General features: G+C 38.0%; 61 protein-coding genes (1 of these 61 cut by a window edge). 37 read left to right on the top strand and 24 right to left on the bottom strand.

Annotated elements, in window-relative coordinates; genetic code table 11:
• From AAC073_RS20110 to AAC073_RS20130, 5 genes are all read left to right on the top strand, one after another.
• A protein-coding gene (locus AAC073_RS20110; protein ID WP_339925603.1) for a sulfatase-like hydrolase/transferase crosses the window boundary here: on the top strand, positions 1 to 712 show its 3' portion. 617 nt of this gene lie to the left of the window's left edge; the window shows 712 of its 1,329 coding nt (coding positions 618-1,329); the start codon falls outside the window, past its left edge; it ends in the stop codon at positions 710 to 712.
• A 30-nt stretch (positions 713 to 742) separates the two neighbouring features.
• Positions 743 to 2,137, top strand: coding sequence for a sulfatase (locus AAC073_RS20115; protein WP_339925604.1), 1,395 nt, complete (start codon positions 743 to 745; stop codon positions 2,135 to 2,137).
• Between the two features lie 24 nt (positions 2,138 to 2,161).
• Entirely contained in the window at positions 2,162 to 3,526 is a 1,365-nt protein-coding gene (locus AAC073_RS20120) for a sulfatase-like hydrolase/transferase (protein WP_339925605.1), read from the top strand.
• Positions 3,527 to 3,562: 36 nt separating this feature from the next.
• Entirely contained in the window at positions 3,563 to 4,999 is a 1,437-nt protein-coding gene (locus tag AAC073_RS20125; protein ID WP_339925606.1) for a sulfatase, read from the top strand.
• Positions 5,000 to 5,109: 110 nt separating this feature from the next.
• Entirely contained in the window at positions 5,110 to 6,819 is a 1,710-nt protein-coding gene (locus AAC073_RS20130; protein ID WP_339925607.1) for an arylsulfatase, read from the top strand.
• 442 nt (positions 6,820 to 7,261) lie between these two features.
• Here AAC073_RS20130 and AAC073_RS20135 read toward each other — a convergent pair whose 3' ends face one another.
• Complete coding sequence (locus tag AAC073_RS20135) at positions 7,262 to 7,510, bottom strand: hypothetical protein (RefSeq protein WP_339925608.1); 249 nt, start codon at positions 7,508 to 7,510, stop codon at positions 7,262 to 7,264.
• An 862-nt stretch (positions 7,511 to 8,372) separates the two neighbouring features.
• Here AAC073_RS20135 and AAC073_RS20140 point away from each other — a divergent pair.
• From AAC073_RS20140 to AAC073_RS20150, 3 genes are read left to right on the top strand one after another with little or no spacing between them, the layout of a single operon-like run.
• Positions 8,373 to 11,471 carry a TonB-dependent receptor gene (locus AAC073_RS20140; protein WP_339925609.1) on the top strand — a complete coding sequence of 1,033 codons (3,099 nt, stop codon included), beginning with the start codon at positions 8,373 to 8,375 and terminating at the stop codon, positions 11,469 to 11,471.
• Positions 11,472 to 11,480: 9 nt separating this feature from the next.
• On the top strand, positions 11,481 to 12,914 hold the full coding sequence (locus tag AAC073_RS20145; RefSeq protein ID WP_339925610.1) for a RagB/SusD family nutrient uptake outer membrane protein: 1,434 nt from the start codon (positions 11,481 to 11,483) through the stop codon (positions 12,912 to 12,914).
• On the top strand, positions 12,914 to 13,315 hold the full coding sequence (locus AAC073_RS20150; RefSeq protein WP_339925611.1) for a hypothetical protein: 402 nt from the start codon (positions 12,914 to 12,916) through the stop codon (positions 13,313 to 13,315). Before AAC073_RS20145 ends, AAC073_RS20150 begins: the two co-directional genes overlap by 1 nt.
• Positions 13,316 to 13,516: 201 nt before the next feature.
• On the opposite strand, the gene AAC073_RS20155 is transcribed toward AAC073_RS20150, so the two are convergent.
• Positions 13,517 to 17,017: a VCBS repeat-containing protein gene (locus AAC073_RS20155; protein WP_339925612.1), complete on the bottom strand. Its 3,501-nt coding sequence runs from the start codon at positions 17,015 to 17,017 to the stop codon at positions 13,517 to 13,519.
• A gap of 181 nt (positions 17,018 to 17,198) precedes the next feature.
• Between AAC073_RS20155 and AAC073_RS20160 the strand changes: the two genes are divergently transcribed.
• The 3 genes from AAC073_RS20160 to AAC073_RS20170 all read left to right on the top strand — a co-directional run bounded on the left by AAC073_RS20160 (position 17,199) and on the right by AAC073_RS20170 (position 22,670).
• Positions 17,199 to 18,518: a PQQ-dependent sugar dehydrogenase gene (locus AAC073_RS20160; RefSeq protein WP_339925613.1), complete on the top strand. Its 1,320-nt coding sequence runs from the start codon at positions 17,199 to 17,201 to the stop codon at positions 18,516 to 18,518.
• A 261-nt stretch (positions 18,519 to 18,779) separates the two neighbouring features.
• A complete protein-coding gene (locus tag AAC073_RS20165) occupies positions 18,780 to 19,589 on the top strand; it encodes a sugar phosphate isomerase/epimerase (protein ID WP_339925614.1) in 810 nt (269 codons plus the stop codon).
• Positions 19,590 to 19,871: 282 nt separating this feature from the next.
• Positions 19,872 to 22,670, top strand: coding sequence for a DUF6797 domain-containing protein (locus AAC073_RS20170; protein WP_339925615.1), 2,799 nt, complete (start codon positions 19,872 to 19,874; stop codon positions 22,668 to 22,670).
• A gap of 279 nt (positions 22,671 to 22,949) precedes the next feature.
• Here the strand turns inward: AAC073_RS20170 and AAC073_RS20175 are convergent, their stop codons facing one another.
• The 6 genes from AAC073_RS20175 to AAC073_RS20200 form a co-directional block, all read right to left on the bottom strand.
• The gene (locus AAC073_RS20175; protein ID WP_339925616.1) at positions 22,950 to 24,311 is read right to left on the bottom strand and encodes a sulfatase-like hydrolase/transferase; all 1,362 of its coding nucleotides are present in this window, start codon (positions 24,309 to 24,311) and stop codon (positions 22,950 to 22,952) included.
• A gap of 74 nt (positions 24,312 to 24,385) precedes the next feature.
• Positions 24,386 to 25,930, bottom strand: a complete 1,545-nt coding sequence (locus AAC073_RS20180; protein WP_339925617.1) for a sulfatase — start codon at positions 25,928 to 25,930, stop codon at positions 24,386 to 24,388.
• 270 nt (positions 25,931 to 26,200) lie between these two features.
• Positions 26,201 to 27,730, bottom strand: a complete 1,530-nt coding sequence (locus AAC073_RS20185; protein WP_339925618.1) for a RagB/SusD family nutrient uptake outer membrane protein — start codon at positions 27,728 to 27,730, stop codon at positions 26,201 to 26,203.
• 18 nt (positions 27,731 to 27,748) lie between these two features.
• On the bottom strand, positions 27,749 to 31,120 hold the full coding sequence (locus AAC073_RS20190; RefSeq protein WP_339925619.1) for a TonB-dependent receptor: 3,372 nt from the start codon (positions 31,118 to 31,120) through the stop codon (positions 27,749 to 27,751).
• A gap of 141 nt (positions 31,121 to 31,261) precedes the next feature.
• Positions 31,262 to 32,323 carry a FecR domain-containing protein gene (locus AAC073_RS20195; RefSeq protein WP_339925620.1) on the bottom strand — a complete coding sequence of 354 codons (1,062 nt, stop codon included), beginning with the start codon at positions 32,321 to 32,323 and terminating at the stop codon, positions 31,262 to 31,264.
• Positions 32,324 to 32,452: 129 nt separating this feature from the next.
• Positions 32,453 to 33,052, bottom strand: a complete 600-nt coding sequence (locus AAC073_RS20200; RefSeq protein ID WP_339925621.1) for a sigma-70 family RNA polymerase sigma factor — start codon at positions 33,050 to 33,052, stop codon at positions 32,453 to 32,455.
• Positions 33,053 to 33,318: 266 nt separating this feature from the next.
• On the opposite strand from AAC073_RS20200, the gene AAC073_RS20205 reads away from it, so the two are divergent.
• From AAC073_RS20205 to AAC073_RS20215, 3 genes are all read left to right on the top strand, one after another.
• Complete coding sequence (locus AAC073_RS20205; protein ID WP_339925622.1) at positions 33,319 to 34,224, top strand: protein-signal peptide and transmembrane prediction; 906 nt, start codon at positions 33,319 to 33,321, stop codon at positions 34,222 to 34,224.
• 89 nt (positions 34,225 to 34,313) lie between these two features.
• Entirely contained in the window at positions 34,314 to 34,799 is a 486-nt protein-coding gene (locus AAC073_RS20210) for a hypothetical protein (protein ID WP_339925623.1), read from the top strand.
• 118 nt (positions 34,800 to 34,917) lie between these two features.
• A complete protein-coding gene (locus tag AAC073_RS20215; protein ID WP_339925624.1) occupies positions 34,918 to 36,174 on the top strand; it encodes a 6-bladed beta-propeller in 1,257 nt (418 codons plus the stop codon).
• A gap of 141 nt (positions 36,175 to 36,315) precedes the next feature.
• Here the strand turns inward: AAC073_RS20215 and AAC073_RS20220 are convergent, their stop codons facing one another.
• From AAC073_RS20220 to AAC073_RS20250, 7 genes are all read right to left on the bottom strand, one after another.
• Entirely contained in the window at positions 36,316 to 37,113 is a 798-nt protein-coding gene (locus AAC073_RS20220) for a TPM domain-containing protein (RefSeq protein WP_339925625.1), read from the bottom strand.
• A gap of 6 nt (positions 37,114 to 37,119) precedes the next feature.
• A complete protein-coding gene (locus AAC073_RS20225; RefSeq protein WP_339925626.1) occupies positions 37,120 to 37,554 on the bottom strand; it encodes a TPM domain-containing protein in 435 nt (144 codons plus the stop codon).
• Positions 37,555 to 37,565: 11 nt separating this feature from the next.
• A complete protein-coding gene (locus AAC073_RS20230; protein ID WP_339925627.1) occupies positions 37,566 to 38,156 on the bottom strand; it encodes a LemA family protein in 591 nt (196 codons plus the stop codon).
• Positions 38,157 to 39,496: 1,340 nt separating this feature from the next.
• On the bottom strand, positions 39,497 to 40,519 hold the full coding sequence (locus AAC073_RS20235; RefSeq protein WP_339925628.1) for an aldo/keto reductase: 1,023 nt from the start codon (positions 40,517 to 40,519) through the stop codon (positions 39,497 to 39,499).
• A gap of 11 nt (positions 40,520 to 40,530) precedes the next feature.
• Complete coding sequence (locus AAC073_RS20240; protein WP_339925629.1) at positions 40,531 to 42,378, bottom strand: TonB-dependent receptor; 1,848 nt, start codon at positions 42,376 to 42,378, stop codon at positions 40,531 to 40,533.
• Positions 42,368 to 42,805 carry a phosphoribosyltransferase family protein gene (locus tag AAC073_RS20245; protein ID WP_339925630.1) on the bottom strand — a complete coding sequence of 146 codons (438 nt, stop codon included), beginning with the start codon at positions 42,803 to 42,805 and terminating at the stop codon, positions 42,368 to 42,370. Before AAC073_RS20245 ends, AAC073_RS20240 begins: the two co-directional genes overlap by 11 nt.
• Before the next feature lie 58 nt (positions 42,806 to 42,863).
• Positions 42,864 to 43,391: a hypothetical protein gene (locus AAC073_RS20250; RefSeq protein ID WP_339925631.1), complete on the bottom strand. Its 528-nt coding sequence runs from the start codon at positions 43,389 to 43,391 to the stop codon at positions 42,864 to 42,866.
• A 784-nt stretch (positions 43,392 to 44,175) separates the two neighbouring features.
• Here AAC073_RS20250 and AAC073_RS20255 point away from each other — a divergent pair.
• On the top strand, positions 44,176 to 45,081 hold the full coding sequence (locus tag AAC073_RS20255; RefSeq protein WP_339925632.1) for an NAD(P)/FAD-dependent oxidoreductase: 906 nt from the start codon (positions 44,176 to 44,178) through the stop codon (positions 45,079 to 45,081).
• A 110-nt stretch (positions 45,082 to 45,191) separates the two neighbouring features.
• Positions 45,192 to 46,007, top strand: coding sequence for an ROK family protein (locus tag AAC073_RS20260; RefSeq protein WP_339925633.1), 816 nt, complete (start codon positions 45,192 to 45,194; stop codon positions 46,005 to 46,007).
• A 153-nt stretch (positions 46,008 to 46,160) separates the two neighbouring features.
• Here AAC073_RS20260 and AAC073_RS20265 read toward each other — a convergent pair whose 3' ends face one another.
• Positions 46,161 to 48,575 (bottom strand): 7TM diverse intracellular signaling domain-containing protein, encoded by a 2,415-nt coding sequence (locus tag AAC073_RS20265; RefSeq protein WP_339925634.1) that lies wholly within the window; start codon positions 48,573 to 48,575, stop codon positions 46,161 to 46,163.
• Between the two features lie 219 nt (positions 48,576 to 48,794).
• On the bottom strand, positions 48,795 to 50,261 hold the full coding sequence (locus AAC073_RS20270; protein WP_339925635.1) for a hypothetical protein: 1,467 nt from the start codon (positions 50,259 to 50,261) through the stop codon (positions 48,795 to 48,797).
• Between the two features lie 688 nt (positions 50,262 to 50,949).
• Here AAC073_RS20270 and AAC073_RS20275 point away from each other — a divergent pair.
• A complete protein-coding gene (locus AAC073_RS20275; RefSeq protein ID WP_339925636.1) occupies positions 50,950 to 51,135 on the top strand; it encodes a hypothetical protein in 186 nt (61 codons plus the stop codon).
• Between the two features lie 72 nt (positions 51,136 to 51,207).
• Here AAC073_RS20275 and AAC073_RS20280 read toward each other — a convergent pair whose 3' ends face one another.
• The 3 genes from AAC073_RS20280 to AAC073_RS20290 form a co-directional block, all read right to left on the bottom strand.
• Positions 51,208 to 51,342, bottom strand: a complete 135-nt coding sequence (locus AAC073_RS20280) for a hypothetical protein (RefSeq protein WP_339925637.1) — start codon at positions 51,340 to 51,342, stop codon at positions 51,208 to 51,210.
• 435 nt (positions 51,343 to 51,777) lie between these two features.
• Positions 51,778 to 52,647 (bottom strand): formate dehydrogenase accessory sulfurtransferase FdhD, encoded by an 870-nt coding sequence (gene fdhD, locus AAC073_RS20285; protein WP_339925638.1) that lies wholly within the window; start codon positions 52,645 to 52,647, stop codon positions 51,778 to 51,780.
• Positions 52,631 to 54,916, bottom strand: a complete 2,286-nt coding sequence (locus AAC073_RS20290; protein WP_339925639.1) for an FdhF/YdeP family oxidoreductase — start codon at positions 54,914 to 54,916, stop codon at positions 52,631 to 52,633. Before AAC073_RS20290 ends, fdhD begins: the two co-directional genes overlap by 17 nt.
• Positions 54,917 to 55,300: 384 nt before the next feature.
• Between AAC073_RS20290 and AAC073_RS20295 the strand changes: the two genes are divergently transcribed.
• Genes AAC073_RS20295 through AAC073_RS20305 form a run of 3 tightly spaced genes read left to right on the top strand, consistent with a single transcriptional unit; the run spans position 55,301 to position 60,456 of the window.
• The gene (locus AAC073_RS20295) at positions 55,301 to 56,797 is read left to right on the top strand and encodes a sulfatase (RefSeq protein ID WP_339925640.1); all 1,497 of its coding nucleotides are present in this window, start codon (positions 55,301 to 55,303) and stop codon (positions 56,795 to 56,797) included.
• Positions 56,798 to 56,810: 13 nt separating this feature from the next.
• Positions 56,811 to 58,325 (top strand): arylsulfatase, encoded by a 1,515-nt coding sequence (locus AAC073_RS20300; protein ID WP_339925641.1) that lies wholly within the window; start codon positions 56,811 to 56,813, stop codon positions 58,323 to 58,325.
• Positions 58,309 to 60,456: a pyrroloquinoline quinone-dependent dehydrogenase gene (locus AAC073_RS20305; RefSeq protein WP_339925642.1), complete on the top strand. Its 2,148-nt coding sequence runs from the start codon at positions 58,309 to 58,311 to the stop codon at positions 60,454 to 60,456. The genes AAC073_RS20300 and AAC073_RS20305 overlap by 17 nt, the downstream gene beginning before the upstream one ends.
• A gap of 484 nt (positions 60,457 to 60,940) precedes the next feature.
• Here the strand turns inward: AAC073_RS20305 and AAC073_RS20310 are convergent, their stop codons facing one another.
• From AAC073_RS20310 to AAC073_RS20325, 4 genes are all read right to left on the bottom strand, one after another.
• On the bottom strand, positions 60,941 to 62,503 hold the full coding sequence (locus tag AAC073_RS20310; protein ID WP_339925643.1) for a metallophosphoesterase family protein: 1,563 nt from the start codon (positions 62,501 to 62,503) through the stop codon (positions 60,941 to 60,943).
• 229 nt (positions 62,504 to 62,732) lie between these two features.
• A complete protein-coding gene (hrpB, locus tag AAC073_RS20315) occupies positions 62,733 to 65,207 on the bottom strand; it encodes an ATP-dependent helicase HrpB (protein ID WP_339925644.1) in 2,475 nt (824 codons plus the stop codon).
• A 177-nt stretch (positions 65,208 to 65,384) separates the two neighbouring features.
• Positions 65,385 to 65,894 carry a DUF2911 domain-containing protein gene (locus tag AAC073_RS20320; protein WP_339925645.1) on the bottom strand — a complete coding sequence of 170 codons (510 nt, stop codon included), beginning with the start codon at positions 65,892 to 65,894 and terminating at the stop codon, positions 65,385 to 65,387.
• Between the two features lie 75 nt (positions 65,895 to 65,969).
• Positions 65,970 to 67,115, bottom strand: a complete 1,146-nt coding sequence (locus AAC073_RS20325; RefSeq protein WP_339925646.1) for a Gfo/Idh/MocA family oxidoreductase — start codon at positions 67,113 to 67,115, stop codon at positions 65,970 to 65,972.
• A 593-nt stretch (positions 67,116 to 67,708) separates the two neighbouring features.
• Here AAC073_RS20325 and AAC073_RS20330 point away from each other — a divergent pair.
• From AAC073_RS20330 to AAC073_RS20410, 17 genes are all read left to right on the top strand, one after another.
• Positions 67,709 to 68,140, top strand: coding sequence for an ArsR family transcriptional regulator (locus AAC073_RS20330; protein ID WP_339925647.1), 432 nt, complete (start codon positions 67,709 to 67,711; stop codon positions 68,138 to 68,140).
• On the top strand, positions 68,137 to 69,069 hold the full coding sequence (locus tag AAC073_RS20335; RefSeq protein ID WP_339925648.1) for a glycosyltransferase: 933 nt from the start codon (positions 68,137 to 68,139) through the stop codon (positions 69,067 to 69,069). Before AAC073_RS20330 ends, AAC073_RS20335 begins: the two co-directional genes overlap by 4 nt.
• A 1-nt stretch (position 69,070) precedes the next feature.
• Positions 69,071 to 69,802: a GNAT family N-acetyltransferase gene (locus AAC073_RS20340; RefSeq protein WP_339925649.1), complete on the top strand. Its 732-nt coding sequence runs from the start codon at positions 69,071 to 69,073 to the stop codon at positions 69,800 to 69,802.
• 3 nt (positions 69,803 to 69,805) lie between these two features.
• The gene (locus AAC073_RS20345; protein WP_339925650.1) at positions 69,806 to 70,795 is read left to right on the top strand and encodes a hypothetical protein; all 990 of its coding nucleotides are present in this window, start codon (positions 69,806 to 69,808) and stop codon (positions 70,793 to 70,795) included.
• Between the two features lie 8 nt (positions 70,796 to 70,803).
• The gene (locus AAC073_RS20350) at positions 70,804 to 71,724 is read left to right on the top strand and encodes a hypothetical protein (RefSeq protein WP_339925651.1); all 921 of its coding nucleotides are present in this window, start codon (positions 70,804 to 70,806) and stop codon (positions 71,722 to 71,724) included.
• 3 nt (positions 71,725 to 71,727) lie between these two features.
• Positions 71,728 to 72,957, top strand: coding sequence for a hypothetical protein (locus AAC073_RS20355; protein WP_339925652.1), 1,230 nt, complete (start codon positions 71,728 to 71,730; stop codon positions 72,955 to 72,957).
• A 123-nt stretch (positions 72,958 to 73,080) separates the two neighbouring features.
• A complete protein-coding gene (locus AAC073_RS20360) occupies positions 73,081 to 74,523 on the top strand; it encodes an MBOAT family O-acyltransferase (RefSeq protein WP_339925653.1) in 1,443 nt (480 codons plus the stop codon).
• A gap of 2 nt (positions 74,524 to 74,525) precedes the next feature.
• Positions 74,526 to 75,446, top strand: a complete 921-nt coding sequence (locus tag AAC073_RS20365) for a hypothetical protein (RefSeq protein ID WP_339925654.1) — start codon at positions 74,526 to 74,528, stop codon at positions 75,444 to 75,446.
• 1,007 nt (positions 75,447 to 76,453) lie between these two features.
• Complete coding sequence (locus AAC073_RS20370; protein ID WP_339925655.1) at positions 76,454 to 78,259, top strand: ABC transporter ATP-binding protein; 1,806 nt, start codon at positions 76,454 to 76,456, stop codon at positions 78,257 to 78,259.
• A gap of 305 nt (positions 78,260 to 78,564) precedes the next feature.
• On the top strand, positions 78,565 to 79,359 hold the full coding sequence (locus tag AAC073_RS20375) for an FkbM family methyltransferase (protein ID WP_339925656.1): 795 nt from the start codon (positions 78,565 to 78,567) through the stop codon (positions 79,357 to 79,359).
• Positions 79,343 to 80,185, top strand: coding sequence for a hypothetical protein (locus tag AAC073_RS20380; RefSeq protein WP_339925657.1), 843 nt, complete (start codon positions 79,343 to 79,345; stop codon positions 80,183 to 80,185). The genes AAC073_RS20375 and AAC073_RS20380 overlap by 17 nt, the downstream gene beginning before the upstream one ends.
• A gap of 111 nt (positions 80,186 to 80,296) precedes the next feature.
• Entirely contained in the window at positions 80,297 to 81,064 is a 768-nt protein-coding gene (locus tag AAC073_RS20385; RefSeq protein ID WP_339925658.1) for an FkbM family methyltransferase, read from the top strand.
• Entirely contained in the window at positions 81,052 to 82,251 is a 1,200-nt protein-coding gene (locus AAC073_RS20390; protein WP_339925659.1) for a glycosyltransferase, read from the top strand. Before AAC073_RS20385 ends, AAC073_RS20390 begins: the two co-directional genes overlap by 13 nt.
• 1 nt (position 82,252) lies before the next feature.
• Positions 82,253 to 83,161, top strand: a complete 909-nt coding sequence (locus tag AAC073_RS20395) for a glycosyltransferase family 2 protein (protein WP_339925660.1) — start codon at positions 82,253 to 82,255, stop codon at positions 83,159 to 83,161.
• Positions 83,161 to 84,036, top strand: coding sequence for a glycosyltransferase family 2 protein (locus tag AAC073_RS20400; protein ID WP_339925661.1), 876 nt, complete (start codon positions 83,161 to 83,163; stop codon positions 84,034 to 84,036). Before AAC073_RS20395 ends, AAC073_RS20400 begins: the two co-directional genes overlap by 1 nt.
• 228 nt (positions 84,037 to 84,264) lie before the next feature.
• Positions 84,265 to 84,837 (top strand): class I SAM-dependent methyltransferase, encoded by a 573-nt coding sequence (locus AAC073_RS20405; RefSeq protein WP_339925662.1) that lies wholly within the window; start codon positions 84,265 to 84,267, stop codon positions 84,835 to 84,837.
• 17 nt (positions 84,838 to 84,854) lie between these two features.
• Positions 84,855 to 85,805, top strand: coding sequence for a glycosyltransferase family A protein (locus tag AAC073_RS20410; RefSeq protein WP_339925663.1), 951 nt, complete (start codon positions 84,855 to 84,857; stop codon positions 85,803 to 85,805).
• The last annotated feature ends 169 nt before the right edge of the window (positions 85,806 to 85,974 follow it).

Raw genomic sequence — 85,974 nt, forward strand, 5'->3', positions numbered from 1 at the left:
AAAACCATTCTTTTTGTATGTTTCCCATGAAGCCCCCCATGTACCTTTTCAAGGAAGAAATGACCCAGCCTATAGATTTCCGGGTAAGGAATTTAGTTACCACGGGCCTGTGGAGGATACCGTAAAGGTATACAATGAAATGGTGGAAGTGATGGATGAAGGAGTGGGAGAAATTTTAAAAGCTTTACGTGAAAATGAACTCGAAGAAAATACCTTGATTTTGTTTATTTCAGACAATGGGGCAGAGCTTTTTGGAAACAATGGCAAGCTGACTGGACAAAAAGGAAACCTATTGGAAGGAGGACATCGCGTTCCAGGTATTGCTTATTGGAAGGGCAAAATCACACCTAGGAAATCCTCTGCCACTGTACTTAGTATGGATATTTTACCCACCTTAATGACGTTGAGTCAAGGCAACTATTCTGGTCAACTAAAATTTGATGGAATAGACCTATCCAGACATCTTTTATACCACGAACCACTTGAAGACAGAAGCCTTTTTTGGCGGTACAGAAACCAAAAAGTAGCTCGGCAAAAGGAATGGAAGTTATTGCTTTCGGACAAAGATACCTTACTGGTAAATTTAGAAAAAGATGTTATGGAAATGCATGACCTTTCCACTGAAAGGCCAGATATATTGAAAGAGCTTATAAAAAAGTTAGCCACTTGGGAACAAGATGTAGGGCCAGTATCAGCCATGAAAACGATTTAAACAATTAATTGGACCAATTGAAAAATACGCATGATTTTACGGAAATATATAAGTTTACTAATAATTGTTCTCCTTCCCTTTGGAGGTGTTATAGCCCAGAACAAGCAATTGCCGAATATAGTCTTGCTTTTGGCAGATGATCTGGGGTACCGTGACCTGAGTTGTTATGGTAGTACGCAGGTAAATACGCCAAATCTTGACAATTTAGCGGCGAAAGGTATGCGGTTTACAGACTTTTATGCAGGCTCTGCAGTTTGTTCACCCTCTAGGGCTGCATTAATGACTGGGCGTTCTTCCGTTAGGGCGGGAATCTACAGTTGGATACATACTTCTCATAAAATGCATTTGGTCGAAAAGGAGTTTACTACTGCTGAATTATTAAAACAAGCAGGTTATGCTACGGCACATATTGGAAAATGGCATTTAGGTTATGACCTGGAAGAGAGTTCCGGACCAGGGCCAAATCCTGGAGACCAGGGTTTTGACCATTGGATAGCTACAGGTAATAACGCCATTCCATCCCATCACAATCCTGAGAATTTTGTTAGGAATGGGCTTGCCTTGGGAGAGGTGAAGGGCTATTCTTCCCATTTTTTGGCTGATGAAGCCATAGGCTGGCTTGAGGATAGACCAAAAGACAAACCTTTCTTCATTAATTTATGGTTTCATGAACCGCACCAGAAAGTAGCAGCACCGGATGGTTATTTGGAAAAGCACCAAGATACTAATTTGCCAGCTTATTATGGGAGTATCGAAAATATGGATGCTGCCATTGGTAGGGTATTGACGGAACTGGAAAAACAAGGGCTAACAAGTGAAACCCTAGTTGTTTTTATGTCTGACAACGGAAGCTATAGGGGGAGCAATGGTAGCAATGGTGAGTTGACCAAAGGTAAAACCACCCTTTGGGAAGGTGGCATTCGAGTTCCTGGAATTTTTAGTTGGCCGGGAGTAATTGCAGAAGGCACCATTGAAAACCAACCTGCAGGAGTTGTGGACATTTTCCCTACAATCAAGGAAATTGTTGAAGGGGAAATTGACAAAAATATAGTAATCGATGGATCGAGTTTACTGCCTGTATTTAAGGAGGGAAAGTTTGAACGTAAAAAACCATTGTATTGGTTTTACCCTCCTTCAAGGCCAGTGGCAGTGATTAGGAAAGACTCTTGGAACCTGATCGCAGATCCTGAAATTGAAATTCCTAGGGGGAATATGTTTCAAGAAGAATATATTGGTATAATTAAAGAAACCAAGTTGCAGAATTTTAGGCTTTACAACTTAAGAAATGACCCTAAACAAAGTAAGGATGTTTCATCAGAAAATCCTGAAGTGTTTGAAGGTATGAAAAAAGAAATGATCAAATTGCACGAAGAAATTGTAAAAGAAGCCATTGATTGGAGGGATTTTTCTTGGCCAAATAATTAAATATAAAAATCGAAAATTCAAAAAATGAAGTTAACTGGATGGAAGTGCGTTTTATTCTTTTGCCTAATTATTCGCGTAGGAATTGTAAATGCACAAACGAACACGAAATCAGATAAGCCCAATATATTGATTATTTTTACTGATGACCAGGGGTACCATGATGTATCTTATTATGGCACCAAGGATATTCAGACTCCCCACATAGATGCCATTCGAAATGATGGGATGCAGTTGGATTATTTTTATGCCAACTCACCGGTATGTGCACCTACTAGGGCTTCACTGATGTCAGGACGTTACCCGGATCACGTAGGTGTGCCAGGGCTTGTAAGGTCAAAACCTGCCAATAATTGGGGGTATTTGAATCCAGAAACGATCTTATTGCCAGCCATGCTTAAAAAGGGAGGATATCACACGGCACATATAGGGAAATGGAATCTGGGTTTGGAACACCCCAACCTGCCCAATGATCATGGCTTTGATTACTTTCATGGTTGGTTGGAAGACATGATGGACGATTACCTGATCAAACGGAGACATGGGAAAAATTACATGCGATTGAATGAGGAAATCATCGATCCCGAGGGCCATGCCACAGATCTTTTTACCGAATGGTCAGTGAAATACATTAAAGACAGGAGTGAAGAGGAAAACCCATTTTTTCTTTATTTAGCCTACAATGCGCCTCATTTTCCTGTGCAACCGCCAAAAACATGGGTGGATAAAGTGAAGAAAAGAGAACCTGGTTTACCAGAGAAGCGGACCAATTTAATAGCCTTTATTGAGCATTTGGATGATGGCATCGGACAGGTGATAAATGCCCTCAAGGAATCCGGACAATATGAAAATACACTAATTATCTTTACAAGTGATAACGGAGGCCATCTACCTGATTTGGCCAATAATGGCCCATTGCGCGATGGGAAACAAAGCATGTATGAAGGTGGGTTGAGAGTGCCTACAGCGATTTCATGGCCTTCAAGAATTAAAGCAGGAAGCAGCTCAGATCAAGTAAACCTATCCATGGATATTTTCCCAACCTTGATAGAAATAGCAGGTGTCTCCATGGACCATGCAATCAATGGGAGGAGTTTTTTACCAACTCTCCTTGGGGAAACCATGTCTGAAGAAGCAAGACCTTTGTATTTTGTCCGCCGAGAAGGGGGTGCAAGGTATGGAGGAAAGGCCTATCATGCCCTTAGGCTAGGGGATTGGAAATTGCTGCAAAATAGCCCTTTTCAACCAATGGAACTGTATAATCTAAAAGAAGACCCATCCGAAAAAGACAATTTAATTGCAGAAAATACGGAAGTTTTTAAAAAATTAAATGCTTATTTAATGTCTCATATTCAAGAGGGAGGCAAAGTACCTTGGCAACAGCCTGAATAGCGTAAAAAATTTAAATACATCTCAGAAACGAAAAACATGAAACTTATAAATCCCAAAATAGTCTTAGGTTTAATCTTTAGTTGCTTAGTGAGCTTTATTTCACTGTCTGAGGCCAGACAAAAAGACGATCCTCCAAACATTATTGTGATATTTGCAGATGACCTGGGCTATGGCGACTTAGGGGTTTTTGGTCACCCTTCCATCAAAACACCCAATTTGGATAGAATGGCCTTTGAAGGGCAAAAGTGGACCAATTTTTATGTAGCGGCACCGGTTTGTACACCTAGTAGAGCAGGAATTTTAACCGGAAGGTTGCCAATCCGTTCTGGAATGAGCAGTGATAAAAGAAGGGTACTTTTCCCTGACTCCAATGGTGGACTTCCTCAATCTGAGATTACCATTGCAAAGGCATTAAAAGGTAATGGTTACCAAACGGCTGCCATAGGAAAGTGGCACCTTGGGCACAAGTCTCCCTTTTTACCTACTGATCATGGTTTTGACAGTTATTTTGGCATACCATATTCAAATGACATGGATAAGGTTGACAAAACAGATCATTTTACCTTGACGGATAACGAGAAGTTTGACGCTTATAACGTTCCACTGATGAGGGACAATAAAATAGTAGAACGCCCAACAGATCAAAGAAACCTCACCAAAAGATATACAGAAGAAGCTGTGTCAAAAATCAAAGATTTTAAAAAGGATCCATTTTTCATTTATTTGGCCCACAACCTTCCTCATATTCCTTTGTTCAGGTCTTCGGAATTTAAGGACAAGTCTTTGGGAGGAATCTATGGAGATGTTATAGAGGAAATTGATTGGTCGGTTGGTCAAATTTTAGCTGCTTTGAAAGAGGAAGGCATTGCTGAGAACACCTTAGTAGTTTTTACCTCTGACAATGGGCCATGGCATATTTTTAAGACCCATGGAGGTACTGCTGGATTACTTAGAGGAGCCAAAGGAGGTACTTTTGAAGGGGGTATGAGAGAGCCTACTGTTTTTTGGTGGCCAGCACAAATTAAGCCAGGTGTGGTTATGGATATGGCCACAACTATGGATTTGTTGCCCACATTTTGCGCCATTTCAGGAACAGCATTGCCTGATGATAGGGTGTATGATGGTTTTGATATTTCAGGCTTGCTTAAAGGTACAGGGAAAAGTGAGAGAGAGACTGTTTTTTATTACCGTGGTCAAAGAGTGTTTGCTGTGAGAAAAGGGGATTATAAAGCCCATTTTATCACCCAGCTTGAATATGGAAATCCAACAGCCCATCCCACGACCCATCCCGCAGTTACAGTAGAAAATAGTGCTACCATTTTGGAAACACCTCTATTGTATAACGTGAATAATGATCCAGGTGAGCGGTTTAATATAGCTGAAGACCATCCTGAGATTATAGCTGAAATAAGAAAGGTATTGGCAGAACACCAGGCAGGGATTGTACCAGTAGAGAATCAGCTTGAAAAATAATTGTAAACCCATTCTTTTCATTTAAAGAAAAATATAAAATGAGATCATTCTGCATACTATTCTTACTGTTTGTCGCTGAATTTCCGTCGCAATTCCTGCAAGCAAAACCAATGCAGTTGAAAAAGGATCCACCCAATGTTATCCTTATTATTACTGATGATCAAGGGTATGGGGATTTTGGATTTACGGGTAATCCGCATGTCAAAACTCCTGTGATAGATAATTTGGCGCAGGAAAGTGTTCGGCTTAATAATTTTTATGTTTCCCCAGTTTGTGCGCCTACCAGGTCTAGCTTAATGACAGGAAGGTATTCCTTGCGTACAGGTGTTAGGGATACTTATAATGGTGGCGCTACCATGGCTACAGAGGAAATTACCCTTGCTGAAATGCTTAAGGATGCTGGATATGAAACTGGAGCGTTTGGAAAATGGCATTTGGGAGACAATTATCCTTTCCGTCCTGGAGATCAGGGTTTTGATGAATCCTTGATACACTTGGCAGGAGGGATGGGGCAACCTGGAGATTTCACGACTTATTTCAAAAAAGACCGCAGTTATTTTGATCCTATCCTCTGGTACAATGGCAAACAGAAGTCATTTCTGGGCTATTGTTCTGATATATTTACTGATGAAGCCATTCGCTTTGTAGAAAATCAAAGTCCGGAAAAGCCATTTTTCTTGTACTTATCATTTAATGCGCCACACACTCCTTTGCAGGTGCCAGACGAATATTACCAAAAATACAAAGAAATTGATCCATCTGTAGGCTTTGACGGCAATGGAATGCCAATGCCTAAAATGAGCGATAACGACAAAGAAGATGCTAGAAAGGTATATGCCATGGTGTCCAATATTGATGACAATATAGGGAAGCTAATGCAGAAGTTGGAAGAAAGGGGCATCTCAGAGAATACCATAATCATTTTCATGACAGACAATGGACCGCAGCAATTCAGGTATGTCGCTGGCATGAGAGGGAAGAAGGGGAACGTTTACCGTGGAGGGGTGAGAGTGCCCTTTCTTGTCAGATATCCCAATGGCTTAAAACCAAACCAGGAGGTAAATGCCACTTTGGCTCATATTGATGTATTGCCTACTTTGGCTGATTTGTGCCAAGCAAAAGTGCCAAATGACCGAGAAATAGATGGACTTAGTTTTGCTGGATTATTAGAGGGGAAAGATAAAAATGAAGCGGCATTTGATCAAAGGCCTTTGTTTTTTTACTGGACCCGGAAGTTGCCGGAATTGTATGAAAACATTGCCATCCAAAAAGGCCCATATAAATTGGTTGGGAATATTGGCTATGATGCAGCCCCAAAAGACTTCGAGTTGTTTCATTTGGCAAAGGACCCTTATGAATTGGACAACATTGTAGCTAGTCATCCGGAAAAGGCCCAAGAACTTAAAAGAGCCATAGATCAAATGGTAGGTGAGTTAACTGATTCGCCAAACCTCATGGAGGACCATATGCCAATAGTTGGGACAAAACATGAGAATCCGCTAATATTGAATCGCAATGACGCTTCGGGACAGAGAGGCATATGGACACAACAAGAGATATATGGGTATTGGAATGTTGAAATTCTTGAAGGGAATTATAACATCAGGTATAAATTTATTGAACCCTTGACTAAAGCTGGCAAGGCAATGTTGGAAACCAAAACACAGATCATACAATCCCATATAAGTCAAATGCCAACGGATATGATTGAATTAAAAAATGTTCATTTGAAGCACTACAAAGGAAGTGTTACCCCACATTTTATGAGTGGAGGAAAAAGCATGTTCCCTTTGTGGGTGGAATTTGAACGGATTGATTAAAAAAGTATCAGGTTTGTTTGAAGCCCTAAATATTCAGGAGACACTCTAATACATATACCATCTAACTCCTATAATTAATGGTTTTAATTAACCCCTTAATGTGATTTTAAGGGATAAGTTACTGATTACCCTTATCTCTTCCTGTTCATTTTTTCCCCTAAGTGAATTATAAATCAGGGCAGGCTATGATGAAAAAGCCAACCAAAAAGATCAAGGCTGTATGTAAATCTTAATGTAAAATGAATACTGAATGGCTAAACAAAAAAAACTCCGCCGAAAAGGCGTCAAACAGATTTTTTGTTCTAGCGCCATTGAGCATCCATTTTACTAATTTCCATAAGGCTGGAATAAAAAAAATGGCATAAATCTAAATTAGCTTCATTAAATCAAAAAAGGTCAGCATTTTAATGCTGACCTTTTTTGTGGTATTCCTTATAAACATCTAGGCATTGGCACTTTGAGGTGCCCAATGGGAGCATAGCATTCCAGGAGCTGCTTTTTGAGGATTGGCACAATCATCTGTTTCATACCTTAGGCAAGAGTTACAATTTTTGTTGTCTTTTAATGCTGCTTTCATTTCGAAGGTATCGCAGGTATAGCTTTCATTGACTTTTACGCCATGAATTTTGCATATACCACTGGAATCTAAATTTTCACAGTTATTACAGTTACTTGCTAATCTGATAGACATAATTCATTTGGTTTAAGATTCAATATAAATTTACCACAGAAGGCAGATAGAATCAATTTAAATAGTTGAAAACCAACTTTTTGTATTTAGACTTCTTAAGAATAAGCAGGTGAAAAACAACTGCTAATGGGATGTTCTGAATTGTAAGCCTTTGATTATTATAAGCTTTACACAGGCAGTGTAATTTGAATTGAGAACTTGTCTTTGATAGTATAAATCAGATCATGCAGTATAATTCTTGAAGCCTGTTCCGTATTTACGGGAAAGATTAAATCCGCGAGAAAACAAAGTTGTTCAGAGAATTAGCATAGCACCACAATGGGCAAAGATTTCTTAAAAAAACAATTAATAGGCTGATTATTAATTGATTGTGGCACATGGTAAAAGGTCTATTCCCTATTTCGGGCTTAAAGTGATAAAAACAATTCAAGTAATTATTACCTCATCTTTTGGGGGATTTACATTAAGTATTAAGATAAGACTGTGGATTTCAATAGCGGACTTAGATTACTAATGTCTAGAAGAATTAACGAAGGCAAGTTCAATCATTAGGAATTTGTTATGTGAATGTGGTAACTAATAATATTTTATTAATATTATTTTAACGAATTAATTTGATGCTTTGGTAATTTTTTACAAAATTTAATATCAAATATTTACTAAGGTGTAAATCAGCATTGAAATTCCGGGAATTAGGTAAGAGAATAGTCTAAAAGATTATCCAAATAAGTCGCAAATCTTCAATTTGACATGATCCAGGTTAAAGTAATCGATTCCAACTGATTGGCAAAAGTAAAATTTTCTGCATTGCTAATGAATGTGACTATAAATATGAATTCAATATACATCTAATACACACCCTATGAAAAAAACTATTCCTAAAATGAGCATCCATCGCATTATTTGGTTGGTTGCATCACTTCTATTTTCAGTACTACTGGTTCAACCAGTTTCGGCCTCTCTGGTGGCGCTAGAAAATAGTATTTTAGCAGACCTTAAAGGAACTGTTGTCGATGAGACGGGTGCTCCATTACCAGGGGCCACCATTACCTTACAAGGAACTACTCAAGGGACCGTATCTGATATTGACGGTAATTTTTCCATAGATATACCGGAAAATGGCACTTTGGTGATATCCTTTATAGGGTATAAAACGCAAGTCATCACCATTGGAAATGAAAGCGTGCTTAATGTGCAATTGATACAGGATGAATCCTCCCTGAATGAAGTATTAGTGGTGGGCTATGGTACCCAAGAAAAACGAGATGTTACCGGTGCTGTATCTTCTATAAAAGGGGATAACCTGGAGAATTTACCAGTATCAGGTGCTGCACAGGCATTGCAAGGAAGGGCAGCGGGAGTCAATGTGGTAAGAAATGGTGGCGCACCCGGAAATCAGGGTTCTATTAGAATTAGAGGGACGGGAACGCTTAACAATGCAGACCCTTTAATTATCATAGATGGTGTTCCTGGTGGTAACCTTAATGACGTAAACCCAAATAATATAGCATCCATTGAGGTATTAAAAGATGCGTCTGCTTCCGCGATTTATGGAACAAGAGCGGCCAATGGCGTTGTGATTGTCACCACTAAACGTGGTGACTTCAACCAACCATTGAGAGTTGAGTTAAATGGTTACACGGGCGTTTCCAACGCCATAAAGACCATCGACGTGCTGGATGCACCTACATTGGCCAGCCTGAAAAGAGAAAGGTACACGAATGATGGATTAACGATTAATCCCATTTGGGAAAATGCAGCTTACCAAACGCAAAAGACCAATTGGCAGGAAGAACTTTTGGGACAGGGCACCACGCAGAATGTGGACCTTACACTACGAGGCGGAAACAATAATTCTTCTTTTATGCTCGCTGGTGGCTATTTTAAGGAAGAAGGGATGATTTCTAATTCTGACTTTAGGCGACTAAGCTTTCGAATTAATTCTGACCATAGGATTAGTGATAAGTTTAAGGTAGGCCAAAATCTACAGCTTGTATCGATCAATCAAAGAAGCCCAAATACACTCTCAGCACAAACCGGCGTCTTATGGAGTGCAATACGCTTTCACCCTGGGTTGCCTGTTATGAATCCAGATGGTTCTTACAGTTCTTCTCAGATTTCAGGAGAATTCGGAGACATTAACAATCCTATATTTACCCAGAATACACAGGACAATAACAGTACCAGCCACAAGATTTTAGGAAACTTAAATGCTGAATATGAAATCATTGAAGGGCTTAAGTTCCGGGTTAATTTTGGTTTGGATGGTTTCATTAGTGATGGTTATAATTTCAATATCATTGTCAATGACCAGATAAGAACCAATTCTATGAATTCTCTTTCAAGAAGCTACAATGAATACTATTCTGTATTGGCCGAATACTTTGTTTCCTATGATAAAGTATTCAATGACCTGCATAATTTTAATTTTGTTGGAGGATATACCACCCAGACCTTTAATTCAGATGGATTCAGTGCCAGTAAAAGAGATTTTCTGGATGAGTCATTTGATCAAAGATTTTTAAGTGTGGGCCAAACCTTGAACGGAATAGATGGAGGTAAATCATATGATGCCCTGGCATCCTATTTTGGCAGGGCTACTTATAATTATGATGAACGCTATTTGGTGACCGCCACTTTTAGAAGTGATGGGTCCTCTAAATTTGCACCTGGAAATCGCTGGGGTTATTTCCCAGCCTTCTCACTTGGCTGGAGAATCTCAGAAGAGGATTTCTTTCAAAATGTTGGCTTTATTTCCAATATGAAATTGACCGGTGGATGGGGAAGCCTGGGAAATCAAAATGTTCCGGGATTACAATACCTGGCGCTCATTAGCTCTGGAAGAAGGTATTCTTTTGGGGGAAACCAAACAGTAGGCGCCGCACAAACCAGGGTACCAAATCTTGGGATTACTTGGGAAACAGCCCAAATGACAAATATAGGCCTGGATTTAGGCTTTTTAGACAACCGTTTGCTAGCCAATTTGAATTATTTTATAAAGGACACCAAAGACATGCTGATCGCTCCTCCCACCATTGGATCCATAGGGACTGCACAGATACCCAACCAAAATCTTGGTGAATTAAGAAATAAGGGACTTGAAGTGGAGGTTTTGTTTAGAGAATCCCAGGGAAAATTTACCTATACGGTGAGTGGAAATGCTTCCTTTATCCAAAATGAAGTCACCAAATTAGTAGATGGTAATTTTATAGGTTCTAGGTTATATGGCAGGTCTAGTCAGGAATTGTCCAGAACCTATGAGGGTTCCCCAATTGCAAGTTTTTATGGATGGAGAGCGGATGGATTGTACCAAAGTTCCGAGGAGATTCAGAATGACAGCAATATTGCAAATGATCCACGAAAAAGTGGCGGATTGATACAACCCGGGGACATGAAGTTTCTGGATTTAAACGGTGATGGAATCATTGACGAGTCAGACAGGGAAATCATTGGGAATCCTCATCCAAAAGTGGTTTACGGTTTAAATGCACAGTTAGGGTATGGTAATTTTGACTTAAGTTTATTTTTCCTTGGCAATGCTGGATTTGATATTTACAATGCCGACAGGATGCAGGGAATAGATCCAACTTACCCTTTCAATATGTATGCAGAAACCATCAATCGATGGAATGGCCAGGGAACAAGCAATGAAATCCCCAGAATGACGACTAAAAGAGATAATCTCAACCACAGGACTTCTGACTTGTTTTTGGAAGATGGAGATTTTCTTAGGTTAAAAAATGTGGTACTTGGTTATACTTTACCCACACCAATCACTGACCGAATTGGGGTTTCTAAGGCCAGGTTTTATGTAACTGGACAAAATGTATTTGTCCTTACAGGCTACTCGGGAATGGATCCTGAATTAGGATATACAGATGGCAACCTGCAATTGAATGCAGATTATGCACAATATCCGCAAGCCAGAAGCTGGACCATAGGTACAACGATAACTTTCTAATGTAAGCATATGAAAAATTCAATTCAACTTCTTTTGTTGCTAGTATTAATTGCTACAGCTTGTGAAGACAATATACTCGATACAACTCCCTACGGGCAATCTACTTCCTCACAGTTTTGGAGAAATGGGGAAGATGCTGTAGCTGCTGCCAATGCCATGTATGAGCCTTTAGTAGTGGAAGACTTTTATGGGCATGCGGAACACACCTTTGATATTCCATCTGACGATCAGTTCAGAGCAGGAGATCATGGTGAGGACCAGGCCATAGAATCTTTTACTTTTGATGCAGGTAACCCGCAGCTATTTTATAGCTGGAGGCACAAATATGAAGTAATTTCCAGGGCCAATGCCGTTTTGATAAATGTTCCAGATATCAGCATGGACCAAACACTTAAAGACAGAACTTTAGGAGAAGCCCATTTTCTAAGAGGATTTATGTACTGGAGATTTGCTGTAATCTATGGTGGTGTGCCAATAATCCTAGAAGAGGATGTTATCGCAAACAATTACAACAAACCAAGGGCTACTTTGGAAGAAACTTATGCTCAGATTGAAGCTGATTTATTAAGAGCTGCAGATCTTTTGCCCATTTCTCATGATGCAGATGATTCAGGCAGACCCTCTAAAGGTTCTGCCAATGGACTATTGGCCAAATTGTACCTGTACCAGAAAGCCTTTGACAAGACCATTTCATTCGGTCAGAAGGTTTTAGATGGCCCTTACCCTTTGGCTGATAATTATCAGGACAATTTCCGGGTGGAAACGCAAAATAACCCGGAGGTTTTGTTCTCTATACAAAGCCTGCAAGGATGGCAGGACAATACCCATATTATTTACACCACACCAAGACCTTGGGGAGGTTGGGATTTTCACGAACCGGTGCAGGATTTGATCGAGGAGTTTGAGGATGGTGATCCCAGACTGGATTATACGGTTTATAAGCCTGGAGACATGGTAGATTTGGGAGGAGACAAAGGGCTGACAGAATACACCGAAGACCTTTCTTCTACAGGCTATCATTTCAGAAAATACTCTTCTTGGAATCCTCAGGGAGGGCTTAATATGAGCCATAACAATCCGATTTTAAGAACAGCAGATGTCTTGTTAATGATGGCCGAAGCCAAAATAAGGTCAGGTCAAAATGGAGATGCTGAAATCAATGCGGTCAGAGAAAGAGCAAATAGAACGGAACTTACAAATGCTACCATCGAAGACCTGATCCATGAGCGAAGAGTAGAATTGGCTGGGGAAAATCAGCGCCACCAAGACCTTATTCGTTGGGATAAAGACAATTTGGTAGATATTGTTGCCCTGTATAAAAAAGACCTGGGGCCATTAAAGCCACCAAGAAATTTTGAAAGGCCCAAACATTATCTTTTCGCCATACCCCAAAGAGAAATCGATTTAAGTAACGGTGTATTGAGCCAAAATTCTGGATACTAATGCTGAAAACAGGATTAATCTTTTGCTTTATTTTTGGTTTAATCCTTTCATGTGAAACCAGTTACGAACAAAAAATAATAGGGGAATGGAGATTGGATTCTGCTTATTACCATTATAACCAATTCAATTTCTCTAGCCAAGGTTGGCATCAAGTGGAAACTTATACCTATTTACCCACTGGTGAGGCGATCACCAGTGCGGTAAATGCCTCTGTTAGTAACAAGTACGCTATTGAAGACAAACGTCTTCAATATTTTAATGGTAATGGTGAACTGGTAAACGTCTATGATATTTTATCTATTGATGGGGAAAACATGGTGTTAAGAACGGATAAAAAGCCATTGTTTAAAGGAAAAAACCAAAACAGGTTTGAGGTCCGTTACTTTTCCAGGATGGATTAGGGGGTGCCCAAGTCGTTTAAATTCGAAATAGTAGGGTTGCGAATTGATAAACTGATTTCGATTTGATATTGACTTAATTTATACCAAATCGTCAATGCGAACCTTTTTTGGGGGCCTCTAGGGAGGCAAAGTGTGTGGCAATTTCGATTGAATGTCAAAAATCCAACCTGTGTTTGGCGCAAATTATTATTTAAATGCTGATTAAAGATGGTGCTCTTTTATTGGAGTACCATCTTTATCATAATAGACAACTTTAACTAGGTTAGGCTCAGGAAATATATGGTTGGAAAGTTGACTTAAATAAGCTGATCCAAAGTAAAACTCTTTTGCCCTCAATCGACCATCATTAAAGTACAGCATGGCTTTCTTAGCTCCTGGCACCTCTGGCAAGGGGGGAACCATCACTTTTTTCCCATATAAATTGATCCATTGGGTAGGCTGGTTATTTTTAGCGGCAATGTGAAATAGGCCTTTTTTTGCACTTAAGTATACAGAAGCCACAGCCCTGACATCCCCACCCAGCCCAGGCAATTGCTCCTTTACCCGTATTTTTTCATCCGCTTCAAATTCCATCCTTAAGCCATAGGAGGCATCATAGGACCCCGTGATTACTTCTGTTTGGTGAAAATTGCCTGCTAAAAATATTTCCATTAATCCATTCCCATCAAAATCACCTGATTCCATGCCAAAGACTGGCGAGATTTGAGCCAAATTTGGTAATGGAATATGCTCAAAACCTTTGTCCCCCCTATTGATCAAAAGTGCTGAGGAAAAGGTGTTAGCGGATAAAGTGTTTTCGGTTTTCTCTATAAGGTCTTTACCTAATAAAGAAGGCAAATCAGCATTTCCATAACTGTGAAAGGTGAGAAATTTCTTTTTTAATTGTGGGATCTGCTGGAACAGGTCATTACGTGGATGGATAGGAAACCTTATTCCATTTTCAACAAAGGAAATGATCGATTCCAAATTTCCATTGTTGTCAAAATCACCGCAATGAATTTCAAGTGGGCTTTCTATACTGGTTTGATACCTGCTATTCAGTCCAAGATTTCCAACGATATAATCGGTCATTCCATCCTGATTTATATCTGTTGCAATGATACTATTCCACCAGCCCGAACTCGCCTTTATGCCTGGTAGGCTGTCCTTTAAAATCAATTTACCGGATTGATTTTCAAAAAGTGTAATTTCCATCCATTCACCTACCAAAATCAAATCCACCCAATTGTCTTCATTATAATCAGTCCATAATGCGGCTGTTACCATTCCTATATTTTTCAAGCCTGGAGCCAATTGATCAGCTACTTCTGTAAAAGTACCCCCCTCGTTTTGTAGCAATTGAGAAGTCCCGGGTAATGGATAGGAATTGGGTGCCAACCTGCCGCCTACGAAAAGGTCTATATCTCCATCTTTATCAAAATCTGCCCCTGTGACACAAGAGCCACTTGCCGAAATGGTAGGTAGTGCAGATTGCGCCCGCTCATATTTTCCTTGACCATCGTTTAAATATAGCCGATCCTGATAATGCCCTGACCCAGCCTCAAATTCATTTCCACCCGAAACTACATACAAGTCCTGATCTCCATCTGAATCAGCATCAAAAAACAAAGCACCCATGTCTTCAAAATTGCTGTTATCGTCAGAAAGTGGAATTGAAGCAAATCTTGAATCTTCCTGTTGGGATAGTATAACTCCTGATTGTCCAAAGGCTCCACCGATAAATAAATCATCCATTTGATCAGCATTAATGTCTGCCACCGCTATGCCTGGCCCTAGTTGGGAATGTTTATGGGGCAATAATGGCTGTAAGTTGAAATCAGCATAAAATTTTTCCTGGTGATAAAAAATGGGAAGTGTTTCCGGCAGTTCTTCTACTACTTCCGATAGCAGTGAATTAGAAAGGGGCTTCACTTTTTCCTTTTCCAAGCTCTTTTTGTTAAGAGTGATGATTTGATTACTGAGGGTTTCGTTCAAAAGATTGACTTGTCCATCCGGCCAATGGATTTGGATCGAATCAATTTGTTGCTTGTCTCCAAGTCCAAAATGTATGGTCTCAGATACCGAGGACTGGTACCCTCTTGTTAGATAATGCTCGTAATATTGCATTTGGCCATTGACATAAAGTTTTATTTTTGTTCCCAAAGCCTGCAGATTCCCTTTTTCTCCTTCCAATCGAATTTTTAAAAAATGGTTTTTGCTGTGGTCTTGGCCGTTATTTTTATAAACTGAAGCCTTACTATAGGTATTGTTAATGACAAGGTCTAATTGCCCATCATTGTTGAGGTCTGAATATACCATGCCACTGGAATATCCGGGTATACCAAAACCCCAATCCTTTGACACCTCCTTGAAAGTGAGGTCTTGTCTATTTTGAAACATAAAATTTCCAAGGTGCGCACCTTTCAATTCCTTTAGTTCATCAAATATTTCCTTGCTGTTTAATTGATGAAAACTAGACCTGTAATCCACGAAATCCCTATTGGTGATGTCACGTGGATAGCCATTGGTAATAAATAGATCCTTCCAACCATCATTGTCCCAATCAGCCCACAAAGGAGCCCAGCTCCAGTCGGTAGCAAAAACGCCAGCCAAAAAGCTGATTTCAGAAAACTGTGGTAATCCTTCCACATTAATCCCTCTGTTTAATTGTAGGGTATTGCGCATATACTGGGGTTCATAGCCGCTTTTGATTTCCGAAGTAAACCGGTCATGACCCGTAGTACCAAACATCAATTTTTGACGGTAATTCGTGGGAGGGAGCATGTCCACTTCAATAAGATCTATTTTACCGTCATTGTTATAATCAGCTGCATCGTTGCCCATGGCCGAATAACTGGTGTGCTGAAATACTTTTCCTGCTACATTCAGAAAAGTGCCGTCTTTTTGATTCAAGTACAAAATGTCATTGGAGAGGTAATCATTGCTAACCATAATATCAGGCCAATTGTCGTCATTGAAATCAGCAATGGCTAAACCTAAGCCGTAACCCTCCAGCGTAATGCCACTTGCTTTTGAGACATCACTAAAGGTTGCGTCTCCATTGTTTTGGTAAAGCTTGTCGGTGTTTAGCATTTCACCATTCATCCTTTTGGGTCGAATAATATTTGGACCTGTTTCATCTGTCATATTATTCAACAGATACATGTCCAAGTCTCCATCCCTGTCATAATCAAAAAATGCGGCCTGGGTGCTAAATCCATTGTCTGCCAAACCATATTCCGCGGCTTTTTCAATAAATTTAAAGTCCCCTACGTTGATGTACAATGCGTTCTTTCTTTTAATCGCTCCATAGGGGCCCGAAAAGCATATGTAAATGTCTCTTAAGCCATCTTGATTGATGTCAACAATGGCTATCCCTGTCGCCCATTTACCCTCGGTGACTATCCCTGACCTAGGGGTTTTATTTTCAAATACAAAGTCCCCTATATTGGCGTAAATTTCACAATTCCCCATATTGGAGGTGAAAACAAGGTCATCTAAGCCATCATTGTCAAAATCTGCAGCAGCTACACCTGCTCCGTTATAAAAATATTCATAGGTAAGAATATTGAAAAACTCATCTTCTAAAAGTGTATTTTCAAATTCAATGCCTGTGTGCGAAAAGGGTAAAGCTGTAAAACGGTTACTGTCCTGACATGAAATAAGACTTAATAGAAATAATGCCAGGCAATGATTGCTAAGAAGGGAAAGGCTTTTTTTCATTCAATATAATATTTGCATAAACCGTTTCAATGAAATTAAAACCTTGTTTTTTAATAGGTAAATTTAATCATTAAGACATGATTTGGTTTGTTTTTTGAAGGAAATATAAGGTACAATATTTGTGGCTATTGATGTATAACAGTATCTTTAATCATTAACCACTTTAAAACCATATTTAAAAATGAAATATTCAAATATACTTTTAGCAACTTTCCTATGTGGAGGCATGCTTGCAGGATGTAGTAGTCCGACAGAAACTGCTTCAGAGGACCCTTATTTTACAGCTGATGAAGACCAGGGAGGTTTGAATCTGGGCGCGGGATTTGAATCCTATGTAATTGCGGAGGATCTGGGTAGAGCAAGGCATTTGGCTGTCAGGGAAAACGGAGATATATATGTAAACCTCAGGGAGGCAAATGATCAAGGAGGGATTGCTGCTTTAAGAGATACTAATGGAGATGGCAGGGCAGATGAGATTGAGTATTTTAGTGATTTTGGGGGTACTGGAATGGCTTTCTATGATGGGAGTCTTTATGCGTCCAATGACAGTACCATATTCAGGTATTCCTTCGTTGGGGACAATTTATTACCAGATAACGCAGCTGCTCCAGACACCATTGTTTCTGGATTGCCTGTACAAACATCCCATGCAGCCAAATCCTTCACTTTTGACGACAAAGGATACCTCTATGTGAATATAGGTGCTCCCTCTAATGCTTGTCAGGAACAAGATAGAACAAGAGATTCACCGGCCATGGATCCATGTCCTCTTTTGGAAAGACATGGGGGTGTCTGGCGATTTGATGCTTCAAAGGTCGGCCAAACACAATTGGAAGATGGGCATCGCTATTCTACTGGCATACGAAATGCTGTAGCGTTGCAATTCAATCCACTAGATGGGCATGTTTATGCAGTTCAACATGGTCGAGACATGCTGAATGGGTTGTTTCCGGATATGTATACAGAAGAGGAAAGTGCTGAACAACCTGCAGAAGAAATGTTTAGGCTTAGTGATGGGGCTGATTTCGGCTGGCCTTACTGTTATTTTGACCCCTCGCAAGATGCCCGTGTGACTGCACCAGAATATGGGGGAGATAGAAATAGTACTGACAGGTGTGAAGGAACAGAAGGTCCAATTGCTACTTTCCCAGCGCATTGGGCACCAAATGACTTGTTATTTTATACAGGGGATCAATTTCCTGAAAGCTATAAAGGGGCTGCCCTGATCGCTTTTCATGGATCCTGGAACAGGGCTCCTTTGGGACAAAAAGGGTATTTCGTGGCAATTCAACCTTTTCAAAATGGGGACCCTTCAGCTGCATTCCAAAACTTGGCGGAAGGATTTGCAGGTGTTGAATCAATAGAAGCACCAAGCGATGCCAAACATAGACCTACAGGACTTGCAATGGCACCAGATGGTACCGTAATCGTTTCAGACTCTGTTACTGGAAAAATCTGGCGGGTATTTTATAAAGAAGACAAAACCATGGCTTTAAAATAGGTCTCTGTCAAACTTGAAGAATTTATAAAAAGGGTAAGTGTTCAAACACTTACCCTTTTTATATACCTATCCTACGTAAACTTCAGAAACCTCCCAACCCGTCTTTGCGAACCTTTTTTTTGGGTTTTAAAGGGTAGGGAAAGGTGTTGCAATCGCGTATAGTTATAGTTGGAATTTAATTGCTTGAAAGATGGATTTTTTATCTACTTCTTAAATCTATAAATTGGTCTCAGTTTAGCAATGGGATTAACATCAAATAAAATGAAGATTAAATTTTATGCTCCGCTTTGGGGAAACACACTTCCTTTTGAGAAGTTTTGCGCAAATGTCAGCGAAGCTGGATACAACGGGGTGGAAATGGATCTACCCTTGGAGAAAAAGCAAAGGGATAATTTACTTTCCATTCTTAAAGACCATGAACTGGAATTAATTGGTCAGTATTTTCAATCTTTTGAGACCAATCCAAAAGCCAATTTAAACTCCTATGAAAGGTACCTCAACCATTTAATAGGAGCAGCACCAGTATTAATTAACTGCCAAACGGGAAAGGATTACTTCAATTACGAAGACAATTTATCGCTTTTTCAACTGGCTGATAGGCTTTCAAAAGAATCAGGTATTCCCATTACCCATGAAACCCATCGTGGAAAGTGCTTGTATTCAGCGCCTGTTGCTAAAAAGTATTTTGAAAACCTGCCTGAGCTTCGTATCTGTTTAGACATCTCCCATTGGTGCAATGTACACGAGTCTTTGCTCGAGGACCAGGAGGATATTGTTGATCTGGCCATTTCCAGAGCAGACCATATCCACAGTAGGGTAGGACATTCAGAAGGGCCACAAGTAAATGATCCACGCGCTCCCGAATGGAAAGATGCAATGTCTGCTCATCTTAAATGGTGGGATAAAGTGGTCCAATTGCATAAGGCCAACAACAAAGATTTAACCATTAATACAGAATTTGGGCCATATCCTTACATGCCTACACTTCCGTATACCGAAATGCCAATAGCCAATCAGTGGGATATCAATGTTTATATGATGAATTTACTTAAAGAAAGGTACAACCCATAATAAGCTTTCTTCCTTTATCCAAGCAATGAAATGCATTTCTAGTATTACTGTAAGGTATTATTTTTTGTAATTAACGGTATTGGATGTAATTTCAAGGCTGGAAAGCCAAATGGGGAGGCTGGTTCGAATAAAAAGCCGGAAGACGAATTCGAATAGGTGAAATGGTATCAATACTCGAAAATGAAATGGTAGTTAAAAATTGATTTTTCAATCGTTTAGCAGATGTCTTTAAGCCCAATAAACTTAATTTAAAACCTATTAGTTAAATTGCATAACTTAGAAATGAAACACACTGATACTGTTGCCATGATTTTTTTTCAACGGCCGAAAACAAGGAATTTTTTCGGTACATTAATCCTAATGCTATTGATTCTATCCGGCTGTGGGGAAGCCGAAAAGGAGAACTTTATAACTACAGTAAATTTTGAAGAACAAAGTTTTGCCCCTTTTGTGGAGCCATTCTTTCCCTATATCACAACTTCATTTGATGGTAGGGATTTAGGTATAGGTTTTCCTGAGGATAATATTTCCGGCCGCGTTTTGGCTATTAAACTGGGGAATGATGCTTACGCCTGTTTCGATACAGACATGTTGCGTTGGTCGGTGGCATGGACGGGAGACTTTATGCCAATGGTAACCATGGCTCAGGTTTCCTATGCGGATTTTCACAATAAAGGGAATCAGATCCCAACAATAGGAGGAGAGGCAAAACTAGCAACAGGAGCTTATCCAGGTTGGTCCATTGGACAGCCCTCGGTAAAAGACCCGAGAAAACCCTCCCCGCACCCTGAGAGCCCTGCTTGGGGAGCTATCCCTGCTGAAATAGGCAGATATGGAGGCATTTATCCAGTAGAAGACAAAGTCATCCTTTCTTATACAGTAGGGAGTACCCTTGTTTATGAATTACCAAGTAGCATTCTTCATGAAGGACTTTCCGTTTTCAGCAGAAGATTTGCCATGGCAGCTTCTGATAAAAAGACCTTCCTAATGGCTGCTGAGATCACTGATATTAGCAATGTAGAATTGTCCGACAATCAGGTTTTGGTTTATCATGGCGATAAAGTGACTGCGATGGGGCTAGCCAATGGCAGTGAAGGCATTACACTTTCGGTTGAAGACAATAGGTACCTGGTAGTGGAAGTTGCTGCGCATGAAACAACAGTAGATTTTGAATTATTGCTTTGGAATGGGGCAGCTTCTGAAAAAGATAAATTTAAAGGAGCTTTGGCCAATGAAATGTCAATCCTTCCTGATTTTGAAAAAGGAAGCAAGCCATATTGGGAAGAAGAAGTGCTGACCAAGGGTCAGATTTCACCTGATACCGCAGCTTTTGTAACAGACCGTTTGACATTGCCGGTGCCAAACCCTTGGAAACGAAATGTTAGAATGGTTGATGTTAGTTTTCTTAGCGATTCCGAGGCTGCCATGGTCACCTTTGAGGGGGATGTATGGAAAATAGCAGGCATAAATAAGGATTTAGATCGTTTGGTATGGACCAGAGTTGCTTCCGGCCTTTATGAACCACAAAGTATAGAAGTGGTAAACGGCGAAATCTATGTTTACGGAAAGGATGGAATCACCAGGCTACATGACCTGAATGGTGATGGTGTTGCTGATTTTTATGAAAACTTTTCCAATGTCATGGCACAATCTATCGAAACCCGTGAATGGGCCAGTGATATGGTGGCTGATCCAAAAGGAGGATTTTATGTGGCCAAATTTGGGGCCTTGGACATGGGGCCTGAAGCCTCCTCACCTAAAGCCCTTATGGGGTTTAGATCCGCCTCAAATGATGATGGATCTATCCTTAAGGTTTCATCAGATGGTAGAAGTATAAGTCAGTTTGCAACTGGATTTAGAGGGCCTTACCTAGGGATTCATCCTGAAAAAGGTTGGTTAACAGGTTCAGATCAGCAAGGGCATTATATGCCTTCTACACCTATTATGCTGATTAGAAAAGGAGACTATTTCGGGGTTCCTGCCACTGCTCATAGAGCGCCTATTCCTGAAACTACTCCTCCAATTACTTGGATTCCTCACGGTGCTGACCGTTCAGGAGTGGGGCAAATTTGGGTAACTTCGGATCAGATGGGCCCCCTCAATGACCAAATGCTTCATTTGTCTTATGGCAGGCCAGGATTGTTTTTGGTGAAAGTAGACAGTAGCTCTTCCATCGTACAAGGAGGGGCATCTGTGATTCCTGGTATTTATCCGGCGCCTACCATGAAAGGTACGGTTAACCCTACAGATGGTCTGGTTTATTTCGCAGGCTTCTCTCTATGGGGGCACAATTCTGATGCTTTAAGCGCATTTCTTAGATTGAGGTATACCGGCAAGGAAAGTTTATTACCTGTAGCTTATAAAGTTCGTGAGGGAGGGATTCTATTAAGGTTTGATCAAGTATTGGATGAGGCGACAGCCAGCGATTTGGCTAGCTATCAAGTCAAAAGGTGGAATTACCTGCGGACAGAAAAATATGGCTCAGGGCATTATCAATTGAATGGCGAAGTAGGAGAGGAGAACATGCCAGTATTGGCTGCCCACTTGTCGGCCGACAAGAAAGCTGTTTTTTTGGTAGTTCCCAACATTGCGATTGTGATGCAAATGGAAGTAGCCTTTGACCTTAAAACAGAAAAAGGAACGGCTTGGTCTGATAAAGTTTGGATGACCGTAAATGGGGTTAACGAAGCCAACCTGAAGGCGGAGGGATTTGAAAACCTTAATCCAGCAGACCTGATCGAAAAATTTGATCCGACATTATTGGCCGGCAAAGAAGAAGGGCAAGCGGATGCCATTAAGGGAAAAGAAATATTCCTGAAATACGGATGTATCGCTTGTCATGCGATTGACGACGATGTGGCTGGAAAAATAGGTCCAAGTGTAAAAGGACTTTATGGTGCCAAAAGAGAATTTAAAGACGGCACTACAGCTACAGCAGACGATGCCTATATCAAAGAGTCCATCGTTGATCCTGGAGCGAAAGTAGTGGTGGGCAGAGAAGGGGAGATGCCTTCTTTCTTGGGATTGCTTTCCGATAAGGACATTGAGTCAGTTATCTTGTATTTTAAAACATTAGAGTAAAAAGTATCGATAATCTAGCGCAGTTTGCAAAAAGCAAGCGTAATTAATAGCTCTCTATCATATTGAAATTAAAAGCGCACATAAATTTTTATGTGTGCTTTTTTTATTGTCTTGCTTTGGGATGGACCTATATGTCTTGAAGGTAGCAGGCTTTTAGGTGGCTGAGCGGATGCGAAACCTGTCTAAAATTTTTTATGTTATTTGTCTAAGAATTGGAAGACATTGATATAGCCGGTAGGGCTTCTTAAAACCTTCTACAGGTTTACATTTTACAGGCATTTATGGAAAAGGTTTCTCGTCTCCTACTTTATCCCTCCAAACTTTGTAAAAACCCTTCAGTTTTTCTATAATTGGCTCATATAAATCATTGTCTATAAGGTTATCCAATTCATAGGGATCCTCGGATAAATTGAATAATAATTCAACATTATTATCAGTAATTATATATTTCCATTCTGTTGATCTTATCATTCGGTGACCTGTGCCAACTTTACCTCCAACTCCTACACTTTCACTAGCTATAAAATCATTTACAACAGTTGCCGGATCTCTTAAAATTGGTAAAATTGATTTTCCTTGTAAATATTCAGGAATTGGCAACCCTGCTATATTTAAAATAGTAGGTAGAATATCTGTACTGGATACTAGGGCATCTGATTCATGGGTATTAACTTTTAATTTATCCCAATTGATGAACATTGGTACCCGAACGGATTCTTCATGCATGGTCAATTTATTCCCCAAGCCATGATTTCCTAGAAAATAGCCGTTATCTGAAAGAAAAATGAAAACGGTATTTTCCATATGTCCACTTTCACTTAACTGATCTATAAAATGTCCAATTTGAGAATCGAGATGAGTAATGGTCGCATAGTAGGCTTTTGTGAATTCTGAAATAATCGCTTTTGACCGTGGAGGTCCGGCAGGTAAATTTTTATAATTATTTATGTAATCTGAATCTCTGTAAAAATTCTCACCAGGTAAGCCTTGGTTAAATACACTTTCGAGCCTTGGGGTGTTAAGAAAATTCTTTTCAATCGAAATATTTTCTAAAGGATAAAGATCTAACCATTGCTGTGCTGGTTTCAATGGGACGTGAGGTTGTCTTGGCGCCAACCAGATAAGGAAGGGTTGCTCGCCAAAATCCGCTTTTTTAATAAAATTTGACACCTCCTCAAAGGCTATTTCATCATCAAAATTGCTGGATTCGTGTCCGAACCCAAAGCCATAATCCTGGGGATTTCCTAAATGAGATTTGCCACTAAAGTAAGTATCATAACCTGCATCTTTTAAGAATTCGGCCATAGTTTTGAATTTGTTTTCATTCACTATGTTTTTAATAAAGGAATCTCTATCCAATGCTACTGTTCCATTAGTCTGGGGATACAAGCCAGTGAATATACTAGCTCTACTTGCAGCGCAAACAGGTGTTGAAGTAAAGGCTTTATTGAAAATTATACCCTTTTTTGCTAAATTATCCAGATTTGGAGTCAGCACTTCTGAATTATTATATCCAATGGCCCTGTAGGTTTGATCATCGGTGAAAATGACAACAAAATTAGGTTTATTGTCTTCCTTTTGCCCAAAAACTAAAGATGAATAACTAAATATAATAAGTAAGAAGATGGATGATTTTATCACAATTGATATGAATATTAAAATGATAAAAGACTATCCATCCCAATTATGAAAGTTTCTTAATTGGGATGGATAAATTATTTAGAGGTTTCTAAAGTCTTACTTTCCTCTGGAGGTTCACAATAGGCAACAAATTTCTGTTCGATACTCCATGACTCTGGAACATTTCCAGCTAAGGGATGCGTTTTTTCAAACACTCCTAAAAGTTTCACTTGCAAACCTTGCATGATGTCTTGGTAATCTGGGTCATTGGAGAGATTAGTAGTTTCCTTAGGATCACCCTCAATATCATACAAATGATGGGTAATGCCTGCTGCACCAAATCCTGTTGCATATCCCATTCCCAAATCATTTTTACCCGTGGAAAAAATATACTTCCATTTTTCGGTCCGTATCATGGCTTTATTATCGGGTAAAAATTCTGAGAAAACGTAATCACGGTGATAGTCTGTTTTTTCGGTTAGAAGTGGGACCAAACTCTTACCATGGATATCATTCAGTGGTTTTTCTCCTAGTGCCTCAACAATTGTTGGGAACAAGTCAACAAACTCCGTCAGTTCCGATTGAATTTTCCCTTCTCCGAAAGCCTTTCCTCCTTGAATTATTAACGGAGCCTTTGCGGCTTCTTCCCACATCATGTGTTTTTCAAAACGTTTATGGTCATTTAATAAATAGCCATGGTCTCCCACATATATGACTAAGGTATTCTCTTTTAATCCGGCCTTTTCCAATGCATTCAAAACAAGTCCTACATTTTTGTCCAGGTATTCAACTGAAGTATAGTAGGAAGAAATGATTCCTTTTTTTTCTGCATCAGTTAAATCTTTAAACACTTCGGGAATCCAGCGGTCATCTTCTTGGCTACCACTTGGAAGGGGCATGTTTTCGGGATTGTACTTTTTGGCATATTCTATGGGGAAGTTAAATGGTGAATGCGGTTCTTCAAACCCAAGCCAGAGGCAAAATTTGTCATCCTGGTTACTTTGTATAAATTCTATTGCTTTTTTTGCATAAAAGGTCCCTACGTCTTCCTCGTCATAAAAAGCAGAGGGTAAGGCATCAGCATTAAGCCAAATATTGGCTGGATCTTTAAATGGTTTCCACTGCGGTCGAGACTGTACTCCTTCCGATGGTTTTCTGGGAGGATTAGCCTTAATAAAATCCAGGTAATCCTTCTTTTGTATTTTTTGCTCAAATCCATGATTGGACTGACTATTAAAATGATTTTTGCCAATTATGGCTGTTTTATAACCCAAGGGAGTCAAATAATCAGCAATGGATATTTGATCTTCAGGAAATGGAGTAGAAAGCAAAGAAACCCCTGAAGCATGAGGGTATTTTCCGGTGATCATCGATTGTCTGGAAGGTGAGCAAACAGGGGAGTTAACATATGCACGGCTAAATAAAACTCCATTATTTGCCATTTTGTCCAAGTTTGGTGTTTTTACTATTTTATTACCATAAGCCCCTAAAACTTCAGTACTATGGTCATCACCAATTATAAAAACGACATTTTGAAAGTTTACAGGATAGTTTTCGATGTCATTCTCCTCTTTTTTTTGCGGTGAATTACATGCATTCACAGCTATAATTATTAGTAATATTGAAATATATGTTTTCATTTTTTTTCAAAGTTCAGTAATTACAATATTTTGCTTTTTGTAATCCTTTTTCGGCCAATTTTCATGTGAAAATGAGTTGAATACCGAATTAGATATGATAGTACTTTAGAATCCCATTTTAAGAACCTAAGGGGGGTCCCTTAAGTTCTTTTTAGCCGGAAAGTAAAGCAGTTGAATGCTACATGAATGTCTTTAGCATAAATGGTAGATTAAAGGAAAAAAGGACACTATTTTATTTCTTAACTTTCCCAAATAATAAAACCGATTTAACTAATAACCTGGATTTTGTTCCAATCTACCAATTAAAATCTCTCTCTGAGGTATTGGAAACAGTAATCGGTTTGTGGTAACATTATAACTTACATCTCTTAGGATAGGGTGCAAAGTTTTGAGGTATTGCCCGTGTTGATTCATTACCTCTATGGCACGGTCTGTTCGGACTAGATCTAACCATCTTTTATTTTCGAAAGCAAACTCTACACGTCTTTCATGGAGGATTATGTCCTGTAATGCACCCTGGTTTACTTCTACCGAAGGGAGTAGGCCAGCCCTTTCTCTAACCCTATTTAAATGAGTCAATGCCTCAGCAGTTTTCCCTTGTTCATTGAGGGCTTCTGCAAGTAATAAAAGCGCATCGGAGTAACGGTATATTGGAAAATTGTCATCCGTGTTGTTTATTACACTATGCGTGTTTTGGTATTTTTTTATATATGCATAAGACCGTTTATTTTCAGGAGTGGTATAGTTGAGAGGACTAGTCACTTTTTCTATAACCATTTCACCAACTGGTCCTGTTCCTTCAATGATCCCAATAGACGCCTCAAGTCTTGAATCCCCTGGCTCATAACTTTCAATCATCTCTTGGGTAGGAGTATTCCATCCTCCACCATTTCTATTTTGTGATTGAATACCTGTAATCAAACTTACATCGGAAGACAAGGGTAAAAACGGATATAAAAAGTTGCTTTGTTGCCCTTGATTTCCCTCTTGATATTGGACTTCAAAAATAGACTCCTTGCTGTTTTTGTTATTGATATTAAATACAGAACTATAATCAGGCATTAATTCATAACCCATTTGCAAGGTTGCTTTCAATGCTGTTTCCGCATTTGCATACTTTTTCTGAGCCATAAATGCATCAGCAAGTAAGACCTGTGCAGCACCTTTAGTTGCCCGACCATTTTGAGGAAATGAAGCTACCGGAAGTTGTTGAATAGCATCGTTCAAATCTGATTCAATGGCTTGGTAAACCTCGGCAACGGAAGATCTCTGAAGATAGGCCTGTGCGGCTCCTTCAACAGCATTGAGGTGCAAGGATACACCTCCGAAATACCGCACCAATTCAAAATAAAGTAAGGCTCTAATAAATTTGGCTTCACCAGAAATTCTATCCTTAGTCTGTAGGCTAAAGTCGGCAGCATCAATTTTATCTAAAATCTGATTTACTCGAGCGATTCCGGTATAACAGGAGTTGTATTTACTAGAGATATAGCTACTTGAGTTGTCATCCAAAAAACCTGCAGTATCTTCTCTTTCTGAATAAGAAACTCCACGATTTAAATTATTGTATTCATAATGAGTATTGTCAGATCTCATTTCTCCCATTACCCAAGAGGCAACGGATCCTTTGGCATCTCTAATTGACTCGTAACTTCCGATCAAGGCTTGCTCAAATTGAGATTGTGTTTTGTAAAAATTCGCAGTAGTAACCGAAGCCTGGGGTGCAATTTCAATGAAATCGTTTGAACATGATTGTAGACTAAGGCAGAAGATAATATATATATAAATTAATTTTTTCATGATTTAATTTTTTAGGGATCAAAAATTAAGGTTTATGCCTAACGCTATGGTTCTGGGAACTGGGTAGGCTGTTCCATCAAAGCCCAATTCCAAACTACTTAATCCTCTTAAACTTGCTTCAGGGTTTCCATACGGGTAGTTGGTAATTACAAGCGCTTGTTGAATGCTTGCATAAACCCTTGCCTTAGTGAAGTAATTTTTGATATTAGGTAAAGTGTAACCAAAAGTTATATTCTTTACCGTGAGATAGGATGCATCATGAATCCATTTGCTACTTGTAAATCTTCCAAATGCAGTAGTACCTGAACGGGTTGAAGCATGAAACCCTGAACCGGGATTTTCTTCAGAACGCCAACGATCTTTCACTTCTGTGATCACATTGAAATTACCGTCTAATAGGGTATTCCATCCTCTAAAAGCAAAGATTTCACCCCCATAAGCCCCAGACATAATGATATTCAAATCGAAATTTTTATAATTAAAGGAATTATTAAAACCAAAAGTAAATTTAGGGTTTGGATTTCCTAAAAAGGTTTTGTCCTCACTATTGATTATACCATCATCATTTAGGTCCCGTACTTTGGTAGTACCAACAGCTGAAGTAATATGTTTGGCACTTGAATCAAAATCCTCTTGATTCATATATACTCCTTCAAATACATACCCATAAAATAATGGCATTTGTCTCCCTACCTCTGTTTTCCAATAAGAAGAAAAACCTTGTTCGCCAATTCCTCCAATAGGTGTATTATTAGTTCCCAATTGAATGACCTTGTTTCGGTTAAAAGAAATATTAAAATCGGTGTTCCATTTAAAGTTTTCAGTTAAAAGTTTATGGCCAATAGAAAACTCATAGCCCCAAATATTTATTTCTCCGATATTGGATTGGATATTTGGAAATCCAGCAGCATAGGGAATATCTACCTGATAAAGCATATTATCAGTGGTTTTGTTATAATAATCAAAATTTGCGTAAATCCTGTCCCCTAAGAAACTAACATCCAAACCAACATCCATCCCTCGAGTTGTTTCCCATGTCAAAAGAGAGTTTCCAATGGAAACAGGGCTTCTTCCCTGAGCGATACTATTTCCAATGACATAATTTGTAGAAGAGATATTGCCAAACTGCCTATAGTTTCCTATATTAAAATTACCAGCATAGCCATATTCTGTCCTCAATTTTAAGTAACTAAGTGTTGTCGAGTTACTTAAAAATGATTCGTCAGAAATGATCCATCCTGCTGAAGCTGCTGGAAAGGACCCCCATTGATTTTCACCACCAAATCTTGATGAACCGTCTCTTCTAATTGAAGCAGAAAGTAGGTATTTACCTTTATAATTGTAATTGACCCGGCTGAAAAGAGACAAAAGAGACCATTCACCCACATTACTGTTTCCATTTTTTATGGCTGCAGCATCTATCCACTGTACATCATCATCAGGAAAATCTATACCTGTAAGAATCGTGTTTTCTTGGGTGAATTTTTGTGCAGAATATCCTATTAAAGCATCAAAATTGTGGTCCTCACCAAAAGTTTTACTGTAATTAAGTGTGTTTTCAGTTAACCAGGAATAGTAAAATTCTGTAGCATATTGCGCCTGAGCTCTGTTTAGAGGTGCATTGCCTGAGACACCATAGGTTGAAGGCTGAAACATTCTTCTGTTGCTTCCAAGAATGTCCAAAGAAATAGAACTTTTAAAGGTAAAGTTTTCCATAAAAGCCAACTCAGCAAAAGCATTGGTTAGAAGCCGGGTTGATTTTGTGCGATTAGTAGACTCCATCAAATTCCTATACCAATTGGGTTGTGTAAATATTCCTGGTCCGGAATAACTATCTACCAATGTTCCATCTTCATTCGTGTCAAATGGTGAAAAAATAGGTGGGGTAGAGGATGCTGCCATTACAATCGCACTTCCTGAATGCCCATCCGTATTAAAATTTTGGCTAGTTTGAAAGGTGGGGGCTATATTAACACCGATCCTAAAATTTTCATTGAATTGATATTCGTTATTTGAACGCAATGAAAACCTTTCAAAATCTGTATTTAAAACAGCACCTTCTTCTTTAAAATATCCAGCAGTTGTGGAGGTAGTGAAATTGTCCTTGCCTGAAGCAATGTTTAAATTGTAGCTAGCTACAGAACCATCTCTTAAGATTACATCTGACCAGTCTGTACTTTTACCAGTGTACTGTTCGGGGTTCTGATATAATTCAGGTATTCCACCAGTGTACCCTTCATATTTAATTTTATCCTCGTAAATTTCTTTTTGAAATTGCAGGAATTCTTTCGCATCCATAAATTCACTTCTTCCTTGTTGAGGAATTTGATTGAGGCCATAACTTGCCGAAAACTGTATAGTTGTCTCCCCTTTTTTCGCCCTTTTGGTAGTGATTAATACCACTCCATTTGCAGCCCTTGATCCATAAAGTGAGGCAGCAGAAGCCCCCTTTAAAACTGAAAAAGTCTCGATTTCATTTGGGTTGATATTGTTAATGTCTCCAACAATCGGAAATCCATCGACTACATATAAAGGGTCATTTCCTGCATTTATAGACGACGCTCCTCTAATACGGATAGCCATTCCTCCTCCCGGTGTTCCAGAAGCCTGATTTATTTGGACCCCTGGAATCCTGCCGTGTAGCTTTTGTGCAAACTGGCCAACGGGTTGGTCTTCTAGCTGATCTGCTTCTAATGTAGCGATTGACCCTGTAACTTCTCTCTGTTTTTGGGTACCGTAACCAATAACCACCACTTCATCCAAAGAAGACATGTCTTCAGCGAGCGTAATATTGATAATACTCTGGTCGCCCACAGCCTTTCTCTGGGATTCAAACCCGATAAATGAATAAACAAGTGTGGTGCCTTCTGGGACAGAAAGTGAATACTTGCCATCCAGGTCCGTTGCGGTGCCTATGGAGGTGCCAGGTACTGAAACCGTTACCCCTGGAATAGGTTGCCCTTTGCTATCTACCACAGTACCGCTTACGGTAACATCCACAATGATTGCAGGTGAAGGCTCTTTTACTTTCGCTAAGCGTACACTTATTTTGTCATCAACCTGTTTGAATCTTAGTCCATGTGCCGTAGCCAAATCAACTAAAATACTTTCAAGGGATTGGCCATCGGCCTTAATGCTTACTCCACTGATTTTTTCAAAAACTTTTTTATCATATATAAAAGAGAAATCAGTTTTTGATTTAATATCAGAGAAGACTTCAGGAAAGGATGCTTCTTTTAGGCTGATGCTCAGGTAAACTTCTTTCATGTCCAAAGAACCCTGGGCATTAATCGGTGCAGCATAGAGCAAGTTTAAAAACAGCATTTGTAAAGCAATTCCATATAGGTAGTATTTACCAATCATACATAGGGCATGTAGTGTTTTTTTCATAAATTTGGGTGTTTTATTGTTAATTAATTATTTCAGTGAAACGAAGGCAAATAGTTAGAGCCTGAGAAACTTTCCTATCTGCCGGACAAGGCTCCTGCCTGCAAGAGCCTTGTCCATTTTTTTGAGCGATTGTTACATGTCTTATTGGTTAAATTTTAGCGTAACTTTTTTCTGTGCAATCTTATATTCAAAGCCATAGGCATAGCCCAAGCTTTCTAAAACACTGCTTAAATATTTGTCTTTATACTCACCAGAAATGAGTAATGCGGAAGATGGAGTGCCTTTGACTCCTATTTCCACCCCATACCAGCGTTCTAGCGCAACCTTGAATTCTGAAAATGAAACATCTGTAAACTTTAGGGTGCCATCCTTCCAAAGGAATGCCGTTTGCTTATCAAAGTTTCTTTTACTCATTTGCCCATGCTCCTCCAAGATTACCTCTTCCCCAGGTTTAAGTAACAAGGACTCACTTTCTAAATTCTCTTTGAAAACTTTGACCTGACCGGTAGCCAATTGTACATTTACCCTGTCCTTGTCATAGGAATTAATATTGAAGGAAGTTCCCAAAGCGGTGGTAACGAGGTCACCGCTAAAAACCCTGAAGGGTAATAAACTATCTTTAGCCACCTCAAAAAACGACTCGCCTTTTAAAAATATATCCCTGTCAGACTTTCCGAAATCGTTATTAAATCGTATTTGACTTTCAGCATTTAGAATGACAGTGGAACCATCCGGTAGATGTATTTTGGATTTTTGACCTTTGGGATTTGATTTGGTAATCCATTGATATTCATCCTGAAGCATAGCACTGATGTCGATCTCCTTTTCTGTTGCGTATTTTAATTGTAAAAAGCCTACAACAGACAAAATTAGTACAAAAGCAATGACCGCTGCTTTTGCACCATATCCATAAATAGCGTAATTCTTTGATTTATTTTGTTTTAGGTGTAGCGGTATGGTCTTCTTATTGATCCTCAGTTGTATTTTTTGGTGCAAAACCCGCTCTTTTTCTGCATTCCAATCATTGCCTGGTAGATCCAATTCCAAAAGAACTGCTCTTGCTTCATTAAAAACTTCAAGTTTTTCTGGATTTTCCATTAGCCACTTGTTCCATGACAAGCCACTTTCTGGATTATTTCTCAATACCCAATTGCGGAAGGAGGCATCATCAATAAAATCATCAATGGCGTTGAAATCTCTCATTTTGGATCTTTAACAACAGAGAGCGATTTATAGGTGAAATCTCATCTCTAGATCCGAATATTTTTTAACAATTACATAAAAAATAAATATTTATCTTATAATTACAATAAGAATAAATTTGATGGAGTATTATTGAAAAAATAAAAACAATAGTCCACTAAATTTTGTTGAGGTTCGGGTGAAGGATAATAGGTTTTTTAGTTTTTTCAAGCCTTTAAAAATCAAATTGTATACTGAAGGAACTTGAACATCCATCATTTTAGAGATTTCTTCGTAGGAAAGTTCTTGGATATATCTCAAGTAAATGGCTTCTTTTTGTCTAAGGGGTATTTGATCCAGGGCCAGGCTGATTTTATTGCTAGATTCCAAAATAATTTGATTCTCATCAAGAATTTCTAAAAAGGATGCTTCCCATTTAAATTTGGAATGTACTTCTTCTAATGATTCGTTTTTGTAAGCGCATTTAATTTTTTTAATTAGCTCCCTGCGAAAACAAGCAAATAAATAAAACTTGATGGAATTTTTAATGTTAATATTTTTTTTCAAATCCCAAATATGGACGAATAGGTCTTGGATAACATCCTCAATTAAGTTAGTATCCTGAGTGAATTTGTGTCCATATTTATATAGGTCTTTAGAAAAAGTGCTGTAAATATAGGAAAATGCCTTTTGGTTACCGGATTTTACCAGACACCATATTTCAACTTCCGAAAGTGATGAAAAATCCATTTTACAAAGTGTTATTTTGGGTTAGATGCCAGCCAAATTAATAACCGCCAAACTATATTACTTAAAAATTATTATTGAGCAAAGATATTTTATTTAATTGGTTCAGTTCCTTCGGATAATTTGAATAATACTTTAATAGATCAAAATATTTTCAAAGGTATACTGAATCATTATCGGCAGGTGAGAAAGTGGTAAAAGGTAGAAATTCTATAGCATTATATTTTAAAAAATTAAAAGAATAATGTAAATTGGTAGAAAAAATTGATATGAGATCATTTTTCTACTTAGTTTTTCTTTGTTTGCCAATTTTAATTTTAAGTTGCCAGTCTGATCAGAAAGAAGAGCGAAAATCCAGTGCTGTAAGTGAAGAGAAGACGGTTACCGTTAACCTAAGAAAAAAAGTTAAACCTGAGAGCGAAGCAAGTAGCTGGGAGGAGGTGGAATTTACTGAAACCTGGGATCCACAAAAAACGGCTATCATTGTTACGGATATGTGGGACAGGCACTGGTGTGAAAGGGCTACCCAAAGAGTGTCCCAATTGGCACCGGTGATGAATAAAACCTTGGAGAATGCTAGGGCAATGGGGGTGACCATTATACATGCACCTAGTGGTACCATGAATTTCTATAAAGATTCTCCTCAAAGGAAAGCAGCGATAAAAACCCCAACCCACAATGCGCCTAAGGATTTCCCGATTAATGATTGGTGCTACCTGGATGAAAACAAAGAAGTTGCGCTGCCCATCGATGACAGTGATGGTGGTTGCGATATGCCTTGTTCCGATGGGAAGCCTTGCGAAGAGATGACTGCTTGGTCCAGACAAATTGAATCTATTGGTATTGAGGAGAAAGACTATATCACTGACCAGGGACAGGAAGTTTATAATATTTTGGTTGAGAATAAAATCGATAATATAGTGGTGATGGGAGTACATTTAAACATGTGTGTATTGGGAAGGCCTTTTGCCATACGTCAATTGGCCAATCTTAAGAAAAATGTGGTTTTGATGAGAGACATGACAGATACCATGTACAATCCGGAAATGCCTCCTTATGTAAGTCATTTCGAAGGTACGGATTTGGTGATCGACCATGTAGAAAAATTCTGGGCACCCACCTTGGTAAGTTCGGATTTTACCGATGAGCCAGCCTTTGTCTTTAATGAAAATTAGATAAAATATATGCTGTAAATATTCAGTTTATAACAGCAATTTCCATATCAAATCATTAGCATTGACTTCACAACGCAAATTAAAACAAAATGGAATTTACCCCAATTTCAATAAAAGAATATGTTAAAAAGCACTTGAAAAACAACCCAAGTGAAAATGAGAAAGATTTAAGGAAGCGCCTTGAAGCGGCGTTAGCAGATTATAAAGAAGGCGTTAAATGTTCCTGTGGAAATGACATTTGGGTAATTGGTTCTGCAACTGTTGGGAATAGTTGCTTTACCTGTATCACTGGAGAAAGCGACCCTAACAATGATTATGAAATTGAGTCAGCCATTATAAAAAGAATAAGCGTCCGTGGCAGAAGACATATTGACGATATCCCACCTTCCGAAATAAATGGATTCTTTGATGATGATGGATATGAGATTAGTACTGATTTAATACAAAAACCATCTTTGTGCATTACCTGTGTCCATAATGACAATCCCCAAGAGGAAATACTTTGCAATTTGACACGAATTGACCAAAAAGATGCAAAGGAGTTTATTTGCTTTGGGTATAAAGAAAGGAAATAAATTTTGAGAGGTTTTTTATCTAATGCTAAATTCAATCAGGGCATAGATATTCACTAGTATGTTAGCAATTGACATCCTATTATGGATTGATTAAATCTATAAAAAAACGACAAAGAATATGCCCATCACTACAAGCTCTTTTCCTCAACTAAGCCTTTATAAAGTATACTTCAACTGTATTTATCGTTGGTTATGGCTATTAGGAGGCTTGATTTTACTTTTAACTAGCAGCTGCAAACAAAAAAAAAATGTTGAAAAACAGGAGCGAGGTTTGGCCATGGTTTCGGTAGACCTTTCTCAATCCCGAACCGGTAAACTGTCTGAATTTTTTGAGCCGGAAATCTCCTATATATGGTTGGCAGATGATTCGGAGGAAGCACAACTTAATGCTGGCTTAAATCAAATAAAATTTCATGAAAATAAAATTTACATTCTTGATATTTACAGTTGCAAATGCATTTCAATTTTCAATAAGTCAGGAAAGTATATAGGAAAGATTGACGCTTTTGGAGAAGGTCCGGGTGAATACCTTGATCTTGATGCCTTGGCAGTTGTAAATGAAGAAGTGGTTTTGCTAGGGGTTTATCCCAGTAAATTAATGTGGTTTAACCTGGAAGGGGATTTTCTACGTGAATTGATCTTGAAAGATCGCTTTGGGCCGGGTGTGTTCTCTGTATTTGACAATCGCTATTATTTGTACAGCTCTGCAAGAAATGTAGCAGCGTTTTTTATCCAAACCTTGAATGAAGATTTGCAGGATACCATTAATTTCTTGCCATTCTACTCCGATAGACTTGAAAGTGAGATGTCCGGGAGAAACTATTTTCAAAAAAGCAAGCAACACCTTTATTTTGGAATGACTTTTTTAGATACAATTTTTCAATTTGAAAATCAACAAATGATTCCCATGTTTATTTTTGCCTATGGAAATTATGGTCAAGACTTGGAAGAATTAAAGGGCTTGGAAATAAGAGACAGACTTAAGCTTATTAATAGCCGAGCAAAATTATACTTCCAAGGGCGATACTATGTTTCCGAAAAACAGCTTTACACCATCCTCAGTTACGAAAAGAAAGTTTACAACCTATTTTATGACCGGGAGAAATCACAAACTCATGTTATTGAAGGCAAACTAATAAACGATATCGATGAAGGGCATGATCCAAAGATAATAGAATATGGTTTTGAAGCCGGGAAGGTGGGGGTAAGAATAGCTGGTAAGGACCTTTACCAAGCTTTGGTAGAAAAGAATAAGCTAATGGGGCAGGTAGATTTTGAGAATTGGGCAAAAAACAAAGGTAGAAACTTTGCAAAAACAGCTTTGGCGGCAAAAGACTCTGAAAATCCGGTGCTTATTGTTTATACACTAAAGTGATACGACTTTAATTTAAAGGATATACCGCTATTGGTAAAGTGGACTGGTAAGAATGATGAGAATAGAAAACCCTAAAAGGTTGAAATTTATTCTCCCAAAGGCTCAGGCCTATAGGAGAATAATAAGATGAGAGCAAAACCACTACCAACTTCCGCCTGCACCGCCTCCACCGAAGCCACCGCCACCAAAGCCACCGAATCCGCCTCCGCCGCCAAAGCTTCCGCCTCCAGAGGAAAAATCTCCGAATTTACCACCCCTGCTTCCTCCGAGCATATTGGCAAGAAGTAAGGTACTTAAAAAACCTACTCCACCACGTTTGCCTCCCATGTGATTGTCATTGTCATTTCGATTTCTAATAAAAGATATGATTATAAATCCGACAATAAGGATAATAAACATCGGTATTCCACCTCCCGGTTGGTCAGAGGAAGGCAGATTTTCTGCTTGGTACTCGCCTGATGCAAGCTTAAAGATCATGTCCGTGGCTAGGTTCAAGCCTGTGTAATAGTTTTCCGTTCGGAAGTTTGGCACGATCAACTGATCTACAATACGCTTCGCTAAGATATCAGGAATAGCTCCTTCCATACCATAACCTGTGGCAATAAAAACCTTGCGGTCTTTCATCGCTGCCAATATAAGGATGCCATTGTCCTTGTCTTTTCTACCTATTCCCCATTTGTCTCCCAGTTGAAAAGCATAATCACTGATGTCATACGGCCCTACAGAGTTGATCAAAACAATGCTTACCTCAGAAGAAGTGCTGTCGTTATAAGCCACAAGCTTGTTTTCCAGCTGTTGCACTTCATTTGCGGAGAGGGTCTTGGAAAAATCATTCACAAGCCGAGGTGGGTTCGGTTTTTCAGGAAAATCTCCCTGAGCCCAACTGGTAAATGAAAGTGCCAATATAAGGAAAGAAAAGAAAAGTTGTTTTTTGATCATGATGTCTTATTCAAAGGATATTTCATCTGGAAGTTCGTTGATGTCTCCTTCCTTGTCGTAAGGGAAATGCTGTTGAAGTTGCTGACCGGACATTTCTATGCCTACTCTTAAACCTTCAGTAAAGGCCTTTTGCTTGAAATGAATAAGCATTTCTTCTTTAATGTTTTCCCAGAAGTTTTCCGGAACTACCTTGTTAATACCGGCATCTCCGAGGATGGCAAATTTATGGTCAAGCACAGCAAGATAAAACAGCACCGCATTGCGCTGTGCTGTTTTATGCATTTTGAGTTTTTCAAACACTTCAGCAGCCCTGTCAAGCACATCACCTTTGCAGTTGTTTTCGATATGCACTTGAATTTCCCCTGAGGTTTCCTTTTCGGCATTCTTGATTGCGCCAATGATACTTTCTCGGTCTGCCTTACTAAATAATTTTTCGGCCATAATTGTCCTATTTAAAATTCTACCGTTGGGGCATTTTCTGAACCTGCTGAAGCTTCGAAATAGCCCTTGGTTTCATATCCGTACCATCCAGCAAACATGTTGTTCGGGAAAGTCCTCAGGTTGGAGTTGTAGCTTTGCACAGATTGATTGAAATTTCTTCTTGCTACCGCAATCCTGTTTTCGGTACCTTCCAATTGGGCCTGCAATTCAAGAAAGTTTTGGTTGGCTTTTAGGTCAGGGTACCTTTCTACCGCTACTAATAGTCTACTGAGTGACCCGCTCAATTGATCCTGTGCACCTTGGAATTTCGCGATGTTTTCAGGAGTAAGGTCATCTGCCTGCAAATTAATTGAAGTCGCTTTAGCACGTGCTTCGATAACGCCAGTAAGGGTTTCTTGTTCAAAGTCTGCATAACCTTTCACAGTATTGACCAAATTTGGAATCAGGTCAGCTCTTCGTTGGTATTGGGTTTCTACTTCAGCCCACTGACCGTTGATGGTTTCTTCGGTTTGTACGAAAGTGTTGTACACGCCTACCGCTTTGGAGTAAACAATGAACCCGATCACTGCGATGATGGCTATAGGAATTAATATTTTTTTCATGGTAAGAATATTTATAAAAACAATGAAATTATATGACGTAAATTTTGACTTGAGGTTTCCCTGAATGGGCGTTTTTATTGAGAAATTTAATACCAATGATTAAGAAATCTCGATTTTAAACAAGTGATTGGGTAAGCTCTTCAGGTGAAAATGCACTCAAACTTTTCACATAACACTTAAACAATTCCAGCCCACTCAGATACACTAAAACACAGGACTATTCTTTCTTATTAGGCTTTCTATTTAAAAAGCAAAGGTACCACATTAATTGGAGAAAATGCCCATTACCTATAAACAACCAATATTTCTTTACAGCTGCCAAATGTCAGGCCTTCTCCGCTCGCAAAACAAATACCCATACGGGTGTCTGAGCTTGTCGAAGTCATCAGAACAGAAGTCAAGACCCGCACGAGGGTCTTCGACAGGTTCAGACACAGGAACCAAAGTTACTAATTTATTGGAATTGAGACATCGAACTTGAAAATTGCGGTGTATGAGTGGATACGTAAAATTGAACCCAAAACATATGCTGTGTCTGAGTGGATACGTAAAATTGAACCCAAAACATATGTGGTGTCTGAGCGGATAGGGAAAAAGTGGAATCAAAACATATGCGGTGTCTGAGCGGAGCCGAAGACTTAGCCGGCATAAACCGAACCGAAATATGACGTAAAAACCATTATCTCAACGTTATCCAAAAAAACGATTATCGATAGGAGCTGTTTTTTCATTGAGGCAAAGCATACATAGACCTGAAAGTTTCTAAAGACTTCCATTCTTCCATGTATTGACGGTTGTAGAGATATGGGGTCTTCGACAGGCTCCGACACCGAAGACGATGACATCGAAATCGAGATGTTTTTTGTTTTATGGGATCAGGTCGCAAAACGAAAATCAATATAGGTTGCTGAGCGGAGTCGAAGCAAGCGGAGCCGAAGACTCAGCAATTTTCTATAAATGGCCATTATTACATGTCTTTTCTAAAGTTTATCGAGGTTTGATAAAAAGGTGTAATTGCAAATTACACCTAGAGGGAGTGGCTGAGCCTGTCGAAGCCTCTCAATTCAAATAGGTATCTATTCATAAATCTCCCTTTGATGAAAAGGGGGAGTTTGAGTTTTTAGGATTTACGAATGCGAACTTGATTTCTCATTTCCTCAGCCCATTACAATAATACAAAATCATTATAAAATTCTCGTTTCCGCAACTCCCCTTTTCAAGGGCCCACAGTGCCTGTCAAGGCAGAGTCGGGAGGGATTTTATCGGGATTGAAAACCTATACCAATATTTGAACAATAATCTGTACACTTTTTTAGGACGAGACAATGTAACTGTAAGAATTAAACCTTATAATACTCCACCAACTTCCCGTCAAATCCAGACACACGGCCTATGAGTTCTTGGCGTTTTTTCTCGTCTAAGGCTTTGAATTTTTTGGCGAAATCGATCTTTTCGGTGAGCATGTCAGCATTGTCGGCACCTGTTACCAATACACTGATGGGAAGGGACCAGGAGAAATATATGGCTTCTTCTACTGTCATAGCGTTTGGGACGATTCGTGGCTTGTCCCCACTATTGAAATGGCTGGTGCCTCCAAAAAAGCCGCCATTGGCCAAGGTCTTCATGGCACAGGGAGCCATGCCTTTTTCCAAGAGTCGTGGCATCACATTGGTAATAAAGCTCTTGTAATTCGGGTCAAAGGCATTGATGGGCATTTGGCAGGCTTCCAATTCATCCGTGCTTTCCAACATGCGCAGGTGGGCATTGTAATCCGAATGCCCTGAGAATCCGATGTGCTTTACTTTTCCGCTTTCTTTTGCCTTCAAGACATAATCCAGGACTCCATTTTTTAATCTGCTGTCCACATCCCCAGGGCTGGTCACCGCATGAATCAGCCAAAGGTCGATATAGTCTGTTTTCATCCGACTAAGGGTGCCTTCCAGATGTTCTTGGGCTGTTTTACCATCTCTAGCAGTGGACTTGCTTTGAATAAAAGCCAGGTCTCTGTATTTGGGCGTTAGAAATTGACCATACCTTCTTTCCCCGGTACCAGAACCATACGATTCGGCATTGTCAAAAAATCGAATACCACCTTCCAGCGCGCGTTCTATGGTTTTTTCCGCTTCACTTTCCTTCATGCGAGCAATATGCGCACCACCCAATCCGAGCATGGTTACTGATAAGTCAGATTTACCAAATTTACGCTTGGGAAGCACATCACCCAGCCTGTCCCGCATATAGGGAGTTGGAATAGCTTTTCCTTCTGCATTGATACGGGTAAGGGGTAGCATCATCCCAGCAGTCAATCCAGCCAATGATTTCAAGAAGGCTCTTCTTTGGTTATTTTGGTTATTGTTTTCCATGGTTGATTCAGTTAAAATTTTAGTTGTATTCCACTAATTATATTTATACCCGGCATCGGAAAGCCATTTTCAAGCTGATAGGCATTGTCTAGGAGGTTTTTACCCGTGATGGAGGCGCTTATTTTCGGGCTTACTTGATACAGGGCCCTAAGATTTAGCAAAGTGTAATTTTCACTCCCCACGCTTTCTTGTAGGCTGTTGCGGAGCCCTCCGATAAGTTGCATGGAGGGAATAATGGTGAATTTTTTCACCGAAAAATCCGCCCTAAAGTTCAGGTTATGCCTAGGGGCAAATAGAATGTTTTCACTAGCATGCATATAGGCATAATTGAGCACGAAGTTTCCTGTTTTAGCGGCTTGATAGCGTAGCTGACTTTCAAAGCCTTTGTTCGAAAAGCTACCGGTATTTCGTCCAATAGGAGGAGTGTCCATTGGGTTGATCTGTATCAAATTGTCTCCTTTGGCCATAAATGCCATAAGTTCGACTGCTAGTGTTTTATTTAGTAATAGGGCCTGAAAACCAACTTCATTGTTCCACAATTCTTCCGGCTGCAACATTTCATTGGAAGATGGAAAAAGAAAAAGGTCCACAACGGAAGGACTTCGGAAAGCCTTGGAAGAGGATGCTTTCAAAGTGAGGGTTTTGGTCACTTGGATGGTTGCTCCAAAACCGGGTAGCAGCTTCCCGCCATATTGGGAGTTTTGTACTTGGCGGATTCCGGCATTTAAACTCACTTTCTCTCCCAAATCCTGTTGTATGTGCAGGTAAAGGTCTGTCTCGTTGACCAAATGCTGCTCTCCTAAGCCAATACGGGCGGGGGGAGGGAGATTTTCATTGTAAGCCTTACCTCCAAATCGCTTGTAATCTAAACCTACGGTAATGACTTGTTTTGGTACCAGGCTAATGTTTTGAAAGAAGGTGATGCCTTGGTTTTGGTCTTTAGAAGAAAAACCGGTTTGAAATTCATGGTCTCCGAAATTGTGAAAAAATAATAATGCTCCTGAAATATTTCCCCAATCGTTGTTCATGGACAGGGCGGCTCTTCCTCGTAAAAATTCTCGTCGGTCATCCTCAAGTGGGGCATTTATAGGTCCTGGCTGGTAATAGGTGGCATCAGCCAATTGGATGTCTCCGGAAAGAGAAAGGCTGGGGGAGAGGGCATAACCCAATTTAAGGTAGCCCGTGGTGTTATCGAAACTGTCTCTGGCATCTGTCCTAAAGCCCGCAGTACTGTTGCGATTCAGAGATACCATCGAATGAAATTTACCGGCTTTGTAAGAGGCATTAATGCTTCCAAGGAATGTTCCATAGGAGCCATAGGTGGCATTGGCTGTCCCATGCCAGCCTTCTTTGTCGGCTTTCCGGGTAATCAGGTTAATGGCCCCACCCATGGCATTCGAACCATAAAGCACTGATGCTGCACCGCGCTGGACTTCTACCCGCTCTATATCGGAAGCGCTGTAAGCATCGGCAATTGGATGTGCAAAAATCCCCATGTATTGAGGTTGTCCATCGATCAATACCAATACCCTGTTGTTGGGAGATCCGCTAATGCCGCGAATGCTGATATTTCCTCCTGATCCGGGACCTTCACCATAGCCAGTGACACTTCTATCGTTCAATAAAAAACCAGGTACTTGGTAAGCAATAAGTGGTAATATATTATTCTCTCCTGAACGATCAATGGTTTCTCGGGAAATAGTAGATATGGAAGCAGCCACTTTCTTCTTTTGTCGTTCCACTCTGGTGCCAGTGACTACTGCTTCATCAAGCTCCAAAATCAAGCTGTCCCTTTCCTGCGCCAGCAACGATTCGCTGCAGCAAATGAGTAATGCGCAAAAGAGAATCCTAACTTTCATAAATCAATGGTTTAGCGGCAGCATGCCATGGCCAGTGAACGCAGGTTTTAATGTCTGGAAAAAGGACATGATCTGCCTTTCCTTTCAGTACAAAAGTTTTGACCGGGTAGTCCATCAATGTTTTTTTCAACAGCTCCAAGGTCATTCCGCTGACCGCTACATCATCTACCAGTAGTATTCGAGATCCTTCTGGAAAGGTAGCCGGAAATAAAGCTAAAAATTCCGGAGATTCCCTATTTGGTTGATTGCTGTCATCCCTATAATTTATGGAGGCAATAAACAGTGGAAGGTTGAGTTGATGGGCCACGAGGCTTGCAGGTACAATTCCTCCTCTACCAATGCCTACGACGATATCGGTGGGAGGGAAAGGGAACCTGGATAGGGCTTTACTTATCTTAACAAAAGAAACGGGCACTTTTGTATCCATACTTGTTTGATTTTAAAGGCAGGTTTTACTTTAGGCCCTTGGGTAAAATGAATGTTTTTTAATTAGCGCCTTTTTGACTAGGGAGGTATTTTAAGCTTAAAATATTGATCACTAATAAAATTAAAATACCTGTCGTGGCATTAACTAAGGAGGAGCTGAAAAACAGGAATGGCGAAGTTTCTACAAATGGAAAAAGGAGCAATGAAGTGGATGAAATAACTTTTGCGCCAATATAGGCAGTGGGAGCGGCTATCCATCTTAGTTTTCCTTGAAGTAACAAATTGGCCAATAGTGTAAAAATGACCAGTTCCCCAGTAAGAATTCCCATAAAGCCCCAATTAGGATTGCCAGTAAGGAAGAAATTGAAGAAAGGGGACAACGCAGCAGCGATAAGTGCCACTGGAAGTCGATAAGCTATTAAAGCCACCAATGGAATGTAAAACATGGGCAACAAATAGGCACCAATCGGAATGCCATTATAAGGAGGTGCCAGGTGTACAATTATAGGGAAAACAATGGCTATAGGCAACACCCAGGCGGCAGTTTTCAAAGCAGAGGGATAGTCAGTTTTTAGGCTAAATTGCATGGTTTCTCAGGGATTTAAGTCAAAGTATGATATTGTATTTTGAACACGCAAAATTATAAATCATCAATGCTATCTAATGATTTAAATAGATGTATTAATTTAATGATTTCTTTTTAATCCTCCAATACAGATGTATTAATTACCGTAAAATGACAAAAATACTTCCTTAAATTATGGTAGTAATACGGAAAAAACCCAGAATGGGTGGCTGAGCCTATCGAAGCCTCCAAAACATATGGTTAAAGTCGGGTTTGAAGTTTTCTAATAGAAACGTTAGGAGGCTAACTTACTTAGCTTGTACCCCTGGGGGTATTATTGCATAAAAATGGCGACAATACCCACAAAATTATTTTGGTTTTGCTTACTCATTCACGGGCGCTATTTGTTAGGTGGTTAGAAAAACATCACTTCTTCGGAGTTCTAATTACCATTCGAATTAATTCATAATCAATAATTAAACCGTACTCAGCTGCAATTCTATTTGTTTTTTTATTCTATGTATACAAGCTTCGGCTGCACTAAATTAGTTGTCTATTAAGCTTAATTTCTTGTGACTGAATATTGGAGCATCGATGGCCAATTCTTTTGTTTCTTTTTAATGCTATTTTGTATTGCTAATTATTGCGATTTAATAATGCAACATTGTTGCATTATTGTTTATTTTGATTACTTTTGTCCAAGTTATTAGGCAAAAAGGGGGCAGGGAAACAACTTAAAACCTGTTTGATTGCCTATTTATTCCCATGCATTTATGTTTCTTTTCTGTTTTCAAAAATTCAATCGTATGGCACACACAAAAGATTATGAAGTAATAATTATAGGAGGAAGTTATGCAGGACTTTCTGCAGCGATGGCATTGGGACGGTCTCTTAGAAAAACTTTAGTAATAGATGCAGGAAAAGCATGCAATCGTCAAACACCACATTCTCATAACTTCCTAACGCAAGACGGGAGTACGCCTCAAGAAATCGCAACAATTTCCAGAAGTCAGGTGGCTAAATACAAAACCGTAACTTTTTATGAAGGATTGGTAATTACAGCAACCAAGCTTTCAGAAGGGTTTGAGGTCATAACGGGAAATGGGGATGTCTTTTATGCAAAAAAGCTAGTGATTGCAACAGGAATAAGAGACCTAATGCCGGGTATAGAAGGTTTTGCCGAATGCTGGGGAATATCAGTGGTACATTGCCCTTATTGTCATGGATATGAAATAAGGGGTAAAAAGACGGCCATATTGGCCAATGGGGACACTGCTTTCCACCTTGCTTCATTGGTCAATAACCTTAGCAAAAAACTCACCATTATCACTTCTGAGGACTGTACTTTTGATGAATTACAGTTTCAAAAACTTAATAAAAACGGCATTAAAATTATAGAAAAAGAGATTTCAACAATTGAGCATGATGCTGGACATCTGAAATACATACGTTTTAAAGATGGAAGTAGGGAGGCATTTGATGCCGCTTATGCCGCCATTCCTTTTGAACAAAATTCAATACCTGTTGAATTGGGTTGCCAACTCACAGAATTTGGATACATTGAAGTGGATCTTATGGGGAAGACTTCTGTGAAGGGGGTTTTGGCCTGTGGTGATAACAGTTCTATGATGCGTTCAGTGGCCATTGCTGTTTACAGTGGGAACGTGGCAGGTGCTGTGGTCAATCATGAGCTAACCCAAGAAGCTGTCTAGGAAGAAAGAAGCAATTTTTGCCAATTTAAAAGCAGAATCACTACAGTCAAAAAAGCAGATTTCACGTATATTTACTTTTTTAGCGTATTGAAAAGCTTAAACCAAATAAAATGAATGCTGTGAAAATCGGAATAGATTTGGGTGGGACAAAGGTCTTAATGATTGCAGGAGGTCTTGAAGAGAGATTTAACACAGGAAGTGACTTTACGCCATCTCAATTGGAAACAATTCTCAAAGCCTTTATTGAAAAGAATCATTTGAATCCAAATGGAATTGGTATTGCTATTCCGGGACTGTTGACCGCCGACGGAGGTGTTGTATCTTGTGATGTTTTGCCCCATTTTAAAGGCTGGAATGCCAACAAGGCCCTAAGTAAATTTAGCCCTGTGGTAAAGGCTATCAATGATATAAGAGCTGCGCTTGCTCAGGAATTTAGTGATAGTGAGGGCAATTTTACTGGGGGGGTAATAATGGTCGGAACGGCTGTAGGTGCTGCATTCATTGTCAATGGAAAACCCCTTGTGGGGGATTCAGGATGGGCGGGAGAATTTGGCTATTTTCCATTGATTATAAATAAAGAAATTAAGCGTATTGATGAGGTTTGTGGTGGCGCTTTTTTGGCGCAACAGTTTAATTTAACGGCGCTTGAAATGTATAATCTGGCAAAGCTTGAGGATGAAGAAGTACTTTGTGGAATAGAATTGGCCGGGTATTATTTAGGTGTAGGAATTGCAGGTCTTGTCAATCTTTTTAACCCTAAAAAGATATCGATAGGAGGTGGTACTGCCAGTTTACCTGGATACTGGAAGGGAATAGAAAAAGGGGCAAGAGAAAATACCCTCCCTGAATTTTGGAAGGATGATTTGTTGGATAAAGTAAAGAATGGTTCTAAAGTGGCCGCATTAGGTGCAGTATCTATTTTGTAATGTTTTTAGGGTCTAAATGATTTTATTTAAGGGTGTAATGAATGGAAATTGTCAAGGAATGATATAGATATTGCCAAATTTGTTAAAATACTTTCTAGGAATTTTTGGTTCAATTCAGGAGATCTACCCCAATAAATCGGCCAGGTCTTCTACTTAAATCAAGGGTTTATCTTTCGCACTCAAATAAATAGCTTTTTTAATTTTATTGTAAAGTTCTTCTTTATTAATGGGTTTGGTCATATAATCATCCATGCCCACCTCTAACACCCTGAACCTGGCTTTTTGCGTAACATCAGCAGTTACCGCGATAATCGGCACATTGCTCATCAAAGCACCGCAGGCTCCTGAACGAATGGCCTTTGTGGCTTCGTAACCATCCATCACTGGCATCTGTAAATCCATTAGTATCACATCAAAAGGTTTTGTTTTGAGCAGTTCAACCGCCTCTTGCCCATTATTGGCAATCTCAAAATTTGAATTTTTCCAATTGCCTATTATGACTTTCAACACCATTTGATTAAGGGCATTGTCCTCAACGATGAGGACAATTTTATTTTCCAGGTCAAAAACACCGGATTTTGCGTAATCAAAAGGATCTCTTTCTTCCCCAGTTTTTGGTAAAGCGTAATTTAATTCAACCTCCACGGAAGTGCCCTTGCCTTCCTCACTTTGTATATTGATCTTACCATTATGTAGATCTATAAGGGCTTTAACAATGCCAAGCCCTAGCCCAAAACCACCAAATTTTCGTTTATCGTCATTCTGTCCTTGCGTAAAGGATGCAAAAATGCTTCCCAGTTTTTCTTTTTTAATTCCCACACCGGTATCAGTCACTTTTACATGAATTAAGGCCTGACCTTCAGTTGTTTTATTCGCATTCACATTAAAGTCAATGCCACCTTCTTGTGTAAATTTTAAAGCGTTTATCAGTAAGTTTCGGATAATTTGTTCAGACCTTCTTTTATCTCCTATTAAAAACTCGGGTATAGTACCACTTTCCTCAAAGGTAAATTTTAACCCTTTGTCTTTTGCTTGGTTTTCAAAAGAGCTAGCAATTTGATAGATCAATTTTTTCAAATCAAAAGGCGCTTCTTGCAGCTTTAATTCCCCTTTATCTATTTTTGAAAAGTCCAAAATATCATCAATGGCCCCCAATAAACTTAAAGAAGAGTATTGGATCACGTTCAAGTTTGAGATAATTGATTCATCTTTATTTGTTTCCTGAATGGATTGTGTCAGACCAATTATTGCATTCAAAGGTGTTCTCAATTCGTGGCTAATGTTTGATAGAAAAAACGATTTGACTTCATTTGATTCTTCGGACTTTTGCAACGCCACTTCCTGAAGTTTTTCCTTCTCTGATTTTAAGAGCCTAATCCGATTAGACATGGCCAATGAGAGGAATATTATTTCAAAACCCGTACCTATTTTAGAACCATTTTCGGTAAAAAAAGAATTAGGTATTAAGCTGAAGTTATTGAAAATAAGGATGAAAAAACCTACTGTAAAACTAAAGATGGCAAAGGTGAAAAAGAAATCCAGTTTTTGACCTTTTACATAACTTAGCAGAACAGTACTTATCAAAACCATCAATAATAAGAAACTAAGCAAATTTACGGCAGGATAATAGATCGCTTTTCCATTGGGAATAAATATTATGCAAATTAAAAGTATCGCCAAAGCGCTCAGTAGGAGAATTAGCGCCTTGTTTAAACCTTCACTCCATTCTTTTACATTGGTATAAATTTGTGCATACCTGCCAAAACCCATTGCCGAAAGTGTGGCTGTAATCAATATTGCATTTTTATTGAGCCATCCAGAAGCCGGGTTAATGTACTGGTAAAAATAACCATCCAAGGACATGTGGAGTAGGCCAACAGAAAGCACGTAAACACTGTAGAGAAGAAAACTTTTCTCTCCTATACCAAAATAAAAAAAAAGGTATATGGCTCCTGCCAATAATAAAATCCCGTAAAATAAGCCATGAAACAGCTGGTTTTGATAGGAGCTTAGCACCAGGCTGGTTGGAGTATGCAATTCTAGAGGCAGGTTGATCACCTCTCCATCACTTTGATAATGTAGGTACACACTGTAACTTTTTCCCGCTTCTAAGTTTAAGGGAAATATGATTTTTCTGTGAGCAAAACTTCTCTCATCAAAAGGGATGAGGTCACCATTTTTTAAATGATTGGTCGGCTCTCCTTCTGATAGGATGTACATGTCCACATGGTCTGTGATGGGCCTTCCGGTTTCCAAAAAATATTTAAGGTGAGTATCAGAAATGTTCTTAATGCTAAAACGCAACCAATATTTGTTTTTGGTAAAGCCGAGGTTGGTTGAAGGTCCTTCGATTGGCTTAAATTTTAGGCTATTTTGCTGGGTTAAAAATTCTTCAAAAGTGAAGTTATTGTCTCCTACATTTGTGATTTCAGCATAATCATAAAGGGAAACAGCAAGTTGTGCCTCTTGATCTTTGGCCTCAAATGGGTTTGATCCATATGAAAATGCATTAAAAGAGTAAAAAAATGTAATTAGTCCAAAAAAACAGCGTTTTATGATTTTATTCATAGGTTTTACAATATAAATACTTGGTAAAGTAAAATTAAAAATTTTGATTAACCAATTATTTTATATTTTCCCTAAGAATGGAATAGGATGTAAATTTCAACAATTCTGTAGAATGAAGGTATTCTCCACCTAGTATATTAAGGCCTCAGAAACTTGAATTAATCGTACAAACTCGGCTTGAATAGAATTTGGCTATGTTTTTTAATTATTGGTTTTAATTTACAATACATTAAAAGAATAAAGGGTTCCGTTATTAAGTTGGAAACGCAACCGCACCTTTTTTCCTTTTAAGTCACTTAGTTTTTTATTACCCCAGCTGATCTGGGTGTTTAGCCCTGATCCCCTAAAAGGAGTACAATCTTCTACCCTCCAGCCTTCAAGTGGTTCATCACGAATCGCCGAACGAACTTCCACCCTAATCTCTCCCGCGGCATCGGCATTGATAAATAAGTCGCCATTTACCCTAAAAGGGCGGGTAAGAATTCTACCGACCGTATCCACTTGTGAGCGAGCACCGAATAATCTGTCCAATTTCGTCGTTGCGATTCCAATGGCAGGGCTACCGGGGCTATCATGGTTGGACTTGTTACCAGAATAATAAAACAACATTTCATCCCCATTAATGACAGGTTCTGCTATGCGTATTTGTCCAGCGTCCCATTCATTTTCCTTACCCAACTGCAGTGGGCTCTTCTGAGCATTTGCTGGTAATCGATACCAGTGATAGGAATCATTGCTCCAAACCAACTCTGCAGTGACTTTTTCTGTTTTTCCAGGGGCATAAAGTTGTAGAAATCCAAAAAATAAATCACCTCTTCTTATCACCGTTATACCATAAAAATCGGTCACATCTCCTTCTTCAGGGACCATAACGGTTCGTTCTTGTGTCCACTTCACTAAATCGTCACTTTCCACGACCGCAATACGTCTTCTATTTACATGTTTTATTCCTTCGCCGGCATAGGCTTTTGGCCGTACATAGACAAACCAGCGCTTGCGAACTTCATCGAAGACAAAGTTGTTTCTTGTGTCACTGTGGTACCAAACGGCAGGGTCTTTAAATGAACTTTTAAAAGTCTTTCCATCTGCAGAATAGGATACAAATATCCCTCCTGCCTCGTTATGGATAGCTACAAATTTATTCTCAGCTGTATTAGATATAGGATTAAATTCAACATCAATATCTTGCGTTTTCTCCTTTCCTAATTTGATTAAATTTGTTTTTTTATAAGCATCCCCTTTTCGGTCAAATACGTTTAAAATCGGCTTTTCCCATTTGATCCCATCTGCTGATTCTGCATAAGCAATATTGTATGAGAAGGGAAGTTTGCCATAATAAGCGGCAGAATCCCATACACTGTACCACATTTTGTACAATTGATCTTGGGGGTCAAATAAAACTTTTCCACCTAATAATGGCCCTGTGCCTTCCCAGGGATGTTCCTTTGCAACAACTGGGTTTCCTGCGTATTTTTCAAGTGGAACAACAAAACGTTCTATCATCCATCGATCTTCTATTATTCGGTCATCAACCACAAAATAAGGACCTTTAACAGGGAGATTGTTTAGTTGCCTGTCAGATTCGGGTTTCTTCCTTGGATTCAAATTATTGATTTGAGAAAAACCTTCTGCCAAAGCAAAAAAGCTTATTGCCAAACAACTTAGTTTTAATAAATTCCTATTCATCTCAATGCAAGCTTTTAGATAAAATGCTGATTCCGTTATAAGAAACAATAATTATATCAATAATTCAGTATACATGTGTTATGAATAATTTTTTTAGTTTTATTTTATGTTACGATTTGTTCAAATGTCCTTATTTAATTTTTTTTCGAAACCAATCTTATTCAAGATTGGAAACCGTTTAATGCTTGGTTTTGAAACAACCATCTATAAACAACTAAACCCTATTTCTTCTCATTTTATCTATGCTGTTGGCAAAGCAGATTGTTCAATATCTTTAAATTTGATTAGGGCAAGGTATTATAAAACTATACCATAGATTCTGGTTATTTGGGTCAGTTTTTTACAAGGGTTATTATATCAAATAATCTAAAATTTGCTTTCTGTCTAAAATCATTGATCAGAATCCGGAAGTGCTTAAGGTCAAAAAGTCAATTTTTTGTCCAATTTATATTTTTAAGCAGTCAGAATGTCATTCTATAATCCCCCATTAATTAATTATAATAACAGCAGATTTATGGCACAGGGTTTGCCCAATAGTGTTTTACGAAATGAAGATAATGGTTGGAAATGCTAACATTATTTATCTGAAAACGTAATTAAATTCACTATTACGGCATCATGCATCGTAAAGGAGAAGTTTTGGTGGTTTGGGTTTTATCGTCATAGTTTTAAATTTGATTCAATTGTTATGGAGACTTCATATTTAGATTATTACAAGAGAATTATAAAAAATGTGCGTTTTGATTTGGGTAGGTTAAGAAACGAAATTAACAAGGCCAATCAAATCCTAACAGAGCAAGAAAGGGATTCCTTAAAAAAATGGATGCTTCGAAATGGTCTCTATTCTGAAAAGCTGAAAGGAAATGCTTTGTAGGGTGGCAAGTAGGGTTTATTTATAGTGTTGAATCCTGCGAGCACCTTTAAATACCACTGTGTTGGTAAAAACTTAGCATCCATTTTGTAAATCTGATGGGGTTCCATCAAGACCTAAAATGGCAAAAGAAATTTTGTATTTAATTTCTTCAAATACCTTCTTTATAGCATACCAATGTGCCGCCCAAGCATTATAATCTCGATTCATATAGACAGTGGTTTCTTCTATAAAATAAAAAAAATAATATGTTCTTTATTTTCTGGGAGGTAGAAAAGGTAGGTGTGAATTTAAGAAATTTAGAAAGCTAAATCCAGCATTACAGTTGAAAAGCAGAAAATAAGGGGACAGAATTGAAAATTTTAGCAAACCACTCTTAGGCTGTTTGATTATAACTTGGTAATCGCAATAATTTTGATTTGATCCATTGAAACATGGACCTAAGCCTAGAATAAAAATGAAGCAAAGTTTTAAAAGTGTATTTTTTACAGAATAAATATTGAATTACTTGCTCAAGGGTTGATAAATGCAGAAAAAATACCCCGATCACGGTATTTTTAATCTTCCCAACCTTTGTACCTTTGAAACAGGTGATAAATAAACTTTTCAAAATGGAATTTTTCCATTGTAAATGGTGGGTAATCGTTAAACTATTTTTTTACCCACTATTTTAATTCTTTCCTTGGCACTGTAGATATTAAAGCTTTCATTTTTTAAAAATCCAATCAAAGTCATCTGTTTCTCCTTAGCAAGTGCTACAGCAAGATGCGTAGGAGGTCCAAATGCTAAAAGAATAGAAATACCTGCATTGATGGCTTTTTGTGCCATTTCATAGCTTACCCTGCCACTTAATAAGACAATTTTCTCGTTTCCTAAATCAATTTTGGCTTTCAAACTGGCTCCTATAAGTTTATCCAAAGCATTGTGCCGGCCAATATCTTCTCTAAGCAGTAACAATTTTCCATTTTTGTCATACAATGCAGCTGCATGAAGCCCACCAGTATATTTGAAAGCTGTTTGAGAGGACTGTAGGTTTTCAGGAATGGCCAAGATAATTTCAGGACTTATCTGCCATTTCTCATCCAATGGCAAAGCACCGTTTTCACATTTCACGGCCTCTATGGCTGTTTTTCCACACACACCGCAACTTGAGTTGGTGTAAAAGTTTCTACCAAGTATTTTGAGGTCTATGACGTGGCCTTCTATAAATTTGATGATCAATACATTGCCTTTTTCCTCTGGCTTTACTTTCTGACAATACCGCATCAACAAGATATCCTCGTCACTCTCTGCGATTCCCTCTGCAAATAAAAAGCCCAGAGCCAAATCAAAATCATTTCCCGGACTCCTCATGGTGACCAGCAAATCTTTCTTGTGCCACTCTCCTTTATATTCGAATTCCAGGCGAATTTGCAAAGGCTCTTCCACTGCTAATAAGTCTTGCAGATCTGTTACATCAGACTTGTCATACTTTTGTATCCGGCTAATACTTACCAGACTATTCGTCGCTTCCATTGTAAATTTTTTCCAAAAACACTTCAATGTATTTAGAGGCAGGGCAGTGGCTTTCTTCGGAATTGTTTCCCAATGCCACCAGCACATTTCCTTCCGGAAAATAAACGGAAAGACATCCTGGGGAGATGTCGTAAGGAACCACCTGAAAACCTTCAAGTATTCGCTTTTCTCCCTCAAATATACTTGTCAATTTAACAACATCCCCCGCTTCACATCCATAATTAATCATGTCCTTTTTATTCATCATGACTACTTCACGGCTGTTGCTGATACCTCTGTAGCGGTCGTCGTAGCCGTAGATGGTAGTATTGAATTGGTCGTGACTCCTAACGGTCATTAATATAAAAGGAGTCTCAGGATTTTTGTTAAAGTTCACCGGATTTACTGTAATCCGGGCTTTATTGTTTGGGGTGTTAAAATTTCTCTCTCTGGCACCATTGGGCAGGTAAAATCCGCCTGCCACTTTTATGCGCTCATTGTAATCCTCAAAACCTGGAATTACTTCAGCTATTTTATCGCGAATAAGGCTATAATCGTTGCTCATCCCTTCCCAATCAGTGACGTTGGCATTACCCAACACCGCTCTTGCCATGTCGCAAACAATGGCCACTTCACTTTTTAAATCTGGTGAAATTGGCTTAAGGTCTCCGTGCGACCTTCGAACCCTACCGGCGGTATCCTCCGTACTGACAAATTGAGCACCATGGTTGCTAAGGTCTTCTTCTGTTCGGCCTAGGCAGGGTAGGATTAGGGCTGTTTTGCCATGGATAAGATGACTACGATTAAGCTTTGTAGAGACATGAAAGGTAAGTTCACATTGTTTTAAGCCCTTAAAAACCTTTTGGGTATCTGGCGCAGCCAAGGCAAAATTACCTCCCATGCCCATAAAAACTTTGCCTTTACCCTCGACCATGGCCTGAATGGCACCTACGGCATGTACCCCTTCTTTAGTTGGAGGGTTAAAATTGAAAGCATTCCCAAGTCGTTGCATAAAGCTATCTGGCATTTTTTCCCAGACGCCCATGGTTCGGTCACCTTGTACATTACTGTGGCCTCTTACAGGCAAGGTGCCAGCACCAGGTTTTCCTATGGCTCCTTTCAACAGAAGGATATTTACAATTTCTCGTATGGTATTTTCTGCATTTCTATGTTGGGTGATACCCATCGCCCAAGCAATGATGATATTTTTCTTTTCTATGAGTAGTGAAGCAGCTTCTCTTATTTGCTTTTCAGGAACACCACTTTCTAAGATCATTTCGGCCAGATCGATTTCGGCTATATGTTGGCAAAGGGCTTCATATCCTACCGTATATTCAGCAATAAATGCTGTGTCAATCACTTCTCCTGGAGCTTTTTTTTCTGCCTCTAAAAGCATCTTTAGCAAGGCTTTCAATAAAGGGAGGTCGCCATTGACCTTTACCTGTAAGTGTAGGTCGTGAATGGAGGTAGGCTTTCCAATCCACTCCCAGGGTTTCTGGGGATGGCGAAATTGCAACAAGCCAGTTTCTGGCAATGGATTCACAGAAATAATCTTTCCTCCATTATTTTTTAATTCTTCCATTGCGGTAAGCATTCTGGGGGCATTGGTTCCGGGATTTTGCCCCATCACGATCAATACATCCGCCTTAGGAATATCATTAAGCACTACCGAAGCTTTACCAATTCCTACGGTATTGGTTAGCGCTTTACCTGAAGCCTCATGACACATATTGGAACAATCGGGTAAATTATTGGTGCCAAATTGTCTGACAAAACATTGGTAAAGAAAGGCCGCTTCATTACTAGTCCGACCTGAAGTATAAAATATGGCTTGGTCTGCATGATCAAGGACCTGAAGTTGTGCGGCAATATGGGAGAAGGCGGCTTCCCAGGTTATGGGGGAATAATGGGTGTCACCTGCCTTCAATACCATTGGCTGGGTAAGCCGGCCTTGTTTTTCAAGCCAATGATCAGATTTTTCCAATAAGTCATTAATGCTGTATTGCTCGAAAAAGGAGGGTTCAATTGTGTTAGCACTGCCTTCCCAGGCTACAGCCTTGGCTCCGTTTTCACAATACTCAGCAATCTTGGAAACTTTATTGGCATCAGGGTCAGGCCATGCACAACTAGGGCAATCAAAGCCGTTGGGTTGGTTGAGTTTGAAGAGTGTTTTGACCCCTTTACCCACATGGGTTTCCTCCCAAATGCGATAAGCCACGGTTTGAATGGACTTTAATCCAGCGGCTGTTTCTGCTGGTGCGCTAATTTTAACTTTTCTCTTTGGACGCATTGTGATCATTGAAAATTCAGGAAGCCTAAGTGCAGTATTTACTACAAGGTAAAAAGAATTATAAGTTTAAGCTGGAATATCTGATAGAATTCTTATTGACCAGTACTTATCAAATCACACAAAGGTTTACCATTTGGTAAGTGTATGGCCATTGGTTTTATAAGGTTAAAGCCAATTCCCAGAGAATTGTTTGAAATTCAAGGGGGTAAATTTTTTCATATGCTAAAAAATCGGAATAGTGCCTGATTTTATTTCACCCTTTAAGTTACTTCCATTTATTATTATTGGAATTGACCACTTAATAAAAGTATGTTTTTATTTACATGAATTACCTCTATATTTAAATTGCTTTATTCTGAATTTTATTAATAATAAACCTACTCAATGACTTCAAAACAGTTTCCAGTCCTCTTTATAATTTTTATGGTTTTTCTACAGTCCTGTGACACCGGGGTTCAAGAGAAAAAACCTTATAATATACTTTTTATTGCCATAGATGACTTAAGACCCGAATTGGGTGTTTATGGAAATGACATCATCAAAACGCCTAACCTTGATGCAATAGGTCAAGCAGGAACAATTTTTGAAAATCACTATGTACAGGTGCCTACCTGTGGTGCTTCACGTTGTAGTATACTCACAGGGATGCTTCCAAGTAGCCGAGAGCATCTAAAAAATTCAGCCATTGAAAAAATGATGGCCGATGTCCCTGAAGGAGAGCGGCCGGAAAGTTTTGTCCATCACTTAAAAAGAAATGGCTATTATACGGTTGGCATTGGCAAAATCAGTCATTCAATTGAAGGACTGGTCTATGGTTACGAAGAAAGTCCCGTAGGAGCAAAATCGGAAATGCCCTACAGCTGGAATGAGATGCTTTTTGATGCGGGAAAGTGGGGGAATGGATGGAATGCTTTTTTTGGTTATGCGGATGGGTCAAACAGGCAAGGTAAAAAAAAGCAGGTGAAACCTTACGAGTCAGCAGATGTTTCGGACGAAGGCTATCCTGATGGCCTTTCTGCTCAATTGGCGATTAAAAAGTTAAGAAAATTGGCCGATAAAGAAGAGCCATTCTTTATGGGCTTGGGCTTATTTAAACCCCATTTACCATTCACGGCGCCAAAAAAATATTGGGATTTGTATGATCGTGAGGATATTCCCTTATCGACTTCCCCTGATATTCCCGAAAACATTGATTTGAGCAGTTTGCAGGAAAGCGGAGAGTTCAATCAATATGCCCTGGGCGAAGAAAAAGCAGGTTTAGATCATCAATTGTCGGATGATTATGCTAGAAAGTTGAAGCATGCATATTATGCCGCAGTAAGTTATAGTGATGCGCTGGTAGGTAAAGTCATGGATGAATTAGAGGTACTTGGGCTTGCTGAGAATACTATTATCGTGGTTTGGGGTGATCATGGCTGGCACTTGGGAGACCAAAGGGTGTGGGGCAAACATACCATTTTTGAAACAGCACTTAGAAATCCTCTGATAATTAAAGTCCCTGGTTTAGCAGCCCGCAGGATTTCTTCCGATATGCCTGTGAGTAGCATAGACCTATACCCTACGTTAATGGAGCTTGCAGAAGTACCTACCAATTTCCCTTTGGATGGACAAAGTTTGGTGCCACTGATAAAAAATGGGAAGGATGAAAACAGGGAGAGGCTTGCTTTTAGTTACTTTAAAAGTGGGATATCTATGCGAACCGAAAAATATAGGATAATGAAATACTTTAGGGAGGAGACACCGACAATAGAGTTGTATGACCACCATAATGATCCTTTAGAAAAAATTAACATAGCCAATGAGCAGCCAGAATTGGTGAAACAATTACTAGTAGAATTAGAAAAAGGAAACACAGGTTTGTATACCAATGAAAAAAATTAATCCTAAACCCAAAATGAAAATCAACAAAAATTCTCTATCCAAATGTCCCCTATTATTGGCCTTTCTTTTAATGGTAGCGGCCTCCTGTACCAATAATCAGGAAAAGGAAAAAACTTTTGAAAAACCAAATATCATCTATATTTTGGCAGATGATCTAGGATATGGAGACCTAAGCTTTTTAGGGCAAACAAAATTCTCCACGCCAAATATTGATAAGCTAGCAGCCCAAGGCATGGTATTTACCCAGCATTATTCAGGGTCTACGGTTTGTGCACCTTCAAGGTCAGCATTGATGACGGGCTTACATACAGGACATACCCAGGTAAGGGGAAACAGAGGATTGAATGGTGGACAGTTTCCTTTAAAAGAGGGTACCCAGACTTTGGCTAGTCTATTGAAAAAAGCGGGCTATACTACTGGCGCTTTTGGAAAATGGGGCTTAGGCTATCCAGGATCAGAAGGAGCACCATTAAATCAAGGTTTCGATGTTTTTTACGGGTTTAATAGTCAGACCATCGCTCATAATTATTACCCAAGAGAGTTGTGGGACAATGATAAAATTGTAACTCTTGAAGGTAATCAGGGTACGGATGAAGGACAATATGCCCCTAATCTTATTCAGGAAAAGCGATTGGCTTTTATTGAGAACAATAGTGATACTAATTTTTTCTTGTTCGCACCTACTATAATTCCGCATGCGGAGCTTTTTGCTCCAGAAGAGTACATGGAGAAGTTTCTTACCAAGACCAATCCAGAACCACCTTACCAGTATGAAAGTAATTTAGGGCCTGAAACACATTATAACGGGACAGACGATCCAGAACATCCAAGGTACAAAATGGGAGGCTATGGGTCCCAACCTTATCCACACGCAGCCTTTGCTGCCATGGTTACCCTTTTGGATGATCATGTAGGTCAGATCGTTTCCAAGTTGGAAGAATTATCGATTTTGGACAATACCATAATTATATTCACTTCAGATAACGGCCCACACCTTGAGGGAGGAGCAGACCCGGATTTTTTCAATAGCAATGGACCCTTTCAAGGTTACAAACGGGATTTATTAGAGGGAGGAATCCATGTGCCTATGATCCTAAGTTGGCCAGCACAAGTTAAAAAAGGAAGCCAATCCGATCACATCAGTGCCTTTTGGGATATTTTACCCACTTTTTCAGAAATCGTAGGGGTGGGTACGGCAGGTGCACTGGATGGGATTTCCTTTCTTCCCACGCTATTGGGCAAAGAAGCGCAACCTACACATTCCCATCTTTATTGGGAGTTTCATGAAAAGGGAGGCAAACAAGCAGTAAGGAAAGGCAAATGGAAAGGAATTAAATTGGACGTTTTTAAGGGAAATGAAACGATTCAACTTTATGATTTGGATCAGGATCCTGGAGAGACAAGGGACTTGGCAGCAGACTTTCCTGAAGTGGTTGAAGAATTAAAAAGCTTGATGCAGCGATCAAGAACTGAAGATGCTGAATGGCCATTTGAAGAGACAATTGAAAAGAATGTTAAAAACAATTAATAGTATTATCGTTTTAATTTGCCTTGGTGGTTTTTTCTTTTCTTGTTCACAGGAAAACAAAACTACTAAAGCAAAAGATTACCAAACCTGGGAACATTATCGTGCCTCAAAGACAGCAGCACAGTTTTCAGGATTGGATCAAATAAACAAAGAGAATGTTCACCTCCTAAAACCCGCATGGACCTTTAATACAGGAGACAGCAAGGAAAGAACACCTATGGAATGCAATCCAATGATCATAGGTGGAATTATGTATGTGAGCTCACCTCAACTTGATCTAATAGCATTGGATGCAGAGAAGGGGACGGAACTTTGGCGTTTTGACCCAGCACTTTACGGTCAGTCAGGAGGAGTAAACCGAGGGTTTTTCCACTACAAAGACGGGAATGATTTGCGTATTTTTATGGCGGTAGGGCAGTACTTGTTTGCGATAGATGGTCATTCTGGAGAACTGGTGGCTGAATTTGGGGAAGCAGGGAAGCTTGATTTACGTAAAAATCTAGGGGTTGATCCCGAATCTCTATCCATCTCTTTAAGTACACCAGGCATTGTTTATCAGGATTTGATTATCCTTGGATCTGCAACAGGGGAGGGCTATGATGCCTCTCCAGGTCATATCCGTGCCTACAATGCCAAAAATGGGAAGTTTAAATGGATATTTCATACCATACCTAAAGAGGGTGAATTTGGACATGATACCTGGCGTTGGAAGGAAGGGGAAAACTATGGTGGAGCCAATAACTGGGGAGGATTAAGTTTGGATGAAGAACAAGGATGGGTTTATGTTTCCACAGGTTCACCTGCCTATGATTTTTATGGTGGTAATAGGATAGGCGAAAACCTTTTTGGCAATGCGATAGTGGCACTTGATGCAGCTTCTGGAGAAAGAAAATGGCATTATCAGGCAGTGACCCATGATATTTGGGATTATGATTTGCCTTGTGCGGCCACTTTGGTGGATATACCTTCAGCAAATGGCATAGTGAAAGCGTTGGTACAACCAACTAAGATGGGAGAACTTATTTTATTGGATAGAATTACAGGTGAGCCCTTAATGGATATGGAAATAAAAACTGCCCCACCTTCCTATGTGCCAGGTGAAGTAGCCCATCCTACCCAAAAATTTAACCAAGGGATTACTGTGGTTAGGCAAGGTTTGGACAGCTTAACGCTAACAAATATCTCTCCCGAAGCTAACGCGTATGCCAAAAACGAGTTTAAAAAATACCGCAATGAAGGATTATACACTCCTCCAAGTTTAGAAGGAACTCTAACCAATCCAGCTACAAGAGGAGGCATGATTTGGGGTGGGGCATCTTATGATCCCGACAACCACATGCTCTATGTCAATGCAAATGAAATTCCCATGATTTTACAGCTACGAAATATCTCTGAAAACCAAGAGGGAAGTGGTTCAATTGGGATGCTAGCTGGGAGGAGCACCTACCTGTCCAATTGCTCCAACTGCCATGGAGCAGACCTAGAAGGGCTTACAGATGCCTTTCCATCATTGAAAAACATTAAAGCCAAGCATTCTCGAGAGTCTTTGGCTGAGATAATTTCTCAGGGAAATGGCTTGATGCCAGCATTTCAAGGCTTCAATAAAGAAAAGTTAAATGCTTTAGTGGATTACCTGCTTGAAATAGAGCCTGTTTCAGATCCTATTCATGATATTAAAGAAGAGGTAGGCGCCACAGATAGGTATGTTCTGCAAGGCTTTAGACTTTTTACAGATGAAGAAGGTTTTCCTGCCAGTATGCCACCCTGGGGGACTTTAAATGCTATAGATTTGAAAAGTAAGACCATTAAATGGAAAGTGCCCTTGGGTGATTACCCAAAATTAAAAGAAAGAGGAATACCCACCACAGGCACTCAAAATTTTGGTGGCTGTGTCGCTACTGCAGGCGGTCTTGTTTTTATGGGGGGGACACCTGATGAAATGTTCAGGGCCTTTGATGCTGGTACTGGAGCGATTTTATGGGAATACAAACTTCCTTTTGGAGGCTATGCGGTACCTGCTGTCTATGAAGTAGACGGAAGGCAGTATGTGGTTATAGCAGCTGGAGGAGCAAATCGATTAGGTACCCCAGCTGGAGATGCTTACGTAGCTTTTGCATTACCTGAAAAGTAAAGTTTATTGGGTATTAGGTGATTCCTCATACACGTAATAATTACCGTGACGAGTGAGAATTGCTCATTTGGAATTTATTGGGGATTTGTGGTATTGAAACTGGCGGAAAAAATTCAATTCAAATAACACTCGTCAACTCTAAAAACTCGAAATCCCCCTCTTCTCCAAAGGAGGGCAGGGGGATTTTTTACGTAAACTATATACCCTTTGAAAATTTCAAACCAAAAACCATAAGCCCGGCGGCTGAGCGGAGTTGAAGCCATAGGGTAACGTGTCCATAAAACCTACTCCTTAGGCTCCGTTCAGGATCCGGTTACTCGGATGAACACTTAATATAAATACCTTACTGAATTAGAACCTAATACCCATTAAAGTCTTGCTTCAAACCTAAGATTGTTTTGTAAAATAAAATGGGCTCGTATACTGAATAATATCAGTACACGAGCCCATCAGATTAACTGGCTTGTAACGAATTTGGGCTAAACTATTCTAAAATAGTGCCTTTCTCGTCAATTGTCACCATTGTTCTTTCCCCATCTTTTTCTAGCCTTACACTAAAAACCAAGGCTCCTTTTTCATTTTTGGAGGCATTAACCCTGGTAACTTCATTTCCCGGGTATTTAGATAGCAATATGGTTTGAAGATTTTCCGGCAATGGGTCTTCATAAGGGGTGGTGTTTGAGAATCTTTTTTCGTCTCCTGCTTCAGCTTTTCTTTCGATGAAAGCATTGATTCCGTTTTCTTGTTTTACCAAATCGAAAGCATCATATAATTCACCTGTAGCCGTATAGGACTCAAAACTTAGCTTATTCCCATCTACTTTTATCACCTGAAATAATTGGGTGTTTTCAGCTTTACGATCCCTTTTTGCACCTAAAGCGTCCCAACCTTCTTCACTCACACCATACATCTTTCCACCACTTACAGATACCACATAAACAGTTCCTGTTTTATCCCTGGCATTCAATCCATCCATGACATTGTCCTCTGGGGAAACACGACCCCTTGCATAGCTGTGGTCATGCCCTTGTAGCGCCAAATCAACTTTGTATTTGTCGAAAATGGGCTTCCATGCTTTTCTCAATTCATCATTGTCCCTACCTGCTGAGGCAGAAAACAAGGGATGATGATAGGTCACAATGGTCCATTTTTTTGTGTTTTCTGAAAGCACTTTTTCCAGCCATGGGATTTGTTCCTTTTGTGCAACATTGCTATTAAGGGAGATAATCCGCGCGTCTTGGTAATCCATATAGTAAACGGTTTCCTCAAGTCCTAGTCCTTTGGGACCATTTTCAGGAAGTGTAAATTGAGGGCGCCATTGTAATGAAAGTCTCCTTTCTGCATCTTCTCCATCTAATTCGGGAATGTTACGATATTCGTGGTTCCCTGGAGTAACCATGGAAGGGACCATACTATGGATAAATCCTCCTGCCGTAAACCATTCATGCCAATCCTGCTCTCTATGAGCCCTATTGATCAGGTCACCTGCATGGATGATGAATTTTGCATCTGGTGCCTTCCTATAACCTTCTCGTATTAACCTGGACCAAAGCTCAAGAACATAATTTTGGGCATCTCCTACATATAGGAAAGAAAAAGGCTTATCGTCTTCTCTGGAAGCGGTAGTGAACTGTATCCATTCGGTCCATGATTCACCATCTCCCACCCGATACCCATACATGGTGTCCGGTTTTAGGTTTTTAAATTGCACGGAATGGTAATGAGCATTGACTTTGGCATCTTCCACCTTCAATCCATCCATTACTTCTGTTTCTGCCTCGATAGTTAATCCATTTCTCCAGAATTTTGGTGCTCCATCAGCTATCGCAATTTCAGCATATCCTGTGGGAATGGTAGTATCTGTTCTCCAGGTAACGTTGGCTTCAGTGGCAGGATCTGCACCGAAATTTAATACAACTCTGTCAGGGTAGTAGCCGGGTTTGCTCCACTCTTCTCTAAAAGTAGGCGCTTTGTAAACCTTGTACTCTTGAGCAATTGAGACATTAATTAGAAGGAACAAAAAGAAAGAAAAAAACACTTGTTTCATTGCGGATGGGTTATTGGTGTAATTCTGTAAATCTAGTGAAATCAAAATAATGTTTCAAGTTCAATAATTATTATATTATTATCAAATGGGTAAAAGAATTAATGGTGATTTTATCTATTTGATTGGGGTTCGTTGTAATTAGTCAAGTAACTGAGATTTACTATTTTGGGGCGATTGATGCGGATCTATTCGATTTAGGCTTCCCTTTCTAATACATTTGAACCAAATCTTATATTTTCCGCTTAACCCCTCTTACTGCTTGTGCTTCCCATGGATTTTCAGGCCAATGGTGTTTGGGATACCTTCGTTTGAGTTCTTTCCTAACCTCGTGATAGGTGTTGTCCCAGAAACTTTTTAAATCTTGTGTCACTTGAACTGGCTTGAAGCCAGGAGACAATAAATGGATGAGCAATGATATTTTATCGTTATTGATCTTAGGTGTTTTGCTCCAGCCAAAAAGTTCCTGAAGTCTTGCTGCCAACACAGGAGGTTCGCCATCCATACCATATTTAATGGATAAAACAGACCTACTTGGAAGGCTTATTTTTTCTGGAGCAAGTCTTTTAAGTTCCTCCTGTTGCTCATAATTAAGACTATTTTTAAGGATAGTAGCAAGAGGCAATCTTTTTAATTCATTGCCAGAACTTATGCCCTTTAAATACGGTGCTAACCATGTTTTTACGGTTTTTAGCAACTGGGTTGTATTAAAATCGGGTAATGTTCCAGGTCCATTCCAGGCACGTAGACTCATAATTCTATGTTGTAGTTGAATGAAACTATCATCAAATGTAAGCCACTTCTTTCCATTTTGAACAAGCATGTCCAAAAGGGTATCTAGGATCAATTGAGAATTCGGATTTTGCAAGCGCTTTTTCTGTAGCACAATTTGCCCTATTTTCAATTCTTCTACTGCTTGGAGTGATCCTTCCTGCTCATCCCAAAATACCCTCTCCGTGGATTTAACCATAAGTCTAAGGTCTGTGGGAGATAATGGTGCTGCCATAAATATCTTACCCATGCCTTTTCTTTCATCCATTTGAGCGATAGCCAGCCAAGGTTCATGCGAAAGGTCATCCATCTTATCCATATTGGCAATTTTACCATTTGCCAATTGATACTGAGCCTGGCTATCAGGTCTGGCTGAAGCAATTCTCTCCGAAAAGGCTTGCGCTATCAACATTCCTGTGGCAAATGGGTCTATAGGCTTATTTTCAACTTTAATATTAAGTATATGTCTGTAAGCTTTCGCAACTTGCTCAATTTTTTTAAAGTTGTATCGACTTGAAGAGGTGGCCCTAAACCTTCTAAGCCCTTCTATTCTCCTATTGATGTCCAGACTTTCTCCTGGAGGCAGCGGATCTTTTTCTTCTAATACTGCTGCAAGATCTGTTGCCAATCCCTCAAGACCCAAACCCTGACTATATACAAGTAAATGTGCAATTCTGGGATGACAGGGGAAATTATGCAAGGCAATGCCATGGCGGGTGATCTTCCCTTCTGCTATCGCTCCCAGGTGCTCCAAAGTGCTTATAGCTTGTGACCAATTGCCTGGGGGTGGTGGAGTAAGCCAATTTAATTTTAAGGGGTCATTAATGCCCCATTTATAAAGCTCTAGCGCCAGAGAGGTAAGATCAGTTTCTAGAATCTCAGGTTTCCTGAAAGGAAGCAATCTTTCCTGACTTCCCAATGACCATAACCTGTAGCAAACCCCTGGGCTTAATCTACCTGCCCTTCCGGCTCTTTGGGTAGCCGTATCCTGGGTGACAGGTATGGTAACAAGCTTGTTCAAACCTGAGTTGGGATTAAACCTACTGGTTCGCATAAATCCGCCATCTATTACGATCTTTATTCCCTCAATGGTGAGGCTGGTTTCAGCTATAGCGGTGGCCAAAACAATTTTCCTCTTTCCTTCAGGGTGGGGGAATAGGGCTGCTTGCTGTTGATTGAAAGCCAACTGGCCATACAGTTTATAAATAGCAAGTTGGGGATACCTTTGCGCTAATATTTGTGCGGTCTTATTTATTTCTCCTTGTCCAGGCAAGAACACGAGCAAATCTCCATCATGCTCTGCTATGGCTTCTTTGATTGTATGGCTGATACTTTCCGGTAAAGCGTATAAATCAGTCCCTTCTCGATAATTGATGGTCACAGGAAAAGCCTTTCCCATACTTTCGACCAAGGGTGCTTTGAGATTGGCGGAAAGGTCTTTGCTATCAAGGGTAGCAGACATTATCAACAATTTCAGGTCTGGCCGTAGCACTTGTTGGATTTCCCTGCTTATGGCCAAACCTAGATCTGCATGGATACTTCGCTCATGGAATTCATCGAATAGGATTAGGCCGACTTCTTCAAGCGCATTGTCTTCTTGCATCATTCTGGTCAAAATTCCCTCAGTAATGACTTCTATCTGAGTTTGTTTTCCCACACAAGTATTGAATCTTACCCGATAGCCAACTCTTTCTCCTACCCTTTCATTTAGAATTTGAGCCATTCGCTTTGCAATACTAATGGCAGCAAGTTTTCTTGGTTCAAGCATTAATATTTTCTTTCCCTGAAGCCATGGTTCATCCATTAAAGTCAATGGTGCAAGCGTACTTTTACCAGCACCTGGCGGAGCATGTAAAAGAAGGATAGGAAATAACTGAAGTTGTTTTTTTAATTGAGGGATTACCTCTAAAATGGGTAGTTGGGGAAAGGCCTTCAAGTGTAATTGTTTTTTTTAAAGGTAAAAAAAACAAGGCGGTCTAGAAAGTTAATTTTAATAGTAGGAAATATGAAACGAAGCCTTTTGCAAAAAATGGGAAGAGTATTAAATGATTATAGAAAATCAAAGACAAAAAAAGAGGTTGTTTCTTATTAAGATACAACCTCTTTTTTTTAATTATTTAATGGATGCCTTTGCGCGTCCATATTCCCATTTTACTTCTAGACCATCTTCTAAAACATTGTAAACAAGATTTTCTGTCAAGCTATTGGTTTGACTAGAACCTACAGATACTCTCAAAGCATCTTGGCTTTCATCGTATTTGGTTCCCCATTGTCCGGTTTGTTTATTGAAAATAAAGGTGCTGGAATTCTCTCCTGGAATAATAAAGAAGCTGTATTTTCCGGCAGATAATTTTTTACCTTCAATTTCAATATCTTTACTGGTTTCAAAAATCGTAGCCTCATTAGCGCCAGCTCTCCAAACCTTCCCCAATGGAACAAGATCACCAAAAATAGTCCTTCCTTTAACGCCAGGACTACTGTAGTTGACAGTAATTTTAGCATCATTAATGGTGCCTTCAGCTGTTTTAGCAGGGCTGGCTTTTTTCTGAGCATTTGACATAAAAGCTACGGATAGCATCAGTAGCGTTGATAGGCCTAACATTTTAATAGTTGATGATTTCATTTTTTGGTTGTGATTTAGGTTATAATAATTGAATAACTAAATGAACGGACAAAATCGAAATTTGTTTTTACACCATTAAATTTTCACCCAAGCTTGTTTTTTGTGGCTTTCGATAATGCGTTCACAAATGAGCAATTCTCTGTGCCCGTCTGCAAAGGTTGGGAAACTTGGGTTTTCTGGTTGTTTGCCTTCTATTACCGCAGCGTATACCTCTTTGAACATTTGCTTTGTAGTATCAGGGAATCCTTCATTGTGTCCTCCTGGGAAGCCTATAAGTTTAGCCGCTTCAGGACTGAATAAAGAAGGATCTTTCATCAGGTGTTGGTTGGCAGTTTCTCTTTTACCAATCCACATTTCATTTGGCTTTTCGCTACACCATTCAAAATTGGCTTTGGATCCTGCTATTTCAATGTTTAGCCTGTTTTTTCTTCCAGCATTGACCTGACTGACAGTTACTGATCCTTTATTGCCATTGTCAAATCTCAACATGACCGTGGCATGGTCTTCGGTATTTATAGGAACCTCGGCATAGTCAGATTCATCAAGGCTTTTACCACTATAGGTTTCTATGGCTTTAAGCGGTTTTAATCGGGTTTTATGGACTGTAGAAAAATCAGCCATTACTTCAGTGATTTTTAAACCTGTTACATATTCTGTCAAGTCCAAAAGATGAGACCCTATGTCAGCAATCGCTCTTGAGTCGCCTGATTTATCAGGTTCCAAACGCCAATTATAATCTGTTTTTAAAAACAACCAATCCTGTAAATAGGAACCCATAATGGAATAAATATCTCCTAATTCACCACTTTCCCTCATGGTTTTCATTTGTCTCACCATAGGATAATACCTTAGGTTAAAATGGACAGCATTGACCAACCCTGTTTTTTTAGCAAGTGCCACTAATTCTTCAGCGTCTTCGATTTTGGTGGCAAGTGGTTTCTCGCATACCACGTGTTTTCCTGCTTCTAAAACAGCTTTGGATTGGCTATAATGCAGGAAATTTGGCGTGCAAATATGTACTACTTTAATCTCCTCATCCTTAAGCATGTCTTCGAAAAGCATGGCCTTTTCTATTCCTAATTGGGCTGCCTTTTCTTTTGCCAGTTCTTCACTAACCTCACAAAGGGTAGCGACTTCAATATTAGGGTTTCTTCTTAGCGCTTCAATATGGGCAGGGCCAATAAATCCTGTGCCTACAACCGCTACTTTGATTTTTTCCATAAGGTTAATATCTTCGGTTTATTTAAAAGGTTAGCCCTAAAGATAGAAGGTACATTTGTATTTTTCAATGGTTCATTGTTTTTACCTGCATTGTTTTTTAAGCTGGAATAGGCAATTGGAGTTACAGTGGTGTGGATAATCATTAGAAAATCAAATGTTTTGGCGGTAGCGATATAGTAGGGCTATGCAAGGTTCAGAATGGCAATTTAAAATTGCTTTTTATTTCACAAAAAATGAGGTGCTGTAGTTTTTGATTGCCTTTAAATTGTCTCAATAGCCATGAATTTTTGCCTTATTGACAATTTTTCTAGGATAAAAACTTTCAATTAAACTTGTGAAATTGTTATGATCGAGTAATTTTGTTACTCCCACAATGTGTGTTATGTGGCGAAGCTGTGAGGGAGTAGAAGCACCCTGTGTTTAAGTGTGGCTATATTTGTTTTTTGCTTCTAGTAATTTGCATTTTGTATTAATTTTTTCTTACGTTCGATTGTTACACCGTATTGTTAGACGCTCTCATTACATCCAAAACCCGTATTAAGTTATTGGTGAAATTTTTTTCGAATTCGAAAAACCGAGGATATTTAAGAGGTTTGGCAGAAGAATTCGGAGAATCAACCAATTCGATAAGAATTGAACTTAACCGCCTTTCTAAAGCTGGGTTGATCAATTGGGAAAATGAAGGAAAAACCAAAAGTTACCAAGCGAATACAATTCATCCACTTTACCAAGAGCTTAGAAGTATCGTAAGCAAATATTTAGGTTTCGATACATTAATTGAGCAAGTTGTTCAAGGATTAGGGAGTGTAGATAAGGCTATCATTCAAGGTGATTATGCGGAAGGTAAAGATACTGGAACCATAGAATTGACCATAATAGGAAGCTCAATAGATTTGGATTACCTCGATTTTTTAATCAATAAAACCGAAGAAAAGATCAATAGAAAATTAAAAGTGAAGGTGCTAGAGAAAGCACCCAGTGAGGGTGTGGAGGGGTTGGTAGTTTACGAACAAGTGCAAAGATGACCGATCCAAATAAAATATACCTTTCTGTTGTAATTCCGGTGTTCCAGTCTGAGGCAGGCTTAACAGAATTAATTGATAGATTGAAGCTTGTTTTGTTTTCAATTAGTTCGGAAGTGGAATTGGTTTTGGTGGATGACGGAAGCAGCGATGGAAGTTGGGATATAATTGCTAAAGCTGCATCAAAAGATTCATTTGTAAAAGGGATTAAATTTAGTCGGAACTTTGGACAGCATCATGCCATTTCGGCAGGCTTAGAGCTGGCTCAAGGGGAATGGACTGTTGTGATGGACGCAGACCTTCAAGACCTTCCCGAAGAAATACCCATGATGTTAACCAAAGCGCAGTTTGGTTATGATGCGGTCTTGGCCAGAAGAACAGGAAGAAAAGAAGGTTTGGTAACGAAGATTTTATGCGTTGTGTATTATAGGGTATTTTATTATATGTCTGGAATCAAGCAGGACCCAAGCATTGGTAATTTTGGTATTTATAATAGAAAGGTGATTGACAGCATCTTAAAGATGAAAGAAAGCAATTGGTATTTTCCGACCATGGTTCACTGGGTGGGTTTTAAACAAAGCACTTTTAATGTAACGCATGGCAGATCGACCAACAAAAAATCTAATTATATTTTCAGTTCTAAATTTCGGTTGGGCTTAAATACACTACTTGCCTTTTCGGACAAACCTTTGCGATTAACTGTTAAATTAGGCCTTTTGGTGGCTTTTATTGGGTTTTTGTTTGCATTGATCACTATGATCCGCTACTTTACAGGAACCATTGAAGTACAGGGTTATACAAGTTTGATTGTATCCCTTTGGATACTCTTTGGTTTTTTATTAACGACCATCGGAATAGTTGGACTATATGTTGGAAAGACTTTTGAAGGAGTTAAGAAACGCCCACGTTATATTGTAGACCAGAAAACTTGATATGATAAAATTCCTACCTTTTGATACTTCTTTATTTGGATACAGAGTAGGCAAACTTCAGCTGGGTAGATGTCTTCCTGATTTGGATAGGGTAAATAGTCAAGCTGAAAATTTTGATTTGATTTATGTAATGGGGAAGCCCGGATTAGTCAAATTAGGAGGATGGTCTCCCATCAGTACCCGGGTTGATTTGGTCAAAAATATAATAAAATCGGATTTAGTAAAAGTTCCTGCTGTTGATGAGGAAGTTGAAATTTCAGAAATGGTTATTTCAGGTAACCTTTCCACCTCGGATAAAAAGGAACTTAGAGAGCTTGTTTTTACTAGCGGGCAATGGTCCAGGTTCAAACAAGATTTGCTATTGAAAAACCAGGAATACGAAAAGTTATACAGTACTTGGTGGGATACGATCAAAACAGAAAAACACAAAGTGGTAGTGGCAAGAATTTCCGGTAAACTGGTAGGGTTTATTACTTTTAAGTTACTTCGGGGAAGAGGACATGTAGCTCTTTTTGCTGTTAAAGGCAGTGAACAAGGAAGAGGAATAGGCAGACAATTGATGCGAGAGGTATTTATTATCCTTAATGCCTGCGGGTTTAATTTGATAAGCCTTTCCACTCAAAAGGCCAACGAGAGAGCGATGGATTTTTATAAAAAAAATGGTTTTCAGCCGATTAAAGAAACTTTGATTGCACATTGGCGACCAGGTTTAGAACCTCAAAAAGTCCACTAAACCTTGCCGGCTAATTTTTATGAGGTAAAGCCATATACTTCTGAGTTGACAGAGGACTGGAAGAGCGTTCTCCTAATGGCGACCAATGCCACATTAATGCATGACAGGGCGTTCTTAGACTATCATCCCAGTGGTAAATTTCAAGATTGTTCGGTAATAGTATACAAAGACAATGCTCCAGTTGCCGTATTTTCTGCCCATAGGAAAGGAAAGTTGGTTTATTCCCACAAGGGCTTAAGTTATGCTGGGTTGATTCATAAGCCTAGCTCTTTTAACCAAAAGCTGAATTGTTACCAATACTTGCTGAAATACTATGATTCATTGGGTATTAATACTTTACAGATAAAAGAAACACCTTCTATATACGATTTTAACCCTAATGAGTCTACCGCTTATATCATGCATTTGGCTCAGGGCGAAATTATACAAATGGAGCTTTCTTTGGCCATTAAATTGCCATTAAGGGTAACCAATAAAGGAAGAAAAGCCAATATAAAACAGGCCAACCTAGCTAAACTAGAAATCATTGAATCCAAAAATCCCAATATATTTTGGGAGGAATTGCTTCTGCCAAATCTTGAAAACAGGTACGGTAAACAACCCACCCATTGTAAAGAGGAGATGGCATTTTTAATGGGGAAATTCCCTCAAAATATAAGACAATTCAATGTTTACAAAGACGATCAAGTTTTAGCTGGCGCAACAGTATACTTAACACCGAATTGTCTACATACTCAATACCTGGCAAGCAATAGGCAGGGGAGAGAGCAGCATGCATTAGATGCCCTAATCCAATACCTCTGTGAAAATTTTGCAGGGAAGAGACAGTTTCTTGATTTCGGTCATTCCAATGAAAACCAGGGATTAAACATAAACAGGTTCCTTTTTAAGTGGAAAGAAAGTTTTGGTGCCAATTCAATTGTTCACAATCATTTTCAGGTCCCGGTCAGTGGTTGGAAAAGGCTGGAGGACGTATATAACTATACCAGTTAGTGGGATTTATGCCTAAAAGATCTTTGGTTTCAGAGAGCAGGTTGAAACAGTTGCAGCAGCAAAATGCCAGGTACATCATCTCCTGTTATCAAAATGAATTTTATTGTGAAAATCATCCCGATGGAAAATGTACCCGTGGCTTCTTTTCCTTATTTCTGCAGGTAGTTTATGGAATAGGCTTTGCTAAACAACATGGAATACCATTTTATGTGGATTTTGGCAATTTAAATTATCCTTACTCTTCAAGAAAAGAGGAGAGTACATTTAAAAACTTTTGGGAGGAATTATTCACTCAACCATCACTTACGAATACAGATATTCAGGTAATAAATAAGCAGTTCGAGGTATATCCTTTGCGTATCTGGAACAGGGATCATTTACGAGAATTAAATGCATTGGTGAGTACGGGGATCAAATTCAATGAAGCTTTGAAAACTAAAATTGAAGAGATCAAAATAAATATGGCTAAATTGAGGACTTTAGGGGTTCACTTTAGAAAAACGGATCATTTTTTAGAAGTTCGACCAGCCAGTAATGAAGTGTTTTTTAGGCAGATAAAAAATAAATTACCAGGATATGACCAATTATTTGTGGCTACAGATGATTGCAATATATTGGAAATATTAAAAAAGAAATTTCCAGAAAAAATTTGGGCACATGACTGTGTCAGGTCTACAGGATCACTTTCCATTCACCACAATGAGGAGCATAAAGACGGGGTGGTATTGGCCAAAGAAGCTTTATTGGATTGCATTACCCTTTCTTATTGTGATGAACTTATTTTGTCTCCTTCAAACCTCTCTTATGCAGCCTTGGTTTTTAATCCTGAAATAAAGTACTCGATTATTGAAAGCAAGGTAGCTACCTGGAAAAGGTTAAAAACCTTATTGGCGTTTCACCTGAACAGGCTAGGAATTAGAAAATGGTAAGGAATGATCGAAATCTATCCTGAAATAAATAAAAGTGAAAATCAATGTCCCAGGTGTGGGACTTTGGGACGGAGCAATGGGAAGTTGTATTTTCAGGGTACGCATTGTTTATCAAACCAAGTTTGTTCTGATTGCAGCTTAGAATTCTACAGCACCCTGCCCATTGGGCACGCTTCACTTTTTCCAGTTGCCTTTAGCCTAGACGGACAATACCATCAATTCAATAGAGAGGAAGGATCCTGGATGGCAGAACCGCTTATCAATTCTTTTCAGAATCCACCTATTAAAGAGGTTCCTATTCAGCTTTTACAACCTTCATCAGGGGGAGACCTACTCCTAATCAATTGCCTGGACAGTTGTTTTGGACATGTTTTTACCAAGATATGGAATGTTTATTTGCTCAAAAAACAGTTCCCAACCAAAACATTGGCCGTGTTGCTTCCTGAACGTTGCAGATGGCTTATCTCTGATAAAGAGGTTGAGATTTGGTCGGTAGCCTTGCCTTTGGAAGAATTAGGAAAAGGCGTTCATGGATTAGATTTATGGGTTAAGCAACAATTTAAGCGGTTTCATTCGGTGGCACTCAGTGTGGTACCAGTGCACATTGATCAAGAGCAACTGGATTTTAGTCAAATTCTTCAGGTGAGCCCTTTTGAGTTAGAAGAATTTGACCGGCTACCATTACAGCTCACATTTATCTGGCGCTCTGATCGGTTTTGGCTAAATAGCAGAGGATTGGATCTGCTTCATAAGGCATCTATTAAATACAATTTTCAGAATTGGGTGGAGGACATTTTGCAGCACAGGCAAGGTAGTTTATTGAGGCGGCTAGTTAAAAGAGTCAGAAAATCCTTCCCGAATGTAGCTTTTTATGTCACCGGAATAGGTAGGGACGGGAAATTACCCCATGGATGCCATGACGAGCGTGTAGAGAAAATGCAGGAGTCCGTAGAACGAAGGTGGAATGAGATTTATCGGGGAAGTCATTTGGTTATAGGAGTACATGGTTCGCATATGATGATTCCGACAGCCCTGGCTGCTGGGTTTATTGAAATACTTCCCAGGCATAAAATAGACCATTTGACAGAGGACATTGCACAATCTTATAACAGTAGGTTAAGTCATTTTTTAGGGAGGTTTGTGGATGAGTTTTCTTCTCCTGACTTAGTGGCTGAACATGTAGTGAGTATGGTAAAGGGCTTTGGAAAGGTTTATCAAAATCTTCAAATTTAATTGGGAAAAAACTTAATTGTTAAAGGTTTAACGTAACCTTTTTGTTATACAATTTTTTACTTTTCATTTACATTAAAAGCGAAATAGAATTAATGATTTTAGACAAATTAAATTTGGAAGTCAGTGTTATTTAATTCATACGAATTCCTTCTTTTTTTTCTAGTTGTATTCCTGTTTTATTGGTTTGTTTTTCAAAAGAAGCTGAAAGCACAAAATGCTTTCATACTGATTACCAGTTATGTATTTTATGGTTGGTGGGATTGGAGATTTTTGGGATTAATATTATTTAGTTCAATAGTAGATTTCATTTGCGGCCTGAAAATTGGTAAGGAACAGAATTCTTTTAAAAGAAAGGTTTTTCTTGGTATTAGTTTGGGTGTAAACCTTGGCTTATTAGGGTTTTTCAAATACTTCAATTTCTTTATAGCGTCCACAGTAGACCTAATAAATGCAATTGGTTTTCAGGCGAGCCCTTACACTTTACAATTGATTCTTCCTGTAGGTATAAGTTTTTATACTTTCCAGACCATGAGCTATACCATTGATATTTACAAAAGACAAATGGCACCCAGCAAGGATCTAGTAGCTTTTCTTGCATTTGTGAGTTTCTTTCCTCAACTCATGGCAGGGCCAATAGAAAGGGCCTCTAATTTATTGCCTCAATTTTTAAAAAGTAGAAATTTTGATTATAGATTAGCCATGGATGGAATGCGACAAATCCTTTGGGGTTTCTTTATGAAAGTGGTGATTGCAGACAATTGTGCTGTGTTTGTTGATCAGGCCTTTAAAAATCCAGAAAGTCAACCTTCCTCGAATTTATTGATAGGAGCTGTTTTTTTCAGTTTTCAGATTTACGGGGATTTTGGTGGGTATTCCAATATTGCTATTGGAAGCGGTAAATTGCTAGGCTTTAAATTAATGCAAAACTTTGCTTTCCCTTATTTTTCCAGGGACATTGCAGAATTTTGGAGACGATGGCATATTTCCTTATCCACATGGTTTAGAGATTATGTTTATATTCCATTGGGAGGGTCAAAAGGATCAAAATACTTAAGCCTCAGGAACATCTTCATCATCTTTCTTGTTTCAGGCTTTTGGCATGGTGCCAATTGGACTTTTATTGCTTGGGGTGGCATTCATGCGCTTTTATTTGTTCCACTATATTTATTGGGTAAGAACCGGTTAAATATAGGCGTGGTAGCCGAAGACAGTATTCTCCCTAGCTTTCGAGAGTTTAGTCAAATGTTGTTAACTTTTACATTGGTTACTATAGCATGGATTTTATTTCGCGCTTCTAGCATATCAGAGGCCTGGAATTTTCTGAGCCATTTATTTACCGTATCCCTGTTCAGTAAACCACAAATGGATATTAGAGTGTATTTATTTATAGCTTTATGCCTGATTTTTCTACTTCTGGAGTGGTTTGGAAGAAGAGAGGAATTTGCCATTCAGCGAATGTTTTTATCTCAACCTTCATGGTTGAGGTATGGCTTGTATTATGGATTGGTGATGGCCGTATTTCTATTTGCTAGAAAGGAACAACAATTTATATATTTTCAGTTTTAGGCATGAATCGATTTATCATAAAACTCTTAATTTTTTCCATATTTCCAATAGGGACACTTTATGCTGTGTTTTTATTAGAGAACGGTACTGCAGATCCTTTTTACCAAAGATTTACGACTCCTAAGCAACATGCGTTGATACTGGGCAATTCGAAAGCTGCACTAGGAATTTTACCTTCGATATTAAATGATCGACTAGGTGAAATTTATCCAGCTAAACTTTACAATTATTCATTTACCGTTTATAATTCTCCCTATGGACCTGCCTATCTGGAAAGTATTAAAAATAAATTGGCCAACTTTGAAGGTAATAGATGTTTTATTATAACAGTTGATCCATGGAGTATTTCAAGTGATATTAAAGATCCAAATAATCCAGATAAGTTTGCTGAAAATGAAAGGTTTATTTCCAATGTAAAAAATGTCAATGTATCACCTAATCATGAATATCTTAAAGAATGGTTTTCAAAATCCTATTATGAAATAGTTTTACTGAGATTCAAAAATAAATCGTGGAAATTGCACAAGGATGGGTGGTTTGAAACTATAGGGGCTATTAGGGAAAGTACTATTAATAAGAATAGAGATTTTATGGTGACTTTTTACGAAGATTATTTAACAAAATATAGTTATTCAAGCAAAAGGTATGAATACCTTCAGGAAACCATATCTTATTTAAAATCAAGAGGCGCTGTTTACCTGGTAAGAATGCCTTTACATCAAGATATTTTCGAAATTGAAAATAAATTGGATCCAGAATTTAATGCCAAAATGATAAATTTGGCTGAACAATATAATTTGATTTATTTTAATTTTAACGAGCTATCAAAAAGTTGGAAATTTACAGATGGTTTACATTTGACAGTTGAATCTGCCAAGGATTTATCAAATTTACTTTCTGATAATATTTTATTGAATAATTAATAAAAAAAAATTAGCAGATCTGTATATGAAAATAGTATTTATATTTATAAATTCATTTTTTTCAATTGAATAATGTATCTCAATATTTTTAATCAATTATAATGTCAACTTTAATCATTAATAATATTATATAATCGATTGAGTTTTATAATTAAGAAAAAAAAGTTGATCTTTATTCGAAAAAGCATTTTATATCAAAAATTAAAAAACGCCTATTTAAGGGTTAGACCAGTCTTAAGGTATTACTTCAATAAGAGAGGGAGGGATAAAATATTTGGAGAAAATATAATTTTCATATATAATCATATTCCTAAATGTGGAGGAATTAGCTTTTTGGTGACACTAAAAGAGTTTTTTTGTCTAATTGAGGATTACCCACCACAGGTGTTTTATTTTGATAAAGAAAATGGTAAGGAAGAATTAAAACGATTTGAATTTAATACTCCATATTATTTAAGGTTAAAACCTTATCAAGTTCTAGCCGGAAATTACTTTTCTCCTATGTATAGTTTAAGTACAAGATACCCACAGGTTCTTCAAATCCAAAGAATTAAATTATTGATATTTTTATGAGATCCTTTGTCTCATCGGATTTCATTATATTCGTATAGCCAACAAAAAGGTCATAATTATGCGAAAGGTTATTCGTTGGATGAGTTTCTTTTAAAAGAAAGGAATTATATTGCTGGGTTTTTAAATATGGTCCTGATAATTATCAAAAGGTTTTAGATCATTATTTATCATAGGAAATATGAAAATTCTTAGTGATTCGACTCAAATTTATTCTGGTCTATTTAATATGAAATTGAATAGACCAATTCCTCAATTGAATCAATCCAATTCTTCAAGATTCTATTTCTAATGAAACTATAAATAAGTTTAAGAAAAATAACAAGCTGGATTAATTGATATTTTCATACTCTTTAGGTTTTTTAGACAAAAGAATGGTGAGTAAAAGTGATAATTTAAATTGATTTGTATTTATAAATTTAATTAAAAATTAAATCTTGGAAAATTTGAAAACAAAACTTAAAATATTTGTCAAACGGTATTTTTATTATTTCACCTATTTTTATCAACATTTAGGGAACAAAATGCTGATTGCTTTTTTTTTGAGTATGTGCGTTGCTCTAATGGATGGATTAGGATTGACTATGTTTCTTCCATTGCTAGAACTAATAGATGGTGGAACTAGCCAAGGAGAAGGTTTAGGGGGACTTGGGTTTGTTGTTGATTGGTTGAAAAGTATTGGTTTGGAATTAACCGTGCCTGTGGTATTATTGTTTATGGTATCTTTTTTTATTATCAAGGGTGGGTTTAAGTTTATTGAATCCTACTATGCTACATTATTGCGTAGGAATTTCATAAAAAAGCTTCGCTTTTCAACAGTCGACTTACTAATTGGCTATAATTTCTTACACTTTACCAAGGCAGATTCGGGTAGAATTCAAAATACTGTGAGTGGTGAAGTTGTTCGGGTTGTGACTGCATTTAGTAATTATTTTTTTTTCCTTCAGGCAATAGCTATGATTGTGGTATATGTAACAATGGCTATGAATGTTAACCCTCAATTTACCTTATTCGTTGTTTTAGGTGGTTTGCTTTCAAATATGTTATATTCGGTGATTTATAAAAAAACCAAAATTTATTCTATAAAAATTACTGAAAACACCCATCTTTTTCAAGGATTCTTAATTCAATTGGTTGGACATTTTAAATACCTAAAAGCTACTGGTACTCTTAAGAAATATGGTGTCAACCTAAAAGAGAAAATTCAAACCATTGAAGACCAATACATAAATCTTGGATTTTTGTCTTCGGTGGTAACAGCGATTAGAGAACCAATAATTGTTGTAATAGTAATTGGTGTTATTTTGTTAGAAATTTTAGTATTTGGAGGTAGCTTAGGTGCAATACTTTTGAGCTTGTTGTTTTTTTATAGATCGCTTACTTACCTAATGGCATTACAAGGATATTGGAATGAAGTGATGGCCAATTACGGATCTTTGGAAAACATTAAATCGTTTATGAACGAACTTAAAATAGGAGAGGAACATCAAGGCAGTAAAGTTTTCCAAAGATTTCATTATGAGCTATGTTTTGATTGTGTTTGTTTTGGGATTTCCAATCAATCTATTATCAATGATGTATCATTTAAGCTTAAAAAAAACCAAACTATGGCCATTGTAGGTGAGAGTGGTTCTGGTAAAACTACTTTAATGAATCTTATTTCAGGCCTATTATTGCCAGATAAGGGATATATTACAATCGATGGTATTTCTATAGCTGATTTAAACAGAGAAAGCTTACAATCACGAATAGGGTATATTACCCAAGAGCCTGTTATATTTAATGATACTGTGTTTAATAATGTTACTTTTTGGGATAAAGATACTCCAGAAAACAGGGGTAAATGTAGGGAGGCACTTAGGAAGGCATCCGTACTTGATTTTATTGATAAATTGGAAAATAAAGAAAATGAATCATTAGGTAATAATGGAATCATAGTGAGTGGTGGCCAGAAACAGCGGATTGCTATAGCCCGTGAACTCTACAAACAAGTTGATTTTTTGTTAATGGATGAAGCTACATCAGCCCTCGATTCAGAAGTAGAAAAAAATATTCAAATGAATATTGATGCATTAAAAGGTAAAATAACTATAATAATTATAGCACACAGATTGTCAACAGTTCGAAATGCTGATAACATCCTATTATTAAGAGAAGGTATGTTAGAACAGCAAGGCACTTTTTCGGAATTAGTAACAAGTTCTCCTCAGTTTAAAAAAATGGTTTCATTGCAAGAATTTTAGTTTATCCTAGATTAATAATTTAAAATAATTAATAAATGTAATAATTAAGACAATTTCGAAAGAGCAGTTTTATCTGTTTTTTTTGATTCCTAGTTGCTTACATCAATAGTAATTATGATGGATGGTTCTATGGTAGACTCAATTTCTACTTTTAGATCCATAGCTAACATTAGTTCTTTAATTCGAAATTATCACAATCCTAATGAGGATAGAACTTTTATTTTTATTGAAAATTAAATAATATAATTAATATTTTATTAGTTTACATAAGTTTCAGAAATGATATGTTTACATCTATTAAAAAAATGATAATTTCTAAAATTGAAAGACGAAATTATGACATTATTAGAAGTGTCTCCAAAGAAAAGATGCTCGAATTTTTGAAGAAGATTTACCCTAAAAAAACAAAACATGATTTTATTAGAATGGGAGCAAATTTTGATGGCGGGTATTTAGTTCCTGACAACCTATCAGAAATAGGGGCATGCTATTCGCCTGGAGTTTCTGATATTAGTGAGTTTGAAAAAGACTGTATCAATCGAGGAATGAAAGTTTATATGGCAGATAAAACTGTAAGTAAGCCAAACCTTAAAGGCAATAAATTTCATTTTTTAAAAAAACATATCGGATGCATCAACTCCGAAGAGTTCATTACTATTGACAAATGGGTAATAAAAACTTCCAAAAAGTCAGATACTGACTTTCTTCTTCAAATGGATATAGAAGGGTTCGAATATGCTTCAATAATTAATATTTCTGAAAAATTACTTAATAAATTTAGGATTATCATAATTGAATTTCACAGTCTTGAATCAATTTGGCATCCTCATTTTTTTAGTATTATTGAGGTAGCATTTTCTAAACTTCTGGTAAATCATAGTGTTGTACATATACATCCAAATAATAGTTATGGATCAATTGTAAAGAATGATATTAAAATACCTAAAATTATTGAAGTTACTTTTTTGAGAAAGGATAGTGGAGTTTTAGAGGAATATCAGACTAAATTTCCGCATCCTTTGGATAAAGATAATATTAAAGGAAAATCTATGGTTTTATCTAAAGATTTGTTTTATTCAAAAAATGAAAGAATTAAATAAAACATTTATTGTTAAACCTTTCGGTGGTTTAGGAAATAGAATGAGGGTAATTTCCTCATTTTTATTTCTCAAAAAAATGTTTAATGCTAAACTGAAAATAATTTGGTTGGCAAACGATGAATTAAATGCAAACTATTTTGATTTATTTCAAGAACATCCTGATTTTGAGGTATTGAAGGATTTAGGTTCTTTTAAATATGTTAAAACATCTTATCAAAAGTCATTATTTAAGAAGAAAGTAGCAAAGTTAATAAATTTTCTTATAGGTATTGACTATTGTGTATTTGATTCCGATATGCATAAAGGATACGATGAAGTTGTTTCAATTATTAATGATAATAATGTTATTTTCTTTAATACTTGTGAAGAGGTTTATCAATTTAATGAAGGGTTGAGGAGTATTAAAATTAGATCTGATCTAGAAACAAGATTAGCTCGTATTTTAGTTAATTTAAATTTCGACAAAAAAACTTTTGGAATTCATGTTAGAAGAACCGATCATAATATAGCAATCAAGTCTAGTCCATTGATTCTTTTTGAAGAAGTTTTAGATAATGAATTTAAAAATGACTTGGAATTAAAAGCTTATATTGCTTCTGACGACATAAGTGTAATTAGTGAATTAAAATTAAAATATAAAGGTCGAATTGTATTTATGTCAAAAGTTTTTGGAAGAGATACCAAAGAAGGAATTGTTGATGGCCTTATTGAACTATATCTCCTCTCAAAAACTTCTAAAATTTATGGGTCATACTGGAGTTCCTATTCCAAGATAGCAGGCCGTTTATCAGGTGTACCTGTCATTTCTTTACAAATTGAAAATTGATTTTAATTTGACATTTATATATCATATCATTTCTTTTTAATTGAAATTTTAATTAAAATTATATAAAATAATTTATTAATATTATTTATTACTTGGTTTTAAATTTTTCATATGAGGTTGAAGCATTTTATTAATATTTTCATATACAATCGATTATTAGCAATGTTGAATTTTTATTCACCATTCACAAAAATAATTATTGGTAATAAATTTATTAAATGGGATATTGTATTTGACTTTGACAGAACTTTTGAATCTAATTTCCCAATTAACAAGAAATTTAATTTTATTCAAATAGGTGGAAATGACGGCATTAGTTTTGATTCTATATTCGATAAAATTACAAGTAGGGCTTCAAAAGGTATCATATTAGAACCTTCCCCAAGGTATTTTGAACAATTAAAATTGAATTATAGAAATTTTAAATCCATTCTACTTCTTCCCTATGCGATATTCGAAAAAAGTGGAATTTTGAAACTTTTTGAATTGAATGAAATTGGCTTGAAAAACCATCCTGCATGGGCCGCTGGAATTGGTTCTGTAGATATTCAACACCTTACTAATTTAAATGTGAAATTGGAGGAGATTTCAACAGTTAAAGTGGAGGGTATAACTTTTGACTATTTGTTAGAATCATATCCTCAATTTTCAAATGTTGACTATTTGCAAATAGATACAGAGGGGTATGATTTTGAAATTCTTAAATCTATTGATTTTACTAAATTTAAAGCTAAAATGGTTAAGTTTGAATTTAAAAATTTGGCTGAAATTGAGCAAAATAAAGCGATTGCTATTTTTTGTGATGACTACTTTTTATTCAAGGATGAATTGGATTTAGTATGTATTAGAAAAAATTTGAAAATTAAATGCCGAATTTAAAAATCCTAATTATCCCATCTTGGTACCCTACTCCCCAGAAGCCATTAAGAGGCTCTTTCTTTCAGGAACAGGCAAATTTCCTTCAAGGAAAAGAAGGATTAGATTTGCGTGTTTTGTATGGAGAAAAGAAATCTTTTACATTGATCAGGTGGGTTTGGCTGTTCTTAAAATCTTTGTTAAAGTCTGATTGGCCAATATCAGCTAGCAAAATTCAACAAGGACCAGTTGCTTTTGGATTTAATCTTCCAGTTAATAGAAGGATTCCTGATAGACTTCAAAGGTTTTTTGAAATGCAATTGTATCAAAAATCCTTTCAAAATTTTATTGGTTTTAATTGGGTTCCCAACCTAATTCACGCTCAAAGTGGTATGGATGCGGGAATTTATGCACATGATATATCAAAAATTCATAAAATACCATTTGTCATTTTAGAGCACCAGGTTTTTGTATTTCACTATTATTCAAGGATTAGAGCTAAATTGATTTTACATGCTTTTGAAGTCGCAATTAAAACAGCTGCAGTTAGTTTTGATGAACGCCGTCAAGTTTTGATGAATCAGCCAAATTGTAACCCTGAAGTTATCTGGAATTTTGTTGACGAAACAAAATACCAAATCCGATTAGAGGATAGAAAAAAGGTATTTACCATAATTACTATTCTTAATTCATTCCCCATAAAGGGCTTTGACACCTTTTTGGAAGGCATCGCTGAATTAATGAAAATAACTCAGGATTTTAAATTCATTATGATTGGTAAGGGGGCAGATGAAGATTCTAATGATTCAGCTTCCAATATCTTTATTAGAAAAAGTAAAGAACTGGGTATTTACAATTACGGAATTTTTGAACCATTTATTGAAAGAGCTCAAATCTCTAGTATCCTGAATACTTCTCATGTATTTGTATCTCCAACTATTCAAGAGCCTCATGGAATAGCCATTAGGGAGGCCATGATGTGTGGGCTTCCTATAGTGAGTACAGCCAATGGTGGATCAGAAGACAGTGTTAACAAAGAGGTAGGATTAGTGGTTCCGGTGAAAGATTCTAAAGCTTTAGCCAATGCTATTTTTCATATTAAAAGTAATTATTCTAAATACTCTCCCGAAACAATTCGAAAACTGGCTGTAAATCAATGCGGCCGAAATTCTTTTTTAAAAAAAATGATTTCGTTTTACAAAATAAGTTAAGTTGTTTAAGGTCTCTGTAATTATTCCAATTTATAACGTTAGTAGCTTCTTAAAGAAAGCAGTAGAGTCCGCTTTGGCTCAACCAGAAGTAGACGAAGTTATATTGATTGAAGACGGCTCAAAAGATGATTCTTTAAAGGTATGCCGAAATTTAAAAGCGGAATATAATAACATTGTACTTTTAAGACATCCAGAAGGGGAAAATAAAGGTGTTGGTCATAGTAGAAACTTAGGAATTGTAAAAGCCAAAAACGAGTATATCGCATTTTTAGATGCCGATGATTGGTACTTGCCTGATAGATTTGTTGAAGATAAAATACTGTTTAAAAACACTTCCATAATGGCAACATTTTCTTTATCGACTATCCAATATCCTGACGGTAGTAATGAGTTGTTTGGCTGTCAAGAAGATTTTCTTAATACATTACAGTCTGAAAATGTTAAAGAGGTTTATTGTCACATTTTAAAAGGAGATATTATTTTAGGCCATACCAATGCAAATACTTTTAGAAGACAGGTTTTTGATGATGTTGGAATGTTCGATCCTAGGTTACCTTTACATCAAGATTCTGAATTATGGTTTCGAGTGGCTAGAAAATATTTGTTTTTTCCTAGCCAACTTCGAAAACCTGTTTCTGTAGCAAGAAGGCATAAATCTAATCGAATAATTCATCGAAATACGAAATCACTGCTTAAGATGTTATTTGTTTGGATTGATAATATTGGGATAAATAATCTGTATGATTGTGAGTATAGGAGCCTAATATACTTTTTTGCCAGATCTCAGACCAATTCTATTAGAATTAACTTTTTTAGGAAGATATTGTATAAAATTTGGAGAATAAGCTTATTACCAATTAGAAAAGTTTTCGCACAGTTGTTTTATAAAATAATGGCTAAAAAATTTTGATGTACATATCTATTGTTATTCCTTATTATAAGGATAAGGTGCGCTTATTAAATTTATTAGCCCTTTTAGAGCACCAAGAGCTTGGGAAAGAATACTGGGAAGTATTGGTGGTAAATAACGATCCTTTAATACCTTTAAGTTTTCCAGAGGAATTTAATGTTTGCTATACGTTAAAGATTTTGGAAGAACCAACCCCTGGCTCTTACGCAGCAAGAAACATTGGAGTGAAATTTGCAAAAGGTAATATTATTGGCTTTACTGATTCAGATATGCTTCCTGATCCAAAGTGGATTCAAGTTGCATTTAATAGGTTTAAAAATGATGATGAGTCGAAAATTGGAATTTTAACTGGGCCTGTACCCCTTTTTTATAAGGACCCTCAAAAACTTAGTCCAGCTGAGACTTACGAAAAATACACCGGTTTTGATTTCGAAGGCTATGCTAAAGAAGGTGCGTGTGGTGCAGGAAATTGGTTTTCGTATAAAGCAGTACTAAATGAGTTTGGTGGATTTAGAGAGGATTTAAAATCTAATGGCGATACAGATTTATCATTGAGAATATCTTCTAGATACAGCGTTCTTTATATTTCTGAATTAATCAATAGGCATCCTGCTCGTTATTTTACCAAAGATTTGGTTTTTCGATATAGACGGATCATAGGAGGAGCTTATACTCGTAGATTTATGAAAAATAAAATTGGATTTTTAAAATATACTTTAAATTTCGTTTTTAGGAGATATCGCTTTTCTTTAAAAAAAATTTTCACAGTGCCTTTTCATGAATCTCTCAAAATATTTATGGTTTGCAATGCACTCAATTTAGGTGTCATAAAAGAATATTTTATTTTGATTTTAGGAGGAGAGACTAAAAGATGAATATAGTTGTCGAGTAAATGATTTGTTTTAGACGGATGAAAAAAATTGTCTTAAAGTATTGTTTGTGTCTTTTAAAGGCAATTAATGTCTGTGGTAAATAAGTCTTTTGAAATTTCTTAATAATTTAACGAATTTAAAGCAAAATCTATGTTGGTAGGTTTAAAAAGCAAGGTGTTCAAGTTTTTTGTTGAAAAATACAATCTTATGGTACGGCCAAAATTTGAAACTATGCCATTGCCAAAAATTGAAGAAGAGCATGTCGTTAACCTAAGGGCTTTGGTCAGCAGAGAAGCATTGTTGGAACGCCTACCTAAAGGTGGTGTAGTGGCGGAATTAGGAGTAGATTTTGGAGGTTTTAGTGAAAAAATTCTCCATTTTAATAAACCGGCTAAGCTACACTTGATTGATGTGTGGCAAAGTAAACGCTATCCTGAAACACTTTTTCAGAAGGTTAGTCAAAAATTTTCAAAACAGTTAGATTCTGGTCAGGTGATTATCAATAGAGGTTATTCTACAGATGTAATTAAGGACTTTGAAAATGAATATTTTGACTGGATTTATATAGATACGGCACATTCTTATAAAGTAACTAAATTAGAGCTTGAATTGTACAGACCTAAAATGAAAAATGGAGGTATAATAGCAGGTCACGATTTTATTGTTGGAGAAATAGATGTCCCTTGGAAATATGGTGTCATAGAAGCTGTTTATGAATTTTGTAAAGAATACAATTGGGAAATTATTTATTTGACTATGGAAAGAGAGATTTCCCCAAGTTTTGCCATAAAAGAAATTTCTTAATCACTAAGCAAATTATTTTGGATCCCTTAGTATCAATTATCATCCCTGTTTACAATAAATCATCCTTTATCAAAGAGACTTTGGATTCTGCATTCGGTCAGACTTACCCGAATATTGAGGTTGTTTTAGTCAATGACGGTTCGACGGATGATTCATTGGTTATCTTGGAGGGATATAAGGAGAAGTATCCAGATAAGGTCGTTTTAATCGATCAGGTAAATGGTGGAGTATCCCAAGCGAACAATGTAGGGATTCAAGCAAGCCAAGGAGAGTATCTTCAGTTTTTGGATGCAGATGATTTATTGTCACCTGATAAAATAGAGAAGCAAATATATTTGTTAAATGGTCAATCTCCGGCAGTCATTTCTTCGTGTGAATGGGTTATGTTTAAAGAAAAACCATCTGAATATTTCTGTATTCCTTATGGAATTTTTAAAGATTTTGAATCGGGTATAGAATGTGTTTTGAGATTTTGGAATCAACAAGAAATGATGCAGCCTGCAGCTTATCTTTCCCATAGATCTTTAATAGAAAAAGCAGGAGACTGGGATGAATCCCTAATTATCAATCAGGATGGTGAATTTTTTTTAAGAATTTTGCTTCACGCAAATGAAGTTCTTTATGATCCACATGGCAGGGTTTATTACCGACAACCCGGATTATCCAATGTTTCCCAGCAGAAGTCTGAAAAAGCATTTATTTCACTTTTGAATTCTTACCAAACTTATGAACTGAATGTGCTTTCTGTAGAAGACTCAGATCGGGTTAGAAAGGCCTTAAAGAAAGTTTATCAAAAATTTATATATGATTGTTTCCCTAAATACCCTCATTTAATTGCGAAAGCAGAGGGGCTAATGAAAAGTTTGGGAATGCCTGAAAAAACGTACATTGGAGGACCAAAATTTCAGCAAGTTTCTAAAATATTGGGATTTAAAAATGCTCTTCGATTAAAAAGATTTATGGGTTAACAAACTTCCGTAATAGGATTTACCGTCATTGCGAGGGGCAAGTGTAAGAGATATTTATTTTAATCGGTAAGGTCCCGAAGCAATCCCCTAAAGCAGAGAGATTGCTTCGTCGTTCCTCCTCGCAATGAATTGTGTATAATATCAAGTTTTAGTTCAAAATTTTATTTTG

Source organism: uncultured Cyclobacterium sp. (genome assembly GCF_963977555.1).
Classification (GTDB): Bacteria; Bacteroidota; Bacteroidia; order Cytophagales; family Cyclobacteriaceae; genus Cyclobacterium.

Bases quoted from the DNA above. Each gene is read 5' to 3' on its own strand.
- AAC073_RS20165 (WP_339925614.1), top strand. From the start codon at position 18,780: ATGAAGATTAAATTTTATGCTCCGCTTTGGGGAAACACACTTCCTTTT.
- AAC073_RS20190 (WP_339925619.1), bottom strand. From the start codon at position 31,120: ATGAAAAAAACACTACATGCCCTATGTATGATTGGTAAATACTACCTA.
- AAC073_RS20405 (WP_339925662.1), top strand. From the start codon at position 84,265: ATGCCATTGCCAAAAATTGAAGAAGAGCATGTCGTTAACCTAAGGGCT.
- AAC073_RS20310 (WP_339925643.1), bottom strand. From the start codon at position 62,503: ATGAAACAAGTGTTTTTTTCTTTCTTTTTGTTCCTTCTAATTAATGTC.
- AAC073_RS20255 (WP_339925632.1), top strand. From the start codon at position 44,176: ATGGCACACACAAAAGATTATGAAGTAATAATTATAGGAGGAAGTTAT.
- AAC073_RS20265 (WP_339925634.1), bottom strand. From the start codon at position 48,575: ATGAATAAAATCATAAAACGCTGTTTTTTTGGACTAATTACATTTTTT.
- AAC073_RS20180 (WP_339925617.1), bottom strand. From the start codon at position 25,930: ATGAAAACATATATTTCAATATTACTAATAATTATAGCTGTGAATGCA.
- AAC073_RS20225 (WP_339925626.1), bottom strand. From the start codon at position 37,554: ATGGCCGAAAAATTATTTAGTAAGGCAGACCGAGAAAGTATCATTGGC.
- AAC073_RS20365 (WP_339925654.1), top strand. From the start codon at position 74,526: ATGAATCGATTTATCATAAAACTCTTAATTTTTTCCATATTTCCAATA.
- AAC073_RS20140 (WP_339925609.1), top strand. From the start codon at position 8,373: ATGAAAAAAACTATTCCTAAAATGAGCATCCATCGCATTATTTGGTTG.
- AAC073_RS20170 (WP_339925615.1), top strand. From the start codon at position 19,872: ATGAAACACACTGATACTGTTGCCATGATTTTTTTTCAACGGCCGAAA.
- AAC073_RS20200 (WP_339925621.1), bottom strand. From the start codon at position 33,052: ATGGATTTTTCATCACTTTCGGAAGTTGAAATATGGTGTCTGGTAAAA.
- AAC073_RS20120 (WP_339925605.1), top strand. From the start codon at position 2,162: ATGAAGTTAACTGGATGGAAGTGCGTTTTATTCTTTTGCCTAATTATT.
- AAC073_RS20185 (WP_339925618.1), bottom strand. From the start codon at position 27,730: ATGAAAAAATTAATTTATATATATATTATCTTCTGCCTTAGTCTACAA.
- AAC073_RS20210 (WP_339925623.1), top strand. From the start codon at position 34,314: ATGGAATTTACCCCAATTTCAATAAAAGAATATGTTAAAAAGCACTTG.
- AAC073_RS20355 (WP_339925652.1), top strand. From the start codon at position 71,728: ATGATCGAAATCTATCCTGAAATAAATAAAAGTGAAAATCAATGTCCC.
- AAC073_RS20150 (WP_339925611.1), top strand. From the start codon at position 12,914: ATGCTGAAAACAGGATTAATCTTTTGCTTTATTTTTGGTTTAATCCTT.
- AAC073_RS20350 (WP_339925651.1), top strand. From the start codon at position 70,804: ATGCCTAAAAGATCTTTGGTTTCAGAGAGCAGGTTGAAACAGTTGCAG.
- AAC073_RS20295 (WP_339925640.1), top strand. From the start codon at position 55,301: ATGACTTCAAAACAGTTTCCAGTCCTCTTTATAATTTTTATGGTTTTT.
- AAC073_RS20130 (WP_339925607.1), top strand. From the start codon at position 5,110: ATGCAGTTGAAAAAGGATCCACCCAATGTTATCCTTATTATTACTGAT.
- AAC073_RS20195 (WP_339925620.1), bottom strand. From the start codon at position 32,323: ATGAGAGATTTCAACGCCATTGATGATTTTATTGATGATGCCTCCTTC.
- fdhD (WP_339925638.1), bottom strand. From the start codon at position 52,647: ATGGAAGCGACGAATAGTCTGGTAAGTATTAGCCGGATACAAAAGTAT.
- AAC073_RS20385 (WP_339925658.1), top strand. From the start codon at position 80,297: ATGAGGTTGAAGCATTTTATTAATATTTTCATATACAATCGATTATTA.
- AAC073_RS20320 (WP_339925645.1), bottom strand. From the start codon at position 65,894: ATGAAATCATCAACTATTAAAATGTTAGGCCTATCAACGCTACTGATG.
- AAC073_RS20240 (WP_339925629.1), bottom strand. From the start codon at position 42,378: ATGAAAGTTAGGATTCTCTTTTGCGCATTACTCATTTGCTGCAGCGAA.
- AAC073_RS20215 (WP_339925624.1), top strand. From the start codon at position 34,918: ATGCCCATCACTACAAGCTCTTTTCCTCAACTAAGCCTTTATAAAGTA.
- AAC073_RS20275 (WP_339925636.1), top strand. From the start codon at position 50,950: ATGGAGACTTCATATTTAGATTATTACAAGAGAATTATAAAAAATGTG.
- AAC073_RS20220 (WP_339925625.1), bottom strand. From the start codon at position 37,113: ATGATCAAAAAACAACTTTTCTTTTCTTTCCTTATATTGGCACTTTCA.
- AAC073_RS20145 (WP_339925610.1), top strand. From the start codon at position 11,481: ATGAAAAATTCAATTCAACTTCTTTTGTTGCTAGTATTAATTGCTACA.
- AAC073_RS20300 (WP_339925641.1), top strand. From the start codon at position 56,811: ATGAAAATCAACAAAAATTCTCTATCCAAATGTCCCCTATTATTGGCC.
- AAC073_RS20380 (WP_339925657.1), top strand. From the start codon at position 79,343: ATGAAAGAATTAAATAAAACATTTATTGTTAAACCTTTCGGTGGTTTA.
- AAC073_RS20390 (WP_339925659.1), top strand. From the start codon at position 81,052: ATGCCGAATTTAAAAATCCTAATTATCCCATCTTGGTACCCTACTCCC.
- AAC073_RS20335 (WP_339925648.1), top strand. From the start codon at position 68,137: ATGACCGATCCAAATAAAATATACCTTTCTGTTGTAATTCCGGTGTTC.
- AAC073_RS20205 (WP_339925622.1), top strand. From the start codon at position 33,319: ATGAGATCATTTTTCTACTTAGTTTTTCTTTGTTTGCCAATTTTAATT.
- AAC073_RS20325 (WP_339925646.1), bottom strand. From the start codon at position 67,115: ATGGAAAAAATCAAAGTAGCGGTTGTAGGCACAGGATTTATTGGCCCT.
- AAC073_RS20135 (WP_339925608.1), bottom strand. From the start codon at position 7,510: ATGTCTATCAGATTAGCAAGTAACTGTAATAACTGTGAAAATTTAGAT.
- AAC073_RS20340 (WP_339925649.1), top strand. From the start codon at position 69,071: ATGATAAAATTCCTACCTTTTGATACTTCTTTATTTGGATACAGAGTA.
- AAC073_RS20160 (WP_339925613.1), top strand. From the start codon at position 17,199: ATGAAATATTCAAATATACTTTTAGCAACTTTCCTATGTGGAGGCATG.
- AAC073_RS20260 (WP_339925633.1), top strand. From the start codon at position 45,192: ATGAATGCTGTGAAAATCGGAATAGATTTGGGTGGGACAAAGGTCTTA.
- AAC073_RS20125 (WP_339925606.1), top strand. From the start codon at position 3,563: ATGAAACTTATAAATCCCAAAATAGTCTTAGGTTTAATCTTTAGTTGC.
- AAC073_RS20230 (WP_339925627.1), bottom strand. From the start codon at position 38,156: ATGAAAAAAATATTAATTCCTATAGCCATCATCGCAGTGATCGGGTTC.
- AAC073_RS20270 (WP_339925635.1), bottom strand. From the start codon at position 50,261: ATGAATAGGAATTTATTAAAACTAAGTTGTTTGGCAATAAGCTTTTTT.
- AAC073_RS20375 (WP_339925656.1), top strand. From the start codon at position 78,565: ATGATAATTTCTAAAATTGAAAGACGAAATTATGACATTATTAGAAGT.
- AAC073_RS20155 (WP_339925612.1), bottom strand. From the start codon at position 17,017: ATGAAAAAAAGCCTTTCCCTTCTTAGCAATCATTGCCTGGCATTATTT.
- AAC073_RS20280 (WP_339925637.1), bottom strand. From the start codon at position 51,342: ATGAATCGAGATTATAATGCTTGGGCGGCACATTGGTATGCTATAAAG.
- AAC073_RS20235 (WP_339925628.1), bottom strand. From the start codon at position 40,519: ATGGAAAACAATAACCAAAATAACCAAAGAAGAGCCTTCTTGAAATCA.
- AAC073_RS20290 (WP_339925639.1), bottom strand. From the start codon at position 54,916: ATGCGTCCAAAGAGAAAAGTTAAAATTAGCGCACCAGCAGAAACAGCC.
- AAC073_RS20245 (WP_339925630.1), bottom strand. From the start codon at position 42,805: ATGGATACAAAAGTGCCCGTTTCTTTTGTTAAGATAAGTAAAGCCCTA.
- AAC073_RS20400 (WP_339925661.1), top strand. From the start codon at position 83,161: ATGTACATATCTATTGTTATTCCTTATTATAAGGATAAGGTGCGCTTA.
- AAC073_RS20305 (WP_339925642.1), top strand. From the start codon at position 58,309: ATGTTAAAAACAATTAATAGTATTATCGTTTTAATTTGCCTTGGTGGT.
- AAC073_RS20115 (WP_339925604.1), top strand. From the start codon at position 743: ATGATTTTACGGAAATATATAAGTTTACTAATAATTGTTCTCCTTCCC.
- AAC073_RS20250 (WP_339925631.1), bottom strand. From the start codon at position 43,391: ATGCAATTTAGCCTAAAAACTGACTATCCCTCTGCTTTGAAAACTGCC.